Source organism: Tessaracoccus luoxuelianae, from assembly GCF_055326245.1.
On sequence record NZ_JBUZNO010000002.1, the window covers coordinates 370,616 to 485,714 of the forward strand.

The 115,099-nt window shown below is 69.2% G+C and carries 106 protein-coding genes, 1 tRNA gene and 1 pseudogene (2 of these 108 cut by a window edge); 81 read left to right on the plus strand and 27 right to left on the minus strand.

Features of this window, described 5'->3' with window-relative positions; genetic code table 11:
- The 26 genes from gltB to ACZK39_RS04515 all read left to right on the plus strand — a co-directional run.
- Positions 1-1,112 carry the 3' portion of a glutamate synthase large subunit gene (gltB, locus tag ACZK39_RS04390; RefSeq protein WP_463612630.1) on the plus strand. The gene continues 3,418 nt to the left of window position 1, outside the view, so only the last 1,112 of its 4,530 coding nucleotides appear in the window; its start codon lies off the left edge, out of view; it ends in the stop codon at positions 1,110-1,112.
- Positions 1,105-2,571: a glutamate synthase subunit beta gene (gene gltD, locus ACZK39_RS04395; RefSeq protein WP_182782664.1), complete on the plus strand. Its 1,467-nt coding sequence runs from the start codon at positions 1,105-1,107 to the stop codon at positions 2,569-2,571. Before gltB ends, gltD begins: the two co-directional genes overlap by 8 nt.
- A gap of 593 nt (positions 2,572-3,164) precedes the next feature.
- Complete coding sequence (locus ACZK39_RS04400; RefSeq protein ID WP_463612631.1) at positions 3,165-3,452, plus strand: putative quinol monooxygenase; 288 nt, start codon at positions 3,165-3,167, stop codon at positions 3,450-3,452.
- A 110-nt stretch (positions 3,453-3,562) separates the two neighbouring features.
- Positions 3,563-5,095, plus strand: coding sequence for an aspartate:alanine exchanger family transporter (locus tag ACZK39_RS04405; protein ID WP_463612706.1), 1,533 nt, complete (start codon positions 3,563-3,565; stop codon positions 5,093-5,095).
- Positions 5,096-5,181: 86 nt separating this feature from the next.
- On the plus strand, positions 5,182-8,715 hold the full coding sequence (dnaE, locus tag ACZK39_RS04410; protein WP_459054470.1) for a DNA polymerase III subunit alpha: 3,534 nt from the start codon (positions 5,182-5,184) through the stop codon (positions 8,713-8,715).
- The gene (locus ACZK39_RS04415; protein ID WP_182782667.1) at positions 8,715-9,284 is read left to right on the plus strand and encodes a hypothetical protein; all 570 of its coding nucleotides are present in this window, start codon (positions 8,715-8,717) and stop codon (positions 9,282-9,284) included. Before dnaE ends, ACZK39_RS04415 begins: the two co-directional genes overlap by 1 nt.
- 11 nt (positions 9,285-9,295) lie before the next feature.
- A complete protein-coding gene (gene hisD / locus ACZK39_RS04420; RefSeq protein WP_463612632.1) occupies positions 9,296-10,597 on the plus strand; it encodes a histidinol dehydrogenase in 1,302 nt (433 codons plus the stop codon).
- Positions 10,594-11,685, plus strand: a complete 1,092-nt coding sequence (locus tag ACZK39_RS04425; RefSeq protein ID WP_182782669.1) for a histidinol-phosphate transaminase — start codon at positions 10,594-10,596, stop codon at positions 11,683-11,685. Before hisD ends, ACZK39_RS04425 begins: the two co-directional genes overlap by 4 nt.
- Positions 11,682-12,290 (plus strand): imidazoleglycerol-phosphate dehydratase HisB, encoded by a 609-nt coding sequence (gene hisB / locus ACZK39_RS04430; RefSeq protein WP_182782670.1) that lies wholly within the window; start codon positions 11,682-11,684, stop codon positions 12,288-12,290. Before ACZK39_RS04425 ends, hisB begins: the two co-directional genes overlap by 4 nt.
- 8 nt (positions 12,291-12,298) lie before the next feature.
- On the plus strand, positions 12,299-12,898 hold the full coding sequence (hisH, locus tag ACZK39_RS04435) for an imidazole glycerol phosphate synthase subunit HisH (protein ID WP_463612633.1): 600 nt from the start codon (positions 12,299-12,301) through the stop codon (positions 12,896-12,898).
- Positions 12,899-12,924: 26 nt separating this feature from the next.
- Positions 12,925-13,656: a bifunctional 1-(5-phosphoribosyl)-5-((5-phosphoribosylamino)methylideneamino)imidazole-4-carboxamide isomerase/phosphoribosylanthranilate isomerase PriA gene (gene priA / locus ACZK39_RS04440; RefSeq protein WP_182782672.1), complete on the plus strand. Its 732-nt coding sequence runs from the start codon at positions 12,925-12,927 to the stop codon at positions 13,654-13,656.
- Positions 13,656-16,004, plus strand: coding sequence for an HAD-IB family hydrolase (locus ACZK39_RS04445; RefSeq protein WP_182782673.1), 2,349 nt, complete (start codon positions 13,656-13,658; stop codon positions 16,002-16,004). Before priA ends, ACZK39_RS04445 begins: the two co-directional genes overlap by 1 nt.
- Before the next feature lie 16 nt (positions 16,005-16,020).
- On the plus strand, positions 16,021-17,541 hold the full coding sequence (locus tag ACZK39_RS04450) for a lactate racemase domain-containing protein (protein WP_463612634.1): 1,521 nt from the start codon (positions 16,021-16,023) through the stop codon (positions 17,539-17,541).
- The gene (locus ACZK39_RS04455; protein WP_182782675.1) at positions 17,538-18,329 is read left to right on the plus strand and encodes a lysophospholipid acyltransferase family protein; all 792 of its coding nucleotides are present in this window, start codon (positions 17,538-17,540) and stop codon (positions 18,327-18,329) included. The genes ACZK39_RS04450 and ACZK39_RS04455 overlap by 4 nt, the downstream gene beginning before the upstream one ends.
- Positions 18,330-18,337: 8 nt before the next feature.
- Positions 18,338-19,279, plus strand: coding sequence for a GNAT family N-acetyltransferase (locus ACZK39_RS04460; RefSeq protein WP_182782676.1), 942 nt, complete (start codon positions 18,338-18,340; stop codon positions 19,277-19,279).
- A 57-nt stretch (positions 19,280-19,336) separates the two neighbouring features.
- Complete coding sequence (locus tag ACZK39_RS04465) at positions 19,337-20,110, plus strand: YebC/PmpR family DNA-binding transcriptional regulator (protein WP_182782677.1); 774 nt, start codon at positions 19,337-19,339, stop codon at positions 20,108-20,110.
- A gap of 19 nt (positions 20,111-20,129) precedes the next feature.
- Complete coding sequence (ruvC, locus tag ACZK39_RS04470) at positions 20,130-20,642, plus strand: crossover junction endodeoxyribonuclease RuvC (protein WP_370585752.1); 513 nt, start codon at positions 20,130-20,132, stop codon at positions 20,640-20,642.
- Entirely contained in the window at positions 20,639-21,247 is a 609-nt protein-coding gene (gene ruvA, locus ACZK39_RS04475; RefSeq protein WP_463612635.1) for a Holliday junction branch migration protein RuvA, read from the plus strand. The genes ruvC and ruvA overlap by 4 nt, the downstream gene beginning before the upstream one ends.
- Complete coding sequence (gene ruvB, locus ACZK39_RS04480) at positions 21,247-22,266, plus strand: Holliday junction branch migration DNA helicase RuvB (protein ID WP_463612636.1); 1,020 nt, start codon at positions 21,247-21,249, stop codon at positions 22,264-22,266. The genes ruvA and ruvB overlap by 1 nt, the downstream gene beginning before the upstream one ends.
- Positions 22,267-23,138: 872 nt before the next feature.
- Positions 23,139-23,939, plus strand: coding sequence for an HAD-IIA family hydrolase (locus tag ACZK39_RS04485; RefSeq protein ID WP_463612637.1), 801 nt, complete (start codon positions 23,139-23,141; stop codon positions 23,937-23,939).
- A gap of 77 nt (positions 23,940-24,016) precedes the next feature.
- Positions 24,017-24,463: a preprotein translocase subunit YajC gene (gene yajC / locus ACZK39_RS04490; RefSeq protein WP_463612638.1), complete on the plus strand. Its 447-nt coding sequence runs from the start codon at positions 24,017-24,019 to the stop codon at positions 24,461-24,463.
- Positions 24,464-24,465: 2 nt separating this feature from the next.
- The gene (secD, locus tag ACZK39_RS04495; RefSeq protein ID WP_463612639.1) at positions 24,466-26,085 is read left to right on the plus strand and encodes a protein translocase subunit SecD; all 1,620 of its coding nucleotides are present in this window, start codon (positions 24,466-24,468) and stop codon (positions 26,083-26,085) included.
- Entirely contained in the window at positions 26,085-27,209 is a 1,125-nt protein-coding gene (gene secF, locus ACZK39_RS04500) for a protein translocase subunit SecF (protein ID WP_463612640.1), read from the plus strand. Before secD ends, secF begins: the two co-directional genes overlap by 1 nt.
- Complete coding sequence (locus ACZK39_RS04505; RefSeq protein WP_463612641.1) at positions 27,206-27,754, plus strand: adenine phosphoribosyltransferase; 549 nt, start codon at positions 27,206-27,208, stop codon at positions 27,752-27,754. Before secF ends, ACZK39_RS04505 begins: the two co-directional genes overlap by 4 nt.
- 3 nt (positions 27,755-27,757) lie before the next feature.
- A complete protein-coding gene (locus tag ACZK39_RS04510; RefSeq protein ID WP_463612642.1) occupies positions 27,758-28,843 on the plus strand; it encodes a potassium channel family protein in 1,086 nt (361 codons plus the stop codon).
- Between the two features lie 42 nt (positions 28,844-28,885).
- Positions 28,886-31,159 (plus strand): RelA/SpoT family protein, encoded by a 2,274-nt coding sequence (locus ACZK39_RS04515; RefSeq protein ID WP_463612643.1) that lies wholly within the window; start codon positions 28,886-28,888, stop codon positions 31,157-31,159.
- Here ACZK39_RS04515 and ACZK39_RS04520 read toward each other — a convergent pair.
- Positions 31,156-32,400, minus strand: coding sequence for a DUF349 domain-containing protein (locus ACZK39_RS04520; protein ID WP_463612644.1), 1,245 nt, complete (start codon positions 32,398-32,400; stop codon positions 31,156-31,158). The two genes, ACZK39_RS04515 and ACZK39_RS04520, sit on opposite strands and share 4 nt — an antisense overlap.
- A gap of 30 nt (positions 32,401-32,430) precedes the next feature.
- Between ACZK39_RS04520 and ACZK39_RS04525 the strand changes: the two genes are divergently transcribed.
- The 3 genes from ACZK39_RS04525 to aspS all read left to right on the plus strand — a co-directional run bounded on the left by ACZK39_RS04525 (position 32,431) and on the right by aspS (position 36,328).
- Positions 32,431-33,102 carry an MBL fold metallo-hydrolase gene (locus ACZK39_RS04525; RefSeq protein ID WP_459054459.1) on the plus strand — a complete coding sequence of 224 codons (672 nt, stop codon included), beginning with the start codon at positions 32,431-32,433 and terminating at the stop codon, positions 33,100-33,102.
- An 8-nt stretch (positions 33,103-33,110) separates the two neighbouring features.
- Positions 33,111-34,448, plus strand: coding sequence for a histidine--tRNA ligase (gene hisS / locus ACZK39_RS04530; protein ID WP_463612645.1), 1,338 nt, complete (start codon positions 33,111-33,113; stop codon positions 34,446-34,448).
- Between the two features lie 92 nt (positions 34,449-34,540).
- On the plus strand, positions 34,541-36,328 hold the full coding sequence (gene aspS, locus ACZK39_RS04535) for an aspartate--tRNA ligase (protein ID WP_463612646.1): 1,788 nt from the start codon (positions 34,541-34,543) through the stop codon (positions 36,326-36,328).
- 593 nt (positions 36,329-36,921) lie between these two features.
- On the opposite strand, the gene ACZK39_RS04540 is transcribed toward aspS, so the two are convergent.
- Positions 36,922-38,148: a multidrug effflux MFS transporter gene (locus ACZK39_RS04540; protein ID WP_463612647.1), complete on the minus strand. Its 1,227-nt coding sequence runs from the start codon at positions 38,146-38,148 to the stop codon at positions 36,922-36,924.
- A gap of 62 nt (positions 38,149-38,210) precedes the next feature.
- Between ACZK39_RS04540 and ACZK39_RS04545 the strand changes: the two genes are divergently transcribed.
- The 26 genes from ACZK39_RS04545 (at position 38,211) to rpe (ending at position 64,463) form a co-directional block, all read left to right on the plus strand.
- Positions 38,211-39,620 carry a replication-associated recombination protein A gene (locus ACZK39_RS04545; RefSeq protein ID WP_463612648.1) on the plus strand — a complete coding sequence of 470 codons (1,410 nt, stop codon included), beginning with the start codon at positions 38,211-38,213 and terminating at the stop codon, positions 39,618-39,620.
- Positions 39,617-39,991 (plus strand): DUF948 domain-containing protein, encoded by a 375-nt coding sequence (locus tag ACZK39_RS04550; protein WP_182782693.1) that lies wholly within the window; start codon positions 39,617-39,619, stop codon positions 39,989-39,991. The genes ACZK39_RS04545 and ACZK39_RS04550 overlap by 4 nt, the downstream gene beginning before the upstream one ends.
- Entirely contained in the window at positions 39,988-40,221 is a 234-nt protein-coding gene (locus tag ACZK39_RS04555; RefSeq protein WP_182782694.1) for a twin-arginine translocase TatA/TatE family subunit, read from the plus strand. The genes ACZK39_RS04550 and ACZK39_RS04555 overlap by 4 nt, the downstream gene beginning before the upstream one ends.
- A gap of 19 nt (positions 40,222-40,240) precedes the next feature.
- A complete protein-coding gene (gene alaS, locus ACZK39_RS04560; protein ID WP_463612649.1) occupies positions 40,241-42,892 on the plus strand; it encodes an alanine--tRNA ligase in 2,652 nt (883 codons plus the stop codon).
- Entirely contained in the window at positions 42,885-43,346 is a 462-nt protein-coding gene (gene ruvX / locus ACZK39_RS04565) for a Holliday junction resolvase RuvX (protein ID WP_459054453.1), read from the plus strand. Before alaS ends, ruvX begins: the two co-directional genes overlap by 8 nt.
- Positions 43,343-44,458 carry an endolytic transglycosylase MltG gene (gene mltG / locus ACZK39_RS04570; protein WP_182782697.1) on the plus strand — a complete coding sequence of 372 codons (1,116 nt, stop codon included), beginning with the start codon at positions 43,343-43,345 and terminating at the stop codon, positions 44,456-44,458. Before ruvX ends, mltG begins: the two co-directional genes overlap by 4 nt.
- Positions 44,452-45,273: a shikimate dehydrogenase family protein gene (locus ACZK39_RS04575; RefSeq protein ID WP_182782698.1), complete on the plus strand. Its 822-nt coding sequence runs from the start codon at positions 44,452-44,454 to the stop codon at positions 45,271-45,273. The genes mltG and ACZK39_RS04575 overlap by 7 nt, the downstream gene beginning before the upstream one ends.
- A 13-nt stretch (positions 45,274-45,286) precedes the next feature.
- Positions 45,287-46,483, plus strand: coding sequence for a chorismate synthase (gene aroC, locus ACZK39_RS04580; protein ID WP_182799911.1), 1,197 nt, complete (start codon positions 45,287-45,289; stop codon positions 46,481-46,483).
- Positions 46,480-46,977, plus strand: coding sequence for a shikimate kinase (locus tag ACZK39_RS04585; protein ID WP_182782700.1), 498 nt, complete (start codon positions 46,480-46,482; stop codon positions 46,975-46,977). Before aroC ends, ACZK39_RS04585 begins: the two co-directional genes overlap by 4 nt.
- Positions 46,974-48,047 (plus strand): 3-dehydroquinate synthase, encoded by a 1,074-nt coding sequence (gene aroB / locus ACZK39_RS04590; RefSeq protein ID WP_182782701.1) that lies wholly within the window; start codon positions 46,974-46,976, stop codon positions 48,045-48,047. Before ACZK39_RS04585 ends, aroB begins: the two co-directional genes overlap by 4 nt.
- A 4-nt stretch (positions 48,048-48,051) precedes the next feature.
- Entirely contained in the window at positions 48,052-48,681 is a 630-nt protein-coding gene (locus ACZK39_RS04595; RefSeq protein ID WP_463612650.1) for a hypothetical protein, read from the plus strand.
- A complete protein-coding gene (locus tag ACZK39_RS04600; protein ID WP_182782703.1) occupies positions 48,678-49,640 on the plus strand; it encodes a hypothetical protein in 963 nt (320 codons plus the stop codon). The genes ACZK39_RS04595 and ACZK39_RS04600 overlap by 4 nt, the downstream gene beginning before the upstream one ends.
- Positions 49,641-49,692: 52 nt before the next feature.
- Entirely contained in the window at positions 49,693-50,256 is a 564-nt protein-coding gene (gene efp, locus ACZK39_RS04605) for an elongation factor P (protein WP_182799914.1), read from the plus strand.
- Complete coding sequence (nusB, locus tag ACZK39_RS04610) at positions 50,256-50,681, plus strand: transcription antitermination factor NusB (protein WP_182782705.1); 426 nt, start codon at positions 50,256-50,258, stop codon at positions 50,679-50,681. Before efp ends, nusB begins: the two co-directional genes overlap by 1 nt.
- 18 nt (positions 50,682-50,699) lie before the next feature.
- Complete coding sequence (carA, locus tag ACZK39_RS04615; protein ID WP_182782706.1) at positions 50,700-51,824, plus strand: glutamine-hydrolyzing carbamoyl-phosphate synthase small subunit; 1,125 nt, start codon at positions 50,700-50,702, stop codon at positions 51,822-51,824.
- On the plus strand, positions 51,824-55,126 hold the full coding sequence (carB, locus tag ACZK39_RS04620) for a carbamoyl-phosphate synthase large subunit (protein ID WP_459054450.1): 3,303 nt from the start codon (positions 51,824-51,826) through the stop codon (positions 55,124-55,126). Before carA ends, carB begins: the two co-directional genes overlap by 1 nt.
- Positions 55,123-56,181, plus strand: coding sequence for a quinone-dependent dihydroorotate dehydrogenase (locus tag ACZK39_RS04625; protein WP_463612651.1), 1,059 nt, complete (start codon positions 55,123-55,125; stop codon positions 56,179-56,181). The genes carB and ACZK39_RS04625 overlap by 4 nt, the downstream gene beginning before the upstream one ends.
- A complete protein-coding gene (pyrF, locus tag ACZK39_RS04630; RefSeq protein ID WP_463612652.1) occupies positions 56,178-56,987 on the plus strand; it encodes an orotidine-5'-phosphate decarboxylase in 810 nt (269 codons plus the stop codon). Before ACZK39_RS04625 ends, pyrF begins: the two co-directional genes overlap by 4 nt.
- A 101-nt stretch (positions 56,988-57,088) precedes the next feature.
- Positions 57,089-57,400, plus strand: coding sequence for an integration host factor, actinobacterial type (mihF, locus tag ACZK39_RS04635; RefSeq protein ID WP_463612653.1), 312 nt, complete (start codon positions 57,089-57,091; stop codon positions 57,398-57,400).
- 26 nt (positions 57,401-57,426) lie between these two features.
- Positions 57,427-57,984: a guanylate kinase gene (gmk, locus tag ACZK39_RS04640; protein ID WP_182782711.1), complete on the plus strand. Its 558-nt coding sequence runs from the start codon at positions 57,427-57,429 to the stop codon at positions 57,982-57,984.
- Between the two features lie 29 nt (positions 57,985-58,013).
- Positions 58,014-58,367 carry a DNA-directed RNA polymerase subunit omega gene (gene rpoZ / locus ACZK39_RS04645; RefSeq protein WP_220489309.1) on the plus strand — a complete coding sequence of 118 codons (354 nt, stop codon included), beginning with the start codon at positions 58,014-58,016 and terminating at the stop codon, positions 58,365-58,367.
- 85 nt (positions 58,368-58,452) lie between these two features.
- The gene (gene metK, locus ACZK39_RS04650) at positions 58,453-59,640 is read left to right on the plus strand and encodes a methionine adenosyltransferase (protein ID WP_182799919.1); all 1,188 of its coding nucleotides are present in this window, start codon (positions 58,453-58,455) and stop codon (positions 59,638-59,640) included.
- 1 nt (position 59,641) lies between these two features.
- The gene (locus ACZK39_RS04655; RefSeq protein ID WP_463612654.1) at positions 59,642-61,576 is read left to right on the plus strand and encodes a primosomal protein N' family DNA-binding protein; all 1,935 of its coding nucleotides are present in this window, start codon (positions 59,642-59,644) and stop codon (positions 61,574-61,576) included.
- Positions 61,573-62,487 (plus strand): methionyl-tRNA formyltransferase, encoded by a 915-nt coding sequence (gene fmt, locus ACZK39_RS04660; RefSeq protein ID WP_182782714.1) that lies wholly within the window; start codon positions 61,573-61,575, stop codon positions 62,485-62,487. The genes ACZK39_RS04655 and fmt overlap by 4 nt, the downstream gene beginning before the upstream one ends.
- Positions 62,484-63,788 (plus strand): RsmB/NOP family class I SAM-dependent RNA methyltransferase, encoded by a 1,305-nt coding sequence (locus ACZK39_RS04665; RefSeq protein ID WP_463612655.1) that lies wholly within the window; start codon positions 62,484-62,486, stop codon positions 63,786-63,788. Before fmt ends, ACZK39_RS04665 begins: the two co-directional genes overlap by 4 nt.
- Before the next feature lie 21 nt (positions 63,789-63,809).
- Positions 63,810-64,463: a ribulose-phosphate 3-epimerase gene (gene rpe, locus ACZK39_RS04670; RefSeq protein ID WP_182799922.1), complete on the plus strand. Its 654-nt coding sequence runs from the start codon at positions 63,810-63,812 to the stop codon at positions 64,461-64,463.
- Between the two features lie 161 nt (positions 64,464-64,624).
- Here rpe and ACZK39_RS04675 read toward each other — a convergent pair whose 3' ends face one another.
- The gene (locus ACZK39_RS04675) at positions 64,625-65,476 is read right to left on the minus strand and encodes a proteasome assembly chaperone family protein (RefSeq protein ID WP_182799923.1); all 852 of its coding nucleotides are present in this window, start codon (positions 65,474-65,476) and stop codon (positions 64,625-64,627) included.
- A 36-nt stretch (positions 65,477-65,512) separates the two neighbouring features.
- Between ACZK39_RS04675 and metH the strand changes: the two genes are divergently transcribed.
- The 7 genes and pseudogenes from metH (at position 65,513) to ACZK39_RS04710 (ending at position 74,380) form a co-directional block, all read left to right on the plus strand.
- The gene (metH, locus tag ACZK39_RS04680; RefSeq protein ID WP_463612656.1) at positions 65,513-68,992 is read left to right on the plus strand and encodes a methionine synthase; all 3,480 of its coding nucleotides are present in this window, start codon (positions 65,513-65,515) and stop codon (positions 68,990-68,992) included.
- Positions 68,982-70,561 (plus strand): annotated as a pseudogene (locus ACZK39_RS04685) (HAD-IA family hydrolase). The gene metH and the pseudogene ACZK39_RS04685 overlap by 11 nt, the downstream one beginning before the upstream one ends.
- A complete protein-coding gene (locus ACZK39_RS04690; RefSeq protein ID WP_182782720.1) occupies positions 70,558-71,631 on the plus strand; it encodes a prephenate dehydrogenase in 1,074 nt (357 codons plus the stop codon). Before ACZK39_RS04685 ends, ACZK39_RS04690 begins: the two are co-directional and overlap by 4 nt.
- Positions 71,628-72,284: a (d)CMP kinase gene (gene cmk, locus ACZK39_RS04695; protein WP_463612657.1), complete on the plus strand. Its 657-nt coding sequence runs from the start codon at positions 71,628-71,630 to the stop codon at positions 72,282-72,284. Before ACZK39_RS04690 ends, cmk begins: the two co-directional genes overlap by 4 nt.
- A 1-nt stretch (position 72,285) precedes the next feature.
- Entirely contained in the window at positions 72,286-73,650 is a 1,365-nt protein-coding gene (gene der, locus ACZK39_RS04700) for a ribosome biogenesis GTPase Der (protein WP_182799927.1), read from the plus strand.
- Between the two features lie 93 nt (positions 73,651-73,743).
- Entirely contained in the window at positions 73,744-74,172 is a 429-nt protein-coding gene (locus ACZK39_RS04705; RefSeq protein WP_182782723.1) for an OsmC family peroxiredoxin, read from the plus strand.
- Positions 74,173-74,306: 134 nt separating this feature from the next.
- Positions 74,307-74,380: transfer RNA gene (locus ACZK39_RS04710), tRNA-Pro, on the plus strand.
- 344 nt (positions 74,381-74,724) lie between these two features.
- Here the strand turns inward: ACZK39_RS04710 and ACZK39_RS04715 are convergent.
- The 3 genes from ACZK39_RS04715 to ACZK39_RS04725 form a co-directional block, all read right to left on the minus strand.
- Positions 74,725-75,117, minus strand: coding sequence for a hypothetical protein (locus ACZK39_RS04715; protein ID WP_182782753.1), 393 nt, complete (start codon positions 75,115-75,117; stop codon positions 74,725-74,727).
- A 199-nt stretch (positions 75,118-75,316) separates the two neighbouring features.
- Entirely contained in the window at positions 75,317-77,281 is a 1,965-nt protein-coding gene (locus ACZK39_RS04720) for an oxidoreductase (protein ID WP_463612658.1), read from the minus strand.
- A 248-nt stretch (positions 77,282-77,529) separates the two neighbouring features.
- Positions 77,530-78,414: a helix-turn-helix transcriptional regulator gene (locus ACZK39_RS04725; RefSeq protein ID WP_463612659.1), complete on the minus strand. Its 885-nt coding sequence runs from the start codon at positions 78,412-78,414 to the stop codon at positions 77,530-77,532.
- A 101-nt stretch (positions 78,415-78,515) separates the two neighbouring features.
- Here ACZK39_RS04725 and ACZK39_RS04730 point away from each other — a divergent pair, with 101 nt between their 5' ends.
- Complete coding sequence (locus ACZK39_RS04730; RefSeq protein ID WP_182799931.1) at positions 78,516-78,935, plus strand: cyclophilin-like fold protein; 420 nt, start codon at positions 78,516-78,518, stop codon at positions 78,933-78,935.
- Positions 78,936-78,937: 2 nt separating this feature from the next.
- On the opposite strand, the gene ACZK39_RS04735 is transcribed toward ACZK39_RS04730, so the two are convergent.
- Positions 78,938-79,549, minus strand: coding sequence for a DUF8738 domain-containing protein (locus ACZK39_RS04735; protein WP_182782756.1), 612 nt, complete (start codon positions 79,547-79,549; stop codon positions 78,938-78,940).
- 155 nt (positions 79,550-79,704) lie between these two features.
- Here ACZK39_RS04735 and ACZK39_RS04740 point away from each other — a divergent pair, with 155 nt between their 5' ends.
- Positions 79,705-80,394, plus strand: coding sequence for a hypothetical protein (locus ACZK39_RS04740; RefSeq protein ID WP_182782757.1), 690 nt, complete (start codon positions 79,705-79,707; stop codon positions 80,392-80,394).
- 42 nt (positions 80,395-80,436) lie between these two features.
- Here the strand turns inward: ACZK39_RS04740 and ACZK39_RS04745 are convergent, their stop codons facing one another.
- Positions 80,437-81,039 carry a S1C family serine protease gene (locus tag ACZK39_RS04745; protein WP_463612660.1) on the minus strand — a complete coding sequence of 201 codons (603 nt, stop codon included), beginning with the start codon at positions 81,037-81,039 and terminating at the stop codon, positions 80,437-80,439.
- Positions 81,040-81,394: 355 nt separating this feature from the next.
- Here ACZK39_RS04745 and ACZK39_RS04750 point away from each other — a divergent pair, with 355 nt between their 5' ends.
- A complete protein-coding gene (locus ACZK39_RS04750) occupies positions 81,395-81,724 on the plus strand; it encodes a thioredoxin family protein (RefSeq protein ID WP_182782764.1) in 330 nt (109 codons plus the stop codon).
- 36 nt (positions 81,725-81,760) lie between these two features.
- Here ACZK39_RS04750 and ACZK39_RS04755 read toward each other — a convergent pair whose 3' ends face one another.
- A complete protein-coding gene (locus ACZK39_RS04755; protein WP_220489343.1) occupies positions 81,761-83,032 on the minus strand; it encodes an MFS transporter in 1,272 nt (423 codons plus the stop codon).
- Positions 83,033-83,123: 91 nt separating this feature from the next.
- The gene (locus tag ACZK39_RS04760) at positions 83,124-83,519 is read right to left on the minus strand and encodes a hypothetical protein (protein ID WP_182782766.1); all 396 of its coding nucleotides are present in this window, start codon (positions 83,517-83,519) and stop codon (positions 83,124-83,126) included.
- A 108-nt stretch (positions 83,520-83,627) separates the two neighbouring features.
- On the opposite strand from ACZK39_RS04760, the gene ACZK39_RS04765 reads away from it, so the two are divergent.
- Entirely contained in the window at positions 83,628-84,386 is a 759-nt protein-coding gene (locus ACZK39_RS04765) for an ABC transporter ATP-binding protein (RefSeq protein WP_182782767.1), read from the plus strand.
- The gene (locus ACZK39_RS04770; protein WP_463612661.1) at positions 84,383-86,749 is read left to right on the plus strand and encodes an ABC transporter permease; all 2,367 of its coding nucleotides are present in this window, start codon (positions 84,383-84,385) and stop codon (positions 86,747-86,749) included. Before ACZK39_RS04765 ends, ACZK39_RS04770 begins: the two co-directional genes overlap by 4 nt.
- Before the next feature lie 60 nt (positions 86,750-86,809).
- Here the strand turns inward: ACZK39_RS04770 and ACZK39_RS04775 are convergent, their stop codons facing one another.
- The 3 genes from ACZK39_RS04775 to ACZK39_RS04785 form a co-directional block, all read right to left on the minus strand.
- Positions 86,810-88,702, minus strand: a complete 1,893-nt coding sequence (locus ACZK39_RS04775) for an alkyl/aryl-sulfatase (protein ID WP_463612662.1) — start codon at positions 88,700-88,702, stop codon at positions 86,810-86,812.
- 61 nt (positions 88,703-88,763) lie between these two features.
- On the minus strand, positions 88,764-89,303 hold the full coding sequence (locus ACZK39_RS04780; RefSeq protein ID WP_463612663.1) for an HdeD family acid-resistance protein: 540 nt from the start codon (positions 89,301-89,303) through the stop codon (positions 88,764-88,766).
- Between the two features lie 208 nt (positions 89,304-89,511).
- Positions 89,512-89,715 carry a cold-shock protein gene (locus ACZK39_RS04785; protein WP_182782770.1) on the minus strand — a complete coding sequence of 68 codons (204 nt, stop codon included), beginning with the start codon at positions 89,713-89,715 and terminating at the stop codon, positions 89,512-89,514.
- Between the two features lie 110 nt (positions 89,716-89,825).
- Here ACZK39_RS04785 and ACZK39_RS04790 point away from each other — a divergent pair, with 110 nt between their 5' ends.
- Both ACZK39_RS04790 and ACZK39_RS04795 read left to right on the plus strand, forming a co-directional pair.
- Positions 89,826-91,169: a TrkH family potassium uptake protein gene (locus ACZK39_RS04790; RefSeq protein ID WP_463612664.1), complete on the plus strand. Its 1,344-nt coding sequence runs from the start codon at positions 89,826-89,828 to the stop codon at positions 91,167-91,169.
- On the plus strand, positions 91,162-91,836 hold the full coding sequence (locus ACZK39_RS04795) for a potassium channel family protein (protein ID WP_220489310.1): 675 nt from the start codon (positions 91,162-91,164) through the stop codon (positions 91,834-91,836). The genes ACZK39_RS04790 and ACZK39_RS04795 overlap by 8 nt, the downstream gene beginning before the upstream one ends.
- A gap of 22 nt (positions 91,837-91,858) precedes the next feature.
- Here the strand turns inward: ACZK39_RS04795 and ACZK39_RS04800 are convergent, their stop codons facing one another.
- From ACZK39_RS04800 to ACZK39_RS04835, 8 genes are all read right to left on the minus strand, one after another.
- On the minus strand, positions 91,859-92,794 hold the full coding sequence (locus tag ACZK39_RS04800; RefSeq protein ID WP_182782772.1) for an amino acid ABC transporter permease: 936 nt from the start codon (positions 92,792-92,794) through the stop codon (positions 91,859-91,861).
- Positions 92,791-93,438, minus strand: a complete 648-nt coding sequence (locus ACZK39_RS04805; RefSeq protein ID WP_463612665.1) for an amino acid ABC transporter permease — start codon at positions 93,436-93,438, stop codon at positions 92,791-92,793. The genes ACZK39_RS04800 and ACZK39_RS04805 overlap by 4 nt, the downstream gene beginning before the upstream one ends.
- Positions 93,439-93,506: 68 nt before the next feature.
- The gene (locus ACZK39_RS04810; protein WP_463612666.1) at positions 93,507-94,394 is read right to left on the minus strand and encodes a glutamate ABC transporter substrate-binding protein; all 888 of its coding nucleotides are present in this window, start codon (positions 94,392-94,394) and stop codon (positions 93,507-93,509) included.
- A gap of 72 nt (positions 94,395-94,466) precedes the next feature.
- Positions 94,467-95,258 carry an amino acid ABC transporter ATP-binding protein gene (locus ACZK39_RS04815; RefSeq protein ID WP_463612667.1) on the minus strand — a complete coding sequence of 264 codons (792 nt, stop codon included), beginning with the start codon at positions 95,256-95,258 and terminating at the stop codon, positions 94,467-94,469.
- 109 nt (positions 95,259-95,367) lie between these two features.
- On the minus strand, positions 95,368-96,291 hold the full coding sequence (locus ACZK39_RS04820; RefSeq protein WP_463612668.1) for an ABC transporter substrate-binding protein: 924 nt from the start codon (positions 96,289-96,291) through the stop codon (positions 95,368-95,370).
- Between the two features lie 22 nt (positions 96,292-96,313).
- Positions 96,314-97,009 (minus strand): ABC transporter permease, encoded by a 696-nt coding sequence (locus ACZK39_RS04825; RefSeq protein WP_463612669.1) that lies wholly within the window; start codon positions 97,007-97,009, stop codon positions 96,314-96,316.
- Positions 97,006-97,677: an ABC transporter permease gene (locus ACZK39_RS04830; RefSeq protein WP_463612670.1), complete on the minus strand. Its 672-nt coding sequence runs from the start codon at positions 97,675-97,677 to the stop codon at positions 97,006-97,008. Before ACZK39_RS04830 ends, ACZK39_RS04825 begins: the two co-directional genes overlap by 4 nt.
- Positions 97,674-98,483, minus strand: coding sequence for an ABC transporter ATP-binding protein (locus ACZK39_RS04835; RefSeq protein ID WP_463612671.1), 810 nt, complete (start codon positions 98,481-98,483; stop codon positions 97,674-97,676). Before ACZK39_RS04835 ends, ACZK39_RS04830 begins: the two co-directional genes overlap by 4 nt.
- A gap of 63 nt (positions 98,484-98,546) precedes the next feature.
- Here ACZK39_RS04835 and ACZK39_RS04840 point away from each other — a divergent pair, with 63 nt between their 5' ends.
- Positions 98,547-100,022, plus strand: a complete 1,476-nt coding sequence (locus ACZK39_RS04840) for a CYTH and CHAD domain-containing protein (protein WP_463612672.1) — start codon at positions 98,547-98,549, stop codon at positions 100,020-100,022.
- Positions 100,023-100,051: 29 nt separating this feature from the next.
- Here the strand turns inward: ACZK39_RS04840 and ACZK39_RS04845 are convergent, their stop codons facing one another.
- Positions 100,052-100,954, minus strand: coding sequence for a TIGR01777 family oxidoreductase (locus ACZK39_RS04845; RefSeq protein WP_463612673.1), 903 nt, complete (start codon positions 100,952-100,954; stop codon positions 100,052-100,054).
- A 142-nt stretch (positions 100,955-101,096) separates the two neighbouring features.
- Here ACZK39_RS04845 and ACZK39_RS04850 point away from each other — a divergent pair, with 142 nt between their 5' ends.
- From ACZK39_RS04850 to ACZK39_RS04860, 3 genes are all read left to right on the plus strand, one after another.
- On the plus strand, positions 101,097-101,810 hold the full coding sequence (locus tag ACZK39_RS04850; protein WP_463612674.1) for a sigma-70 family RNA polymerase sigma factor: 714 nt from the start codon (positions 101,097-101,099) through the stop codon (positions 101,808-101,810).
- A gap of 114 nt (positions 101,811-101,924) precedes the next feature.
- Positions 101,925-102,344 carry a CsbD family protein gene (locus tag ACZK39_RS04855; RefSeq protein ID WP_463612675.1) on the plus strand — a complete coding sequence of 140 codons (420 nt, stop codon included), beginning with the start codon at positions 101,925-101,927 and terminating at the stop codon, positions 102,342-102,344.
- A 30-nt stretch (positions 102,345-102,374) separates the two neighbouring features.
- Positions 102,375-102,518 (plus strand): GPGG-motif small membrane protein, encoded by a 144-nt coding sequence (locus ACZK39_RS04860; protein ID WP_182782784.1) that lies wholly within the window; start codon positions 102,375-102,377, stop codon positions 102,516-102,518.
- Between the two features lie 61 nt (positions 102,519-102,579).
- On the opposite strand, the gene ACZK39_RS04865 is transcribed toward ACZK39_RS04860, so the two are convergent.
- From ACZK39_RS04865 to sqr, 3 genes are read right to left on the minus strand one after another with little or no spacing between them, the layout of a single operon-like run.
- The gene (locus tag ACZK39_RS04865) at positions 102,580-103,203 is read right to left on the minus strand and encodes a DsrE/DsrF/DrsH-like family protein (RefSeq protein ID WP_463612676.1); all 624 of its coding nucleotides are present in this window, start codon (positions 103,201-103,203) and stop codon (positions 102,580-102,582) included.
- A gap of 13 nt (positions 103,204-103,216) precedes the next feature.
- The gene (locus tag ACZK39_RS04870; RefSeq protein WP_463612677.1) at positions 103,217-103,534 is read right to left on the minus strand and encodes a TusE/DsrC/DsvC family sulfur relay protein; all 318 of its coding nucleotides are present in this window, start codon (positions 103,532-103,534) and stop codon (positions 103,217-103,219) included.
- Between the two features lie 11 nt (positions 103,535-103,545).
- Positions 103,546-105,033, minus strand: coding sequence for a type III sulfide quinone reductase, selenoprotein subtype (gene sqr, locus ACZK39_RS04875; protein WP_463612678.1), 1,488 nt, complete (start codon positions 105,031-105,033; stop codon positions 103,546-103,548).
- 150 nt (positions 105,034-105,183) lie between these two features.
- Between sqr and ACZK39_RS04880 the strand changes: the two genes are divergently transcribed.
- From ACZK39_RS04880 to ACZK39_RS04890, 3 genes are all read left to right on the plus strand, one after another.
- Positions 105,184-106,548, plus strand: a complete 1,365-nt coding sequence (locus ACZK39_RS04880; RefSeq protein WP_463612679.1) for an L-serine ammonia-lyase — start codon at positions 105,184-105,186, stop codon at positions 106,546-106,548.
- Positions 106,549-106,620: 72 nt separating this feature from the next.
- The gene (locus ACZK39_RS04885; RefSeq protein ID WP_463612680.1) at positions 106,621-107,316 is read left to right on the plus strand and encodes an alpha/beta fold hydrolase; all 696 of its coding nucleotides are present in this window, start codon (positions 106,621-106,623) and stop codon (positions 107,314-107,316) included.
- An 80-nt stretch (positions 107,317-107,396) separates the two neighbouring features.
- Positions 107,397-108,677 carry an O-acetylhomoserine aminocarboxypropyltransferase/cysteine synthase family protein gene (locus ACZK39_RS04890; protein WP_463612681.1) on the plus strand — a complete coding sequence of 427 codons (1,281 nt, stop codon included), beginning with the start codon at positions 107,397-107,399 and terminating at the stop codon, positions 108,675-108,677.
- 828 nt (positions 108,678-109,505) lie between these two features.
- Here ACZK39_RS04890 and ACZK39_RS04895 read toward each other — a convergent pair.
- Positions 109,506-109,685, minus strand: coding sequence for a hypothetical protein (locus ACZK39_RS04895; RefSeq protein ID WP_463612682.1), 180 nt, complete (start codon positions 109,683-109,685; stop codon positions 109,506-109,508).
- A gap of 84 nt (positions 109,686-109,769) precedes the next feature.
- Between ACZK39_RS04895 and ACZK39_RS04900 the strand changes: the two genes are divergently transcribed.
- The 3 genes from ACZK39_RS04900 to metW are packed head-to-tail and all read left to right on the plus strand — an operon-like array spanning position 109,770 to position 112,254.
- Complete coding sequence (locus ACZK39_RS04900) at positions 109,770-110,483, plus strand: VIT1/CCC1 transporter family protein (RefSeq protein WP_463612683.1); 714 nt, start codon at positions 109,770-109,772, stop codon at positions 110,481-110,483.
- A 29-nt stretch (positions 110,484-110,512) separates the two neighbouring features.
- Positions 110,513-111,655, plus strand: coding sequence for a homoserine O-acetyltransferase MetX (gene metX / locus ACZK39_RS04905; protein WP_463612684.1), 1,143 nt, complete (start codon positions 110,513-110,515; stop codon positions 111,653-111,655).
- Positions 111,652-112,254 (plus strand): methionine biosynthesis protein MetW, encoded by a 603-nt coding sequence (gene metW / locus ACZK39_RS04910; RefSeq protein ID WP_463612685.1) that lies wholly within the window; start codon positions 111,652-111,654, stop codon positions 112,252-112,254. Before metX ends, metW begins: the two co-directional genes overlap by 4 nt.
- Here the strand turns inward: metW and ACZK39_RS04915 are convergent.
- The gene (locus ACZK39_RS04915) at positions 112,244-113,134 is read right to left on the minus strand and encodes a 5'-3' exonuclease (protein WP_463612686.1); all 891 of its coding nucleotides are present in this window, start codon (positions 113,132-113,134) and stop codon (positions 112,244-112,246) included. The two genes, metW and ACZK39_RS04915, sit on opposite strands and share 11 nt — an antisense overlap.
- A gap of 53 nt (positions 113,135-113,187) precedes the next feature.
- Between ACZK39_RS04915 and lnt the strand changes: the two genes are divergently transcribed.
- Complete coding sequence (gene lnt, locus ACZK39_RS04920) at positions 113,188-114,702, plus strand: apolipoprotein N-acyltransferase (protein WP_463612687.1); 1,515 nt, start codon at positions 113,188-113,190, stop codon at positions 114,700-114,702.
- A gap of 36 nt (positions 114,703-114,738) precedes the next feature.
- On the plus strand, positions 114,739-115,099 hold the start of the coding sequence (locus tag ACZK39_RS04925; protein WP_459054370.1) for a polyprenol monophosphomannose synthase. The gene runs 419 nt beyond the window's last position; only the first 361 of its 780 coding nucleotides appear in the window; the start codon lies at positions 114,739-114,741; the stop codon falls past the right edge of the window.

The window sequence follows — 115,099 nt, forward strand, 5'->3', positions numbered from 1 at the left end:
CGTTCCTCCGGGGCAAGTTCCACGGGGACCCGGACCACGTGGTCAACTTCTTCATGTTCATGGCGCGCGAGGTGCGCGAGCTGCTCGCCTCCCTCGGGCTGCGCTCCCTCGAAGAGGCCGTCGGACGGGCGGACCTGCTGGACGTCGGCAAGGCGGTTGGCCACTGGAAGACCCACGGCCTCAACCTCTCGCCCATCCTCACGCAGATCGACGTCCCCGAGGGCACGCAGCGCCACTGCACCACGGTCCAGGACCACGGCCTGGACTCGAAGCTGGATGTCGAGCTGATCCGGCTGTCGGAGCCCGCGCTCGCCCGCGGCGAGCAGGTGCGCCAATCGTTGCCGGTGCGCAACGTGGACCGCACCGTCGGCACCATGCTGGGCCACGAGGTGACCAAGGCCACCGAGGGCAAGGGCCTGGAGCCAGGCACCATCGAGTTCACGCTCACCGGCACCGGCGGCCAGAGCTTCGGCGCCTTCCTGCCCCGCGGCATCACGCTGCGGCTCATCGGTGACTCCAACGACTACTTCGGCAAGGGACTCTCGGGCGGACGCCTCGTCGTCACCCCGCCGCAGGGGGTGCGCTTCGACCCCGCCGAGCAGATCGTCGCAGGCAACGTCATCGGCTACGGCGCCACCTCAGGGGCTATGTTCCTGCGCGGCCTGGTGGGCGAGCGCTTCTGCGTGCGCAACTCCGGGGCCACCGCCGTCGTCGAGGGCGTGGGGGACCACGGCTGCGAGTACATGACCGGCGGCGAGGTCCTCGTCATCGGGCCCACCGGCCGCAACTTCGCCGCCGGCATGTCCGGTGGCGTGGCCTGGGTGCTGGATCTGAACCCGCTGCGCCTCAACACCGAGTTGGCGGACCCGGTCGACCCGGAGCCTGAGGACGTGGCACGGATCCGGGAGCTGATGGACGAGCACCGCGCCGAGACAGGCTCCCTGGTCGCCGACGAGCTGCTCCAGCTCAGCGACGAGGACCTGCGCCTCCGCTTCACAAAGGTGCAACCGCGCGACTTCGCCCGCATCATGGCCGTCAAGGCCCAGTCCGTCTCCGACGGGCTGTCCGACGAGGACACCACCACACTGATGATGGAGGCCGCTCATGGCTGATCCCAAGGGTTTCATGACCACGCCACGGCAGGTGGCCGAGCGTCGCCCCGTGGAGGAGCGCGTGCACGACTGGAAGGAGGTCTACCCGGGCACCCCGGGCAAGGCCCTCCTGCCGATCATCTCCCAGCAGGCCGGCCGCTGCATGGACTGTGGCATCCCGTTCTGCCACAACGGCTGCCCGCTGGGCAACCTCATTCCCGAGTGGAACGACCTGGTCTGGCGCGACGAGTGGCAGGCCGCGCTGGACCGGCTGCACGCCACCAATAACTTCCCGGAGTTCACCGGCCGCCTCTGCCCGGCGCCCTGCGAGACGGCCTGCGTGGTGGCGATCAACATGGACGCGGTGACCATCAAGAACGTCGAGGTGGCCATCATCGACAAGGCGTGGGAGGACTCCCGCGTCTTCCCGCAACAGCCTGAGTGGCACACCGCCAAGACGGTGGCCGTCGTCGGCTCCGGGCCCGCCGGCCTCGCCGCGGCGCAGCAGCTGACCCGCGCCGGGCACACCGTCGTGGTCTACGAGCGTGCCGACGCCATCGGCGGCCTGCTGCGGTACGGCATCCCCGAGTTCAAGATGGAGAAGGCCGTCCTCAACCGCCGCCTCAAGCAGATGGTGCTGGAAGGGACCCAGTTCAAGACCGGCGTCAACGTGGGCGTCGACATCACGGGCAAGGAACTCCTGGACCGCTACGAGGCCGTGGTGCTCGCCATCGGCTCCACCGTTCCCCGCGACCTGCCCGTCCCCGGGCGCGAGCTCGCAGGCATCCATCAGGCCATGGAGTTCCTGCCCCAGGCCAACCGCGCCGCGCTCGGCGAAGAGGTGGCGGACCAGATCACCGCCGAGGGCAAGGACGTGGTGATCATCGGCGGCGGTGACACCGGCGCCGACTGCCTCGGCACCTCCACCCGGCAGGGCGCACGATCCATCACCCAGCTCGAGATCCTGCCCATGCCCCCGGGGGACCGCCCCGCGGGCCAGCCGTGGCCCACCTACCCGATGACGTTCAAGATCACCTCGGCGCACGAGGAGGCCGGGGACCGGGTGTACTCCGTGTCCACCAACCGGTTCGTCGGCGACGATCAGGGCCGGGTCGCCGGCCTGGACATCGTCGAGGTCCGCTTCGACGCCGGCCGCTTCGTGCCGGTTGAGGGCACCGAGCGGCACATCCCGGCCCAGTTGGTGCTGCTGGCGATGGGATTCACCGGGCCCCAGCAGACCGGCCTGGTCGAGGAGCTCGGCGTGGAGCTCGATCCCCGCGGCAACATCGTGCGCGATGACAAGTACCGCACCAGCGTGGAGCACGTGTTCGTGTGCGGCGACGCGGGCCGCGGGCAGTCGCTGATCGTCTGGGCGATCGCGGAGGGTCGGTCCTGCGCGCAGGGCGTCGACGAGCACCTCAGCGGCTCGTCGAAGCTCCCACGGCCGATCGGGCCCCAGGAGCGCCAGCTGCTGGTCTAGGGGTCAACTTCGCTCATCCGTCGCTCCCTGAGGAGGGCCGCCCGCGGAGCGGCGTGGCCTGTCCCCATCGCTCCCTGAGGAGGGCCGCCCGCGGAGCGGCGTGGCCTGTCCCCTTTCGCTCCCTGAGGAGGGCCGCCCGCGGAGCGGCGTAGGCCGTCTCGAAGGGTCGTGACTACCACTTTCACGCAGTTCTCGTCGTCGGGTGTGGGGAGCCGTGAGTCGATGCCCGGGCGGCCGTTGTCCAGGGTCTGGTTTCTGGCTGCCGGTCAGTGTGTGGTCGCGCTGTTGAGGCCGCCCGGCCCTCGTCTCCCGTCTCCCCGCACTCGTTCCTCCTGTGGCGTTGTCTTGTCCCGGGTGTGGGCTGGCAGGGCGGCGTTGGGGTTGGGTCTGCTTGGGCGGGATGCCGGTTGGGTGATCGTTGGGTTGGGCACCGCTGCGCAGTGCCGCCCTGCCGTCCCCCACCCTTGCGCTCGGGAGCGGGACCCTTTGGACCTGAACCCCCGACAAGCCAGCGGAGACGACCATTGGTGTCCTGCGTCAGGCCGATGGGGCTGTCTCGCACCGGGAGGGTCCCACAGGGATAGGCTCGGCAGATGAAGACACTGTTCGCCGAGTTCACCGCGCTGCCCGGACACGAGGATCGGGTCGCCGAGTTGATGGCTGGCCTCACCGAGAAGGTCCGCCAGGAGCCCGGCAACGTGGTGTTCCTCCCGTTCACCCGGGAGGACCACCCGCGCCGCTGGTTCGTCTTCGAGCAGTACCGCGACGACGACGCCTTCCAGGCACACATCACGGCCGAGTACGGCGCTGAGTTCAACGCGGAGCTGGTCCACCTCATCGTGGAGGACGGCTCGCACCTCACCTGGTTGAACGAGCCCTGAGCCGCCCGCGTTTCGTGAAGCGCTAGCCTGCTGACTGCCCGGACGAGTGAACGGGCGGGGGAGGAGTCACCGTGCTGGGCCTGCTCGCGTCGTCGCCCCTGCTGACCATCATGCTGGTCGTGGCGTTGGGCGCCGCGTTCGGCATGATTCCCTTCGGGCCCCTCAAGCTCGGCGCCGCGGGGGCCTTGTTCGTCGGCCTCGCCGTGGGCGCGCTTGACCCCGCGCTCGGCGACGGACTGGCCCTGATCTCCACACTCGGGCTCGCCCTGTTCGTCTACACCGTGGGCATCGCGGCGGGGGAGACCTTCTTCTCAGACCTCCGGCGCCAACTCCCGCTGATGATCCTCGCGGTGGCGGCCATTGCCGCCGTCACGGCCCTGGCCTTTCTGATCGGCTCCTGGCTGGGCCTCGGCACCGGCATGGTGGCCGGGCTCATCGCGGGCGCGCTCACCTCGACTCCGGCACTCGCCGCCGCCACCGCCGCCACCGGCAGCCCCGACGCCGCCGTCGGCTACGCCCTCGGCTACCCGGTGGGCGTGATCCTGGCCATCGTCGTGGTGGCGCTCGTGGTGGGACGGAAGTGGCCCGGCAGGAACGACCCGGCGCCCGCCTCGGCCGACGCCATCGTGGCCGAGTCCGTGCACGTCAAGAGGCCCACCTCCCAGCGGGGCGTGCCCGGCTGGGCGGACGAGAGCATCAAGATGAGCTACCTCGTCCGCGACGCCCGCACCCGGGTCCTGGCCCCCGGTGAGGACCTGCAGGCCGGGGACGAGGTGCTCGTGGTGGGCGCACCGGCCGCCGTTGAGGAAGCGATCGCCTACCTCGGGCACCGGCTGTCCCGGGAGCTGACCGACGACCGCGCCTTCGTGGACTTCACGCGGTTCGTGGTGTCCTCGCCGTCGGTGGCGGGGCGCACCGTGGCACAGCTCAACCTCCCGGGGCGCTTCGGGGCGGTGATCACCCGGGTGCGCCGCGGCGACTCGGATCTCCTCGCCCGTGACGACCTCGTCCTGCAGCTCGGCGATCGGGTCCTGGCGGTGGCTCCCCAGGAGGAGTTGGACGACCTGTCGACGTTCCTGGGGGACTCCGAGCGACGAGTCGCGGAGGTGGATGCCCTCGCGCTCGGCCTGGGGCTGGTGGCCGGCCTGCTGATCGGCACGATCGCGGTCCCCATGCCCGGAGAGGCCGTGTTCTCCCTCGGCTCCGCGGCCGGCCCTCTCCTGGTGGGCATGGTGCTGGGCGCCACCCACCGCACCGGCCCGCTGATCTGGGCCATGCCGCTCACCGTCAACCTCACCATCCGGCAACTGGGCCTGCTGCTGTTCCTCGCCAGCGTCGGCCTGGCCTCGGGGCCGCTGTTCGCCGACCAGGCGCTCACCGCCACCGGGCTCCGGGCCGGGCTCCTGGCGGCCATCATCGTCGCGTTCTCCGCCGTCGTCTTCCTCGCGGGCGCCAGGTTCCTGGGGCTCAGCGCCCCCCGCGCCGCCGGGGGCTTCGCGGGTTACATCGGCCAGCCGGCCATCCTGTCGTTCGCCACCTCACGGGTCAGCGACGGGCGTGTCGACGCGGGCTACGCCGCCCTGTTCGCGTTGGGGATCATCGCCAAGATCGTCGCCGTGCAGGTGCTGGGGGCGGTGGCGTGACCCACCGGCCGCGCCACAGGGCCGGCGCGGCCAGGGGCGAGTATGGTGGGGTCCCGTCGCCCGCTGACGGATGGAGGAGATGACAGATGGCCGATACCTTCGTTCACCTCCACAACCACTCCGAGTTCTCCATGCTCGACGGCGCCGCCCGCGTCAAGGACATGTTCAAGCAGGCCGAGAAGCTCGGCATGACGGCGCTGGCCATCACGGACCACGGCAACCTGTTCGGCGCCTACGAGTTCTACAAGGCTTCGAAGGAATTCGCCGTCAAGCCCATCATCGGGCTCGAGGCCTACCTCACTCCCCGCACCCACCGCTCCGAGCGCAAGCGGGTCCAGTTCGGAGACGGGACCGGCGACGACGTGGCCTCCAAGGGCGCCTACACCCACATGACGATGTGGGCCTCCAACCAGGAAGGCATGCACAACCTCTTCCGGCTCAGCACACGCAGCTCGCTGGAGGGGTTCTTCTACAAGCCGCGCGCGGACCGGGAACTGCTCAACCTGTACGGGAAGGGCCTCATCGCCACCACCGGCTGCCCCTCAGGGGAGGTGCAGACGTTCCTGCGGCTCGGCCAGTACGACAACGCGCTCGCCACCGCCGCCGAGTTCCGCGACATCTTCGGCGAGGGCAACTTCTTCGTCGAGCTGATGGACCACGGGCTGGAGATCGAGACCCGGGTCCGGCACGACCTGCTCAGGCTCGCCAAGGACCTGCGGCTGCCGCTGGTGGCCACCAACGACTCCCACTACGTCCACGCCGACGACGCCGACGCCCACGACACGCTGCTGTGCGTCTCCGCGGGCTCCCGCAAGGCGCAGACGGACAGGTTCAAGTTCGACGGCAACGGCTACTACATGAAGTCGCCCGCGGAGATGCGCGCCCTCTTCCACGAACTGCCCGAGGCATGCGACAACACGCTGGCCATCGCCGAACGCATCGAGACCACCTTCGACGAGGGCTCCGGCACCTACATGCCGAAGTTCCCCTGCCCCGAGGGGGAGACCGAGGACACCTGGTTCCTCAAGGAGGTCCAGCGCGGGCTCGCCGCGCGCTATCCCGGGGGAGTGTCCGCCGAGGTCGCGGACCGGGCGCACTTCGAGATGGGCATCATCACGCAGATGGGCTTCACCGGCTACTTCCTGGTGGTGGCGGACTTCATCAACTGGGCGAAGAAGAACGGGGTCCGTGTCGGCCCCGGCCGAGGCTCGGGCGCAGGCTCCATGGTGGCCTACGCGATGCGCATCACAGACCTGGACCCCATCGAGCACGGTCTTCTGTTCGAGCGCTTCCTCAACCCCGAGCGCGTCTCCATGCCGGACTTCGACATCGACTTCGACGACCGCCGCCGCGGCGAGGTGATCGCCTACGTCACCGAGAAGTACGGCTCGGACAAGGTGGCGCAGATCGTCACCTACGGCTCCATCAAGGCCAAGGCCGCCGTCAAGGACGCCGCGCGCGTGCTGGACATGCCCTTTGCCATCGGCGAGCAGATCACCAAGGCCATGCCCGCCGACGTGATGGGCAAGGGGGTCCCGCTGGCGGACCTGTTCAACGAGAACCACAAGCGCTACAACGAGGGCAGCGAGTTCCGCGAGCTGTACCAGGGCTCCCCGGACGTGCGCACCGTCGTGGACACAGCCATGGGGCTGGAGGGGCTGAAACGCCAGTGGGGCGTGCACGCCGCCGGTGTCATCATGTCCGCCTCCCCGCTGATCGACATCATCCCGCTCATGAAGCGGGAGGCCGACGGGGCCATCATCACCCAGTTCGACTACCCCGGCTGCGAGTCCCTCGGGCTGATCAAGATGGACTTCCTGGGCCTGCGCAACCTCACGGTGCTCGACGACGCGGTGCGCAACGTCAAGCTCAACAAGGGCATCGACGTGGACCTCGACACCCTCACCCTCGACGACCCGGCCACCTACGCGCTGCTCCAGGCCGGAGACACGCTGGGGGTGTTCCAGCTCGACGGCGGACCCATGCGGGCCCTGCTGCGCCAGATGCAGCCGGACTGCTTCGAGGACATCTCCGCCGTGGGCGCCCTGTACCGCCCCGGCCCCATGGGCGCCGACTCGCACAACAAGTACGCGCGCCGCAAGACCGGCCGCGAGCCGGTGGAGCCCATCCATCCGGAGCTCGCCGAGGCGCTGGAGCCCATCCTGGGGGAGACCTACGGCCTGATCGTGTATCAGGAGCAGGTGATGGCCATCGCCCAGCAGCTGGCCGGATACTCGCTCGGCAGCGCGGACATGCTGCGCCGCGCCATGGGCAAGAAGAAGAAGTCCGAACTGGACGCCCAGTACGAGATCTTCTCCGGCGGGATGCAGGAGCGGGGCTACTCGCAGGACGCGGTCCGCACCGTGTGGGACATCCTGCTGCCGTTCTCGGACTACGCGTTCAACAAGGCACACTCCGCCGCCTACGGCCTGGTCTCCTACTGGACGGCGTGGCTGAAGGCCAACCACCCCGTCGAGTACATGGCCGCCCTGCTGCAGTCCGTCCGCGACGACAAGGACAAGTCCGGCCTCTACCTCGCCGAGTGCCGCCGGATGGGCATCCAGGTCCTGCCGCCGGACGTCAACTCCTCCGAGTCCGCGTTCACCCCCGTGGGTGACCACATCCGGTTCGGCCTCGGCGCGGTCCGCAACGTGGGCGACAAGGTGGTCAGCGCCTGGATCGTCGAGCGCCAGCGGAAGGGCCCGGCCACGGACTTCCACGACTTCCTGGACAAGTCCCCGCTGCTGATGTGCAACAAGCGCACCATCGAGTCGCTGATCAAGGCGGGGGCCTTCGACGAACTCGGCCACGCTCGGCGCGCGCTGATGGGCATCTTCGAGACCGCCGTCGACTCCATCATCGACGTCAAGCGCAACGCCGAGAACGGCCAGGACGGCTTCGACTTCGGACTGAGCCTCCCCGACGACTCATCCGGCCCCGCCCTGCACGCCCAGGTGCCGCAGGTCGACGAATGGGACCGTCGCACCAGGCTCGCCTTCGAGCGGGAGATGCTGGGCCTCTACGTCTCGGACCACCCCCTCAACGGCCTCGAACACGTGCTGCAGGCCAACAGTGACCGCCCCATCGCGTCAGCGGCCGCAGGCGAGGGCTTCCGCGGGCAGACCAAGCTGTGCGGCCTCATCACCTCGGTGAACCGTCGGGTGAACAAGGCCGGCAACATCTGGGCGCAGGTGGTGCTGGAGGATCTGACCAGCTCCATCGAGGTGACGGTCTTCCCCCGCGTCTACGACCAGGTGGCCGCCCACCTCGCGCCGGACACGATTGTCGCGGTGGAGGGCACGGTGGAATCCGGCGAGGACCGCGGCCGGATGCGCGCCCAGCACCTCGTCTCGCCCCACGTCAGCGCGGAGGGCAACGTCGGGCCGCTGGCCCTGACGCTCCCGGCCGTGCGCTGCACCCCCGGCGTGGTGGCCCGGATCAAGGAGATCCTCGCCCAGTACCCGGGGGCCGCGGAGGTGCACCTGCAGCTGCGCACCGGAGACCAGGTCAAAACCTTCAGGTTGGGCGACGGTTTCCGGGTGGAGCTCACCTCGGCGCTGTTCGCGGACCTGAAGGCGGTCCTCGGGCCCAGCTGCGTCGGCGTCGGAAGGCAGGACTGATGGCCGAGGATGTGCTGGTCATCTCCCGCCGGGGCAGGTTGTCGGAGCTGTGGGACAGCACCGCCTGGCGCGTCGCGGCCTACCTCGCCGCGGCGGTGGCGCTGGGCGTGATCGCAGGCCTGCTGTGGTCCTCGCTGTCCCCGCTGCCCGCCTTCACCATCAACAACGACATGACGGCCTCGATCAACGAGCGCAGCCAGACGGCGATGGTGGCTGCGGACGTCACGTTCACGGTGCTCACCGGCGTTGTCGGGCTTGTCCTGGGGGCCGTCGGCTGGGTGATTCTGCACCCCAAGGGCTGGGTGGTGATCGCTGTCCCGCTGATCGCGGCGCTGGCGGCAGCCCTCACGGCGTGGCAGACAGGGCTGCTCGTGGGCGAATCCGGTTTCGTTGACCGGCTCGCCGCCGCCCAGGCCGGCGACGTGGTACGCGTGGACCTGGCGTTGCGGTCGATGTCGGCGCTGCTGGTGGCGCCCTTCGCGGCTATCACGCCCATCATGCTGATGGCCGCCTTCTGGCCGGAGCCCCGCGTGGACCGGCCCACGGAGGAGCCCGTCGGCACGGTCTAGACTTGGGCAGCGTGCTGCGAGTTCTTGACCTGACCGGCGTCAACGACGCCTACCGTGACCACCTTCCGCGTGGCCAATTCGACGTGGAGGCCGCGGTCTCCGTCGTGGCTCCCATCGTCGAGGCCGTGGCCCATCGCGGTGAGGACGCGCTGCGCGAGTTCTCCCAGCGCTTCGACGGGGTGGACCCCACCCACCTCAGGGTGCCGGCGGAGGCGCTGGCCAGGGCGGCCGAGGAGCTGGACCCGGAGCTGGCCGCCGCGTTCGCCGAGGCCATCCGGCGCCGCCGCCACGTGGCCGAGGCGCTGGAACTCGACGGCAACCCGGCCCCTGCGCTGCTGGCCGCGGGCGCCCGGGTGGGGTTGCGCAACATCCCCGTCGATCGGGTGGGGCTCTACGTGCCCGGAGGTCTCGCGCCCCTGTCCTCCAGCGTCATCATGAACGTGGTGCCGGCCCAGGTGGCGGGCGTCGCGTCGATCGCGGTTGCCTCCCCGCCGCAGAAGGACTTCGGCGGCCTCCCGCACCCCAACATCCTCGCCCTGTGTCACATCCTCGGCGTGGAGGAGGTCTACGCCGTGGGCGGGGCGCAGGCCATCGCCATGTTCGCGCACGGCGTCGCGGGGCTCTGCGAGCCCGTCTCCCTCATCACCGGCCCCGGCAACATCTACGTGGTGGCCGCCAAGCGCCTGGTGCGCGGGCTGGTGGGCATCGACTCCGAGGCCGGCCCCACCGAGATCGCCATCATCGCCGACCACACCGCCACCCCGGCGTTCGTGGCCGCGGACCTCATCTCGCAGGGTGAGCACGACCCCATCGCGGCGTCGGTCCTCATCACGGACTCGGCGGAGCTTGCGCAGCGGGTGCAGGAGGAGCTGGCGGTGCAGGTGGCCGCCACCAGGCACGTGGAGCGGGTCCGCACCGCTCTCGGCGGCCAGCAGTCGGCGGTCGTGATGGTCCGCGACATCGATCAGGCCGTCGCCGTGGCGGACGCCTACGCCGCCGAGCACCTCGAGATCCAGACCGAGAACGCGGAGGCCGTGGCCAACAGGATCCGCAACGCGGGCGCGATCTTCGTCGGCGACTACGCGCCGGTGTCGCTGGGCGACTACTCGGCCGGCTCCACCCACGTGCTGCCGACTGCGGGCTGCGCCTGCCACTCGTCGGGGCTGACCGTGCGGTCGTTCATCAAGACGGTCCACGTCATCGGCTATACGGCCGAGGCGCTGCTGGCGATCGCCGACGGGGTTGAGCGCTTCGCGCTGGCCGAGGACCTGCCCGGGCACGCCAACGCCATCACCGTGCGGAGGCCGCAGTGATCACGCTGGAGGATCTGCCATTGCGGGCGGACCTGGTGGGCCAGGAGCCTTACGGTGCCCCGCAGCTGGACGTCCCCGTGGTGCTCAACGTCAACGAGAACCCGTACCCGCCCTCCCCGCTGATCCGCCACGAGATGGCCGCGGCCATCGTCACCGCGGCCGGCACCCTCAACCGGTACCCGGACCGTGAGGCGCTCGCGCTGCGCGAGGATCTCGCGGCCTACCTCGGGCACGGGCTGACGGCGGAGCGGATCTGGGCCGCCAACGGGTCCAACGAGATCATGGCGCACCTGCTCACCGCCTTCGGCGGACCGGGGCGCCGCGTGCTGGCGTTCACCCCCACCTACTCGATGTACCCCGAGTACGCCCGCAACACCTGCACCGAGTACGTCACCGTGCCCCGGCACCCGGACTTCACGCTCACCGCGGACCTCGTCCTCGACGCTGTCCGCGAGACGGAGCCCACCGTCGTGATCATCGCCACCCCCAACAACCCCACCGGCACCGTGGTGCCGGTGGAGGTGATCGACGAGATCTGCTCGGGCACCGAGGCCATCGTGGTGATCGACGAGGCCTACCAGGAGTTCTCGGCCAAGCCGTCGGCGCTGGAGCTGCTGGACAGGCATCCCCGGATGGTGGTGTCGCGGACCATGTCGAAGGCCTTCGCCCTGGCCGGCGGGCGCGTGGGGTACCTGGCTGCGGCGTCGGCCATCGTCGACGCGTGCCGGATCGTCCGGCTGCCCTACCACCTGAGCGCGCAGACGCAGGCGGTGGCCAGGGTGGCGCTGGCCCACGCAGACGAGCTACTGGCCCAGGTGCGTCAGCTGGCCGCGGAGGCCCGCGGCTTCGAGGCCTGGGCGAGGGGCCGCGGCTACGCGGTGATCGACTCCGAGGCCAACTTCACCCTCGTCGGGCGGTTCGCGGACCGGCACCGGGTCTGGCAGGACCTGCTGGACCGTGGCATCCTGATCCGCGAGACCGGACCCGCCGGCTTCCTACGCGTCTCGGCGGGCACGCCGACCGAGATGGCCATCCTCCGCGACGCGCTGGAGGACCTGAATCCACCCATCGAAGGGACCACGCTGTGACCCGCACCGCCACCGTCGAACGCTCCACCAGCGAATCGAGGATCACGGTCACCGTGGACCTGGACGGCACAGGAGCCTCCAGCATCAGCACCGGCGTGGGGTTCTACGACCACATGCTGACCGCCCTGTCCAAGCACTCCCTCATCGACCTCACCGTCGAGGCCACGGGAGACCTGCACATCGACGGGCACCACACCATCGAGGACACCGCCATCTGCCTCGGCCAGGCGCTGAAGCAGGCGCTGGGGGACAAGTCCGGCATCCGTCGCTTCGGGCACGCCGTGGTGCCCCTCGACGAGGCGGTGGCGGACTGCGTCGTCGACGTGGCCGGCCGCCCGTACGTGGTGTGCTCCGGAGAGCCGGACGGACAGGTGTACGCACAGATCGGCGGCTCGGGAGTGCCCTACGCCGGCTCCATGACCTACCACGTGGTGGAGGCGCTGGCCCTCAACGCAGGCCTCTGCGTCCACCTGCGGCTGCTGTCCGGCCGTGACCCCCACCACATCGTCGAGGCCCAGTTCAAGGCCCTGGCCCGCGCCCTGCGCGACGCCGTGGAGCTGGACCCTCGGGTCCAGGGCATTCCCAGCACCAAGGGCGCGCTCTGAGCCGCCGGGTGGGTCTGCTCGACTACGGCTCGGGCAACCTGCATTCGGCCGCCCGCGCGTTCGCCAACGCGGGCGCGGACCTCGTCGTGACCTCGGACCTGTCAGAGCTGCGCCGCCAGGACGCGCTCGTCGTGCCCGGTGTGGGCGCCTTCGCGGCCTGCATGGCGGGGCTGCGGGCCGCCGGGGGCGTCGAGCTCATCTCCGGGTGGGTGGAGGCCGGACGGCCACTGTTCGGCATCTGCGTGGGTCACCAGGTCCTGTTCGACAGCGGCACCGAGCACGGGGTCGACACGCCAGGGCTTGGGCTGTTCCACGGACGGGTCGTGGAACTGGACGCCCACCGGCTGCCGCACATGGGCTGGAACACCGTGACCCCGCCGGAGGGCAGCGTGCTCTTCGACGGGTTGGCGGCAGAGCGCTTCTACTTCGTGCACAGCTACGCGGCGATCGCACCGCCCCCGGACGCGCTGGTGACGCTCTCCCGCCACGAGGACGCCACGTTCGTGGCCGCCGTCGAGCAGGGGCCGGTGAGCTCCACCCAGTTCCATCCTGAGAAGTCCGGGGCCGCCGGTGCGCGGCTCATCGCGAACTGGCTCGGGTCCTGGTAGCCCCGTTTCAGCTAGGGTTGGGCGTCGTGGAGAAGTTGCAGCTGTTGCCAGCCGTCGACGTGCAGGACGGCCAGGCCGTCCAGCTCGTGCAGGGGATCGCGGGGTCACAGAAGGAGTTCGGCGACCCGCTCGCCGCTGCCCTCAGATGGCAGCACGGGGGAGCCGAATGGCTGCACCTCGTGGATCTGGACGCCGCCTTCGGCCGCGGCAGCAACGCTGAGCTGCTGCGCTCCATCGTCGGCAGCCTCGAGATGAACGTCGAGCTGTCCGGCGGGATCCGCGACGACGAGTCCCTTGAGCGGGCGCTGTCCACCGGCGCCAGGCGGGTCAACATCGGCACCGCTGCCCTGGAGAACCCCCAATGGTGCGAGCGGATCATCGGCCAGTACGGGGACCGGGTCGCCATCGGCCTCGACGTGCGCGGCGAGAACCTCGCCGCCCGCGGCTGGACCACAGAGGGGGGCCCCTGGCCCGAGACTCTGGACCGGCTCGTCGCCGCCGGATGTGAGCGGTTCGTCGTCACCGACGTCAACTCCGACGGCATGCTCACCGGCCCCAACATCGAACTGCTCACCGCCGTCGCGCAGCGCAGCGGCCAGAAGGTGATTGCCTCCGGCGGGATCGCCACGCTGGAGAACCTCCGGGCTCTGCGCGGCCTCGTGGACCGCGGGATCGAGGGCGCCATCATCGGCACGGCCCTCTACCTCGGCCGGTTCACCATCGAGGAGGCACTCGCCGTGGCCGAAGGAGACCTCTGATGCCCAAGCCACCCGCGAGTACGTTCGGCGAGGTCAACTCGGCCCGCGTGCACGTCCCGCCGCTGCTGAACGGCCGGATCGCGGACCTGCTCGCCGGCAAGAAGATCGTGATGACCGGCGTCACCGGGTTCATCGGCGAGCAGCTCCTGTGGAAGGTGCTCACCGAATGCCCGGACACCACCACCGCCGTCCTGGTGCGCCGGAAAGGCTCGGTCACGGCCGAGCAGCGCGTCGTCGGCCTCCTGGGCAAGAAGATCTTCAAGCCCATCGTCGAGGCTGCCGGCGGCGTCGAGAAGCTGATGGCAGAGCGGGTCTCCGTCATCGAGGGTGACCTGCCCAACGTGCCGGACCTCCCGCGCGACCTCGACGTGCTCCTGCACTGCGCGGGCGACGTGTCCTTCGATCCGCCCATCGACCAGGCCTTCATGACCAACGTCATCGGCACCAAGGCCCTCCTGACGAAGCTGCGCGAGGCCTGCTCGGACGAAGACGGCACGCTGGTCAAGGTGCCCCACTACGTGCACGTCTCCACCGCCTACACCGCGGGTCGTCGGCGCGGCGCCATCCCCGAGGCAGCGCACGTCCACGACGTGGACTACGAGGCTGAGACTGTCGCGGCGATGGCGATGAAGGAGCACATCGAGGCCCGCTCCCGCGAGGCGGGGCAGCTGACGAAACTCCGCAGGGAGGCCGAGGCGCTCCACGCGAAGGCCGGCTACCTGACCACCTCCCGCGACACCGAGCGGCGCCGCCAGGAGTGGGTCAAGACCGAGCTGGTCCAGGCCGGCACCGAGCGAGCCCGTTCCCTGGGCTGGACCGACGTCTACACCTTCGCCAAGGCGCTGGGGGAGCGGGTGGTGGCGGACCTGGGGCAGGATTTCCGGATCTCCATCTACCGTCCCGCCATCGTTGAGTCCTCCCTGAAGCACCCCTATCCGGGCTGGATCGAGGGGTTCAAGATGGCGGAGCCGTTGATCCTGGCCTACGGCCGGGGTCAGCTGCCTGAGTTCCCGGCCTCCCCGGATGCGGTCATCGACATCATCCCCTGCGATTTCATCGTCAACGGCATCGTCGCGGTTTGCGCCACCACCCCAGAGGTGGGCCGGCCGGAGTACTACCACGGCAGCTCCGGGGCCAGGAACCCGCTCACCTTCCGCGGGGTCTACGAGCACGTCCGCAGCTACTTCGAGGCTCACCCCTACACGTTCGGCCAGGGCTCGACGCCGCTGGCCACCTGGACCTTCCCCGGCGCCGAACCCATCGAGAAGTTCATGTGGGTCGCGGGCAAGGGCGTGACGGCGGCCAACAAGCTGCTCAGCTTCGCGCCGCGCGGAAAGTCAACCCGGGCCTGGGCCACCCAGCTGGACAAGTCCGCCAAGCAGCTGGACTTCCTCAGCAAGTACCTCACCCTGTACGGCGAGTACCTGCAGTCCGAGCTGCACTTCGTCGACGACGCCGCCCTTGCGCTGCACAACTCCCTGCACCCTCAGGACTTGGACATCTTCGGGTTCGACTCGGCCTCCTACACCTGGACGCACTACATGGAGGAGGTGCACATCCCGGCCATCACGGACCCTGTGCGCCGACTCGAGGCGGCCCGGAAGCGCCGGCAGGCCCGATCGGCCACCTTCAGGGAGCTGAAGCCGGCGGAGCCGGGCACCGTGGTGGCGGCCTTCGACCTGGACGGCACCGTCATGGCCACCAACGTCGTCGAGACCTATCTGTGGGCGCGCCTGCCCGAGCTCTCCCCGATGAGACGGGCGCTGGAGGTGGCCCGGGTCACCGCCCAGCTGCCCGTCTACCTGGGCGCTGAGCGACGTGACCGGGGCGTCTTCCTGCGTTCCATCTACCGCCGCTACGCCGGGGCGGACCTGGCGGCGCTGGAGCAGTTCGTCGACGAGAAGCTGGCGCCCCTCATCCTCGACCGGATGTCCCCGGACGCCATCCGGCGCATCCGCGAGCACCGCGACGCCGGCCACACGACCATCCTGATGACCGGCGTGATCCGGCCCCTCACCCGCCCGTTCGAGGGCCTGTTCGACACCATCGTGGCGGCCGAACTGGCCACTGACGAGAACGGCCGCTGCACCGGGTTCCTCAGCGGACCGCCCATGGTGGGCGAGTCCCGCTCGGCCTGGCTCACCCACTACGCGTCGCTGCACGACATCGATCTCACGCAGTGCTACGGATACGCAGACAGCCACGTGGACCTCCCCATGCTCACCACCGTGGGCAACCCGGTGGCGGTCAGCCCCGATATCGGCCTCATGCGAGCGGCAAAGGCCAAGGGCTGGTCCATCGTCGAGTGGCCTGCCATGTCTCCGCTGCCCCGCTGGAGGATGTCGTGAACGGAAAGGAAGACTGATGTCTCGACCCGGATTTGTCCTCGAGGTGGACGACCAGACCCCGCCGCTGCTCACCATGGCCGGCTCTGATCTGCGCCTGGAGCGCCTGGGGCTGGGCACCAGGGTGATCTACCCCGCCGACGCCGCGCCCTCCACGGACCCGGTGGCGCTGGTGGATTCGGCCCTGGCCGCTCCGCTCGGCGCCGACCCGCTGGCCTCGCAGCTCAAGCCTGACACCCGCCTGACCATCGTCGTGGTGGACTCCGACAGCCCGCTGCCCCGCCCCGAGTTCGAGGTCCGCCGCACCCTCGTCGAGCGCGTCCTCGAGACGGCCGCCCGGGTGGGGGTCGACGACGTGGAGCTGGTGATCGCCACCGGCCTCAAGCAGAAGTGGAATGCGGCCGCCGTCACCGAGGTGCTGGGCGACCGCGTGGCCACCTCCTTCCTGCCGGACGGGCTGGTCAGCAGCCACGACGTCACCTCGCCGGACCTGGTGCACCTCGGCGACGTGGACGGGGTCCCGGTGAAGTTCAATCGCCGGGTCGCCTCCTCGGACCTCGTGGTGCTGGTCTCAGCCCGGGCGGACTCGGGGGAGCGGTGCCCGTTCGTCTCTGGTCTGGTGGACGTGGAGACCGTCAACCGGCTCGCAGGGGCGCAGAGCGAGGATCGGTACTGCGCCGGCGTCGAGTCGCTGGTGCACGGGAAGATCCGCACCTTCGCCGTGGTTGCGGTGCTCGGGCAGCCCCTGCTGGGCCGGTCACTGCGCTTCGCCTCCCGCCGCGAATGGGAATGGAACCTGGCCGACAAGCTGTCGCTGGCCAGCGCCCGCCAGATCGTCGCGGCCCTGCCGCGACAGGGCGCCCAACTGCTACACGGCAACCCGCGAGCCGATTACGCCATCGTCGACGTCCTCAGCGGTGACTACCAGCGCGTGATGGCGGACTCACGCCTGGTGTGGAAGGCGGCCAACGCTGTCGAGGTGAAGGGGCAGGCGGATGTCCTGGTCACATCGGTCTGGGGCGCCTCCTTCGATGAGGGCGACCCGGTGGGTTCCCCGCTCGGCGCGGCGCACCACGCCCTGGTGACCCGGGCGGGAACCCACCTGGGCACCCCCTACGCCCGCGAGGGAGGGGCGCTGATCGCGTTCCATCCGCTGCGGAGGCGGTTCTCGAACCGCCGTCAGTCCGCGGCCGCCGACTTCTTCGCGACGGTGCTGCCGCAGACCACGGACCCGGCCGAGATCGCCGCCACCTACGAGGCGCGCGCCATCGACGACGAGTGGTACCTGGACCTGTACCGCAAGCAGTTCGCCGAGCACCCGCTGCACGTGTTCCACCGCTGGTACGCCACCGCCCGGGCGGCTGAGCGGTTCTCCGACGTGATCTGGGTGGGCGGGGACCGGCGCAGCGCCGCGATCCTCGGGCACCGCAGCGCGACCACCTACGCTGACGCCCTCGAGATCGCGTCGAACACCGTGGGACGCGCCCCTTCCATCACGGTGCTGCGCAGTCCCGGGCTCGCGCTGGGCGATGTGCGATGAGCCGCCTGCTCCCGTCCTGGGCGCAGAGCGGGCGCGGACGCCAGCGGCCCAAGCTGACCTGGCCCCGTGACCTGAGGCAGATCGCGTCCGGGATGCTGCACACCGGCACACCCGCGGGCGCGCCCCCGCGGCCCCCCGTGGCCCGCGACAGACTCAGCCTCCGCGCCGCCCTGTCTGGGCGACACCTGATGCTGAGGCTGCTGAACCTTCGCCTCGACATCGAGCTGGTCTCAGCCGACAGCGTCGCCGGCCTTCAGCCGCCAGTCGTGTTCGCCGCCAACGAGCAGGGTGCGATGGACTACCACCTGCTCCGCTTCGCCCTCCCGTCGAGGGTGCGGCCGACGATGATCGCCCCGTCTCGGGCGATCGCGGGCGGGCGCAACGTGGTGGTGTTCGCCGACGAGCCCGTCAAGCGCCGCCTTGTCGGCGAGTTCTCAACCGTCCCCGCGGCACTGGCCAACCAGCACAACGTGCCCATCGTGCCGGTCGGCATCGTCGGCACGTTCAAGCTTCAGGACATCCTGAAGCTGGCGCTCCGCAGCCGGCCGAAGGTCTCCATCCGCTTCGGCGCCCCCCTCTACACCCGGGGACGCTCCCTCGCCGAGGCCACGGCCGAGGTGCAGGCCCGCGTCGAGGAGCTCGTCCACGAGGGCGATCTGTCGTGGTGGACGGTGCAGCGCCGCCGCGGCGGAGCCAGCTCGGGCACCACCCTGTCCGCGCCGCGTTGGCGCAGGCTCTGGGACCAGGCCGCACCCAAGCCCGCCCCCGAGCACAGGATCTGGCGGTAGCGCGGGGAATGGACGTCTATGTGGAGCCGCACCTCGCGTGGCGACTCCTCGGCCCGGACGACGCTGCCGATCTCGATCACTTCCGCAGCCAGCTCGACGCCTTGGAAGATTCGGTGCTGTCCGGCGTGGCGGCATCGATCACGCAGCGCAACCTGCAGGTGGCGCACGCCGTCGGCGGCTACGACGCCTACCAGTCCCTCTCGGCCTACGCGGTGGCCTACATCGCCGAGACGGACCCGCTGCGCATGTACCTCATGGGTGGAGTTCACCCCACCCACCGGCACCTGCACATCGGCACCGCGCTGCTGCACTGGCAGGTCACCCACGCCGCCGCGTGGCGGGACGAGTTCCGGCCCGGTCAGCCGCTGTGGCTGGGCTGCTACGCGGAGCTCGGGCGCCCCGGCCTCGAGCGCGTGGCCCACAGCCTCGGCTTCACGATCGAGCGCTACTACTACGATCTCCACCGCGACCTCACCCGGCCCGTTGCGTCACCGGCAGTCGAGGACGTGCAGCTGGAGGCGTTCACCCCCATGCACTCCGAGGGGGTACGGCAGTTGCACAACCTGTGCTTCAACGGCATGGGCCATGAGGTCACCACGGACGTGTGGGCGGCGCGTCTCCACGATCCGGACTTCCGCCCGGACTGGTCGTTCCTGGCCAGCGTCGACGGCCAGGTGGTGGGGTACGCCATGAGCGGCGTGGCGGACACGGACGACGATGGGGCGCCTGTGGGCTGGATCGAGCGTTTCGGGGTCCACCCGGAGCACCGCGGCCACAAGATCTCCCTGGCCCTGATGGGTCGCTGCCTGCAGGCGATGCGGGAAGCCGGCTGCCACGAGGCCGGCATCGGCATCGACACCCCGGACGGGGTGGGCGTGCAGCGGCTCTCCGCGGAGCTCAGCTGGACGACACGCGACGCGGTGGCACTCCTCACGAAGGTGGTTCCCTGAGCCCGCGATAAGCTGTCGGCCAGTACAGACGACGGAGCGCAAGAAGGTGGGACAAGGATGAGCGGCCATTCCAAGTGGGCGACGACCAAGCACAAGAAGGCGGTCATTGACGCCAAGCGGGGCAAGCTGTTCGCCAAGCTGATCAAGAACATCGAGGTCGCGGCCCGGCTGGGCGGCGGTGACCTCGCCGGTAACCCCACCCTCTACGACGCGGTCCAGAAGGCCAAGAAGTCGTCGGTGCCCAACGACAACATCGACCGCGCCGTCAAGCGCGGCTCCGGCGCCGAGTCCGGCGGTGCGGACTACGAGACCATCATGTACGAGGCCTACGGCCCGGCAGGCGTGGCGATCCTCATCGAATGCCTCACCGACAACCGCAACCGCTCGGCCTCGGACGTCCGCGTGGCGGTCACCCGCAACGGCGGCACCATGGCAGACGTCGGCTCGGTCCAGCGCCTGTTCGCCCGGAAGGGCGTGGTGACCGTTCCCAAGCAGCAGGGCGGAAGGGACATCTCGGAGGACGACCTGCTCGAGGCGGCACTGGAGGCCGGAGTCGAGGAGGTCGACGACGACGGCGACGTGTGGGAGGCGGTCTGCGACCCCAACGACACCGTCGAGGTCCGCAAGGCCATCGAGGCGGCGGGGCTGGACTACGACTCCTCCGAGGTGCAGTTCGTGCCGTCCTTCGACCAGGAGGTCGACTCCCTCGACGTGGCGCAGAAGGTGTTCCGCATCATGGACGCCCTCGACGACTCCGACGACGTGCAGAACGTCTTCACCAACCTCGACGTGACCCCCGAGGTCGCCGAGGCCCTCGAGGCCGAGGACTGATCCGCCGGGCATGCGCATCATCGGCATCGACCCCGGCCTCACCCGCTGCGGCATAGGGATCGTCGACGGCACAGTCGGGAAACCGCCGCGGCTGGTGGCCGTGGGGGTGGTGCGCACGCCTGTCGGGCTGGACATCGCGCAGCGCCTGCTGGCGCTCGAAGCAGGCCTGGCGGGCTGGTTCGACGACTACGCGCCGGAGGCGGTGGCCATCGAGCGCGTCTTCTCCCAGCACAACGTCAACTCCGCCATGGATACGGCGCAGGCCGCCGGTGTCGCGGCGCTCAACGGCGCCCGCCGCGGCCTGCCCGTGACCTTCCACACGCCCTCGGAGGTGAAGGCCGCCGTCACCGGCTCCGGCTCCGCCGACAAGGCACAGGTGGCCCTCATGATCACCCGCATCCTGAGGCTCACCGAGCCGCCCAGGCCGGCCGACGCCGCGGATGCCCTGGCCGTGGCGGTGTGCCACGCCTGGCGCGGGGGCGCCACCAACCGATACGCCGCGGCGGTCGCGGCAGCCAAGGGGACCCGATGATCGCCCTCCTCACCGGCACCGTCGTGATGGCGGGCGCCACCCATGGCGTGCTCGACGTCGGCGGCGTCGGCTACCGGGTACTCACCACCCCGCAGACCGCAGCCGGCCTCCGCGTGGGGGAGCGCGCCACCCTGCACACCACTCTCGTGGTGCGGGAAGACTCGATGACGCTGTTCGCCTTCGGCGAGGAGGGGGAGCGCGAAGCCTTCGAGCTGGCCCAGACGGCCACCGGGGTCGGTCCGAAGCTGGCCCTGGCCATCGTGTCGGTGCTCACCCCGGGCGAGCTGCGGCGCGCGGTGCTGACGGAGGACCTCAAGCGCCTGTGCGCGGTGCCCGGCATCGGGCTCAAGGGCGCGCAGAAGCTGGTCATCGAGCTGAAGGACAGGGTGATGGTCCTGGCGGACACGCCCGCCGGCGACGCCTCCGGCCCGGCGGACACAGACGCGTGGCGCGCGCAGGTCAGCGAGGGCCTCCGGGGCCTCGGATGGTCGTCGCGGGACGCCGAGGCGGCTTGTGACAACGTCGCCCACCTCGTCGAGTCAGATCCCGGGATCGGGGTGGCGAAGCTGTTGCGCGCCGCCCTCAACTCGCTGGCGAGGCGGTGATGGACCACACGGAGGTGGACCCGACGGCAGACGTCGAGGACCGCGACTACGAGGCGGCCCTGCGCCCCAAGCGGCTGGCGGAGTTCGAAGGCCAACCGCGGGTGCGGGAGCAGCTGGCGCTGGTCCTGGACGCCGCGCGCCACCGCGGCAGCGCCCCGGACCACGTCCTGCTGTCCGGCCCCCCCGGCCTGGGGAAGACCACTCTGGCCATGATCATCGCGGCCGAGCTCGGCACCGGGCTGCGGATCTCCTCAGGCCCAGCCATCCAGCACGCGGGCGACCTCGCCGCGATCCTGTCCGGTCTGGACGAGGGTGAGGTGCTCTTCCTCGACGAGATCCACCGGCTGTCCCGCCCCGCCGAGGAACTGCTGTACCTGGCCATGGAGGACTTCCGCGTGGACGTGATCGTCGGCAAAGGGCCCGGCGCCACGGCCATCCCCATCGAGCTGCCGCCGTTCACCCTCGTGGGAGCCACCACCCGTGCGGGGCTCCTTCCCGGGCCTCTCCGGGATCGGTTCGGGTTCACCGCGCAGCTGGACTTCTACGCCTCAGAAGACCTGGAGGGAATCGTCGCGGGCTCGGCAGGGAAGCTCGGGGTGCGGATCGACGACGCCGCGCGCCGGGAGATCGCGACCCGCTCCCGCGGCACGCCGCGGATCTCCAACCGTCTGCTGAGGCGGGTGCGGGACTTCGCGCAGGTCAAGGGTCACCCGGACGTGGACCGCTCCGTCGCGCGGGCTGCGCTGGAACTCTATGAGGTGGACGAGCGCGGCCTGGACCGGCTGGACCGCTCGGTCCTCGTGGCGTTGTGCCGGCTCTTCGACGGTGGCCCCGTCGGGCTCTCCACGCTGGCGCTCAGCGTGGGGGAGGAGATCGAGACCATCGCGGAGGTGGCCGAGCCGTTCCTCATCCGGGAAGGACTCATGGTGCGCACCCCCCGCGGCCGCGTCGCCACCCGGGCTGCCTACGCCCACCTCGGCATGTCGGTGCCCTCGGCCAACCCCGCCCTGTTCGACTAGCGGTCCTCTCCGTGAATTCACCAGGGTCAAGTAGTCCACCAAGGGTGTAGCAGTGGCCCATCGAGTGGGCACATATGCTTGTCAGCTTGAGTTGCGACCCTTCGAGACGGTCCACGCCGCTACCTGGGCGGCCCTCCTCAGGGAGCGGTGGGGACGGTCCACGCCGCTACCTGGGCGGCCTCCTCAGGGCCCTCCTCAGGGAGCGAAAGCTCGGTCCCTGAGGGTCCCGCGTCGCGAAGCGACCGTGGGAGTCTCGAAGGGTCGAAAACCCTCAGCTGACAGCAAGGGTGGGGGACGGCAGGGCGGCGCTGCGCAGCGGTGCCCAACCCGACGGTCACCCAACCGGCATCCCGCCCAAGCGGACCCGACTCCGACGCCGCCCTGCCGGCCCGCACCGGGACAAGTCAACGCCACAGGGGGAACGAGTGCGGGGAGACGGGAGACGATGCCCGGGCGGCCTCCACAACGCGACCACCGACCGGACCAGCACCCGGCAGCAAGACGTTTGACAACGGCCGCCCGGGCATCGACTCACGGCTCCCCGCACCCGACAACGAGATTGGCGTGAAGGTGGTAGTCACGACCCTTCGAGACGGGCCACGCCGCTTCGCGGGCGGCCCTCCTCAGGGAGCGGTGGGGACGGGCCACGCCGCTTCGCGGGCGGCCCTCCTCAGGGAGCGGTGGGGACGGTCCACGCCGCTTCGCGGGCGGCCCTCCTCAGGGAGCGGTGGGGACGGGCCACGCCGCTCCGCGGGCGGCCCTCCTCAGGGAGCGGGAGTAGACAGGCCACGCCGTACGCGGGCGGCCCTCCTCAGGGAGCGAGGAAGACCCGCCACGCCGGGCCGCGGCCGCGGACCGGTAGCCTTTCCGCCATGCGGACGCGTGCGGACATCAAGGCCTGGCTCACGGACATGGACGGCGTGCTGGTGCACGACGACCGGGCGCTGCCGGGCGCGCAGGAGCTCATCGACCACTGGGTGATGTCGGGCACACCGTTCCTGGTGCTCACCAACAACGCCACCTACACGCCGCGGGACCTCTCGGCGCGCCTCAGGGATTCGGGCCTCAACGTGCCGGAGGAGAGGATCTGGACCTCGGCCATGGCCACCGCCAAGTTCCTCGCCGAGCAGAAGCCCGGCGGGACCTGCTTCATGGTGGGGGAGGCAGGCCTGTCGACCGCCCTCCACGACGCCGGCATGGTCCTCTCCGACCGGGCCCCGGACTTCGTCGTCATCGGCGACACCCGCACCTACTCGTTCGAGGCCATCACCACCGCCATCCGGCTCATCGACGGCGGGGCGCGGTTCATCGCCACCAACCCCGACGCGACGGGGCCGACGCCCTCGGGGGTGGTCCCGGCCACCGGCGCGGTGGCGGCGCTGATCACCAAGGCCACCGGCCGCGAGCCCTACGTGGTGGGCAAGCCCAATCCGATGATGTTCCGCTCCGCGTTGAACAAGATCGGTGCCCACTCCGAGGAGACGGGCATGATCGGGGACCGGATGGACACTGATATCGTCGCGGGCATGGAGGCGGGCCTGCACACGGTGCTGGTGCTCACCGGCATCTCCACCACCTCCTCGATGACACAGTTCCCCTATCGCCCGGTGGAGATCCTCGACGGCGTCCACCAGATGCTGGCTGGGGCCACGCCGACCGACGATGGGGCCTGACGCGCCTCGGCGCGGTTATCCTTGCAGGCACCGCTATCCTGATCGATGGCTTACCCACGTACGGAGTGAAACGAACTATGGACCCCCTTATCCCCATGATGATCGCGCTGTTCGCGGTCATGTACTTCCTCATGATCCGCCCGCAGCAGAAGCGCGCCAAGCAGCACCAGGAGATGCAGTCAGGGCTCAGCGTCGGTGACCGCGTCCTCCTCACCTCGGGCATGTTCGGCACCGTCTCATATATCGGCGAGCGGCAGCTGATCGTCGAGCTCGCCCCCGGGGTCGAGGTCACGGTGCTGAAGGGCAACGTGGCGCGCAAGGTCCTGCCCGAGGACGAGGAGTTCGAATTCACCGATGAGGCCGTCGAGGGCGACGACGTCATCGGCGACGACGCGGACCTCACCCCGGCCCTGGCCGAGACACCCTCCGACGACGCGGCCACCCCCGTCGACAACGGTGCTTCAGCCGATGACACGTTCTTCCAGGATCGCACCGCGGAGCCGCGTGCGGAGGACACCAAGTAACGGTGGCCACCTCAGCGAAGAGGGGGCGCCCCGGCGTCGTCCTCACTGTCTTCCTGCTCATCATCGCGGGTCTCTACACCATCATGGCGGCCACCAACACGTGGACCCCGAAGCTCGGCCTTGACCTCAAGGGCGGGCAGACGATCACCCTGACGGCCACGAACGACGCAGTGCCCATGGAGTCGCTCGAGTTGGCCCGCGACATCATGCAGCAGCGCGTCGACGGCCTCGGTGTCGGTGAGGCCTCAGTGGTCATCCAGGGCGAGCGCAACATCGTTGTCTCGGCGCCCAACGTCGAGCGCGACGATCTGGTGAAGCTCGTGGGCGCCACCGCGCAACTTGCGTTCCGCCCCGTGCTCCAGGTGGCCGCGGGCACCGGCACGGACCCTTCGGCTTCCCCGGACCCGTCTGAGTCGCCACTGCCCGGACTCCCCACACCCGCCCCCAGCCCCACGCCCTCCCCATCGCCCGGCCCTGACGGCGAGCCGGTGGACCAGCTGCCCATCGCCGAGGTGCTCGCCTTCGAGCCCACGGAGGCCGAGTACCAGGCGTTCCTGGACTTCACGTGCGGCGACGAGGTGGCCGACGATCCGTTGACCTCGCAGGTGGCCTGCGACACCGACGGCCTGCGGAAGTTCCTCCTCGCCCCCGTCGCGGTGCGTGGTCAGGACCTGTCCACCGCCTCGTTCGGAATTCCGCAGGGCGAGTTGCAGTACGCGGTGACGCTCAGCTTCGACTCAGAGGGCACCGCCAGCATGTCTGAGCTGACCGGCGCCCTGGTGGGTGCGGCGGAGCCGCGCAACATGTTCGCGATCGTCCTCGACGGCAAGGTCGAGTCGGCGGCCACGGCCGAGAGCCGGATCACCAACGGTGATGCGATCATCCGCGGCGGGTTCACCGCGGAGTCGGCTGCCGGCCTGGCCAACGTGTTGAAGTACGGCTCCCTGCCGCTGTCCTTTGAGCCGTCGCAGGTGGAGACCGTCTCGGCCACGTTGGGCGGCGAGCAGCTCCGGGTCGGCATCATCGCCGGCATGCTCGGGCTCCTCGTGGTCATGCTCTACAGCTTCCTCTACTACCGGGGCATGGGCATCGTCGTCGTGCTCTCCCTCGCGGTGGCCGCGTCGGCCACCTACGCGATGATGGTGCTGCTGGGGTCGGTGATGGGCTTCGCGCTCAATCTCCCGGGCATCGCGGGTGCCATCGTCGGCATCGCCGTCACCGCAGACTCGTTCATCATCTACTTCGAGCGCATCCGCGACGAGATCCGGGAGGGGCGCAGCCTCAAGTCCGCCCTCTCGGCCGGCTGGGCGAAGGCGCGCGGCACCATCGTCATTTCCGACGCGGTCTCGCTCCTCTCCGCAGTGGTGCTGTTCGTCCTGGCCGTCGGCGCGGTGAAGGGCTTCGCGTTCACGCTCGCTCTCACCACGCTCATCGACCTGGCCGTGGTGTTCTTCTTCACCAAGCCAGTGGTCGAGCTGCTCAGCCGCACGAAGTTCTTCGGTGAGGGTCACAGGTGGTCCGGGCTCGACGCCCACCGCATGGGCGTCACCCGGGACTCCCTGCTCGGCCGCCGCAGCAAGCGCGCCACGGCCGCCAGCTCAACCGTCCCGCAGGAGGCCTGATGTCCACCAGGAAGCTCGGGATCGCCGAGCGGCTCTACACGGGCCAGACCAGTTACGACTTCATCAAGCACCGCCGCCTGTGGTTCATCGTGTCGGCGGTTGTCATCGGCGTCTCGCTGCTGCTGCTGGTGTGGCGCGGTCTCACCCTGGGCATCGAGTTCAGCGGGGGCACGGACTTCCAGGCCCCGATGAGCGTTCAACAGGGCACCGTCGACGAGGTCCGTGCGCAGATGGCCGACGTGGCCGTCGAGGACCTGGCCCCGCAGGTCTTCGCCCTCGGCGAGGACGCGATCCGCGTGCAGACCCGGGCACTCAGCCCAGACGAGACCAACACCGTTCGCGCAGAGGTTGCCCGCATCGCCGGCTCGACGGTCGACGACGTCACCTACAACGCCATCAGCGGCTCCTGGGGAGAGCAGATCACCCGCCAGGGCACCATCGCTCTGGTGGTGTTCATCGTGCTGGTGATGGCGCTGATCGCCGCCTACTTCCGGGACTGGAAGATGTCCGTGGCCGCGGTCGTAGCCGTCTTCCACGACCTGCTCGTCACCGTGGGCGTCTACGCGGCGGTGGGCTTCACCGTCACCCCGTCGACCGTGATCGGCGTACTGACCATCCTCGCGTACTCGCTGTACGACACCGTCGTGGTGTTCGACAAGATCCGCGAGAACGTCAAGGGCATCGAGCACACGAGCCACACGTACTCGGAGCAGGCGAACCTGGCCGTGAACCAGGTCCTGGTGCGCTCGCTCAACACCACCGTCATCGGCGTGCTGCCCGTCCTGGCCCTGTTCATCGCCGGCGCCACGCTGCAGAGCGGGCCCCTGGCTGATCTCGGCCTGGCGCTGCTCATCGGCATGATCGCCGGCGCCTACTCGTCGCTGTTCATCGCCATGCCCGTGCTGGCGTGGCTGCGGGAGCGCGAGCCGGCCATGGTCGAGCACCGTGAGCAGCTGGCCCGTCGCAAGGCCCGCGCCGCACAGCGCGCCGGCGCACACAAGCAGCCGCTGGACGCCGCGGCCGAACCGATGGCCCTCGTCGACGGCGAGGCATTCCTGGCCTCCGGCGTGCGTCAGCAGAGGCGCACCGGCGGGTCCCGTGCGGAGAGGAAGGGCAAGCGATGATCGTCAACGAGTCCGCCAAACGCCGCGAGCTGGTGGGCGGACTGATCTCCGACGTGCCGGACTTCCCGCGCCCCGGTGTGGTGTTCAAGGACATCACCCCGCTGCTCGCGTCCCCGCAGGGGTTCCAGGCGGCGGTGACCGAGCTCGTCACGACGGCGCCGCGCGGCATCGACGTGGTGGTGGGCATGGAAGCGCGAGGCTTCATCTTCGCCGCACCCGTCGCGCTGGCCCTGGGCGCCGGCTTCGTGCCCGTGCGCAAGCCCGGGAAGCTGCCCGGTGAGACGATCTCGGAGTCCTTCGAGCTGGAATACGGATTCGAAACCCTCTCGATGCACCGCGACGCCATCCGGCAGGGGGCGCGGGTGCTGGTGGTCGACGACGTCCTCGCCACCGGCGGCACCGTGGGGGCCACGGCCGCTCTGGTCAAGCAGATGGGTGCCGAGCTGGTGCACGTCAGCGTCCTGATGGAGCTGAGCTTCCTGGGGGGTCGCCAACGGCTCGCGGAGTTGGGGATCGACAATCTCACCGCAGTCCTGACAGTCTGAGCCATGGCCAAGTTGGAGCCCGGCGGACGGGGCGGGGTGCTGTCGCTGGTGAGCCTGCCGCGGATCACTTCCTCGCCGTTCAAGGAGCTCGCCCGGCGGGCACTCCTGGCGCTGCTGCTCCTGATGATCAGCACGATGATCGTGTGGCTGGACCGCGCGAGCTATGCCGACAACACCGCGGCCGACGGCGTGTCTCTGCTGGACGCGCTGTACTACTCCACTGTCACGCTGACGACCACGGGCTACGGTGACATCACCCCGGTTGCCGCGCACGCCCGCCTGATCAACGTGCTCGTGGTCACCCCGCTGCGCATCGGCTTCCTCGTCCTCCTCGTCGGCACCACCATCGAGGTGCTGACGAAGGAGGGGAGCCGGAGCATCAAAGACACGTTCTGGAGGAGGAAGATGCGCAACCACGTCGTCGTGATCGGCTACGGCACCAAGGGTCGCAGCGCCGTCAACACGCTGCGCCGCCACGGTGAGGCCGCGGAGAAGATCCTTGTCATCGACGCGCACGCCAGTGCTGTGGCTGACGCCAACTTCGACGGGCTGGCCGCGTTCCAGGGCGACGCCACCCGCCGTGAGCTGCTGCGCCGGGCCGAGATCAGCAAGGCCAAGCAGGTCATCATCTCCCTGGACCGCGACGACACAGCCATCCTGGCCACACTCACCGTCCGGCAGCTCAACCCCACCGCGGGTGTGGTCGTCGCGGTGCGCGAGCACGAGAACGTCCCGCTGGTGCGGCAGTCAGGTGCGTCGTCGGTGGTGACCAGCTCCGAGACCGTCGGTCGGCTCCTCGGGCTCTCGGCCATCGGTCCGGAGCTGGGGACCATCATGCAGGACATGCTCACCGGGGCCGAGGGCCTTGAGGTCCACCAGAGGCTGGCCGAGCCCCAGGAGGCCGGGCAGCCGCCGTCGTCCGTGCAGGGTGAACGCGTCATCGGCATCATCCGCAACGGGACCCTGCGCCGCTTCTACGATCAGACAGCCACGAAGATCGAGATCGGCGACGAGCTGATCGTCGTGCGTCGCGCGCAGCCACCGGCCAAGGATTCACACGGGCTGCTGTCGCGCCCCTATGACGAGTAGGCGGCTACGATTGGGCCCTAGCGGCGCGAAGGGAGGCGATCCATGTCAGAGGATTCGCTGACCGGCGTGTCCCGGCTGGTGACCGGCCCTGAGCAGCCGCGGTTGCGGATGCGGCACAGACTGGCCCGTCTGGGAGCGGTGCGCTCCAAGTCCGCGGTGTTGGACCCGCTTTTCAGGATCGTGAAGTCCAACCACCCCAAGGCGGATCTCGACGTGATCGAGCGCGCCTACCGGGTGGCCGATCAATGCCACGCGGGGCAGAAGCGCAAGTCGGGGGACCCCTACATCACCCACCCGCTGGCCGTCGCCACCATCCTGGCCGAGCTCGGGATGACCGAACCGGTGCTGGTGGCGGCGCTCCTTCACGACACCGTCGAGGACACGCCCTATTCCCTGGACCAGTTGCGGCTGGACTTCTCCGACGAGGTCGCGCGGATGGTCGACGGCGTGACGAAGCTGGACAAGCTGACCTACGGGGAGACGGCCAAGGCCGAGACGATCCGCAAGATGATCATGGCCACCTCCGAGGAGGTGCGGGTCCTGGTGATCAAGCTGGCGGACCGGCTGCACAACATGCGCACCATCGGTTTCCTGAGGCCGGACAAGCAGGTCCGGATCGCCACCGAGACCCTCAACATCTTCGCCCCGCTGGCCCACCGGCTGGGCATGAACACCATCAAGTGGGAGCTGGAGGACCTGTCGTTCTCCGTCATCGAGCCCAAGGTCTACTCGGAGATCGTGGACATGGTGGCCCAGCAGGCCCCGTACCGGGAGCGGTACCTGAGGGAACTGATCGCCGAGTTCCAGAACCTGCTCAGCGAGGCGAAGATCACCGCCACCGTCTACGGCCGGCCCAAGCACTACTACTCGATCTATCAGAAGATGATGGTCCGCGGCCGTGACTTCAAGGAGATCTACGATCTCATCGGGCTGCGCGTCCTCGTCCAGGACACCGCCACCTGCTACGCGGTGCTGGGGGTGGCGCATGCGGCGTGGAAGCCCATCCCCGGCCGGTTCAAGGACTACATCGCCGGGCCGAAGTTCAACCTGTACCAGTCGCTCCACACCACCGTGCTGGGCGCCAACAACGAGCCAGTCGAGCTGCAGATCCGCACCCACGAGATGCACCGTCGTGCCGAGTACGGCGTCGCGGCGCACTGGAAGTACAAGGCGGACCTCCGCGAGGGCGTCACGCCTGAGGAGGCCGGCCTGCGCGCCATGCACCAGCTTGGCGTGATGTCGAAGGAGACCGAGGACCCCAGCGAGTTCCTCGACTCGGTGATGTTCGAGATCAACTCCGACGAGATCTACGTCTTCACGCCCAAGGGCGAGGTGATCGCCCTGCCGCTGGGTGCCACGCCCGTGGACTTCGCGTTCGCCGTCCACACCGAGGTGGGCTACCGGTGCATCGGCGCGCGCGTCAACGGCCGGCTGGTCGCGCTCAGCACACGGCTGGCCCAGGGCGACAAGGTAGAGATCCTCACCTCGAAGGCCGAGGGTGCGGGCCCGAGCCGTGACTGGCTTGGCTTCGTCGTCTCCAGCCGCGCCCGGCAGAAGATCAAGGCGCACTTCTCGCGCGAGCGCCGCGACGTGGCGATCGAGCAGGGCAAGGATGCGCTGGCCAAGGACCTGCGCCGCACCGGCATCCCGATGCAGCGCCTCCTGACGCTGGAGAACCTGACGGCCGTGGCCAACGAGCTGGGCCTCAAGGACGTTCCCAACCTGTACGCGGCCATCGGGGAGGGGCACCTCGGCTCCCAGGGCGTGGTGGAAAAGCTCATCGTGCTGCACGGTGGCGAGGAGGAGACCGTAGACACGGTCACCGAGGACGTCGTGGTGCGGCAGCGCAGACGCCCGGTGCGCGACGGCGCGCACATCCTGGTCGACGGCGACAGCTCGGTTGCCGCGAAGTTCGCCAAGTGCTGCTATCCGTTGCCCGGGGACGAGATCATCGGATTCGTCACCCGCAGCGAGGGGGTCTCCGTGCACCGCGCGGACTGTTCCAACGTGCCTGCGCTGATGAAGGAGCCGGAGCGCATCGTCGACGTTGCGTGGTCCGGCCACGAGCAGGGTGCGAGTTTCCTGGTGACCATCCAGATCGAGGGAATCGACAGGGCACGTCTCCTGTCAGACGTCTCGTCGGTGCTGTCCGAGCAGCACGTCGACATCCTCGCGGTCAACATCACCACCAATAAGCAGCGCCAGTTCAGCGGCCGGATGACGTTTGAATCGGCAGATCCGACGCACCTGCAGCATGTGATCCGTCAGGTGCGCCGGGTCCCGGGTGTCTACGACGTGTATCGGGTGGCCGGTTAGCCCGTGAAGTCCGCGAGGGTCTCGCGGGCCTGCTCCAGCCAGCTCTGGTACGTCTCGATGGACTGCTTGGCGTCCTTGGCCCGCTTCGCGTCACCCTTGGACTCGGCCGCGGCCAGGTCCTTCTCGAGCTTGGCGATCTGCGCCTCGAACATGGCGACGGTGTCCTGGGCTCGCCTGCGCGCCTCCGGATCCGTCCGGCGCCACTCGTCGGCCTCCATCGTGGCCATCTTGTCCCCGAGCGCACGCACCCGGGCGTCCAGGTCGCGCATCGCGTTCCGCGGCACGTGACCGAGCAGGTTGAGCTTGGCCAGGAAGTCCCGGTGGATGGTCTTGGCGGCCTCCACGTCCGTGACACCCTCCAGGTCCTTCTCCGCCTGCTCGACCAACGCCAACCGGGCCGCGAGATTCTCCGCCTGCTCGCCGTCGACGGCGCTCTGCGCCGCCGTGCGCGCGTCGAAGAAGGAGTCCTGGATGGCGCGGAACTTCGCCCAGAGGGCGTCGTCCTCGGCGCGGCGGGCGCTCCCGGCTGCCTTCCAGCGCTGCATCAGGTCGCGGAACGCGGCCGACGTGGCGCCCCAGTCTGTCGAGGCGGCCAGCGGCTCGGCCTCGGCGATGATGGCCTCCTTGGCCTCCTTCGCCCCGTCGCGGCGCTGGTTCAGCTCACCGAAGTGGGTCTTGCGTCGGCGCGTGTACTGCGTGCGGGCGGAGGAGAAGCGGTGCCACAGCTCGTTGTCCGTGGCGCGGTCCACACGGGGGAGGGCCTTCCACTCCTCGAGCAGCACGCGGAACCTGTCCACGCCGCCGCGCCAGTCGTCACCCTCAGCCAGCTTCTCGGCCTCCTCGACCATGGCCTCCTTGGCGGCCACCGTGACGGAGTTCTGCTCCGCACGCTGCGCCTTCCTGGCCTCGATCTGGGCCGGGAGCACCTCCAGCAGGGCGTCGAGGCGGCGGATCAGGGCCTCCAGATTCCCGACGGCGTTGGCCCCGGTCACGTTCGTGCGTGCGGTGCCGATCGCGGAGCGCGCCTCCTCCGGAGACATGGCCTGGGCGGCCACCCTCGATTCGAGGAGGCCCACCTCCGCGGCCAGATTCTGGAAGCGCCGAACGTAGAACGCCATGGCTTCATCAGGGGTGGAGTCGGGGATCTGCCCGACACTTCGTTCGGTGTCACCCACGCGGACGTAGACCGTGCCGTCGGCATCGACACGGCCAAAATCGGAGGGCGCTTGCGATTCGCTCATGGGCCCAATCTAGCCGTATAGGGTGTCGTCGTGCTCATCCAGCCCATCCAGGTGTCGCCCTGGCAGTCCAACTGTTATCTCGTCTCGCCGCACGAGGACACGGCGGAGTGCATCATCGTCGATCCGGGCATCACGGCGGCCGAGCCGGTGCTGGCGGCAGTGGCCGAACGTGGGCTGAGTCCGGTGGCGCTGGTGGCCACCCACGGCCATCTGGACCACGTGGGAGACGCGCACCTCCTGGCGTCCCACTGGAGCATTCCTCTGTACCTGGCGAAGGCCGATCAGCACCTGCTGGTACGGCCAGGCGACGGCCTCGGTGCCCAGGGGGGTCAGCTCATGCGTCAGCTCACCGGCTCGGACACGCTGCCGCCCGTGGCCGACGTGCGTGACTTCGAGGGCCCGATCACGCTGGCGCGGATCCTGGTGACACCGTTCCCGGCCCCCGGCCACACGTCGGGCTCCACCCTCCTGGAGTTCACGTCCGCGCGCACCTCCGTGGTGTTCACCGGCGACGTGCTGTTCGCGGGCACGATCGGGCGCACCGACCTGCCCGGCGGTAGCATGTCGGAGATGCGCGAGTCGCTTCGGCGCATCGCCACGCACTTCCCGGCCGAGACGCCGCTGCTGCCCGGCCACGGCCAGCCCACCAGCATCGGCCAGGAGCTCAACTCGAACCCCTTCCTGCAGCCGAACCCCTTGTGAGGAACCCTGTGTCCCGCCCCAAGCCGCTCAGCGGTTACCCCGAGTTCCTCCCCTCCGGACGGATCATCGAGAACCGCGTCCTCGACGTCGTGACCAGCACCTTCGAACTGCACGGCTTCGCGCCCATCGAGACCCGCGCCGTCGAACCGCTGGCGCAGCTGGCCCGCAAGGGAGAGATCGAGAAGGAGATCTACGTGGTACGCCGGCTCCACGCCGAGGCCGGCGACGCCGACGAGTTGGGCCTGCACTTCGATCTCACCGTCCCCTTCGCGCGCTACGTGCTGGAGAATGCCGGCCACCTGGCGTTCCCGTTCCGCCGCTACCAGGTTCAGAAGGTGTGGCGCGGGGAGCGCCCGCAGGAGGGCCGGTACCGCGAGTTCACACAGGCGGACATCGACATCGTGGGGCAGGACGCGCTCGCGGCGCACCACGACGTCGAGATCCCGCTGGTGGCCGTCGACGTCTTCGAGAAGCTGCACCGAGACCTCGGCCTCCCGCCGGTCTCCCTCCACGTCAACAACCGGAAGCTCTCCGAGGGCTTCTACCTGGGCCTGGGGATCGAGGACACCGCTGCCGTGCTGCAGCGGGTGGACAAGTACGACAAGATCGGGCCTGCGGCCGTCGCGGAGCTGCTGACGGCCGAGGTGGGTCTCTCCGAGGCCCAGGCCCGCGCCTGCGTCGCCCTGGCGGGCATCTCCGCCAGCGACGAGTCCTTCGTCGACGATGTGCGCGCCCTCGGCGTGACGCACGAGCTCCTGGAGGTCGGCCTGGAGGAGCTCTCCGCCCTTGTCCGTGTGGCGCGCCGGTCCGTGCCCGACCGCGTCGTCGCGGACCTCAAGATCGCCCGCGGGCTGGACTACTACACCGGCACCGTCTACGAGACGTTCCTGGTGGGCTCCGAGAGGCTCGGCTCCGTCGCCTCCGGCGGCCGCTACGACTCGCTCGCCAGCGACGGGAAGGTGACCTTCCCCGGCGTCGGCTACTCCTTCGGCATCACCCGCATCCTCGTCCCGCTGATCGGCAAGGGACGGCTCGTCTCCTCGCGCAGCGTGCCGAGCGCGGTCCTGGTGGCCGTCGACGACGAGGAGTCGCGTGAGCGGGCCATCGCGGTCGCGGCGCTGCTGAGGTCGCGGGGGATCGCGGTGGAGGTCGCCCCGAAGGCGGACAAGTTCGGCAAGCAGATCCGCTTCGCCGAGCGCAGGGGCATCCCGTTCGTGTGGTTCGGCGCCGGCTACGAGGACTCCGTCAAGGACATCCGCACCGGCGCACAGGTGGCCGCCTCGCCGGACACGTGGCAGCCACCCCTGGCGGACCTCCGGCCCTCAGTCGGGGCCCCGGAGGACTGAACCGGGCCTCACCAGGTACCGGGCCCGGGCGGCGAGCCGTTACGATGTCGGGGCCAGCTGCACTGTCTATGCAGCGCAACGAGAGGAATACCGTGATCCGCACCCACGACGCCGGGGCGCTCCGCGCCGGGCACGCAGGAAACCAGGTCGTACTCGCCGGGTGGGTGGCCAAGCGCCGCGACCACGGCGGTCTGGCCTTCATCGACCTGCGCGACGCCTCCGGGCGCGTCCAGGTGGTCATCCGCGACGAACTCCTCGAGGCCACCGGCGCCCATGACCTGCGCAATGAGTACTGCATCAAGGTCACCGGCGTCGTCGAGGTCCGCCCCGAGGGAAACAACAACCCAGACCTCCCCACCGGTGAGATCGAGGTGGCCATCACCGAGCTCGAGGTGCTCAACACCTCCGCAGCGCTGCCGTTCCAGATCGACGAGCGGGTCACTGTCGGGGAGGAGGCCCGGCTGAAGTACCGCTACCTGGACCTGCGCCGGCCCGCCCCGGGTGCCGCCATCCGGTTGCGCTCCGAGGTCAACAAGGCCGCTCGGCGCGTCCTGGGAGAGCGGGACTTCGTCGAGATCGAGACCCCCACGCTCACCCGGTCCACCCCCGAGGGCGCCCGCGACTTCATCGTCCCCGCCCGCCTGGCGCCCGGATCCTGGTACGCGCTCCCGCAGTCCCCCCAGCTCTTCAAGCAGTTGCTCATGGTGGCGGGCATGGAGCGCTACTACCAGATCGCGCGCTGCTACCGCGACGAGGACTTCCGCGCCGACCGCCAGCCGGAATTCACCCAGCTCGACGTCGAGATGAGCTTCGTGGACCAGGACGACGTGATCGAGCTGGGTGAGGCACTCATCAGGGAGATCTGGGCGCTGATCGGGGCGGAGCTGGAGACTCCGTTCCCACGGATCACCTACCTGGACTCCATGGACCGGTACGGCTCCGACAAGCCGGACCTCCGCTTCGACCTCGAGCTCACGGAGCTCACCCAGTACTTCGCCGACACCACCTTCCGCGTGTTCCAGGCCCCCTACGTGGGCGCCATCGTGATGCCCGGCGGCGGCTCGCAGCCCCGCCGCACCTTCGACGCCTGGCAGGAATGGGCCAAGCAGCGCGGCGCCAAGGGCCTGGCCTACGTCACCCTCGACGAGAACGGCGAGCTGGGCGGCCCCGTCGCGAAGAACCTCTCCGACGCGGAGCGCGCCGGGCTCGCGGAGAAGACCGGCGCCAAGCCGGGGGACTGCATCTTCTTCGCCGCCGGCGCCCGGGCCGCATCCCAGGCGCTGCTCGGTGCAGCCCGCAACGAGATCGGCGAGCGCTGCGGACTCATCGACGCGGATGCCTGGAGCTTCCTGTGGGTGGTTGACGCGCCGCTGTTCAAGCCAACCTCCGATGCGAAGGCAGAGGGTGATGTCGCGGTGGGTGAGGGTGCCTGGACGGCCGTCCACCACGCCTTCACCTCCCCCAAGCCGGAGCACCTGGACACGTTCGACACCGCTCCCGGCGAGGCGTTGGCCTACGCATACGACATTGTGTGCAACGGCAACGAGATCGGCGGAGGGTCGATCCGTATCCATCGCCGTGACGTGCAGGAGCGCGTGTTCAAGGTGATGGGCATCGGCGCCGAGGAGGCCCAGGAGAAGTTCGGCTTCCTCCTCGACGCCTTCCAGTTCGGTGCGCCGCCGCACGGTGGAATCGCGTTCGGCTGGGACCGGATCGTCGCCCTGCTGAGCAGGTCCGACTCGATCCGTGACGTCATCGCGTTCCCGAAGAGCGGCGGCGGCTTCGACCCGCTGACCCAGGCGCCGGCCCCGATCTCCGTGCAGCAGCGCAAGGAAGCGGGAGTCGACGCGAAGCCCGAGGCGAAGGGCGTCACTGCCTGACAGCGACGCTCCGGTGCGCGGACCGCGAGTCGATGCCCGGGCGGCCGCGGTCGACGCAGCGCCCCTGGGGTCTTTGACCACCCAAACCGTCTCGGGCTCGGTCTTTCGATGCGCGGAGTCGAAAGCCGATGCCCGGGCGGCCGCGATCGACGGATCTTGCTGCTGCTCTGGCCTCGCGGGGCTCGGGTGGTTGAGGCCGCCCGGGCATCGGCTTGCGCCTCCCCGCACTGGTTCGGCGGTGGCGCGGCCCGGTCCGGGTGCGCCTCGTCAGGGCGGCCCTGGCGCAAGTTCGTCCAAGCGGGACGCCAGTTGGGCGATCGTCGGGCTGGGCATCACTGCGCCGAGCCGCCCCCACGAGTCGCGCCCTCATCTGCGGCTCTCCCGCGGGTTGAGCCGGGCCGAGCCGCGAAGCGGCGCAGCCCGCGTCGACTTGGGTTGAGCCGGGCCGAGCCGCGAAGCGGCGCAGCCCGCGTCGACTTGGGTTGAGCCGGGTCGAGCCGCGAAGCGGCGCAGCCCGCGTCGAAACCGACGCAAGCGTGTAGCAGGACCCAGTGGGGTTTCAGGACAGCCGGCGTGACCCGTCGGGAATCCGGTCAGCCGCCGAGGATGTTGGGGACGCTGCGCGGGCGAAGGACGAGCCACAGCGCGGAGGTGGCCAGCAGCGCGCAGATCAGGATCCCCATGCCCATCGGCACGGCGCTGGTCATCGCGAACAGCCCGATCAGCGGGCCCACCGTCGACCCGACCACCTGAGTGACGGCACCCATCAGGGAGGCCGCAGTCCCGGAGTGCTGGCGATGGTGGTGCAGCAGGAGGATCTGCCCACAGGGCGCGGACAGGCCGAACCCGAACGTCAGGATCCACAGCGCGGGCACCAGGGGCACGAAGCCGACGTTCGCGGCGTCAACCACCAGCACCGCGACACCCGACGTCACCATCAACGACGTGGCCAGGACCAGCACCCACTGCGGACCCCAGCGCTGCGCCAGCCGGCTGCCGAGTTGGACGCCGACGAAGACGCCGAAGGAGCAGATCGCGAAGACCGTGCCGAAGCCTCTCGGGGAGAGGCCGTACACCTCCTGCAGGAGCACCGACGAGCTGGCCACGTAGGAGAACAGCGCGCCGAAGGAGAATGCCGCCACGAGGATGGCTCCCAGCGCCATCCGGTCGGCGAACACCGCCCGGAAGGCCAGGCCGACCGGCTTCAGCCCACCGCGGGCCCGCTCCGACGGCGGCCGCGTCTCCACCGTCATCACGACGATGAGCACGATCACGACGGAGCCGTAAGCCGCGAGCCCCCAGAACACTCCCCGCCAGTCCGTGAAGCTGACCATCCAGGAGCCGACGATGGGCGCGACGATCGGCGCAAGGCCGGAGATCAGGGCAAGTCTCGACAGCATCACCACGAGCGGGCGCCCGCTGAACAGGTCGCGTGCCATCGCCATCGCCACCACCGCGCCACCCGCCGCGCCCACGCCCTGCAGCAGCCGCATGGCCGTGAGGAACTCGATGCTGGGAGCCACCGCCACCAGCACGGAGGACACCACGTGCAGGATCGAGCAGACGATGAGAGGGAGTCGCCGGCCCAGTCGGTCACTGAGGGGGCCGACCAGCAGCTGCCCGGTGGCGAACCCCAGCGTGGTGGCCGACAGGGTCAGCTGGACCTGCGCGTCGGAGATCCCGAGGTCAGTTTTGAGCGCCGGGAAGGCGGGGAGATAGAGGTCGATGGTGAACGGACCGAGGCCCGTCAGCATGCCGAGGGTGACGATGATCGCTACGCGACGACGTCGCGAGAATGTGTTGCCGAGGTGGGAAGCCACAACGGATCATCCTAGGATGGTTTGGGATTCAAACAAACTCGGCCGGGCTAGAGTGGCGGGCGATGAGCTTCGACCTTTTCGGCAATCCGGACCCCACCCCGCCCACGCGGGGCGGCTCGCTGAGCGACGCCACCAACCCGCAGGCGCCGCTCGCCGTGCGGCTGCGGCCACGGACCCTGGACGAGATCGTCGGGCAGCAGCAGCTCCTCGCTGCGGGCTCGCCGCTGAGGCGGCTGGCCGACGGGCAGCCGATGTCGGTGTTCCTGTGGGGGCCCCCAGGGGTGGGGAAGACGACCATCGCCTCGGTGGTCTCTCAGGCCACGAACCGCCGCTTCGTCGAACTGTCCGCCGTCACCGCAGGCGTCAAGGAGGTCCGCGCCGAGCTGGAGACCGCCCGCCGGGAGCTGGCCCGTGGGCACGCCACGGTGCTGTTCGTCGACGAGGTGCACCGCTTCTCCAAGGCGCAACAGGACGTGCTGTTGCCGGCGGTGGAGAACCGGCTGGTCACCCTGATCGCCGCCACCACTGAGAACCCCTCGTTCTCGGTCATCTCGCCGCTGCTGTCGCGTTCGCTGCTGCTGCGGCTGCAGCCACTCACCGCCGCAGACCTGGGCGCGTTGCTCGATCGGGCGTTGACCGACGAGCGCGGGCTCCGTCGCGCCTCGGGGGAGCCGTTCGTGTTGACCGGCGAGGGCAGGGACCTCATCCTCCGGCTCTCCGGCGGTGACGCGCGGCGCGCGTTGACCTACCTGGAGGAGTCCGCCGCGGCCGCTGTCGCCCTGGGACGAGAGGAGATCGACGAGGCCGCCGTCGAGTCCTCCGCGGACAGGGCGGCCGTGCGCTACGACCGCGACGGGGACCAGCACTACGACATCATCTCGGCGTTCATCAAGTCCATCAGGGGCTCGGACGTCGACGCGGCGCTGCACTACCTGGCGCGCATGCTGGAGGCCGGCGAGGATCCCCGGTTCATCGCGAGGCGGCTGATGATCTCCGCCTCCGAGGACATCGGCATGGCCGCCTCTGGGGTGCTGCAGATGTGCGTGGCGGCCGCCCAGTCCGTGCAGCTGCTGGGGATGCCGGAGGCTCGGATCACGCTGGCGCACGCCACGGTCGCGGCGGCCACCGCGCCGAAGTCCAACGCGGCCTATCTCGCTCTCGACGAGGCCATCGCAGACGTCAGGCGCGGCAAGGGCGGGCTCGTCCCCGCCCACCTCCGCGACGCCCACTACGCCGGCGCGGAGAAGCTGGGCCACGGCCAGGGCTACCGCTACCCGCACGACTTCCCGCACGGCGTCGTCGCCCAGGCCTACCTGCCCGAGGACCTTGAGGGAACCGAGTACTACCGGCCCACGGCCCACGGCCAGGAGGCCGCCATCGCTGAGCGCGTCTCGCTGCTGCGCGGGCTGCTGGCGGGAGAGCCGTCGGCTAGAGTTACGCCGTCCGTAGATCCAAGGAGGACAGGACCATGACCGTTGGAGACATCGCCGCTCTGATCGCCGCGATCGCGCTGTGCGTGCTGGTGGCACTGTTGGCCGTGCCGCTGCTCAAGCTGAGCCGCGTGCTGGACGAGGCGCGCCTGACGGTGCGCGACGTCGGCCACAACTCGGTGCCCATCCTGCAGGAGCTCAAGGGCACCGTCGTGGCCACCAACGAGGAGCTCGCCAAGCTCAGCCTGGTGACCGACGACGTGAGCAAGGCCTCCGGTCACGCCACGGTGGTCACCGAGAACGCCGCCCAGATGTCCACCCTGTTCGCGGCCACCCTCGGCGGCCCGCTCGTCAAGACAGCTGCCTTCAGCTACGGCATCCGCAAGGCCTTCCAGGGACGGAAGAAGAAATGAGCCGCCTGTTCTGGATCATCGTCGGCGCCGGGCTGGCCGTCTTCCTGATGCTCCGCGGCAAAGAACTGCTCCATCGGCTGACCCCCAAGGGCGTCCAGGAGCAGGTCGTCGAAAAGGGTCACGAAGCCGCAGCAAGCTTCGGTGACTTCATGGGGACATTCCGCACCGCCATGTCCCAGCGCGAGGCCGAGCTCCGCCACGAGCTCAACATCCCCGCCACCACCCACTGACCACTCAAGGGACCCCTCAATGAAGACCTCCGAGATCCGGAGCCGTTTCGTCGACTTCTTCGCCGCGAACGGCCACACGGTGGTGCCCAGCGCGTCGCTGCTCTACAACGACCCCACGCTGCTGTTCGTCAACGCAGGCATGGTTCCCTTCAAGCCGTACTTCCTCGGGGACGAGCCTGCACCGTTCAAGCGGGCCGTGTCGTCGCAGAAGTGCGTCCGGACGCTGGACATCGACGAGGTGGGCAAGACCACCCGACACGGCACGTTCTTCCAGATGCTGGGCAACTTCGCGTTCGGCGACTACTTCAAGGAAGGCGCCATCAACTACGCCTGGGAGCTGGTCACAGGTTCCGAGGCCGACGGCTGCTGGGGCTTCGACCCGGACAAGGTGTGGGTGACCGCGCTCTACGGCGATCAGGAGACCATCGACCTCTGGCAGCAGGTGGGCGTGCCCCGCGAGCACATCCAGGAGCGTGGCCTGAAGGACAACTACTGGCACATGGGCGTCCCCGGCCCCGGTGGGCCCTGCTCCGAGATCTACATCGATCGCGGACCGGCCTTCGGCGCCGACGGCGGGCCCGAGGCGGACGAGGACCGCTTCCTCGAGATCTGGAATCTCGTCTTCCAGCAGGAGGAGCTCTCCGCGGTGCGCAAGAAGGACGACTTCGACGTCCTCCGGCCCCTGCCCAGCCAGAACATCGACACCGGCTCCGGCCTTGAGCGCGTCGCCCTCCTCAAGCAGGGGGTGGCCAACATGTACGAGATCGACGAGGTGTTCCCGGTCATCGCCAAGGCCGCCGAGCTCTCCGGGCGCGCTTACGGCGCGGACCCGGCAGACGACGTGCGCTTCCGCGTGGTGGCGGACCACGTGCGGTCCTCCCTCATGTTGATGACCGACGGCGTCACCCCCGGCAACGAGGCGCGCGGCTACGTGCTTCGCCGCCTGCTGCGCCGGGTGATCCGCTCCATGCGCCTCCTCGGCGTCGGCGATCCAGTGTTGGGTGAGCTGCTGCCGGTGTCGCGGGATCTCATGCGCGTCTCCTACCCCGAAATCGACGAGAACTGGACCCGCGTGTCCCAGGCCGCGGCAGCGGAGGAGGAGTCCTTCCGCCGCACCCTCCAAGCCGGCACGGTCATGTTCGACACGGCGGTCGCCGAGGCCAAGGGACGCGCGGCGTCGTCGCTGGCCGGGCCCCAGGCGTTCCAGCTGCACGACACCTACGGCTTCCCGATCGATCTGACCATGGAGATGGCCTCCGAACAGGGCCTGAGCGTGGACCGGGCGAAGTTCGACGAGCTCATGAAGGAGCAGAAGGAGCGCGCTCGGGCCGACGCGAAGGCCAAGAAGGGCGCGGCCACCTCCATGGACGCGTACCGGGCGCAGCGCGACCGCGGCGAGGTACCGTTCCTCGGCTACACAGACCTCGACGTCTCCACCCGCATCCGCGGCATCATCGCGGGCGGGACCGCAGCTGACAGAGCCCTCGACGGCACCACCGTCGAGATCGTGCTCGAGGAGACCCCCTTCTACGCTGAGGCCGGAGGCCAGGACGCGGACCGCGGCACCATCGTCGGGGAGGGCTTCACACTGGAGGTCCTCGACGTCCAGAAGCCCGTGCCCGGGTTGACGGTGCACCGCGTGGAGGTCTTCGGGGAACTCACCCTCGGCTCCGCCGCGGACGCGCGGGTCGACGCCGCAGCCAGGCACGGCGCCAGCCAGGCCCACACGGCCACCCACATCGTGCACGCGGCGCTGCGGGAGCTGGTCGGCCCCACCGCCACCCAGGCCGGGTCCTACAACAAGCCCGGCTACATGCGCTTCGACTTCTCCTCGGCCAAGGGGCTCTCCGAGCAGCTGAAGTCCGAGGTGGAGGCCCGCGCCAACCAGGCCATCGCGGACAACTTCGCCGTCACAGCGCAGCAGATGCCGCTGGAGCAGGCCAAGGCGCTGGGCGCCATGGCCATGTTCGGCGAGAAGTACCCCCCGATGGTGCGCATGGTGGAGCTCTCCGGCCCATGGTCGCGTGAGCTGTGCGGCGGCACCCACGTGGCCACCACAGCCGAGATCGGCGTGCTCAACCTCCTCACCGAGTCCTCGATCGGCTCGGGTGTCCGGCGGGTGGAGGCCCTGGTGGCCCACGACGCGTTCGCGAAGTTCGCGGCCGAGCGGGCGCTGGTCTCGCAGCTGACCGACACCCTGCGGGTTCAGCCTGACCAGCTCGTCGGGAGGGTGGAGCGCCTCGTCGCCCAGCTGAAGGAGGCGGAGAAGCACATCGCCGCTCTCAACTCGGAGCGCCTGCTTGCCACCGCGTCGTCGCTGGCCGAGCGCGTGCAGGACGTCGCCGGCGTGCGGTTCCTCGGACTCGAGGTGCCCGGTGTCGCGGGCGCGGACCTGCGCACCCTGACGCTGGACCTGCGCGAACGCCTGGGTTCGGCCGCCGCGGTGGTGGCGCTCGTGGGCGGGACTGACAAGCCGAGCGCCATCGTCGCCACCAACGACGCGGCGCGCGGACTCGGGCTGCGGGCCGGCCAGCTGATCGGAGTCGCGTGCGCGGCGCTGGGCGGTAAGGGCGGCGGCAAGGACGACCTCGCCCAGGGCGGCGGCACGAACCCGTCGGCGGCCCCCGAGGCGATCGCCGCTGTGCGGCGAGCCCTGGAGACGCGTGCCTGAGGGCGCCAGGCTGGGCATCGACTGGGGCAAGGCACGGATCGGTGTGGCGGCCAGCAACCGGCGCACCTCCTTCGCCTATCCCGTCGAGACGGTCGTCGCCGGTCCCGACGAGTTGCGCAGGCTCGCGGCCCTGATCGCCGAGCACGACGCCGACGTTGTCTACATCGGGCTTCCGCTGACGCTCGCCGGGACTCACGCCCTGGCCGCCGAGTACGTCTCGGCGAAGGCAGCAGCCTTGGCCGCGGCGGTCTCTCCCATCCCGGTGCTGCTCGTCGACGAGCGGATGAGCACGGTGTCGGCATCACGTAGTCTGGGGAGCGCGGGCCGCCGGGCCAAGCACCAGCGCAGCGTGATCGATCAGGCCGCGGCCGTCGAGATCCTCCAGAGGGCCATCGACGCCGAGGAGCGCCAGGGGGCACCGGTCGGGGAGCCCGCGCTGGAGGAGGAATCGTGAGCCCACGTTTGGTCGACAACGACAGCGCGCTGAACTGGCGCAAGATCGGTTACTACGGCCGCAGCGCGTTCGCCGTGCTGCTGTCGCTCGCGGTCCTGGTGGGCGGCGGCTGGTTCGTCTACGACAAGGTCAACGACGCCTACATCGCCTGGCGCACCGAGGACGACTACCTCGGCGAGGGCCTGGAGCCGGTGCAGGTCGTCATCCCCAGCGGTGCCACCATCACCCAGATCGGCGACCTCCTGGTGGAGGCGGACGTGGTGAAGTCCACCCGCACCTTCCGGCAGGTGGCCCAGCGCAGCGGCGAGTCGAACCAGCTGCAGGCAGGCCGCTTCAACCTGAAGACGCAGCTGCCTGCCCAGACCGCGTTCGACATGCTGCTGGATCCAGCCAACCAGCAGCGCCTGATGGTGACGCTGCCGGAGGGAACCACGACCCTCGAACAGATCTCCTACATCACCGAGAAGACGGGGCTCACCGCGGAAGAGCTCACCGCGGCGGCCACGGACACCAGCGCCTTCCCGCTCCCTGCCTATGCCGCTGGAAGGCTGGAGGGTTTCCTCTTCCCCTCGACCTACGCGGTGCAGGAGCCACCTCAGGCGGCGGCCATCCTCGCCAGTCAGGTGAAGCAGTTCAACGTCATCGCCGAGGCGATCAGCCTGGAGGGACGCGCTGCCGAGATGGCGGTGGAACCCCTCAGCGTGGTGACCATCGCCTCGATCATCGCCAGCGAGGTCAACCAGGCTGAGGATCAGCCGAAGGTGGCGGCCGTCATCTACAACCGCCTGGAGCAGGGAATGCCGCTTCAGATGGACTCCACCGTCCATTACGCGGTGGGGAAGTCCGGCCGGGTCACCACCACGGCCGAGGACCGGGCCACCGAGTCGCCCTACAACACCTACCTCAACACCGGCCTCCCGCCGGGACCGATCAGCAACCCTGGCCAGACGGCTTTGGAGGCGGCGCTGGCCCCGGCAGACATCGCCTCCCTGTTCTTCGTGACGGTGGACCTGGACACGGGCGAGACCCGCTTCGCGGACACGCTCGAGGAGCACAACGCCAACGTCGCGCTCTTCCAGGCGTGGTGTCAGGCCAACACGGGCCGATGCTGAGGAGACGCTGCGGGGTGATCGGGGATCCGGCCGGGCACTCGCTCTCGCCGGCCATCCACCGCGCCGGCTATGAAGCGAACTCACTGGTGTGGGCCTACGAGGCCTACAGCGTTCCCCCCGCGGAGCTTGACGGCTTCGTCCGGGCGCGGATCCAGGATCCGGTCTGGGCGGGCCTGAGCGTGACCGCCCCGCACAAGGAGGCCATCCTCGCCTTCGGGGAGGCCGACGAGCCCACCCGGCTGCTGGGCGCGGGCAACACGATCGTTTTCGGCGGCGAGGGTGCGCGGGTGTTCAACACCGACGTGCCCGGCTTCGTCCGCGCGTGGCGTGCGCATGGGCTGGACTCGCCCACCACGGCAGCCATCCTCGGCAACGGCGCCACCGCCCGCTCGATCCTCCTGGCGCTGGCCGGGCTCGGCATCCGGGAGGTGCGGATCCTGGCCAGACGCCCGGAGCGCGCCGCCGGGATCCTGGAACTGGCTGCCACCCTGGGGGTCTTCGCCGAGGTACACGGCCTGGACGAGGCCCCCGTCGATGTGGATCTGCTCGCCAACACCATCCCCGCCGCCGCCACGAGGCCGCACGCCCCCGCCCTGGCCGGGGCGGCGAAGGTGATTTTCGACGCTGTCTACGACCCATGGCCGACGCCCCTGGGTGAGGCGGCCGCCACGGCAGGACGCGTCGCGTTGAACGGTCTGGACCTGTTGGCGGGTCAGGCGGTGGACCAGTTCTTCCTCCTGACCGGCGCCCGCGTGAGCTTCGAGGCGTGCCGGTCCGCCGCCGAGCAGGAACTGAGGCGCCGCGCCGGTCTCTGACACAATGGCGCGCATGCTTCGTTACCTCACCGCCGGCGAGTCCCACGGCCAAGCGCTCATCGCGACCATGGAGGGCATCCCCGCCCACGTGCGCGTGGGCGTCGACGAGATCTCCACGAACCTGGCCCGCCGCCGGCTCGGAGTGGGCCGGGGTGCCCGGATGAAGTTCGAGGCGGACGAGGTGACCCTCCTGGGAGGCTTCCGCCACGGGGAGACGATGGGCTCACCGATCGCCATCATGGTCGGCAACACCGAGTGGCCCAAGTGGCAGCAGGTGATGGCCCCCGGTGAGGTGGACGCCGACGAACTCGCGGCCCTGGCCCGCAACGCCCCGCTCACCCGGCCCCGCCCCGGGCACGCGGACCTCGCGGGCATGCAGAAGTACGACTTCGACGAGGCCCGGCCCATCCTCGAACGCGCCTCCGCCCGGGAGACTGCGGCGCGGGTGGCGCTCGGCACCGTCGCCCAGGCCTTCCTGCGCCAGGCGCTGGGCATCGAGGTGCTGAGCCACGTCGTCGAACTCGGCCCCGTCCGGGCCACCCGTGCCGACCTGCCCACCGCATCGGATCTGGCCGCGATCGACGCGGACCCCACGCGCTGCTTCGACCCGGAGGCCGCCCAGGCGATGCTGGCGGAGGTGGAGGCGTGCCACCGCGACGGCGACACCCTCGGCGGCGTGGTGGAGGTGGTGGCCTGGGGGCTGCCCCCAGGCCTGGGCTCGCACTCCCAGGGAGACCGCCGCCTCGACGCGCGCCTCGCCGGCGCGCTGATGGGCATCCAGGCCATCAAGGGAGTCGAGCTGGGAGACGGCTTCGGCCTGGCGCGCCGCCGGGGCTCGGCCGCCCACGACGAGATCCTGCCGGGCGCGGACGGAATCCAGCGAGCCACCCACCACTCCGGCGGCACGGAGGGCGGCATGTCCACCGGCGAGGTGCTGCGGGTGCGGGCCGCCATGAAGCCCATCGCCACCGTGCCCAGGGCCCTGCGCACCATCGACACCTCCACCGGCGAGGCCGCCGCCGCGCACCACCAGCGCTCCGACGTCTGCGCCGTCCCCGCGGCGGGGGTGGTCGCCGAGGCGATGGTGGCACTGGTCCTCGCCGAGGCGGTGCTGGAGAAGTTCGGCGGAGACTCGGTGGGTGAGACCCGCCGCAACGCCGACGGCTACCTGGCCGATGTCGCGGCGCGCGGGCTCAGGATCGACCGATGACCATCGTGCTCATCGGCGCACCCGGCGCCGGCAAGTCCACGGTTGGTCGACGCCTGGCCAAGAAGCTCGGGAAGACCTTCGTCGACGTGGACCAGCGCATCGAGGAGGTCGTGGGCAAGCCCGTGGCGGAGATCTTCGCCGACGAGGGCGAGGCGCACTTCCGTGCGCTCGAGCAGGACGCCACCCTTGAGCTGCTCCAGACCTACGACGTGATCGCGCTGGGCGGGGGAGCGGTGATGAACCCGGCCATCCGCCAGGCACTCGACGGGCACGACGTGATCTGGCTCAAGGTCTCCATCGGCCAGGCCACCAGGCGCGTGGGCATGAACACGGTCCGGCCGCTCCTTCTCGGCAACGTGCGCGGCAGGTTGATCGAGCTGCTGCGCGAGCGCACCCCCGTCTACGAGGCGCTCGCCACCCAGATCCTCGACACCGACGGCCGCGGAAGCTCCGAGCTGGCAGACACCCTGGCCGCGGAGCGGGGTGCCCCGTGAGCGTCCGCGTCGATTCCGCGCTGGGCCCCTACGACGTGCACATCGAACGCGGCGCCGTCGACCGGCTGCCAGGCCTGCTACGCGACGCGGACCGCGTGGCTCTGATCCACGCACCGTCCGTCTCCGCCACCGCCCGGGACATCGCGCTCCGCCTCGAGGTTCCGGTCACCCTGATCGAGGTCCCGGACGCGGAGCGGGCCAAGACACCCGAAGTACTGGCCAGATGCTGGGACGCGGTGGCTGCGGCCGGACTCACCCGCAACGACCTCATCGTCGGAGTGGGCGGCGGCACCACCACGGACCTGGCGGGATTCGTCGCCGCCACCTGGCTGCGCGGCGTGGCCTACGTGAGCGTGCCGACGACCGTGCTGGCGATGGTGGACGCCGCCGTCGGCGGGAAGACCGGGATCAACCTCGGTGCGGGTAAGAACCTTGTGGGGTCCTTCTACGAGCCGCGCGCCGTTCTGTGCGACCTGGCCCTGCTGGACACCCTCCCCTCCCGCGACGTCCGGGCCGGCCTCGCCGAAGTGGTCAAGTGTGGCTTCATCGCCGATGCCCGCATCCTGGAGCTCGCCTCCGAGGACCTGGCCGACAGCGCCGACGTCGCCGGCGCGCGCTTCGCCGAGCTGGTGGAGCGCGCGGTCGCGGTGAAGGCCACCGTCGTGGCCGTCGACTTCCGCGAGGCCACCTCGACGGGGGCCCGCGTCGGCCGGGAGGCGCTCAACTACGGCCACACCCTCGGGCACGCCATCGAGGCGCACGCGCACTTCTCCTGGCGGCACGGCGACGCGATCAGCGTGGGCATGGCGTGGGTGGGGCGGGTGTCGCGGGAGATCCTCGGCCTGCCCGCGGAGGCCGTGGGCCTGCACGACGAGCTGCTCGGCGGCCTCGGCCTCCCGCTGCGCTACCAGCCCGACGCCTACCCGAGGCTGCGCGAGCTGATGAGCCTCGACAAGAAGGCCCGGGGCTCGCGGCTCCGCCTGGTGGGCCTGGAGGCGCTGGGCAGTCCCAGGATCATCGACGACCCGCCCGAGGACGTGCTCAGCGCCGCCTACCGCGAGCTCGGCTGAACCCATGGTCGACGTCCTGGATGCCCTGACCGCGGCGCTCACGCTGAGCCCGGCCGGCCTCGCCGGGGCCGGCGCATGGGCCGCGATCGGAGTCGCGGCATTGGCGGGCCTGTCGACGATGCTGGGCTACAGCGCGGTCCTGACGCTCAACCGCATCGGCGGCCTCCGGCTGCTGTCCACCCTCCTGCTCAACGCCACCGTGCTGGCGACGCTGCGGCTCCTGCAGGTCTCCATCACCTGGGTCGTCGCCAGCCTGGTCCTGGGCCGCCCGCTGCCGTTCGTGCCCCTGGTCATCGTCGGGCTGCTGTCCCTGGCCCCACAGGTGTTCGCCGTGGTCACGGCGCTCCCGCACGTCGGGCTGTTCATCGGCCGCGCGCTGGAGGCGTGGGGCTACCTGGTGCTGGTCGTCGGGGTGAGCGCCGCCTTCGACATCAGGCTGCCGCTGGCGCTGGGAGTGAGCCTGGCGGGGTGGATCATCATGCAGATGGCGTCTCGGTTGCTCAAGGCGCCGGTGAGCTGGCTGGGGTCGAAGCTCTGGACGCTCGCCACCGGGCGACCCACCATGGTGACCGCCCGCGACATCCTGGCCGGCACCCCGCTGATGCCGATCGAAGCCGACGGGGGCAGGCCGTGATCGAGTGGGTGGTCGGGATCCTGCTGATCGCACTCGTGGTGCTCGCCCTGCTGTCGCCGCTCGAGTCCGCGCGGTGGTGGGCCGACAGGGGCGAGGCGGAGCTGAGGCGCACGTTCGAGGAGTTGCCCCGCGAGATCGTGCCCGCCGAGGACGGGGCGCGTGCGCATCTTGTCTACCTGTCGGGGATCGGCGATGTGGGCGGCAACCGGCTCCTGGATCGCGAAAGCTCCTGGCTGGTCACCCTGGACGAGGCGCTCCCCGAAGTCACCGTGGTCTCGGACGTCTTCCCCTATTCCGTGGACAACCGGGGCCTGCTGCAGCGCACCACGGTGCGGCTTTGGTCTTGGCTGGACCACGGGCGCCGCGCGCGTCGGATCAGGATCCTCCACTTCCTGATCAACCTGCGCAACGTGCTGTACGTGCTGATCTCCGCGGACCCGCGCTACGGCCCAGCACACAACATCGGGCTTGCGCAGGAGATCTGGCGGTCGTTGCAACGCCACGGCTACCGGCCAGGCAGCGGTCGGCCGGTGGTCCTTGTCGGCTACTCCGGCGGCGCCCAGATGTCGCTCGGGGCGGCCTGGTTCCTCAGCCGAGCCGGGGTCCCCGTGTCGGTGATCTCGATCGGAGGTGTCTTCGGCGACGAACCCGGCCTGGACCGGATCGAGCACCTGTGGCACCTCATCGGCGCCCAGGACCGCGTGCAGTTGATCGGTTCGGTCGCCTTCTCCGGGCGGTGGCCCACTGCCCCGTTGTCCTCGTGGGGACGGGCGAAGCGCGAGGGACGGGTGACGTTGCGCACCATCGGCGACATGCGCCACGACGGCGGGGAGGCCTACTTCGGGCGGCGGGCGATGGGGGCCGACGGCCGGACCCACGCCGAGACCACCCGCGACGAGGTGGTGGCCATCCTCTCGACCCTCGGGCACGATGGGGAACATCCCAGCGGCGTCGGGTAGACTTCCGCGTTGGCCTGACAGCCCCCGAAGAACCCGCGAAGGAGACCCCTGCATGGCGTCAACCAACGACCTGAAGAACGGAATGGTGCTCGACCTCGACGGTCAGCTGTGGCAGGTGCTGTGGTTCCAGCACCACAAGCCGGGCAAGGGCAACACGGTGGTGCGTTCGAAGCTCAAGCACGTGATGACCGGCAAGATCATCGACCGGACGTTCAACTCCGACACCAAGGTCGACACCGCCACCGTGGACCGCCGCGAGATGCAGTACCTGTATCTGGACGGTGATGACTACGTCTTCATGGACAACACCTCATTCGAGCAGTTCCACGTCTCCGTGGAGACGCTGGGCGAGGCCAAGGACTACCTGCTGGAGAACCAGACGGCCGTCGTCGCCACCCACGAGGGCACCCCCCTGTTCGTGGAGCTGCCGGCCGCCGTCGAGCTCGAGGTCACCTACACCGAGCCCGGCCTGCAGGGGGACCGCTCCACCGGTGGCACCAAGCCCGCCACGCTGGAGACCGGCAAGGTCATCCAGGTGCCGCTGTTCATCACCACCGGCGAGCGCATCAAGGTTGACACCCGAGACGGCTCCTACCAGGGCCGCGTCAGCTCCTAGTGGTCACGGCGCCCCACTACACGGCCCAGACGAAGGCCCGCAAGGCTGCCCTGGACATCCTGTTCCAGGCGGAGCTGCGCGGGGACTCGCTGGCCGAAACGTTCACCGAACAGCGGTCACTCTCCGGCGGGGTGACGCGCGAGCTCACCACCCGGATCGTCCTGGGCGTCGCCGAACACCTGCGTGACATCGACCGGAGGATCTCGCAGTGCACCTCCGACGGATGGCCTCTTGAACGGATGCCGGCCGTGGACCGTAACCTGGCCCGGATCGCCATCTACGAACTCGACTACTCGGACGTCCCGCCGGCGGCGGTCATCTCGGAGGCCGTCCGCCTCGCGGGGGACCTGTCCACCGACGAATCACCGGCCTTCCTCAACGGCCTGCTCTCCACGGCCCTGGCGGCCAAGCCGACCACGAACTGACTAACAAGCGAGGTGCGCATGAGTTCCCTTCCTGCGATTCTGGTATTGGAGGATGGGCGCGTGTTTCGTGGCCGGTCCTTCGGCGCCACTGGTGAGACCTTCGGCGAGCTGGTCTTCTCGACCGGCATGTCCGGCTACCAGGAGACCCTGACCGATCCCAGCTACCGGGGACAGGTGGTGCTCGCCACCGCCCCCCACATCGGCAACACCGGGTGGAACGACGAGGACGACGAGTCGGGCCGCATCTGGGTGGCCGGATACATCGTGCGCGACCCGTCGCCGCGTCCCTCCAACTGGCGGTCGCGGCGCAGCCTCGACGCTGAGCTCGACGCCCAGCGGGTCGTCGGCATCAGTGACATCGACACCCGTGCGCTGACCCGCCACATCCGCGACCGCGGCGCCATGCGCGTGGGCATCTCCACCCTGACGGCCGACGCCGGCGAGCTGCTCGCCCGGGTGGTGCAGCAGCCGCAGATGGCGGGCCGCGACCTCACCGCGGACGTCACCACGGCTGAGCCCTACCTGGTCCCCGCGGTGGGGCAGCGCCGGTTCACCGTCGTGGCGGTTGACCTGGGCATCAAGTCCATGACGCCGGTGCAGCTCGCGGCCCGGGGTCTGGACGTCCACGTCGTGCCGGCACACACCACCTTCGAGCAGATCCGCGCCCTCAACCCCGATGGCGTCTTCTTCTCCAACGGCCCAGGCGATCCCGCCACCGCTGACGGGCCGGTCTCCGTGCTGCGGCAGGTTCTCGACGCCGGCATCCCGTACTTCGGCATCTGCTTCGGTAATCAGCTGTTCGGGCGCGCCCTCGGGCTGGGCACCTACAAGCTGAAGTTCGGCCACCGCGGCATCAACCAGCCCGTGATGGACCGCACCACGGGGAAGGTCGAGGTCACGGCGCACAACCACGGCTTCGCCGTCGACGCGCCCCTGGAGGGGGCTGCGGAAACGCCCTACGGCCAGGCCACGGTCAGCCACGTGTGCCTCAACGACGATGTGGTGGAGGGCCTTGAGCTGCACCGCGACGGCCGCCTGACGGCCTTCTCCGTGCAGTACCACCCCGAGGCCGCCGCCGGCCCGCACGACGCCAACTACCTCTTCGACCGTTTCGTCGACGTCATGAAAGCAAAGGACGCCTGATGCCCCGTCGCACCGACATCTCCTCGATCCTCGTCATCGGCTCCGGCCCGATCGTCATCGGGCAGGCCTGTGAGTTCGACTATTCCGGCACGCAGGCCTGCCGGGTACTGCGCGAGGAGGGGTTCCGCGTCATCCTGGTCAACTCCAACCCGGCCACCATCATGACTGACCCGGACTTCGCCGACGCCACCTACGTCGAGCCCATCACGCCGGAGTTCGTCGAGAGGGTCATCGCCAAGGAGCGCCCGGACGCGGTGCTGGCCACTCTAGGCGGCCAGACCGCGCTCAACACCGCCGTGTCGCTGCACGACAACGGGGTGCTGGCCAGGTACGGCGTGGAGCTGATCGGCGCCTCGATCGACGCCATCCAGAAGGGCGAGGACCGCGAGCGGTTCAAGGAGATCGTCGTCTCGATGACCGACATCCCCGGCGGTGTGCCGGAGGTGGCCAAGTCGCAGATCTGCCACTCGATGGACGAGGTGCTGGCCGCCGCCGAGGTGCTCGGCTACCCGGTCGTGGTGCGACCCAGCTTCACCATGGGCGGCGTCGGCTCGGGCTTCGCCCACGACGAGTCGGAGCTGCGCCAGATCGCCGGCGCAGGCCTGTCGGCCTCGCCGGTGACGGAGGTCCTCATCGAGGAGTCCATCCTCGGGTGGAAGGAGTACGAGCTGGAGGTGATGCGCGACAAGGCCGACAACGTCGTGATCATCTGCTCGATCGAGAACTTCGACCCGATGGGCGTCCACACCGGCGACTCCATCACCGTGGCGCCGGCGATGACGCTGACGGACCGCGAGTATCAGCGCATGCGCGACGTGGCCATCGGCGTGATCCGCGCCGTCGGGGTGGACACGGGCGGCTGCAACATCCAGTTCGCCGTCAACCCCGACGACGGACGCATGATCGTGATCGAGATGAACCCTCGGGTGTCGCGCTCCTCGGCCTTGGCGTCGAAGGCCACCGGCTTCCCGATCGCCAAGATCGCGGCCAAGGTCGCGGTGGGTTACACCCTCGACGAGATCCCCAACGACATCACCCTCGAAACGCCCGCCAGCTTCGAGCCCAGCCTGGACTACGTCATCGTCAAGATGCCCCGGTTCGCGTTCGAGAAGTTCCCGGCGGCAGACCCCATCCTCACTACCCACATGAAGTCCGTGGGCGAGGCGATGGGCATCGGCCGCAACTTCACCGAGGCGCTGGGCAAGGCCCTGCGGTCCCTGGAGGACCCCACGGCGCCATTCGACTTCACCGCCCCCCTGCGGGAGGTCGACGAGCTGCTCGCGCTCGCATCGAAGCCCACCGACGGCCGCATCCAGCTCGTCATGCAGGCCCTCCGCGCCGGTGCCAGCGTGGAGCAGGTGTTCACGGCCACGAAGATCGACCCATGGTTCCTGGACCAGATGGCCCTCATCCTGGACGTGGCCCGCGAGGTGCAGGCGGCGCCCGAGCTCACCCCGGAGGTGCTGCGCTACGCCAAGCGCCACGGCCTCTCGGATCCCCAGGTGGCCTCGCTGCGCAACCTCAGCACCGAGGTGGTGCGCGGTGTCCGCTGGGCGTTGGGTATCCGGCCCGTCTACAAATCGGTGGACACCTGCGCGGCCGAGTTCGCGGCCTCGACCCCCTACATGTACTCCTCCTACGACGAGGAGACGGAGGTGCCGCCCCGCACCAAGGAGGCGGTGCTCATCCTGGGCTCCGGCCCCAACCGCATCGGCCAGGGCATCGAGTTCGACTACTCGTGCGTGCACGCCACCATGGCGCTCCGCGAGGCCGGCTACGAGACGGTGATGGTCAACTGCAACCCGGAGACGGTCTCGACCGACTACGACACCTCGGACCGCCTCTACTTCGAGCCGCTGACCGCCGAGGACGTGCTGGAGATCTACCACGCGGAGCTGAAGGCCGGCCCGGTGGCGGGCGTCATCTGCCAGCTCGGCGGGCAGACGCCGCTCAAGCTGGCCCAGACCCTCAAGGACGCCGGGGTGCCGATCGTGGGCACCTCCCCGGAGGCCATCCACCTGGCTGAGGAGCGGGGCGCGTTCGGGCGGGTGCTGGCGCGGGCCGGGCTCGCCGCCCCGAAGCACGGCATGGCCACCACGGCTGAGGAGGCCAAGGCCATCGCCGGAGAGATCGGCTACCCGGTGCTGGTGCGGCCCAGCTACGTGCTGGGCGGCCGCGGCATGCAGATCGTCTACTCCGACGACGCGCTCGAGAGCTACATCGACAAGGCCACCGACGTCAACGAGAACCAGCCGGTCCTGGTGGACCGCTTCCTGGACGACGCCGTGGAGATCGACGTCGACGCACTCTACGACGGCACCGAGCTGTACATCGGCGGCATCATGGAGCACATCGAGGAGGCGGGCATCCACTCGGGCGACTCCGCCTGCGCGCTGCCCCCGATCACGCTGGGCGACGCGATCATCGACCAGATCCGGCACCACACCCTCGCCATCGCCGACGGCGTAGGGGTGCGCGGCCTGCTCAACATCCAGTTCGCTCTGCACGCCGACACCCTCTACGTGTTGGAGGCCAATCCCCGCGCGTCGCGCACGGTGCCGTTCGTGTCCAAGGCCACCAACACGGCGCTGGCGAAGGCGGCGGCCCTCATCATGCTCGGCCGCACCATCGCCGAGCTGAGGGCCGACGGGAAGCTCAGGGCAGAGGGGGACGGGTCCACGCCCCTGCCAGGCGCCCCCATCGCGGTCAAGGAGGCCGTGATGCCGTTCAACCGCTTCCGCACCGCCACGGGCGCTTTCGTCGACACGCTGCTCGGCCCCGAGATGCGCTCCACCGGTGAGGTGATGGGCCTGTCGGACAACTTCGGCACCGCCTACGCGAAGTCGCAGGACGCGGGTGGCGGTCCGCTGCCCACCTCCGGGAAGCTGTTCGTTTCGATCGCGGACCGCGACAAGCGTCACGCGATCTGGCCCATCAAGCGGCTGGTGGACCTGGGCTTCCAGGTGCTCGCCACCAAAGGCACCGCCTCGGTGCTGCGCCGCAACGGCGTGGCCGCCGAAGAGGTGCTCAAGCTCTCCGAGATGATCGAGGGCGACGACAGGCCGAGCATCGTCGACCTGATCACCTCCGGCGGGATCGACCTCATCTTCAACACCCCGGAGGGCTCCTCCTCGGGCGCCAGTACACGCGAGGACGGATACCTCATCCGCACAGCCGCGGTGCTCGCGGACGTTCCTGTCGTCACCACCGTCCCGGGCCTGGCCGCCGCCACCCAGGGCATTGAGGCGCTCCAGCGCGGCGAGGTGGACGTCCGCTCGCTGCAGGACTGGGCCCGCAGGTGACCTCGCCGGGCACGCGGGCGCTTCGTGTCGGCTACCACGCCCTCCGGGCGGGGCTGTTCCGCTACGCGGGAGGGGACCCGGAGCGGGTCCATGAGGACATGATCGCGATGCTCGCGCGGGTGCCCGCCGGCCGGCGCGCCACCGTCGCGGATCCAGTGACGGTGGCCGGCGTCAGGTTCCCCAACCGGGTCGGCGTGGCGGCCGGCCTGGACAAGGACGGTGCCGCCGCCCAGGCATGGTCCTGGCTGGGGTTCGGGTTCGCCGAGCTCGGCACCGTCACCGCGCTGCCCCAGCCCGGCAACCCGAGGCCCCGGGTCTTCCGGGCGGTGGCCTCGCGCGGCATCGTCAACCGGATGGGCTTCAACAACCACGGCGCCGCGGCGCTGGCGGACACCCTTCGTGCCAAGGGCGTGGCGCGCGGCAACGGGGCGCTGGGCATCCCGCTGGGGATCTCGATCGGCAAGTCCAAGGTGGTCGACCTGGACCACGCCGTCGACGACTACCTCTCCTCGTTCCGGCTCCTGGCCCCGCTCGCCGACTACGTGGCGGTCAACGTCTCCAGCCCCAACACGCCGGGGCTGCGCAGCCTGCAGGCCGCCACCGAGCTGTCGGCGCTCCTGCGTGCCCTGACCGACGAGGCGGCCGAGCTGGATCCCGCACGTCCGGTTCCGATCTTCGTCAAGCTGGCACCGGACCTCACCGGCACAGACCTCACCGAGACCCTGGCCGTGCTCAACGATTCGGCCGCCGCAGGAGTCATCGCCACCAACACCACGCTGGCCCGAGACGGCCTCGCCCCGGCCGACGCGCACCTGGCACGCGAGGCGGGAGGCCTCAGCGGCGCGCCGCTGACGGCCAGGGCGCTCGGCTTCGTCCAGCGGCTGGCCTCGTCGACCGAGCTGCCCGTGATGGGAGTCGGCGGGGTGATGAGCCCGCGCGACGGGGCCCGCATGTTCGACGCCGGGGCCACCCTGCTGCAGCTCTACACGGGGTTCATCTACGAGGGCGTGGCGCTCGTGCGCGCCTTGCAGCAACTGGAAAGGACCACACCGTGACCTATGCAGCCAGTCTCGCCGCCGCCACCGCCGAGCGCGGCAGGCTGTGCGTCGGGATCGACCCGATGCCCAGCGTCCTGGATGCCTGGGGCCTCCCGCACGACCTGTCCGGCCTGGAGCGGTGCGCGCGAGGGATCGTGGCGGTCCTCGGCGGACGGGTGGCGGTGTTCAAGCCGCAGTCGGCCTTCTTCGAGGCGTTCGGGTCGCGCGGGGTCGCGGTCCTGGAGCGGGTGCTCAGCGACATCCGCGACGCCGGGGCGCTCAGCATCCTCGACGTCAAGCGCGGCGACATCGGATCCTCCATGGCCGGCTACGCCGCCGCGTTCCTCGGCGACGACGCCCCCACCCGCGCCGACGCCATCACGCTGAACCCCTATCTGGGGGTGGGCGCGCTTCGGCCGGCCATCGACGCCGCCGTCGCGGGCGGTCAGGGGCTCTACGTGCTGGCCCGCACCTCCAACCCCGACGGGGCCCCCATCCAGCTGGCGCGCAGCGGGGATGTCAGCGTCGCCCAGCACGTGGTGGACACGGTCGCGGGGCTGAACCCCGCGGCAGACCACGCGGTGGGGCTGGTGGTCGGGGGCACCCATGCGGAGCTCGGCTGCCGCCTGGACCACTTCAACGCCTCCATCCTGGTGCCCGGCATCGGCGCCCAGGGGGGCACCATCGAGGGGTTGCGGGCCACGTTCGGGGCGGCGCTGGGCCACGTGCTGCCCACGGCGAGCCGCGAGGTCATCGGAGCAGGGGAGGCGGCCCTCTCCGGGCGCCTCGAGCGGCTGCTCGAATCGACCGCCGCGCTGACCTGATTCGTCGGCAATTTGGCGTCGCGGCGAGCCGCCGAGCGGTACATTTCACGGAGGGCCCCAAACTGGGGTTGTCAAGGTCATTGACGTGAAGGGGACTTCCGATGGCGATTCCTCAATTGAGCAGTGCTCAGCTCGAAGCCGCCCGCGAGGCGGCCACCCAGGCCAGGCGTGCACGCGCCGAGCTGAAGGAGCAGGTGAAGACCAGCACGGTCTCGTTCACCGACGCCCTGAACAAGGCGGTGGGAGATGACACGCTCTCCCGCATCAAGGTGGTGGACCTGCTCCGCGCCATGCCCCGGGTAGGGATCACCCGCGCCACGGAGATCATGGAGAACCTGCAGATCGCCCCCAACCGCCGCATCCGCGGGCTCGGCCGGCACCAGGTGGACCGCCTCAACGAGTTGTTCAAGTAGCGCGCGGCTGCCCTAAGCTCGGGCGGGTGAGTGGCGCTGCGAATGTCTGGGTGATCTCCGGCCCGAGCGCGGTCGGCAAGGGCACGGTGTGCGCCCGGCTGCGGGCCCTGCACCCGGACCTGTTCTACTCGGTGTCCCTGACCACGCGCCCGCCCAGAGCAGGCGAGACCGACGGCGTCAGCTACCACTTCGTCGACGAGGACGAGTTCCGGCGGCTGATCGAGGCGGGCGAACTGCTGGAGTGGGCCGTGGTTCACGGCACGCACTACTACGGGACTCCTCGCCGGCCGGTGGTCGAGGCCGTCGCGGCCGGCCGCCCCGTCGTCCTGGAGATCGACCTCCAAGGCGCCCGCCAGGTCAAACGAAACCTCCCGTCGGCCCGGCTTGTGTTCCTCACCCCGCCCACCTGGGACGAGCTGGTATCCCGGCTGCGCGGGCGCGGCACAGAGGACGAGGCGGCCCAGGAGCGTAGGCTGAACACAGCCAAACTGGAGCTGGAGGCCCAGGCGGAGGCCGATGTCGTGATCGAAAACACCGAGATCGAGGAAACCGTGGCGGCTTTGGTAAGCTTGATGGGCCTGTGATCGGGCCGCACTCTTTCAGAAGGAACACCTTGAACAGTCAGCCAGAAGGCATCACCTACCCGCCGATCGATTCGCTGCTGGAGAATATCGACTCCAAGTACCGGCTCGTCCTGTTCGCGGCCAAGCGCGCCCGGCAGATCAACGCCTACTACTCGCAGCTCGGCGAGGGCCTGCTCGAGAATGTCGGCCCCATGGTCGCCGCCGCGCCGGAGGAGAAGCCGCTGTCCATCGCCCTGCGTGAGATGAACGAGGGCATGCTGCAGTTCACCCAGATCGATCCCGAGGCCGAGGCCGAGGCCGCCCGCACCGCAGAGGCGGATCCGGCGTTCTCGTTCGTGGATCCCTTCGCCGACACCGCGCCGGAGCCCGACTCCGCGTCCTGACCGAACGTCCCACCTCCAGGGGGCGGCTTGTTGCCGCCGTTGACAACCCCACGATGCGGCTTGTCGCCGCGCTAGGAGTGCTCGCATGAGCCGTCTGTTCACCTCCGAATCGGTGACCGAGGGTCATCCCGACAAGATCGCGGACTCCATCTCCGACGCCGTCCTCGACGCGTTGCTCGAGCAGGATCCCGTCGCCCGCGTCGCTGTGGAGACCCTCGTCACCACCGGACTCGTCGTCCTGGCCGGCGAGGTCTCCACCACCGGCTACGTGGACGTGGCGGGCCTGGCCCGGCAACGGATCCTGGACATCGGCTACGACTCTTCGCGCAAGGGGTTCGACGGCGCCTCCTGCGGGGTGAGCGTGGCCATCGGGGCGCAGTCACCGGACATCGCCCAGGGCGTCGACGACGCCTTCGAGCACCGCACCGGAGCCGAGCAGGACCTGATCAGCCTCCAGGGAGCCGGCGACCAGGGGCTGATGTTCGGGTTCGCCTGCACAGAGACCCCCACCCTCATGCCGCTGCCCATCGATCTGGCCCATCGCCTCGCCGAGCGGCTCACCGAGGTCCGCAAGACTGGCGTGCTGGACTACCTGCGCCCGGACGGCAAGACGCAGGTCACCGTCGAGTACGGCGACGACGGCCGCCCGGTGGGCATCGACACAGTGGTGGTCTCCTCCCAGCACAGCGCGGACGTCAGCCTCGAGCGCATCCAGCCGGACATCACCCGCGAGGTCATCGAGCCGGTGCTGCAGCGCTACGGCTTCCACGCCCCGCGGCGGGTTCTGGTCAACCCCACCGGCAAGTTCGTCATCGGTGGCCCCATGGGCGACGCTGGCCTGACAGGGCGCAAGATCATCGTCGACACCTATGGCGGCATGGCCCGTCACGGCGGCGGCGCCTTCTCCGGGAAGGACCCCTCCAAGGTGGACCGCTCGGCATCCTACGCCATGCGCTGGGTGGCGAAGAACGTGGTGGCCGCCGGACTCGCGGAGCGTTGTGAGGTGCAGGTGGCCTACGCCATCGGGACCGCGCACCCCGTCGGGTTCTACCTGGACACCTTCGGAACCTCAGTGGTGCCGGAGGACCGGATCCGCGACGCGGTGCTGACCACCTTCGACCTGCGCCCCGGCGCGATCGTGCGGGACCTGGACCTTTTGCGCCCCATCTACAGCAACGTCACCGTCTACGGCCACTTCGGGCGCGAACTCCCCACCGCCACCTGGGAGCGAACGGACCGCGCCGCAGCTCTGGCCGCAGCCGTCAAGGGCTGACATGACCCCGCGGGTGGCGCGGGTCGCCGTCGACGTGCCTCTGGCCCACCTGGACCGGCTCTTCGACTACGAGGTGCCCGAGGCGCTCGCGGAGACGGCCGTGCCCGGGTCGCGGGTGAAGGTGCCCTTCGCGGGCACCACCCGGGACGGATGGCTCATCGAGTTGGCCGACAAGTCCGAGGTGTCCGCGCTGGCGAAGCTGGGCAAAGTGGTGTCCTCCGAGCCCATCGTGACGCCCGAGTTCTACGAGCTGATCCGCGCCGTCGCGGACCACTACGCGGGCACCTGGCCTGACGTGGCACGGCTGGCCATCCCCCCGCGCCACGCCGCCACCGAGAAAGCCCCCCAGCGCGCCTGGTCCGAGCCCAAGCCATTGGAGCAGGCCACGGTGCTGCCCGGGTACCCCGACGGACAGGCCCTGCTGGAGGCGCTCGCGGAGGGCCGCTCGCCGAGGGTGCTGTGGCAGGTGGCGGCCGTCTTCGGCGGGGTGGGAGACCTGGTCGGTGGGGTGACGGAGGCCGTCGACGCCACCCTGCGCTCCGGCCGTTCGGCCCTGGTGGTGGTCCCCACCATGCGCGAACTCGCGGTGGCGGCAGCCCGCCTGCGCACGGTGTTCGGGCACGGCTCCGTCGGCACGCTCGCCGCGGAGAGTGGGCGATCCGCCCGGTATCGCGCCTTCCTGGCGGCCTCCAGGGGGGAGGCGCGCATCATGGTGGGCACCCGCAGCGCTGTCTACGCGCCCATGCGTGACCTCGGCCTGCTGGTGGTGGTCGACGACGGCAATGACGCCCACGCCGAGCCGCGCGCGCCCCATCCGCATACCCGGGCCGTCGCCGTCGTCCGCTCCGCCCGTCAGGGGCCCGCCCTGCTGATCGCCGGTCACGGCCGCTCCACCGACGCGCAGGCGCTTGTGGAACGGGGCTGGCTGCGGGAGCTCTCGTTGCCCCCGGCGCAGGCGCGGCGCGTCTCCACGCCTGTGCGGGTGGTGGCCGAGGAGGACCGGGAGCGCGACCCGTCGGCGGCCCGGCTGAGGATCCCGTCCGTGGCCTTCCGCTTCCTCCGCGACCATCTCGCGCAGGGGCCCGTGCTCGTGCAGGTGCCGATGAGCGGCTACGCCGGGGCGCTGAGCTGTGCCCGCTGCTTCAACCGCGCCGTCTGCGACAAGTGCGGGGGGCCGATGCGGGAGCGGCGGCGAGGCGTGCCGGAGTGTGCGCTGTGCGGGCACACGCCTGTGCGCTGGTCCTGTCCCCACTGCCACACGTCGGCTCTCCGCACCCCGCTGCCCGGGGCCGCGAGGACTGCCGAGGAACTGGCCCGGGCCTTTCCCGGCGTGTTGGCGCTCAACAGCTCGGCCGATCGGATCCGCGACGAGGCCCCGGACGAGCCCGCCATCGTGGTGTCGACGCCGGGGGCCGAGCCGATCGCTCCCACCGGCTACGCGGGTGTGCTGATCCTGGACGCCGAGGTTGCGCTCAACCGGGCGGAGCTTCGCGCCTCGGAGGAGTCGGTGCGGCGATGGGCGAACGCGGCCGCCCTTGCCCGGGGCCCTCGCGAGGGCGGATCGGTCCTCATCGTCGGCCCCTCGCCGCACCCCGCTGTGCAGGCGATGGTGCGGGCAGATCTGGCGGGTTTCGCGTCCCGTGAGCTCGAGGACCGTGCCGAGGCGGGGCTGAGCCCGGCGGTCAAGCTGGCCCGGATCGTCGGGGAGCCTGAAGGCGTGCGTGAGTTCCTGGACAACGACGACTGGGAGGGAGTCGATATCCTCGGTCCCACAGAGGTGGGGCCTGAGAGGTGGGCGGCGCTCCTGAGGGTCCCCGTCGAGCGGGCGAGGGACCTCACCGTCCGGGTGAAGAGCGCGGCGGCGATCCGCTCGGCGCGCAAGGAGCGTGGCCTGCTCGGCATACATGTCGACCCTGAGACGTTGGAGGACAGATGAGGCTCGTGTTCGCGGGGACCCCCGAGGTGGCGGTCGCGTCGTTGGACGCACTGGTGGCGTCGGATCACGACGTGGTGGCGGTGGTGACGCGCCCGGATGCGCCGTCGGGTCGCGGGCGCCGGATGAGCGCCTCACCGGTGGCCTCTCGGGCCGCAGAGCTGGGCATCGAGGTGTTGAAGCCCACCCATCCGCGCGACGAGGACTTCCAGGCCCGCCTCCGGGCGATCGCGCCGGACGCCTGCGCGGTGGTGGCCTACGGTGCGCTGCTGCCGCAGTCGGCGCTCGAGATCCCCCTCCACGGCTGGGTCAACCTGCACTTCTCGCTGCTTCCGCGCTGGCGCGGCGCCGCCCCGGTGCAGCGGGCCATCATGGCCGGCGACGATGAGATCGGGACCACCTGCTTCCGGATCGTCAAGGAGCTCGATGCGGGGGACGTGTACCTCATGGAGTCGCTGCCGATGCCCGAGGGAACCGCCGGAGAGGTCCTGGCGCTCCTCGCAGAGACCGGCGCCCGCCAGCTGGTCACCGCCATGGACCTCGTCCAGGCGGGGCTCGCCCCCACGCCGCAGCTCACCGACGGGGTCACCATCGCGCGCAAGATCAGCGTCGAGGAGGCGCGGATCGACTGGAGCCGCCCGGCCAGGGAGATCCACCGCCTCATCCTGGGCTGTTCGCCGGACCCCGGAGCGTGGTGCGAGCTGGACGGTCAGCGGTTCAAGGTGTACCGGTCCGCGCCCGCGCCGGACGCCCCCTCCCTGGGCCCGGGAGAGCTCTCCGCCACGAAACGACGGGTCCTCGTCGGCACCGGCTCGGTGGCGCTGGAACTCCTGGAGGTCCAGGCCCCCGGGAAGCGCCGGATCCCGGCGGCGGACTGGGCGCGCGGCGGCGTCGAGTCCACGGTGCTCGCGTGAGCGCCCGTCGCGTCGCGTTCGATGTCCTGCGCCAGGTCACCGGCGAGGACGCCTACGCCAACCTCGCCCTGGCCAAGCGGCTCGCTGTGGCCGGCCTTGACTCACGCGATGCCGCCCTTGTCACGGAACTCGTGGCCGGCACCTGCCGGCTGATGGGCACCTACGACGCCATCATCGAGGCCGCCGCAGGGCGGCCGCTGTCCTCGCTTCAACCGGCCGTGGTGGACCTGCTCAGGCTGGGCGCCCACCAGGTGCTGTCGATGGGCATCAAGCGCTACGCCGCCGTCGGGGCCACCGTTGACCTGGCCCGCTCCACCGTGGGGCAGCGCGTGACGGGAGTGGTCAACGCGGTGCTGCGCAAAATCTCCGCAAGGAGCCTGGACGAATGGACCGCGCAGCTGTCCGCCGATGCCGACGAGATCGGGGCACTAGCCATCACGGGCCACCATCCGCGGTGGATCGTCGAGGCTTATGCCGACCTCCTGCCCCCCGAGGATTTGCCGGAGGCCCTCGCGGCCAACAACGTGAACCCCAGGCCCACGCTGGTGGTGCGGCCGGGGCTCGCCAGCCCCGCGGAGCTGGACGGCGCCACGCCCACCAGATATTCGCCGTTCGGTGCCGTGGCCCAGGGAGCGCCGGCGGACCAGGCCGCGGTCCGCGAGGGTCGCGCCGGGGTGCAGGACGAGGGCTCCCAGCTGGTGGCGTGGGCCCTGGCCCTCACCGACGCCCCCGACGGGCCGTGGATGGACACCTGCGCCGGCCCGGGCGGCAAGGCCGCACTGCTGGCTGGGCTGGCCGTGGAGGCGGGGGAGTGGCTGCTGGCGAGCGAGGCGCAGGAGCACCGGGCCCGCCTGGTGCGCCAGGCGCTGTCTGCCTATCCGACCGGGCACGTCACCATCGCCGCGGACGGCACCGCCCCCGCGTGGGGCAGATCGTTTGCCCGCGTGATGGTGGACGTGCCGTGCAGCGGACTGGGAGCGCTGCGGCGCCGCCCGGAATCGCGCTGGCGCCGTCGCCCCGAGGACGTCACTGCCCTGGGCGAGCTTCAGCGCTCGCTGCTGCGGCACGCGCTGGACTCCGTCGTGCCCGGTGGGGTGGTGGCCTACGTCACGTGTTCCCCCCACCGCGCGGAGACCGTCGAGGTGGTCGACGACGTGCTGCGGGAACGCCCCCACGTGCGCCGCCTCAGGGCGGCTGACTCACTGCCGGGCGTGCCGGATTGCGAGCTGGGCGAGGACGTGCAGCTGTGGCCGCACCGGCACGGCACCGACGCGATGTACCTCGCGCTCCTGCGCGGCTGACCGGAGGATAGGCTGTCGGGCATGCGTATCACGCCCAGCATCCTCAACGCGGACTTCGCGAACCTGGCCGTCGAGATCGGCCGGATCCCCGGCGCGGACATGATCCACGTCGACGTCATGGACAACCACTTCGTGCCCAACCTCACCATCGGCCTGCCGGTGGTGGAGGCGCTGCGCAAGGTCACTGGACAGATGCTGGACATCCACCTCATGATCCAGGATCCGGACCGGTGGGCGCCGGCTTACGCCGAGGCGGGCGCGGAGTCCGTGACGTTCCACATCGAGGCCGCAGGGGCGCCCATCCGCTTGGCCCGGGAGCTGCGCCGGCTCGGAGCCCGCGCCTCGATGGCGCTCAAGCCCGCGACCGCCATCGAGGGCTACGCCGACATCCTCGGCGAGGTGGACATGGTCCTGCTCATGACGGTGGAGCCTGGCTTCGGGGGACAGAAGTTCCTGGACGTGGTGCTGCCCAAGATTCGCCGGACCCGGGCGCTCATCGGGGATCGACCCATCTGGCTGCAGGTCGACGGGGGCGTCAGCCCCGAGACGATCGGGCGCTGCGCGGAGGCCGGGGCGGACACGTTCGTCGCCGGGTCCGCGGTCTACAGCGCGCCGGATCCCGACGTCATGGTGCGCGAGCTGCGCGAGGCCGCTGTGGCGGCCTGCGCACACTAAGGAAGCACTGATCAATGCTGTTCTCGGCGAGGACGTGCCGGGCGGGATGATATGGCGCCCCGACATCTGGTGCGTGTACTTGACGTCCATATCCAGATGGAGGGGTGTCAGATCGCCCGATCCGGTGCGCCGCAGCCGGGACATGATTGATCAGTGGTTCCCTAGCCTCCGTCGGACTCCTCGTCCTCGATCTGGCGTCGGAGGAACTTCTCCAGCTCGGCCGCGATCGTGTCGCCGGTGGCCTCCTTGACCTCCTCCTGGTCCCGGGCCTCCTCGAGCTGCTCGATGTACTCGGCGATGTCCGGGTCCTGCTGGCTCAGCTGATCCACGGCAGAGGACCAGCGCACCGCCTCCTCGGGGATGCTCTTGTGGTCCACGGAGATCTTGAGGACGCCCTCCAACTCGGTCAGCAGTGCGTCCTGGGCCTTGGGGTTGGGTGGTGTGGACACATAGTGCGGCACCGAGACCCACAGGGACGCCGCGGGAATCCGCTCGTGGATCATCAGCTGGCTCGCCACTCCGATCATCCCGGTTGGTCCCGTGTAGTCGTTGTTCTGCATGTGGAAGGTGCGCTCCACCATCGGATCCGAGGTGTAGAGCCCCACCGGGAGCGGGCGCGAGTGGGGGGTGTCGCTCAGCATCGCGCCGAGGAACAGGACGATCTCCGGCTCGATCTGCTTGATCCGCCCGATCAGCTCGGCGGCGAACGTGCGCCACAGCAGGTTGGGCTCGGGACCCAGCATGACCACGATGTCGCGCTCGGGGTGATGGACTACCCGGATCCGCACGGCGGGCCACTCCACCCATGGTCCGTCCACCGCGCGTTGCAGGAGTGGACGGGTGTGTTGGAAGTCGTAGTACCGCTCGTCGTCGATGATGCCCGCGTCCGTGCCGGGGTAGGCGTCGATGAGGTGGCGCATCAGGTCGCTGGCGGCATTGCCCGCGTCGTTCCAGCCCGAGAAGGCGATGACGACGGCTGGCTCCCGAAGACCCTCCAGCGGCGTGAACTGCATTGTTCCACCCTACAGTGGGGCAGGTAGCCTGTGCGGGTGTCGAAAACCCTCTCTGACCTGTTGAACCGTCGCGTCCTCGTCGCCGATGGGGCGATGGGGACCATGCTGCAGTCCTTCGGCGAGCTGTCCGTCGATGAGGACTTCCTGGGGCTTGAGGGCTGCAACGAGATCCTGTCCGTGACCCGCCCGGATGTGGTGGCCTCCGTGCACCGCGCCTACTTCGAGGCCGGCGCGGACGCGGTGGAGACCAACTCGTTCGGCACCAACCTGGCGGCGCTGGCCGAGTACGACATCGTGGACCGCCTCGAGGAGTTGGCTGAGGCTGCGGCCAGGATCGCGCGCGGTGTCGCGGACGAGTTCAGCACCGACGAGTGGCCCCGCTTCGTGCTCGGCTCCATGGGCCCGGGCACCAAGCTGCCTACGCTGGGCCACATCGCGTTCGCCGACATCCGGGACGCCTACCAGCGGCAGGTGGAGGCGATGATCCGCGGCGGCATCGACGCGGTGCAGATTGAGACCTGCCAGGACCTGCTTCAGGCCAAGGCGGCCGTCATCGCCGCCAAGCGCGCGCGCGAGCGGATGGGGGTGGAGCTGCCGATCCTGATCAACGTCACCGTCGAGACCACCGGCACCATGCTGCTCGGCTCGGAGATCGGCGCTGCGCTGACCACTCTCGAGGCGTTGGGCGTGGACTGCATCGGCCTCAACTGTGCCACCGGCCCGGCGGAGATGAGCGAGCACCTCAGGCATCTGTCGCGGCGCGCCGGCATCGCCATCGGAGCCATGCCCAACGCCGGGCTCCCGGAGTTGACCGCCGACGGCGCCCGTTACCCCCTCGGCCCCGACGGGTTGGCCGACGCACTCGGGGCCTACGTCGAGGAGTTCGGCCTTGCCATGATCGGGGGCTGCTGCGGCACCACGCCCGAGCACATCCGGCTGCTGGCTGAGCGTTACGCCGGCCGCGAGGTGGTGCCCAGGCACCCGGAGACCGAGCGGGCGGCGTCGTCGCTGTACATCGAGGTGCCGTTCGCGCAGGACGCGAGCTACCTCAGCATCGGGGAGCGCACCAACGCCAACGGCTCCAAGGCGTTCCGCGACGCCATGCTGGCGGAGAACTGGGACGAGTGTGTGGACATCGCGAAGGCGCAGGCCCGTGACGGGGCCCACGTGCTGGACCTGTGCGTGGACTACGTGGGGCGCGACGGTGCCGCCGACATGGCGGTGCTCGCCGCCCGGCTCTCCACCTCGGTGACCCTTCCGGTCGTCCTCGACTCCACCGAGCCGCCCGTCCTCCAGGCCGGGTTGGAGCGGCTGGCGGGCCGCAGCATCATCAACTCGGTCAACTACGAGGACGGGGACGGGCCGGAATCGCGATTCGGGCGCATCATGCCGATGGTGCGCGAACACGGTGCCGCCGTGGTGGCGCTCACCATCGACGAGGAGGGCCAGGCGCGCACGGCCGAGTGGAAGGTGCGGGTGGCGTCCCGCCTCATCGACGACCTGGTGGGCAACTGGGGGATGGACGTCGGCGACATCCTCGTCGACTGCCTCACGTTCCCCATCGCCACGGGCCAGGAGGAGACCAGGCGCGACGGCATTGAGACCATCGAGGCCATCTCCGAGCTCAAACGCCGCTATCCCGGGGTACGCACCACCTTGGGCGTGTCCAACGTGTCCTTCGGCCTCAACCCAGCGGCGCGCATGGTGCTCAACTCGGTGTTCCTGCACGAGTGCGTCGTCGCCGGCCTGGACTCGGCCATCGTTCACAGCGCCAAGATCATCCCCATGGACCGCATCCCTGAGGAGCAGCGCCTGGTCGCGCTGGACCTCGTCTACGACCGCCGGGACGGTGACTACGATCCTCTGACGAAGTTCCTGGACCTGTTCGAGGGCGTGACGGCGGCCTCGGTGCGGGCTTCGCGTGCCGCCGAGCTGGCCGCGCTCCCGCTGGCCGAGCGGCTGCAGCGCCGCATCATCGATGGTGAGGGCAAGGGCCTCGCCGCGGACCTGGATGAGGCCCTCCAGGGCAAGGCCGCGCTGGACATCATCAACGAGGACCTCCTGGCGGGCATGAAGGTGGTGGGGGAGCTGTTCGGGTCCGGCCAGATGCAGCTCCCATTCGTGCTGCAGTCCGCCGAGGTGATGAAGCAGTCGGTGGCCTATCTCGAGCCCCACATGGAGAAGGCCGACGACGATGCCGGGAAGGGCACCCTGGTGCTGGCGACGGTCCGCGGCGACGTGCACGACATCGGCAAGAATCTCGTCGACATCATCGTCAGCAACAACGGCTACACGGTGATCAACATCGGCATCAAGCAGCCCATCCAGGCCATCGTCGAGGCCGCCCAGCAGCACGGGGCGGACGCGATCGGCATGTCCGGGCTCCTGGTGAAGTCCACGCTGGTGATGAAGGACAACCTCGCCGAGCTCAACCGCCTCGGTCTGGCGGAGAAGTACCCGGTTCTCCTCGGCGGCGCGGCGCTGACCAGGACCTTCGTCGAGCACGACCTCGGCGACATGTTCGACGGCGAGGTGCGCTACGCCAAGGACGCCTTCGAGGGCCTGGCGCTGATGGACGCCGTGATGGCCGTCAAGCAGGGCATTCCGGGTGCGGCGCTGCCCGCGCCGCGGAAGCGCCGCTACGCCAAGACCTCCCTGGTGGAGGTCGTGGAGCCGGAGCTGGGGGTCCGCTCGGAGGTCGCCCGTGGCGTCGACGTGCCCACGCCCCCGTTCTGGGGCACCCGCGTGGTGAAGGGCATCGCCCTGGCCGAGGTGGCAGCCTGGCTGGACCACCGGGCCACGTTCCTGGGGCAATGGGGGCTCAAGCCGCTGCGCGACGGCGCCTCCTACGAGGAGCTCGTCGAGACCGAGGCCATGCCGCAGCTGCGGATGTGGCTGGACCGGATCAAGACCGACAACCTCGCCAACTTCGGAGTGGTCTACGGCTACTTCCCGGTGCACTCGGCTGGGGAGACGCTGATCGTCGGGTCGCCGGAGGATCCGGCACGCGAGGTGGCACGGTTCACGTTCCCGCGGCAGCGCCGCGACAAGCGGCTGTGCCTGGCGGACTTCTTCCGCGACGAGGAGGAGGCCGCCGCCCACGGCCCGGACGTCCTGGCGATGCAGCTGGTCACCATGGGGGCGGAGGTCGCCAAGGCAACGCAACGAATCTTCGAGGCCAACGCCTACCGTGACTACCTGGAACTGCACGGACTCTCCGTGCAACTCACCGAGGCGCTGGCAGAGCTGTGGCACAGCCGCATCCGCGAGGACCTCGGCTTCGCCGCCAGCCCCGACATCACCGCCGCCATCCGGGACCAGGCGTACCGCGGGTCGCGCTACTCATTCGGCTACCCCGCCTGCCCGGATCTCGAGGACCGCGCGAAGTTGGTGGCGCTGCTCGATCCGTCGCGCATCGGCGTGGAGCTGAGCGAGGAGCTTCAGCTGCACCCCGAGCAGTCCACCGACGCCATCGTCGTGCACCACCCCGAGGCGAAGTACTTCAATGCAGGCTGAGCCGAAGGCGGTCCTCTGGGACTTCGACGGCACCCTGGTGGACACCGAGCCGCTGTGGGCCGCCACAGAGCGCGAGATGCTGGCCGGGTACGGCGTCGAGTGGGGTGAGGACATGATGCTGGCCTGCCACGGGCAGCACGCCATGATCACCGCGCAGATGATGGCCGACGACATGGGAATCCCGGAGGAGGCGGCCTCGGTGTGGCAGGAGCTCCATGAGCGCATCGCCGCCCACATCCGCGCCCACGACCTGCCGTGGATGGCCGGGGCGCGGGAGCTGATGGCCGAGCTGGCCGACGCGGGCGTGCCGTGCGCCATCGTCACCGCCAGCGACCGCATCATCCTGGAGGCGGCCCGCGAGCGGCTGCCCGGCAACGTGGAGGTCATCGTGACCGTCGACGAGGTGTCGCGGGCGAAACCGCACCCCGAGGGCTACCTGACGGCGGCCTCCAGGTTGGGCGTGGCCGCCGAGGATGCTGTGGCCCTGGAGGACTCCGTCCCCGGGACCACCGCCGCGCTGGCCGCGGGTGCGGTGGTCTACGCTGTCCCGTCGATGGTGGACCTGCCGCCGCATCCCCGCATGCATGTCTCCTCCCGCGGGCTGACCACCACCACGTGGCCGGAGCTGGCCAGCGTGTGGCGTGAGTTGAAGGAAGTCAGATGAACCTTTCCGGCGTGAACACAGGCCCGCTCAAGGCGGGGGACCGGGTCACTCTCACCGACGGCAAGGGCCGCCGCAAGTCGATCCTCCTGAAGGACGGCGGGGTCTGGCACACCACCAAGGGTGCCGTCAGCCACGACGAGCTGATCGGCGGACCTGAGGGCGTCACGGTGACCTCCGCCGGGGGGCAGCAGTATCTGGCGTTCCGGCCGCTGATGAGTGAGTTCATGGTCTCGATGCCGCGGGACGCCGCCGTCATCTATCCCAAGGACGCCGCGCAGATCCTCATGTGGACCGACATCTACCCGGGCGCCCGCGTACTGGAGGCAGGCGTCGGGTCGGGCGCGTTGTCGATCGCGCTGCTGCGCGCCATCGGGCCTGAGGGTTCGCTGCACTCCTACGAGCGCCGCCAGCAGTTCGCCGACGTGGCCCGCGGCAACGTCGAGGCCTTCCTCGGGGGGCCGCACCCCGCCTGGCGGCTGACCGTCGGGGACCTCGTGGAGGCCATCGACGACGAGCCCATCGACCGTGCGGTGCTGGACATGCTGGCGCCGTGGGAGTGCATCGACGCCGTGGGGGAGCGCCTCGTCGCCGGCGGGGTGCTCACCTGCTACGTGGCGACAGCCACCCAGCTCGGCAAGGTGGCCGACACGTTCCGGGCCCACGGGGGATTCACCGAGCCGCACGCCACCGAGACCACGGTGCGGGACTGGCACGCCGAGGGCCTCGCCATCAGGCCGGGCCACGGCACCTCGGGGCATACCGGCTTCCTCATCACCTCCCGACGGTTGGCGCCCGGGGTCGCGGCGCCGATGCGCAAGCGGCGCCCCGCCCCCGGTGCCTACGGACCCGACTATCAGGGCCCCCGGCCGGCGAACATCCCCGCCGAGCTCGGCGGCAGGGCATGACGCGGCGGGTGCTGATCCTGGGCGCCGGCCTGGTGGGGTCGTCGCTGGGCCTGGCGCTGACCCGTGCCGGCTACGACGTGATGCTGTGGGACATCGTCTCCTCGCATTCCCTGGTGGCCGCCGGGCTCGGCGCCGGACGCATCAGCGACGAGTCCACGGACAACCCGGACATCGTGGTGGTGGCCACCCCGCCCGCCGTGATCCCCGCACTGGTGGCTGAGGTCCTCGGCAAGTTCCCTGACGCTGTGGTGACCGACGTCGGGTCCGTGAAGGCGCCCATCCTCGCCGCCGTCGCCACCCTGGTGCCCGAACACCGCCGCTACGTCGGTTCGCATCCCATGGCCGGCTCGCAGTTCACCGGTCCGCTCACGGCGTCGGGGGACCTGTTCCGCGACCGCACCTGGGTGGTGACCCCCGTCGAGGGGAACGCCCCGGAGGATGTGGTCGCCGTCGAGCAGTTGGCCCGGGATGTGGGCGCGCTGGTGGTGACGATGCCCCCGGCGGAGCACGACGAGGCGGTGGCGCAGGTCAGCCACGTTCCGCACCTGATGAGCATCCTGACGGCCAGCCATCTGAGGGAGGTGCCGGCGGGCAATCTGAGGCTGGCGGGGCAGGGGATCCGTGACGTCACGCGCATCGCCGGCTCGGACCCGGCTCTCTGGCGCCAGATCCTGACCGCGAACGCGGGGGCGGTGAGGCACGAGCTGAGCGAGGTGGCACAGGATCTCAGCCACCTCATCGGCGTCCTGGACCAGCCCGAGGAGCTCGAGCGGTTCCTGGCGATGGGCCAGGCGGGCGCCCACTCGCTGGTGGGCAAGCACGGCCACGACCCGCTGGACACGGTGTCGGTCACGGTCGAGATCCCGGACGAGCCCCGCGCGCTGGGTCGGCTGTTCACCGACATCGGCGAGGCCGGGTTCAACGTGGAAGACTTCGAGCTCACGCACGACCCGGTCCGCGAGGTGGGCTACCTGTCGATCTCGGTGGAGCGCGAGATGGCGGAGCAGCTGCGGGCAGACATCGTGGCCCGCGGGTGGACCGGCTGGGCCGGAAGGGGAGGCGTTCAATGAGCTTGCTGATCGCGATCGACGGGCCCAGCGGGTCGGGGAAGTCCACCACCGCGAAGCTCCTGGCCGGCCGTCTGGGGCTCGGCTACCTGGACACCGGCGCCATGTACCGCGCGGCCACCACCGAGTATCTGCGCCGCTACCCTGACGGCGCCTCGGACGAGGAGGCGGCGGCACTGGTGGCGGGCTGCGACCTTGTGGTGCGGACCTCTCCCGATGCGCCAGCGTTCGTCATCGACGGGACGGATGTGACTCTCGAGATCCGGGAGCCCCGGATCTCGGCGGCCGTGTCCCGGATCGCCACGAACCTCGAGGTCCGGCGTCTGCTGACCTCCATGATGCGCCGCATCATCGATGAGCACGGCGGTCGGATGGTGGTCGAGGGCCGCGACATCACCACCGTCGTCGCACCTGACGCCGATGTGAGGGTGCTCCTCGTCGCGGACCCGGCGGCACGAGTGGCGCGCCGCGCGGCCGAGGTGGCGGACCTCGCCACCGCGGACGAGGTGACGGACCAAGTGTTGCGTCGGGATCGCGACGACTCGACGGTGGCAAACTTCACCGAGGCCGCCGAGGGGGTCACGGTGATCGACTCCACGTGGCTCAGCCCCGACGAGGTGGTTGAGCGAATCGTCGCGCTTGTCCGCTCCCAGTAGGATGGAGAGTCCGCACCAAGACCAAGGAGCCACTGTGAGCGAGCTGCGCAAGCCGATCGTTGCCGTCGTCGGGCGGCCCAACGTCGGCAAGTCGATGCTGGTCAACCGCATCCTTGGCCGCCGCGAGGCGGTGGTGCAGGATCAACCCGGCGTCACGCGAGACCGCGTGTCCTACGACGCCAACTGGAACGGCCGCGAGTTCGTGCTCGTGGACACGGGTGGTTGGCTCTCCGACGCCCAGGGCATGGCAGCGCAGATCGCGGAGCAGGCAGAACTGGCCATCTCGTTGGCGGACGCTGTGCTGTTCGTGGTGGACGCCCACGTCGGCACCCTCGACGAGGATGAGGCCGTGGTCCGCGTCCTGCGCCGATCAAACAAGCCCGTCGTTCTGGCCGCCAACAAGGTCGACGATCAACGCCACGAGGTGATGGCCGCCACCATGTGGAACCTGGGGCTGGGTGAGCCGTACCCCGTCTCGGCCATGCACGGTCGCGGCTCCGGTGATCTCCTCGATGCGCTCCTCGCCGCGCTGCCTGAGGCGCCACGGGAGGCCGAGGTCGAGGCGGCCGGGCCGCGTCGCGTGGCCATCGTCGGGAAGCCCAACGTGGGCAAGTCGTCCCTGCTGAACAAGCTGGCCGACCAGCAGAGGGTCGTGGTCTCGGACATCTCCGGCACCACCGTGGACCCCGTCGACGAGATCGTCGAGGTGGGTGGACAGGTGTATCGGCTGATCGACACCGCCGGCATCCGCCGCCGCGTCAAGGAGGCCAGCGGGCACGAGTACTACGCCAGCCTCCGCACACAGGCGGCGATCGAGCGCGCCGAGGTCTGCATCATGGTGATCGACGCCTCCGAGCCGCTCACGGACCAGGACCTGCGCATCCTCAACTCCATCGAGGATGCGGGGCGCGCGATGGTCATTGCGTTCAATAAGTGGGATCTCACCGACGAGGAGCGGCGCAAGTATCTGGAGCGTGAGATCGACCGCGACCTGACGGGTTGGCGCTGGGCGCCCACCGTGAACATCTCGGCGCTGACCGGCCGCAACGTCGACAAGCTCAGTAAGGCCATCGAGGCCGCTGCGGCAGGGTGGGAGACCAGAATCTCCACCGGCAAGCTGAACGCCTTCCTCGGCCGACTCGCCGCGGCACACCCGCACCCGGTGCGGGGCGGCAAGCAGCCGCGCATTCTCTTCGGCACGCAGGCGCACAACTGCCCGCCCATGTTCGTGCTCTTCACCAGCGGGCTCATGGACGAGCAGTACAAGCGCTTCGTCGAGCGCCGGCTGCGCGAGGACTTCGGCTTCGTCGGATCACCCGTGCAGGTTGAGGTCCGGGCGCGGGAGAAGCGCAAGGACCGCGTCTGATCGACCTGGTGGCTCTTCCCGAGGAGGCCGACGGTGTGGTTGGGTGGAGGTCAGAGCAACTGACCCCTCGGGGCCGACAGTAGGAGATCCATCATGGCAACCACCAGCACCGCACAGACACATTGGGAAGGCAGCCTCTTCGAAGGCTCGGGACAGGTCGAATTGGTGACCTCCGGCCTCGCGACGTTCGACGTGGCATGGGGCGCTCGCGCGGAGTCCGGGCAAGGGGCTACCAATCCGGAGGAGCTCATTGCGGCCGCGCACGCCACGTGCTTCTCGATGGCGCTGTCGAACATCCTGGCCAAGAATGACACGCCCCCGGCCTCCCTGGATACGAAGGCCGACGTCACGTTCGTTCCGGGGACGGGCATCACCGGGAGCCACCTCACGGTCGTCGGCCGGGTGCCCGGGTTGACCGCGGACGAGTTCCTCGCCTTCGCGGGGACGGCCAAGGCCGAATGCCCCGTATCCCAGGCGCTGGCCGGTGTCGAGATCACGATGGACGCCAGTTTCGAGGAGTGAGCTGGGCTCCTGGACGCGATCGGGCAGTCGTCATCCTTGACGCCTGCCCGTCGCGTCGGAACTGACAGGATGGGTCGATGTGCCAAGTCCGGGCAAAGTCGCTAAGCTGTGCGAGTTGCCAGAGATGGCGACGGCGGGCTGTAGCGCAGCTTGGTAGCGCACTTGACTGGGGGTCAAGGGGTCGCAGGTTCAAATCCTGTCAGCCCGACAAGTGAAACACCTTGTCACACGTGATTCACCGCGATCACCGGGGTCTTTGCACCCCTCACGAATCCTAGGGTCCGGGCCATCGGTAGCCGGTACAACTCCCCTCTCTGGCGATGGTCCTGCAGGATGCTATCCATGTGGCGGTTTCTGCGTATATGCACAGAAACCGCCACATGGATAGCATCCTGCAGACAGACCAGAGCCTGCCAGATCGTGAATCCTAGATCGTCGTCTGGCCCGAACGGCGTCTTGACCAATTCAAACCAACAAGGCCGGCTGAGCGCGCACTGTGCCACTCCGGGTTGAAGCTCCCAGGTCCTGGAAGCCGGGCCACGCATGCTCGGGCTATGACGGCCAGGCGCAGGCCACTCCGGACATCGGCCCCTCCAGGCCCCGGGTCGACACCACCGACACTGCGTAGCAGCGCTCCGCCGAGGGATCGCTGCCAGAGGGCCACGGCCAGTAGTCGGGAGCGTCCACGATCCCCAGCTTGCCCGGCACCAGGACCCCCACGGCGTCGGCCGTGACTACGGCCAGCAGGTCGAACTGCCCGATGAACTTGCGGCGATAGACCCGATAGTGCGCCACGGAAGCCGGGGCGGCCAGCGGATTCCAGGTGACCTGGACCTCCGCGCTGCCCCCGGCCGGGGTCGCGGTCAGCCCTGATGGGGCTGCCGGCGGACGGCAGCACCACGGGAGCCGGGTGAGCCGGCCGATCTGCCTCATGATTCCGGACATGGGAGACCCTCTCTGTCGAACGGGGCTGCCGATGCCCTGGAACCGGTCGCCGCAGACCCTGATTTCACGCTAGTCGCACCCCAGGCCAGCTGGCGACGAACCGTCAAAGAGAGGCGCCGCGGACTGGATAGCACTTGGTTCGTCGACTACGCTGCCGAGTTCCCAAAGTCCCCGACCCCATCTGCTTCAGCCCGGTCGGTCAGAGGCTGAATGCCAGCTCGTAGGCATCGTTGATTGCGTCACCGACCTTGCGGGGTGTCACGCAGTCACCGACGGGGTGGACCGGCCGGTTGGCCGTCTGCGCAGCGAACGGAGCCCCGGCACCGACCTTGCCGAGTTCCTCAGCCAGTTCCTGTGCCGGCCGCACGCCGAAGGCCGCTACCACTGTGTCGGCTTCCAGTGTCACCTCGCCGTCGGGTCCTTCGACGACGACGCCGGTGTCGGTGATCTCCTTCACCTTGTGGCTTGTCAGGATCTGAACGTTGCACTCAGCCATCGAGCGCAGCAGCGAAATGCGGTTGAGGAACAACATGTCACGGGCGATCTCGTCCAGCATTTCGACCACTGTCACCTCGTGACCGTCCTGAGCGAGTTCGAGGCCGAGGTCGGCGCCGGACAGGCCGCCGCCGCAGATGATGACGCGGTGGGCGGGCTGCCCACCTGTATGAGCGTCGATGACGTCCATGACGATCGGCTTGTCCATGCCGCGAATCGGCGGGTGCAGCGGGTGCGAACCCGTAGCCACGATGATCTCGTCGGCTTCTGCCAGCTCGGCCGAGTCCTGAGTGATCTCGGCATCAAGGTGGACGGTCACGTTCGGCAGTTCGGCGAGCTCACCGGCCCACCAGTCGATCATCTTCCGCAGCTCGCGCTTGAAGTCCGGCGTCGCGGCCGGGAAAAGTACGCCTCCGATGCGGCTCTCCTTGTCGTAGACGTCAACCGTGTGGCCGCGCAGGCCCGCGACCCGCGCCGCCTCGAGGCCGGCCGGACCGGCGCCGACAATCACGATCCTCTTCGGCATGGCGGTCTTGGTGATGATGCGATCCGCCTCGTGTGCGACCTCGGGGTTCACTGCACAGCCGATCGCCTTGCCGTTGAAGGCATTCCCCGTGCAGAGCTGGTTGCAGCGGATACAGGGACGGATTCGGGCAGCTTGGCCGGCTTCGATCTTGCGGATGATGTGCGGGTCGGCGATGAGTCCGCGCCCGATGCCGATCATGTCGGCGGCGCCGCGGGCCAGCACCTTCTCGCCGCTCTCAGGCGTGATATTGCCGCAGGCTGCGACGGGGATGCTGACGACTGGCTTCACTGCCTCAGCCGCCGAGACCATGCAGTCGTCGCCGAGGTAGTAGGGCGGGAAGACGTAGTCCATGGCCTCGTAGGAGCCGTCGTCGCAAATGAGCAGGTCGATGCCGGCCTTCTCCAGGTGTTGGACGATCTCTCGGGTCTCCTGCCAGCTCCGGCCGCCCTCGAAGCGGTGATTCACCGAGATGCGGAAGCTGACTGGCAGCCCCGGGGCGTTCTTCCTGATCGCGGAAATGAGTTCAGCGGCGAAGCGGCAGCGGTTCTCGGTGCTGCCCCCGTACTGGTCGGTGCGGCGGTTCCAGCACGAACTCATGAACTGGTCGACCAGGTAGCCGGTGTGGCCGTGGATGTCGATCACATCGACGCCCGCCTCGAAGGCCCGGCGGGCGGCCTCTCCGGTATCGGACACGATGCGCTGGATCTCCTCGACCTCCAGCGGCTTGCACAGCACGCCCGGGTCGAAGAACCACGTGTTGTCCGACGATGACCGCGGCTCCATGTTCAGGGTCTGGCAATACTGGTTGTTGCGCCCAAGCCCCATCGTCAACTGCAGGGCGAGGACGCTGCCCCCCTCGTGGACTGCGTCCGCGATCGCCTTGATGCCGGGGGTGTGTGCGTCGGTGTCGATGCGCGAGAGGCCGGGGGCAATCGGATCGAAGATCCCGGAGACGAAGTTGATGCCGGTCATCACCAAGCCAGTGCCGCCCTTGGCGCGCTCGCCGTAGTAGGCCGCCTCTGCCGGCGTCGAATGCCCGTCGTGGGTGCCGAATTCGGTACCCATGGGGGTCAGGAGCAGCCGGTTCCTGAGTTGGAGGTTGCCGATCGTGATCGGCTGCAGCAGGTGCTCGAATGTGGTCATGTGAACGCTTCCTCAGCTGTCCGAGCGGGTGAAGTCCCGTGACTCCTTCAGGGTAGAACGCGGACGAATCCCCAGATGAAAAAGACCCGAACCCGCCCAGACAACCCAGAGAGCTGCACTGCCCCACACACTTACCTGCGCCCCCGCCAGCTTGGTTGGCGCGGCCATCGCCTCCTCGACGCGGGGTCACTCACAAGGTCTCGGGCCATAGCATCCAAGCCTCGCGTGAGAGACCCGACTGTCGCGAGTCAGCTCAAGGGCGGATGAGCCGGGACTGTCATCGACGAGGCCCAGGAGCCGAGGAGGCGCAGCGTTTCGGCGTCGCGGGTGCCGGGTTCGGCGGTGAGGACGGTGAGTTGAGCGCTGGGATGGCCGACGATGTCGAGGCCGTCGTAGTGGAGGGTCATCTCCCCGACGGCGTGGTGGCGGTACCGCTTGACGCCGGAGTCGTGTTGCCAGACGTCATGGTGGCCCCACAAGGTGCGGAAGTGCTCGCTTCTGGTGGACAGTTCGCCGACGAGGTCGTGGAGTTGCTTGTCATGGGGGTCGCGGCCGGCTTCGGTGCGCAGCATCGCCACGTTCATCGCTGCGGCGGCGTCCCAGTCGGGGTAGAAGTCATGTGATGCGGGGTCGAGAAAGGTGTAGCGGGCGAAGTTGGGTGGCTGCTCTGTGGCGTTAGTGATCATCTGGTCCATGAGGGCTCCGCCGAGGGTGTTCCAGGCCAGCAGGTCGGTGCGGCCGTTGCCGATCATGGCCACGGCGGAGGACATTGAGTCCAGGACCCACTGGATACTTGACGATGGCCGCCAGGTTTTCGGGGTTCGGCCGCGGCGGCGTGGTGTGGGGGTGGTGTTGTCGGCTTGGCGGGCGAGGCGGTAGAGGTGTCCGCGTTCGGCATCGTCCATCAGCAGTGCTTTCGCAAGGCCGTCAAGGACGGCTGAGGAGGCTCCGGCGATGGCGCCCCGTTCGAGGCGGGCGTAGTACTCGACGCTGACGCCGGCCAGGGTGGCTGCCTCGCTGCGGCGCAGTCCGGAGACGCGGCGGTCGCCCACGCGGGGGAGTCCGGCCATTTCGGGTTCCACGCGCGCTCGGCGCGACATCAGGAACTCACGAACCTCGGAGCGGTTGTCCATGGATTCAGGCTACGTCGGAGGGGGATGCTGGCGGGATACCCTGCCAGGGCACGTCACACCCGGGACTCCCCAACCCCTGCCTGCGCGGATTCACTGGTCCTATGACGCTTCGATTCCTGACTGCCTTCGCCCTCACCGCCGTCGCCGCGACCGTGTCCGCCTGCTCCACGGCGGGAGGGTCTGAGATGACCCTCGACCTCTCGCTGAACACGACGCCGGCGATGGTCGCCCAGCTTCCGGACACCTTGTCTTTCAGTGACCGCATGGGTACCGCGCAGGTCGCCCAGCTGCCGGATGCGCTCAACGTCGCGGGCGATCCGATGACCAACTATGAGCCCGGCGACGTCGGTTACTCCCCGGTTGAGCGGTCGCTGGTGGTGTTCCTCACCGCCGGCGCGGGGGAGGCGGCCGCCGACCTGGTGAAAGTCGGCCGCGTGGACAGCGGACTCGGGGACCTGTCGAACTGCGTCCTGGACTGTGAGGTCGCGCTCGTCTCCACAGTGACCCCCACCGTGTCATGAGCTCAGCCCAGGTCGTCGGTGAGGCCAGGGAAGCGCGCTGGAGTCCGGGCGGCCGCCCACTCGACCAACGCGAGGAGGGCCTCTGTGTCTTCAGCGTCGATGCCGTCGCCACGGATCACCTCATGGTTGCGCCTGCCGACCGCGATCCAGAGCCGCATCGTGATCCCGTCGTTGACGGGTGACTCCGGCAGGACGTTGGCGACGTTGAAGAAGTCGGCCTCGGTGATCAGGCGCCGTAGCTCATCCTCCTCTGCGTCCGAGAGTTGGTAGCTGTCGGTTTCGTAGAAGGTGGAACCTCCGGCGATCCCTCCCGAGATCGAGTAGCGCAGCCTGATCTCGGTGTCCGGGTGCGGGACCTGCTCCAGGGCCCGGCGTACGTTGCCCCGTTGGTCGGCGTGGTAGGTGAAGCCGTCGCTCAACTGGATGAGGTATCCCGGCGTGATCACGTCTGCGCATGCGTCGTCGTCTGCAGGGACGCCCAGGCACGAGTCGGGCCACTCCCGTGCCTCCATGCGTTCCAGCGCCACGCCCTCGACGGGGACCCGCAGCAGGTCTGCGGCGTCGTTGAGTGCGGCTGACAGGGCGGAAAGGGCCGGGTGGTCAACGGCGGTCATGGTGCGCTCCTTGGGTGGGGTTGCGACGCTTCCGGGTTGTGTGGTGACTCTAATGATTCCCCTCCAAGGAGGAAAGGGACTTAAGGCCACTGTCACGCCGAGGCACTCCCGGCTACTGTGGGCGGCATCCTCGACCCCACGGAGAAGGAGAAACCATGGACATCCCGACCGCGGACACTGAGCCACTCGAGTTCACGAGCGTGGCCCAGGGCGACAACGGGCCCGAGGAGGCCGTCGCCGCAGTGCTCCGCGACCAACCGTCCTTCGCCGACTTCTTCCAGGGCGAACCGCCGACTGGTCAGCCTGTCGACTGGGACACGGAGGTGGTAACCGTCGTCGCGCTGGGTCAACGGCGCGGGGGAGCCACTGTCACCATCGAGGAGATCCGGCTCTACAACCGCGGAATTCGCGGAGGGACCGCGGATGTCCACTACCTCGAGGTCGAGGATGAGTTCGGCGGCGCGACGGTCACCTTCCCGTTCCACGCTGTCCGGTCGTCGCGCTTCGGTCACGCGTTCTTCTACCGAGTAGGGAACGCGGACGTACCGGCCGCCCTGTTCCAGAGCTGGCGTGGCCCGATTCGCATGGACGACGACGGTGTCGGCGTCTACATCCCGCGGGAGGGAGCTCCGTTGTCGCGGTCGGTGGCAGGGTTCTCGGTCGAGGACGATGGCACATTCGTCGCCGTCCACGACTCCCAGACGGACGGTCCGGTTCCAGTGTCCGGGCGTTGGCAGCCGACGCCGGAGGGGCTAGCGGTCCAGCTTGTGGACGGCCGTGCGTTCACCCTGCAGGTGCTGTCCGTAGACAGCCACGAGTTGCGCGCCCGCACCGTGGAGCATTGAAACCACGCAGGGGGAGGGCAAGAGGATGAAGGTACTCGTGGCCTATGCGACCCGACACGGATCAACGGCTGGCACGGCGAACCCGATGCCCACGCTGCCGCCTCCGGCCACCACGTCGACGTTCGGGGCCGTCGCGATCGCGGTGTTCACGCCGACCAGATCCCCCTCACAGGTCACCAACGGACCTCCGGAGTTCCCGGGGTTGATCGACGCGTCGGTCTGGATCGACCCCACCAACACGGTGGAGCCCCCGGCTGCCTTCGGTGCGGGCACATTCCGTCCGATCGCGCTGACGATTCCGCTGGTCACCGTCCCCGAGAGTCCGAGTGGCGCGCCCAGCGCGACGACAGGTTGACCGACGCTGAGGTCCGCGCGTGGCGCGAGGCGGAGCGTCGGCAGGTTGTCGCCTTCGATCTGGAGAACGGCGACGTCCGTCACCGGATCGGTTCCGATCAGCTCCGCAGGGTGACGTGCTCCGCTGTCGAGGAGGACCTCGATGGTGCCGGCGGTAGCAGCCGCGGCGATCACGTGGTCGTTGGTGAGGATGAGTCCGTCGGCGCTGATGATCGCGCCACTACCTGAGCCTGCACCGCCCTGGCCTTCGACGAAGACCGTCACCACAGAGGGCAGCGCGGTGGAAGCCACCCGGACGACGTCGCAAGATCCCGAGGTTGGGGAGATTTGGACGGCCACGCCCGCTCCGACAGCACCCCCAGCCACCGCGACGAGAGCGGCGAGTCCGATGAGTTGCGCCCGGTTAAGCACTGCGCGCTGCAGCCACCAGCCTCGCTGGGCTGTCTCCCGGTCGGGTTCGGCAAGGTTCGACACGCTGGTCTTCTTTCGCGAGTTCGTGGTTCAAACGGCCAGCTCCGGAGGAAGTGCTGGCGGTGACGATATCAGGCCGGATCCTCGGGCCCACATGGTCGACTGGGCGACGCCGATCACCCCAGGACGGCCCTGACCAGGACCGGCTTCCCGGGATCGCGCCTACGCTTGAGCGATGACTCTGGGATACAGCACCACACAGCCCACGCGAGCCGAGATCGACCAGATGGACGGGTTGACCGTGCTCCAGTTCGGCACCAACTGGTGTGGCTACTGTCGAGCGGCTGAGCGGGTGATCGAACTAATCCTCGCAGCGGTACCTCAGGTCCGACGGATCAAGGCGGAGGACGGCAGAGGTCGGCCCCTGGGCCGTTCGTACCATGTCAAGCTGTGGCCCACCCTGATCTTTCTCCGGGACGGCAAGGAGGTGGCGCGCGTGGTCAGGCCAGAGAGTCGCCAAGCCGTTCAGTCAGCCGTCGACGAACTCACTGGAGGGCGCACTTAGCCTCAGGGGGCCAATGAGCGGTGTAATTGGCCGGGCTCAGGCGGGTTGAGGGGCTTCGTGTAGATCGTCGTGCGTCGTCACCCAGAAGAGGCCGGCGATGAGCAGGCCGAGCACCAGCAGCGCCGACGTCAGAACGAAGGGCCAGCTGCGATCCATGCTCGACAGCCACCCGCTGATCCAGCCGAACGGGGCGGTGACCAGCATCACGCAGGTGCGCTGGATGGCCATCACCCGGGACCGCTCAGCCTGGTCCACGTGTAGCGCCACCAACGACTCCGCCAGCATGAACAGGATCCCACCGCCGAAGGCATCGAGGATCAGGCAGATGCCAAGGAGCGCGTAGGTTGACAGGCTGGCCGCGCCGTCGGGGGAGGGGATGCCCACCAGGAGCGCCTGGCCGGCGAAGTAGACGCCGAATCCGATCAGCGTCGGCGCCTTCAAGTGCTTGGAGTGGGTGAGCAGTGGGATGAGCGTGAAGAAGAACAGCACGGACAGCAGCGACCGCACCATCGGGAAGAACGGCAGCAGCGCGTCGGGAACGCCCAGACGCTGATTGATCACCACCTGCCAGAACGTGGCATTGACCAGCGTGACGGCGCCCACGATCGCAGCGATGCTGAGCGAGAACATCGTGCCCTTTGATCGAAGGATGAGCCCGAGTACGCCGCGATACTCCGACAGGGACTTCCAGATGCTCACGCCGCGCGTCTGCTCCATCCGCACAACTCCCGTCGCGGTCTCCGTCGTGTAGCGGTACAGGAGCCAGATCTTGATCGACATGATGAAGAAGGCGTTGAGGTACAGGATCCGCACCGCGAGTTCGAGACCCAGGCCCGAGACCAGGACGGCTGCGATGGGCGCGAACAGCGCGGAGAACTCCGCCGCGACCTTGATGAGCGAGTAGACCTTCGGGATCTCGGCGCGGTCGACATCCTCCACCAGCAGGCAGTCCCACGAGTTCTGCGTGACCTGCCACGCGCCGTTGATGACGGATGCGACAAGGAACCACCAGAAGTTCTGCGCGAAAGCCCAGATCAGGCAGGGGATGGCCCAGGCGATGATGTCGAAGACCGCGGTGGTCATCCGTCGGCCGAGCTTGTCGGTGATGACACCGCTAAGCAGCCCGAAGACCACCTGGGACAGCATCGAGATGGTGGCGAGCAGCCCGATCTGCGCGTCGCGCACTCCCAACGCCAGCATGAACACCGACGCATACGGCAACACCAGCATCATCGAGAGCCCCCACAGGGGCTCGGTGTAGACCGACGCGCGGCCGTTGCCGCGGAGCCCAAGGAGGGTGATGATCATGGGGTTGCGTCCGCGTAGCACTGCCCAAGTCAACCTGGGTTTGTGAGCGCTGTCCACCGATGCCGGCAGCAGCCGCGGCCATGGCACCGTGTCAGTCGGGCTGATCGCTCCCGATGATCTCGATTCGCACATGATGGCGCCGGTCCCACGCCAACACGGCGTGAACGGTGAGGCCGTCGTCATGCACACCGGTCAACAGAACGGCCGAACCGCGGATGACCGCCACCGCAGCGAAGCCGAGACCGCCCTTGCCGTCGCCCCTGGCCAGCACCGTTGTACCATCTGCGAATCGGAGCCGGACCACACCGTCGGAGCCGTAGCCCTCCGCTCCGCGCAAGGGGGTGCCACGGTTCTGCACCCGTGAGAGGTCAGCCACCAGATGTCGTGTCAAGGACGCACGATGCTCAGCCGCCGTCGCATCCAGCGCAGCGTGCAGGTCATCGTCGAACAGGTCGTCGAAGGAGTCGTCGTGCGTGCGTTCCCGCATGATCCAGTATGGCCTCAGGGGACCCCGGGATGAAAGGCACTGACCTCGAAAAGTGGAGGTGAGCCCCTGCGGGCCGCCCGGTTCATGCTGCGGGTTTATGGTGGCTGCATGAGCCACCTCGGGAAGCACGTGGCTACGGCCGCGACCTCGGACGCACCTGTCATCAGCGCCATCCGTGCCTCGAACCTCCGCAGGACGTACGGCACCTTCGCCACCGCGGTCAACGCGCTCGAGGACGTGACGTTCGAGATCCCCCGCGGTGAGTTCGTGGTGCTGCTGGGGCCGAGCGGTTCGGGCAAGACAACGATGCTCAACGTCATCGGAGCCTTAGATGCGCCGACCGCCGGTTCGCTGGAGGTGATGGCCACTTCGCTGTCCGACATGAACGAGGACGAGCGCACGCGCTACCGACTCTCCACCATCGGCTTCGTCTTCCAGTTCTTCAACCTGGTTCCCACGCTCACCGCACTCGAGAACGTCTCACTCCTCGCAGAGATCACCGGTGCCCAGGCGGGCGAGCGCGCCCGCCGGGCCCTCGACCAGGTGGGTCTGGGGGACCGCACGGACCACTTCCCCGGCCAACTCTCCGGCGGCGAGCAGCAACGGGTCTCCATCGCGCGCGCCCTGGTGAAGGACGTGCCGCTCCTCCTCTGCGACGAGCCGACGGGCGCCCTCGACATCGACACCGGCACACACATCCTCCGGGTGCTGCGCGACACCACCGATCGGGGCTGCACAGTCCTGCTCGTGACCCACAACTCCGAGATCGCCCGCATGGCGGATCGTGTCCTCCGCCTCAGAGACGGTCGCCTGGTCAGTGATGAGCCGAATGCGACGCCGGTCGCACCCGAGGACCTCCGGTGGTGAAGAGCCTTCGCCTCAAACGCCGCCGGGACATCGCCCGGCAGCGTGGCCAGTTCCTCTCCGTGCTGGCCACGATCGTGCTCGGTGTGATGATGTTCGCCGCAACCTACGACGCCTACCGCAACCTCGAGGCCTCCTACAACGGCACCTACCGCCGCCTCGCCTTCGCCGACGTGACCGTCACCGGCGGCACCTCCGGGCTGAACGACGCGCTCGCGGCCATCGACGGCGTCGCCTCGGTGGAGCGACGTCGCCAGGCCGACGTACCACTCCGGGTGGGGGACACGGTCCTCCTGGGCCGCATCGTCTCCCTCACCAACGACGTCAACCTGCTTGACGTCGTTGCCGGCGAACACCCGGGCGGTGGGAGCGCCGCCGGGATCGTGGAGACCCATCTGGCCGAGCACTTTGGGCTGAGACAGGGCGACACCGTCGAGGTGTTGACGAACTCAGGCTGGAGCGCTGTGGCGGTGTCCGGGGAGGCGGTGTCCGCCGAGTACCTGTGGCCCGCGCGCAGCTCCCAGGAGTTCTTCGAGGCTCCGGGAAGCTTCGGGGTCCTGTTCGTGACTGACGATGTCCTCGACTCCATCGACGAGACCCAGATACTGCCCCAGCTCCTGGTGCTCTACCACCCCGACGCAGACACAGTCACTCTCGATGACGCCGTCCGCAGTACAGCACTCAAGGACGGTGCGGAGGCGGTGGTGACCCGCGCGGACCAGCCGTCGAACAAGGCGCTGAACCTGGACGTCACCGGGTTCGAGCAGATGGCCGTGTTCTTCCCGGCCATGTTCCTCCTCGTCTCCGGACTCGCCGCATACACGCTTCTGACGCGGGTGGTGCACTCGCAGCGCAGCGTCATCGGCACGCTCCGGGCGAACGGATTCTCGCGGGGCACTGTGCTCTGGCACTATCTGTCCTACGGGCTCTGGCTCGGGACACTGGGGGCGGTGCTCGGGATCGCTCTCGGCATTCCCGCCGGGTGGGCGATGACGGCGGCCTATACCGCAGAACTGGGGATTCCGGACACGATCCGGGAGCTGCGGTGGATCACCCCGATCGGCGGCATCACCTTCGGGGTCGCTGTGGGTCTGCTGTCTGCCTGGGTCCCTGCGCGCGCGGCAGTTCGCCTGGAGCCCGCCGAGGCGCTTCGGGGCGACTCGCCCGCGTCATCCACGCGCCGTAGCCTCCTCGACCGTGTCTTCCCTCCATCTTCCGGGCTGCCTGTGCAGTGGCTGATGGTGGTGCGCGGCATCGGTCGCAACCCCCGCCGCAGTTCATCGGTGGTGGTGGCGATCGTTCTGGCCATGACTCTCGTCTACACCACTTGGGCCATGGTCGACACTGTCACGATCCTCCTCGACCGCCACTTCAGCGAGATCAACCGTCACGACGGCGACGTCGTGACGTCCGTGCCCGTGGACGACGCGGTGGTGGCGGCAGTCGCGGGGGTGCCCGGCGTCCGGACCGCCGAGCCGGTGGTGGTGCTCGAAGCCTCACTTCAGGGGCCGGACGACACCTACTCAACCACCCTGTTCGCGCACGTGTCGGGGACCGAGGTCCACGGCTTCGTGACGCCCAGCGGCAGGGGACCGACCACGGGTGTCGTCGTCGGCGAAGCGGTCCTGGGTGAGACCGGCGCGGAGGTGGGCGGCATGCTGCGGGTGTCGCTGCCGACCCTCGGCGTCACTTTCGACGCCACGATCGAAGACACCGTGCGGGAGCCGATGGGCAGCCCGGTGTACCTGACCCGGGAGATGCTGGAGGAAGTGCTCGGCACCGACGGCGGCCGCGGGTGGCGGGAGGCGATGACGCGGCCGGGGACCTCGGTGATCGCCCTGGTGCTGGACGATGATGCCGACCGCGACGCGGCGCTGGATGAGGTGCGCGACCTGCCCGCTGTGGCCGCCGTCACCGACGTCCGGGCGGTGTGGATGATGATCGAGCAGTACCTGGGGCTCTTCTACCTGATTGTGGGCCTGATGTTGGCCTTCGGCGGCGTGCTTGCGGTGGCGCTGATCTACAACGTCGTCTCGGTCAATCTGGCGGAGCGAACAGGGGGACTCGCCACCATGCGCGCCAACGGCGTCTCGCACCGCAGGATCGGCGCCTACGTCATGGCGGAGAACATGATCCTGACTGCGTTCGGCGTGATACCAGGGGGCGTCGTCGCGCACGCAGCAGCATCCTGGCTGATGTCCACCTACTCCACCGACATGCTCTCGTTCGAACTGGAGGCCCGGCCGGCCACCATGGCGCTCACCATCCTGGCCATGCTTCTGGTCACGGCGGTCTCGCTGCGGCCTGGGATACGCGCGGTTCGGCGTCTGGATGTCGCTACCGCGGTGCGCGAGCGCTCGCAATGAACAGCGCCCCCGAACCACGGAGGAGCGCTGTCCACGGCATTCAGAGCCCCCACGTGCGCCCTACGGTAGAACAATGTTGAAGCCCGGGTCAGGCTGATCCAGAGCCGACATCAGGCGGCCCAGCACCCCCGGGTCGCCGGTGACGTCCACGCCCGCGTCGGCGAATCCCTCGGGGGCGAGTTGTCCGGTCAGGAGCCCGTTCAGTGCGGCTCTGCTGAGCCTCAGTGACACGTCAGCTTCGGTCGGCTGGGGTGCGGTGGACTGGGTGAGGACTCCATTGGTCAGGGTGAGCCGATGCCGAACCCCGGCGTCTGTGATGTCGAAGTCAAACGACAACCGATCATCCCAACACAGCGGGGCATTGACCCGGATGGCCAACGAGTCGAACAACTGCGTCGGCGTCAGGGCAGCCAAGATATCGGGTGTCACACTGGAGACCGGTGTCCCGAATGCCCCGTGCCGGAGTTCGTGGGCGCCGGACAGGTAGGCGCAGCGCCATGTACCGCACTCGGACCCGTAGCCGAGCTGCTCCAGTGTGTCGGCCAGCAGTTCCTTCGCTTCCTTGTGGTCTGGTTGGGCGAACACGACGTGGCCCAGCACCTCGGCCACCCACCGGAAGTCGCCGGCGTCGAACGAGTCTCGGGCCTTGGCCACGACGGCGTCCGCCCCGCCCATGAACTCCAGGTACCTCTTGCCCGCCTCGACCGGGGGATGCTTCCACAGGTTGACCGGATTTCCGTCGTACCAGCCCATGTAGCGCTGATAGATCGCCTTGACGTTGTGGCTGACCGACCCGTAGTAACCCCGGGCGTGCCACGCATTCTCCAGCGCAGGCGGCATCTGGATCACCTCGGCGATCTCGATGCCGGTCATGCCCTGGTTCATCATCCGCAGCGTCTGATCGTGGAGATAGGCATAAAGGTCCCGCTGCTGACCCAGGTACTCCATGCACCGCTCATGCCCCCAGGTGGGCCAATGGTGGGAGGAGAAGATCACATCGGTATCGGCACCGAACAGGTCGATCGCCTCGGTCAGATACTGCGCCCACGCGTGAGGATCACGCACCAGTGCACCGCGGATGGTGAGAATGTTGTGCAGAGTGTGGCTGGCGTTCTCGGCCAGGCACAGGACCCTCAGATCGGGGAAGAAGAAGTGGAACTCTGAGGGCGCCTCCGTGCCAGGCGCCATCTGAAACACCATCCGGACACCGTCGACCGTGAGCTCCTCGCCCGTGGTGGACACGTCGACCGTGGGCGCGATCAGCGTGAACTCACCCGTCGAGGTGGTCTGCGCCAGGCCCGCCCCCACCTGCCCCTGAGGGCCGCGGTCCAGGGCAGCCCCGTACATGTAGCCAGCACGCCGGTTCATGGCGGTACCGGCGAACACATTCTCAGCAACGGCATGCGCCATGAAACCAGACGGGGCGATGATCTGCACCAGCCCGGCATCGACGTCGGCCTCATCCACCACCCCGCGGACGCCCCCGAAGTGGTCCGCGTGGCTGTGGGTATAGATCACAGCGGTCACGGGGCGCCCACCGCGATGCTCGCGGTAGAGGGCGAGCGCGGCGCGTGCCGGTTCCGCCGTCAGGAGGGGATCGATGACGATGATGCCCGTGTCGCCCTCAACGACCGTCATCACCGAGAGATCGAGCCCTCGCACCTGGTAGATGCCCGGCACCACCTCGAACAAGCCCTGCTCGATCAGGAGGTTGGACTGGCGCCACAGGCTGGGATTCACGGTCAGCGGGGCCTCGGCCTTGAGGAATCCGTACGAATCGATGTCCCACACCACGCGGCCGTCGTCGGCACGCACGACGCCCGGTTTCAGGGCCGCGATGAAACCCCGATGGGCGTCGTCGATGTCCTGACTGTCCCCGAACGGCAGAGTCCGGGTCAGAAGTTCGTGATTGGTGGCGATGGTGGCGGTGGCGGGCTTGCTGCTGGTATCCATGAAGAGCTCCTTGAGAGTGGGAAACGTTGCTGAGTCAGTCGGCGCCGTGCAGCGCAGACATTCAGCCCTTCAGTTTCTCGGGTCGCACCCTGCCGATCATCATGAGGCTGAGCCCCTCCAGGAGCGTCTGGATGCCCAGCAGCGTGCCGAGGAGCGTGAGGGTGGCGGCGCCGAGGTTGAAGAGGACGAAGAACCCCAGCCCCAAGGACACCAGGCCGCTGAGGATCAGGAGCAGACGTCCGCTCTCCGCCCCGAACGCCCAGGCCATGCGGGTCAGTCCGCTGACGAAGAAGGTCACGCCCGCCCCGAGGGTGAGAGCGACGGCCCCCACCACCGGGTTGCGGAGGATGAACAGCCCGATCACCGCCAGAATCGCACCACCCAGGACGGCTGACCACAAGTCGCCGGTCTTGATCCGGAAGAACGATGCCGCGAGGAGGATGACACCCGAGAGCATGGTGGTCCACCCGATGACGAACACTGAGATCGCGGTGGCGAACACAGCGTTTCCTAGCAGGAACAGCCCTCCCAGCACCAGCACGATGCCGAGAATGACGTCCCAGGCTGTCCTCTTCGACGAAGCTGTTGTGGTTGACGTCATGGGACTCCCTCTGTTGTTCGTGACACCAGTATCGGGAGGTACAACGGCGGGGAGGTCACCCGTTGCGGGTGAACCGGGATGAGGAGTCAGTGGACCGTGCAGGCTGACGGCGTCGGCGCAGTTGCCCGGACATGCCGCGACCCCCCATCTGTGTCCAGATGGGGGGTCGCGGTGCTCAAGCCCTAGGAGATGCCTACCGGCACCTCACTCAGAGGGGGCGGATGTTCGCAGCTTGGAGGCCCTTCGGGCCGCGCTCGGTCTCGTACTCAACCTTCTGGTTCTCCTCGAGGTTGCGGTGTCCCGCACCAGCGATCGCGCTGAAGTGCGCAAACACATCGGCCGTGCCGTCATCGGGAGCGATGAAGCCGTAGCCCTTGTCGGAGTTGAACCATTTGACGGTGCCAGTGGCCATAACGTCATTCCTTCTTATTTCTGGACCACACTGTGTGGTCGTTCTACGATCTTAGGCCATCGAGCCCAGGATGTCGGCATTCCGGCCCCAGACTGATCTAGGATCGGCCCATGCGGCTCACTCGGTGGCTGGGCCATCCGGCCCGTGTGGTGCCGTCCGTGTACCTCTTGGCCATCGTTCTCGGCACCGGATTGCTCATGCTTCCGGCCGCCACCACCACCGGGGAGTCGGCGCCTCTCCTGCACGCCTCGTTCACCGCCGTGTCGGCGATCTGCATCACCGGGCTGACCACCGTGGACACCGCCACCTTCTGGAGCCCTTTCGGGCAGTTCATCATCATGGCACTCATCCAGGTGGGTGGCTTCGGCATCGTTACGCTGGCGAGTCTGCTCACGCTGCTCGCCACTGGGCGGATCTCCCTGCAGGGGTCACTGTTGGCCGGTCAGGAACTCCGCACGGGGTTCGGAGGGGTTCTGCGCATCCCGAAGATGATTGCCGCCGTGATGCTGGCGGCAGAGGCCGTCACCGCCGCGGTGCTCACCGTCTCGTTCCGTCCCTACACCGAGAGCTGGGCCTCGGCTGCCTGGCAGGGCGTCTTCCACGCCATCTCGGCGTTCAACAACGCCGGCTTCGCGCTCTACAGCGACAACCTGATGAGTTTCGTGGGGGATCCCGCCATCATCGTGCCGATCTGTGTCGCCGTCGTGGTGGGAGGCCTCGGGTTCCCGGTGCTTCTCGAGGTGGGGCGCCGGGTTTTCCGCCGTGGGAACCGGGCCCTCGGGTGGAGCACCCACACGAGGCTCACTGTGGCGGGCACGGTCTCGCTCCTGCTGCTGGGGACGCTGGTTTTCGGGATCGCCGAGTGGAACAACCCCCGCACTATCGGCTCCATGCCGTGGGACGACCGGGCGCTCGCCGTGCTGGCCGGTGCGGTGTTCCCGCGGACGGCCGGGTTCAACTCCATCGACTACGGCCAGGCGAGCGAGACGACGCTTGGTCTCTACTACCTGCTGATGTTCGTCGGCGGGGGATCGGCCGGCACGGCGGGTGGCATCAAGATCGGCACCATCGGCATCATCCTTGCCACCGTCGTCGCGGAGCTTCGCGGCGAGAACCAGGTGGTGGTCGGTCATCGCGCCATCCCCGCGACCGTGCAGCGCGCGGCCCTCGCCGTCGTCATGCTCGGCGCCGGAGTGGTTGCCCTGGCCACCCTCTTCATCGTCGTCGATGACGAGTTCACGCTGCAGCAGGTCCTCTTCGAGACGATCTCGGCCTTCGGAACAGTCGGCGTGTCCACCGGCATCACCCCGCACCTGCGTCCGGAGTCCCTGATGGTCCTTATGCTGTTGATGTATCTGGGGCGGGTCGGGACGGTGTCGGTTGCGGCCGCACTGGCCCTGCGGACCCGCCACCGCCATTACGTCCTCCCAGAGGAGCAGCCAATTGTTGGGTAGATCGGGTGATCGTCGGATCACGGACGACACTGTGCTCGTCGTCGGACTGGGCTTGTTCGGCACCGCCACCGCGAAGGCACTGGCTGAAATGGGGGTGCCTCTGATCGCGGTCACCGACGATCACACCCAGGCGGTGCGTCACGCAGACGATTTCGCCCATGTCATCGAGATGGACCCCTCCGATCGCGAGGCGCTGCAGCAGATCGGCATTGATCAGATCCGCAAGGCGGTGGTGGGGCTGAGCAAGGTGGAACTGTCCATCATGACGGTCCTTGCGCTCTCCGAGATGGGGGTCCAGGAGATCTGGGCCCGCGCCGCCACCCGCGAGCACGGGGCGATCCTGGAGCGGATCGGCGCCCACCACGTCGTGTACTCCGAGGCATCCACCGGACGGCGCGTCGCCCACGCCGTGTCGGGGTACATGATCGACTACTTCGAGTTCGAGGACGGCTTCGCCATCGCCCGCACGAGGGCACCGAAAATGACCTGGGACAAGACGTTGCGCGAGACGCTGGTCCGCACCAACAACAAGGTCACGGTGGTGGGCGCTAAGCGTCCGGGTCAGGACTTCATCTACGCGGTGCCGGAGATGGTGATCGAGGCCGGTGACGAGCTGATCGTCTCCGGGCGGGTCAACCACGTCGACGCCTTCTGCCGGCTCCGCTGATCAGAACCCATTCTCACGGGGATCAGCGGCGTTCCCAGCTCTCGGACTGCCGGGCGATCGCGCTCGCCTGCGCGAGCCGGATCGTCGACGTCGGATCGGCGGTTCCTGTGTCGGCCCCGCCAGCCTTGGGGAGGTGACCCCCGCTGCCCGTCCGCCACGACAACCACCGGGCGAACCAGGAGAGCAGCAGGTTGATCGTGAGGTAGATCACCAGGGTGACGATGAAGAGCGAGAACAGGTAGCGGTTCCCGAAGAAGCTCGCGAGGTTGTTCATGTTGCTGCGAATGATCTCGTTGTAACCGACGATGTAGCCGAGCGACGTGTCCTTGAGGAGCACCACCAGCTGGGCGATGATGATCGGCAGCATCTGCCGGAACGCCTGCGGGAACTCCACGAGGATCTTCGACTGGAACTCGCGCATGCCGAGGCTCAAGGCGGCCTCACGCTGTCCGCGGGGCAGGGCGGCGAGCCCGGCGCGCAGCGCCTCGCCGATCAGGGTGCCGTTGTAGATGATGAGGGCGATGACGACGGCCCAGAAGGCGCCCGTCGAGGCCACCAGGAGGATGAACAGCATCATCAGCAGCACCGGCATGCCGCGGAAGAACTCCAGCATCACAGCGGTCGGGATGCGCACCCACGGCAGGAGGGAACTGCGCATCAGCGAGAACACCACGCCGAGGGCGACGGCACCGACCGCCGCGACGCCCGCGGCCCGGAGAGTGCCGACGACGCCGTTGCCGATGAAGTCCCACACCTGCGGATCGACGAAGATGTCCCATCGCGAGGCGTCGAACATCCCTGGCAGCGTGATGCCGCCCGACTGGCGCGGGGCCGCCAGGATGCCGATGATCCAGGCCGCGCCGGCGACGATGACCACCAGCGACACGATCGACCCGATGAGCGAGGCGCGGCGGGCGCGGGGTCCGGGGGCGTCGAACAGGACGCTGGTGGCACTCATCGCGACACCACCCATCGCTTCTCGAGTTGTACGGCCGCGAAGCCGAGCGGAACCGTGATCACGAGGTAGAGCGCCGCCGCCAGCACGAGGATCGGGATGACGATGTTGCCGTTGTCGTTGACGAGTTGCCGCGTGCTGGCGAACAACTCGACCACGAAGAAGCCGCCGGCGACCGAGGTGTTCTTCGTCAGCGCGATGTACACGTTGATCAGGGGAGGGATCGTCATGCGGAACGCCTGCGGCAGCACAACCAGCGACACCGTCTGGCCGAAGCCCAGGCCGATGCTGCGCGCCGCTTCCGCCTGACCGACCGGCACGCCGTTGATGCCCGAGCGTAGAGCCTCCGCGACGAACGGCGAGGTGTAGTAGGTGAGGGCGACGAAGGCGAGCAGCAGGTACGGCGTGCGGACCCCCAGCATCGGCAGGACGAACGCCGTGAAAAGAAACACCAGGGTCAGGGGAGTGTTGCGGGCTACCTCGGTCCAGGCCGCCGCGAACCAGCGCAGGACAGGGACCGGCGAGATCCTCATCGCAGTGATGAGGGTGCCGAGCACGAGCGCGAGCCCGCCCGAGACCACAAGCAGCATTAGTGTGACGCGGAGTCCCTCCCAGAACTCAGGCATAAGTGACCAGAGCTGCGTCATGGGCTCCCCCTTCGTTGTGGTGCGGTGGGCCCTTCCCGGCCGGGCCGGGTCAGGCCCACCGCGCCGTCTCAGTAGCGGTCAGGGGTGGGCGGATCGACGAACGGGAGGACCGCGCCGGCTGTGTCGTTCCAGGCCGCCTCGTAGGTTCCGTCGGCGTAGCTCTCCTCGAGGACGTCGTTGATCCACATCCGGAAGTCGGTGTCCTCCAGCGCAAGACCGATGCCGTAGGGCTCGGAGGTGAACGGCTCGCCCACCACCTTGAACTCGCCTTCGTTCTGGGCGGCAAGGCCCGCCAGGATCACGTTGTCAGTGGACACCGCCACGACCGTCCCGTTACGCAGCGGCTCAAGGCAGTTGGAGTAGGTGTCGGTGAGGACAGGTTCTGCCCCGATCTCCTCGAGCTTCGCGGCCGGGGTGGATCCGGTCACGGAGCAGACCGGCTGGCCGACGAGATCGGCATCGCTGGTGATGTCCTCGTTGTCGGCGAGGACCAGGATCGACTGCCCGGCCATGAAGTACGGACCGGCGAAAGACACGACCTCCTTGCGCTTGTCGTTGATGGTGTAGGTGGCAACGACGAAGTCCACCTGCCCGTTCTCGATGAACGGTTCGCGGTTGGCCGAGACGGTCTCGACCCACTCGATGTTCTCCTCGGAGATGCCCAGGTGCGACGCGATGATCTTCGCGATCTCGACGTCGAAGCCCTCAGGGACACCGGAGGGACCCATCAGGCCGAACAGCGGTTGGTCGAACTTGGTGCCGATCGTGATCTTGCCGGCCTCGTTGAGAGCGGCCATCGTTGTGCCCTCCTCGAACGTCACCTCCTCCGCGGGCGCTGACGTGCTCCCCCCGGCAGCTGGGGAGGTGCTCTCACTGGAGCTGCCACCTGCGCAGCCCGACAGCGCGAACGCGCCTGCGACCGCGAACGCGATCAGGGAATTCCTCGATCTCTTCATGCCTCTTCCTTTCCTGGTGTGCGGTCCGCCTAGGCAGCGGCCGCTCGGTCTCCGCCCTGGGGCGGGGTCTGGTCAGTGATGGAGGATCTTTGACAGGAAGTCCTTCGCCCTCTCGCTCCGGGGGTTGGTGAAGAACTCCTCCGGTGTTGCCTCTTCGACGATGGCACCGTCGGCCATGAACAGGACCCGATCCGCCGCCTTGCGCGCGAAACCCATCTCGTGCGTGACGACCACCATCGTCATCCCCTCAGCCGCGAGGCCGATCATGACGTCGAGCACCTCGTTGATCATCTCGGGGTCGAGCGCGCTCGTCGGCTCGTCAAGAAGGATCAGCTTCGGGTCCATGGCCAGTGAGCGCGCGATCGCCACCCGCTGTTGCTGGCCGCCGGAGAGCTGGCTCGGCATCTTCTTGGCCTGATCGGCGACCCCGACCCGCTCGAGGAGCCGCATCGCCTTCTTGTCGGCGTCCTTCTTGCTCATACCACGCACCCGGATGGGTCCGAGGGTGACGTTCTCGAGGACCGTCTTGTGCGCGAAGAGATTAAACGACTGGAACACCATGCCGACGTCTGCACGCAACCTCGCCAGGTCCTTGCCCTCCTCGGGCAGGGGGCTCCCGTCGATGGAGATGGTGCCGGAGTCGATCGTCTCGAGCCGGTTGATGGCCCGGCAGAGCGTCGACTTCCCTGAGCCCGACGGGCCGATGACGACGACGACCTCGCCGCGATGGACCACCGTGCTGATGTCGCGGAGGACGTGCAGCGCACCGAAGTGCTTGTCGACGTGATCGACCACGACGAGCGGGCCCCCTCGCCCCACGTTCACGTTCGACGTGTGAAGCGCGGATGCGTCCAGTGAGGCCATACCAGCACCATACGAGGCTCCAGAGGGTCCCAACAAGGCATTCGGGCCGATTAACGGACCTGTAACAGGAAGGGAACGCCCCGATCGACCGGGGCCGTGACGGGGGGCGTCAGGCGAGACCCTCCTCGGCCAGCCAGTCCGCGGCGATGTCAGCGGCCGGAAGCTGCTCGGTCACGCTGCGGTCGTTGAGGGCGATGAGCTCGTCGGGGCTCATGGCCGAGCTCACGCCGTCGATGATGGCGGCCGCCTCGGCGGTGACGTCGTCGCTGGCCAACGGCACCAGATGCGAGGCCAGGAAGAGCCCCTCGTTGTCCTCCAGCGAGACCAGGTCGTTCTGGGCGATGGAGGGGTCAGCTGTGTAGATGATGGCCAGCTGGATGTCGCCGTCCTGGAGCGCCTTGACGGTGAGCGCGCCGCCGCTGTCCTCGATGGGCGTGAAGCCAACCTCGAGGCCGTACTTCTCGGCCAGGCCCAGGGGGCCGTTGGGGCGGGTCTCCGCCTCCGAGTTGGCACCCAGAGTCAGGGGTGTGGTCACGTTCGCGAGATCGGCGATGGTGGCCAGGTCCCATTCCTCGGCGAAGGCGCGGGTCACAACGTAAGAGTCCTGGTCCGTGGCATCGGACTGGGCCAGAACGCGGAGCCCGTCGGGGACAACCTCCTGCAGTTCGGCGAAGACATCCTCGGACAGTCGCGCCGCGGAGTCCGGCGCCCAGTACTGCAGGAGCGGCCCCGTGTATTCCGGGAACAGGTCGATGGTGCCGGCCTCGATCTCCGGCAGGTAGGCCTCCCGCTGCCCGATCCGAAGCTGACGGTCCACCTCGAACCCGCCCGCCTCGAGAGCCTGGGCGTAGATCTCGGCGACGATCTCGTTGGAGTAGTAGTCCTGAGATCCCACGACGATGGGGCCGCTCTGCGACGAGGCGCGGCCTGGAGACGCGGATTCGCTGGCCAACGGGTCGCTGGCGGCGCAACCGGCCACGGCGAGCGTCGCGGCGAGTGCGAGGGGGATGAACCGGGGGAGTGAGCGAGCCATGGGTGAGTCCTTTGCTGAGGGATCAGTGGGCGGCAGGGGATCGACGGGTGGAAGCACCGGCCGGGTCGGCGATGCGGAGGGACCAGCGTTGGCAAGCGGCCAATGTCAGTTCCAGGATGAGGGCCAGGCCGATCACCACGATGGAGCCGCCCAGCATCTGGGCATAGTCACGGGTCTTCAGGCCTGCGAAGAGGTACCGCCCCAGGCCGTGGTCCGAGGTGTAGGCGGCGAGGGTGGCCGTGGCCACCACCTGGAGGGTGGCCGCACGGAGGCCGCCGAGCATCACGGGCAGCGCCAGTGGTGCCTCGACGCGGAGCACGACCTGTGCCGGGCTGAAGCCGATGGCCGACGCGGCCTCAGGGATCGAGGAGTCGACGGCGTGGAACCCCGAGTACACGCCTGCCAGGAGCGACGGCACGGCAAGCACCACCAGAGTGAGGATGGGGGCCTCGAGGCCGATGCCCAACCACAACCCGAACAGTGTGAGGAGGCCCAGGGAGGGGATGGCCCTCGCGGCGCCCGTGACGGCGCCCACGGCGGCCGCCCCGCGCCGCGTGTGACCGACGAAGGCGCCCACGGGTACCGCGACGAGCGCAGCCAACGCCACCGCGACCCCGGTGATGGCAAGGTGCTCGCCGACCCGGACCGGGATACCTCCGGCGCCGCGCCAGTTCGCCGCGTCACCCAACCATGCCAGGGCCTCGAGGAAGAGACTCATCGCCGCACCTCCACCACGGCCGGCGGTCTGGCGCCAGAGGCACGGGTCCACGGCGTGAGGGCGTGGCCGGCCAGGATCAGAAGCCCATCCAGCAGGAGGGCGAGCAGCACGGTGAGCGCGACGCCGGTGCCGACCTCGGCAACGATGCCGCGCTGGAACCCGTCGGTGAGGAGCGTTCCGAGGCTCGGGACGCCGATCAGGGCCCCGATGGTCACCAGACCCACGGTCGACACGGTCATCACCCGGACCCCGGCCAGGATCACCGGCGTCGCCAGGGGAAGGTCCACCCGCCATAAGACGCTCGACGGGGAGTGTCCCACCGCCACGGCCGCGTCGCGGACCCGCTCATCGACCGAGCCGAAGCCGTCGGCGACGCTGCGCACCAGCAGCGCCACGCCGTAGGCGCTCAGCGCGGTGATCATGGTGGCCGCCGAGCGGAGCGGGGTGCCGAGGATCACCGGAATGACGATGAGCAGGGGAAGGGCCGGCACCGCGTACAGGAGGCTGGCGGCGCCGAGCAACGGTCCCCCGAGGCGAGGGCGGCGGAAGGCCAGCCTCCCCAAGGGCAGCGCAACGAGGACGCTGATCAGCACGGCCGGCAGGGTGAGCAGCACGTGTCCGACGGACAGCTGGATGACCTGCGGCCAGTTGTTCACCAGCCAGGTCACTCGATGACCCCCACTGCGCGGCCCTCCCCGTCCACCGCGACACTGCGGCCCTGGACCAGTTCCACCCGGAGGCTGCGGCTTCCGCGGTCGGCCCCGATGAAGTCCCGGACGAAGTCGTCGGCGGGGGAGAGCATGATCTCGACGGGGGTGCCACGCTGGGCGATCTGGGCCTGCGGCCGCAGCACCACCACCTCGTCTCCCAACCGGAAGGCCTCGTCGACGTCGTGGGTGACGAACACGATGGTCTTGCCGAGCTCGGCTTGAAGGCGGAGCAGTTCGTCCTGCAGCTCACGCCGCACGATGGGATCCACCGCCCCGAACGGCTCGTCCATGAGCATGATGTTGGGATCCGAGGCCAGCGCCCGGGCCACACCAACCCGCTGCTGCTGCCCGCCGGAGAGCTGCGACGGGTAACGCCCGGCCAGCGCCGGGTCCAGCCCCACGCGCTCCAGCAGCCCGACGGCCTGGGTGTGGGCGTCGCGGCGGGTGGCGCCCGTGAGCATCGGCACCGTGGCCACGTTGTCCGCGACCGTGCGGTGGGGGAGGAGCCCGCCACTCTGAAGGACGTAGCCGATGGATCGGCGAAGCCGGACCGGGTCCGCGTCGCGCACGTCTTCGTCGTCGATCAGAACACTGCCCGAACTGGGCTCCACCATCCGGTTGACCATGCGCATGAGCGTGGTCTTGCCGCTTCCGGAGGAGCCGAGAAGCACGACGCAACGATGCGAGGGCACCGTCAGGGAGAAGTCCCTGACCGCGACCGTCCCATCCGGGTAGAGCTTGGAGACGTCGCGAAACTCGATCACCCCGCCAGCTTATGAGCCACGCAAGGTCCTCCGGCGCGATCCGGCCACTAGGCTGGATGCCTGATGCGAATTGGTCGCGACGAGGCGGGCACGGCGTTCGAGCGGGAGCGCAAGTTCTCTCTGCCCGCTGGGGGAGCGCTGCCGGAGCTCGGCCTCCTGGGGCCGGTTTCGCCGATGCGTACGCTCCGTTTGAGGGCCGAGTACTTCGACACCCCAGCTGGAGCCCTCGCGCGCGCCGGGGTCACCCTCAGGAGGCGCACCGGCGGCGAGGACGCCGGTTGGCACCTCAAGACGCCCGGCCCACACGGATCCAGGCGCGAGCACAGTCTCCCGCTCGCGGCCCCGTGCAGGGTGCCGGCATCCCTGCGCGCCACTGTGGCCGAGGTCGTGGGCGAGGATCCGCTCCTGCCCGTTCTGCTGCTCCGGACGAGGAGGCGGATCACGCACCTTTTCGGTGAGAGCGGCCGGATACGTGCGGAGGTGGCGGTTGACCGGGTGCGGGCGCGTCCGCTGGGCGAGCCGTCCGATGGGGCCCGTTCCTGGTGCGAGGTGGAGGTGGAACTCGCCACGGGTGAACCTGAATCCACCATGGATGAAGTGGCCTCGCTGCTCCTGCGCTCGGGACTGCGGCCCGCGGTGCACGCGTCCAAGGCTCAGCAGGCGCTGGAATCCGGAGCCGGGCGGGGCACCTCCCGCGACACCGCCGCACACGCGGTCACAGCGGAGCTCGCACGGCACTTCGGCCAGTTCCAGGCCTTAGACACAGCGCTCGTCACGGATGAGGACGACGCTGTGCACCAGGCGAGGGTCGCGCTGCGCCGGCTCAGAAGCATCCTCACGGTGTTTGGCCGAACCCTCGCCGCGCCGGATCTGCCGGGGCTGGTGAGCGAGCTCAGATGGGCAGGCGTCCTCCTGGGTGGTCCCCGGGACACCGAGGTCATCCTCGCCCTCATCGACGAACTGGCCGGCGAGGTCGGGCTCGGCGTAGACGATCGCGCCCGGATCCGTGTCGACCTGGCGCGGCGCCACGACGACGCGCGCGGGCTGCTGCTCAATTCCATGGCAACCCCCCGGTGGGACGCGCTGCACGAGCGCATGATCGGCCACCTGCTGCGGGTGAAGGCCTCCAGATCCGGGAGGAGGGATGCCCCCCTCGAGTTGCGGCGCCTGGCCGATCGGGCAGACGACCGGGTCCGACGACGCCGTCAACTGGCGCAAGCCAACCCGTCCGTCGTGAGCCTGTGGCATGACGTCCGCAAGGCCGCCAAGGCCGCCCGCTACGCGCACGATGTGGTGGCCGGACTCGCTGGTTCCCGTTCCGCGGACGAGGAGAGCGCCTCCGCCTGGAAGGACGTGACCTCCGCGTTCGGCGATGTTCAGGATCTGGTGATCGCCCGGCAGGAGGTGGGCCTCCTGGGCGGCCCCAGCATCGGCACGATGCTGGACCTTGCCGATCGCCGGGCGGACACGGCACTGGCGGAGGCCAGGGCTGCGCTGAGCGTCGCACTCACTGCGAAAGCGCCGGATCGGACCCCCTGAGCCGGACGAACGGCCCGTCGTCGGCCCGATCAGCGCGCCTCGAGGGCCGCCTCAACCGCCTCCTCGACGGTGCGGTGCCGGAACTCGAATCCGTCGGCAAGCAGCCTCGCCGGGCGCACGTCGGCATCCGAGGTCATCAGGGACTCGGCAGTATCCCGCCCCAGAAGGGTCGTGAGGGCGAACTCAGGGGCGGGGATCAGGAAGGGACGGTTGAGGCGCCTCGCCAGGAACCGCCCCAGATCATTGGCCGTGGCAGGCGTGGGACCGGCCAGGTTCACCGGCCCGCCGAGGTCGTGGTCGATCACGTGCCGAATGGCCCGGACCTCGTCGTCGAGGGAGATCCACGGCCACACCTGGGTGCCGCGGCCGATGGGACCGCCCAACCCCAGGCTGGTGAGGAGGATCAGGGGCTTCAGCAACGCCTCGGGGTGCACGAGGGGAGCCGTCCGCAGCATGGCCACCCGCGCGTCGGGACCGACGAGGGCCGCCTCCGCCTCCCATGCGACGCACAACCGCGCCAGGAAGGTGTCTCCGGAAGAAGATGCCTCGGTGAGCACCTGTCCTGGAACTGAGCCGTAGTAGCCCACTGCCGAGGCGGAGATGAGGGCCGGTCCTCCAGCGCCCACCGCCCCCACTGCAGTGGCCGCTTCCCTCGTGGCTACCAGGCGCGACTCCCACAGCGTGCGCCGGTAGCTCCGCGTCCACGGCAGCCTGCCGATGCTCGCCCCGTTGAGCACCACGAGGGCACGGGCGCCCTCGAGCAGGCCGGGATCGAGCCGCTCCTCACCCGTCAGCCACCGCGCCTCGTCGGGGCTTCGCGGCGCGTGCCGCACCAGCGTCGTCACCTGGACGCCGTCTGCCCGGAGGGCCTGGACCAGGGCCCTCCCGATCAGCCCTGAGGCCCCGGCCACCACCACTTTCTGCGCACTCATGCCGTACCTCTCATGGGCAGAGCCTGCCACTTTTCATTCCGAAATGCTTGCCAAATGGCGGCGAGCCGTGCCAAGGTGAGGTCAGACAGAGCGGTTCAAACCACGTGCCGACTCCGACTCTTCCGTAAAGGTGAGTTGAATCATGGCGACTGTCCATACCCCCTCGCCCTCAGCAATCACTGAGCGCGACGAGCGCGCCCTGGAGCTGCTCCGGCAGCTGGGCGCCGAAACGTCCCCCACCGCCCGTCAGAGTCTCCTGGATGAGGTGGTGGTGATGCACCTGGACCTCTGCGAGGCGCTGGCGCGGCGTTACGCCAACCGCGGACTCGATCTCGACGACCTGATCCAGGTGGCCCGCGTCGGACTGATCTGTGCGGTCCAGCGCTTCCGCCCCGAGGCCGGCGCCTTCGTCCCATTCGCGGTGGCCACCATCACAGGGGAGATCAAGAGGCACTTCCGCGCCGGCTGGATGGTGCGCCCGCCCCGCCGCTTGCAGGAACTGCGTCCCGACGACGCCGAAGGCGGCGGCAGGGCGTCCGGTGAGCGTGAGACGCTGGCGTTGGCATTCCGGCCGATCTCGCTCGATGCCCCCACAGGCGCCGACGATGGCGGGCCCGGGCTACAGCTTCCCGCCACCGACCGCGACCTCGACCTCATTCCGGACCTCATCACCCTGAACTCGGCTATGCGCCGGCTCAGCGCTGTGGAGCGCCGAGTGCTGCATCTCCGCTTCGTCGACGACCTTCCCCAGGCCGAGATCGGCCGCCTGGTCGGGGTCAGTCAGATGCAGGTCTCCCGCATCCTGGCGCGAGTCCTCGGTGAACTCCGCGACGAGATGGAGCCCGCCGCCGCGTAGCGGCCACCCGGCCGGGAAACTTCGATGTTTGAAACTCCGGGTATCGGGTACGAAGACAGTGAGACGGCCTCCGCACCCGCGTGGAGCCGATTCGAAAAAACCGAGGAGGGAATCATGGGAATCGACGACAGCATGCGCAAGGCCGCAGACGAGGTTGCCGGTCGCGCCAAGGAGATGTGGGGCGACGCCACGGACAACGAGCGGCTCGAGGCCGAGGGCAGGGCCCAGCACCGGAGCGACGACGCCGGGCACGCCCACCACGACCTCGATGACGCCCGTCTGGATCATCCCGATCACGTACCGGGCGACCTGCGCACCGACGGCCCTGGCGACGACGCGACCCTGCGGGACAACCTTCGTGACGACATGGGCCAGGACCGCGTCCACGACGTCCTGCCCGACACACCCACTGGCACGCCCGGCGACGACGGTACCCTCCGGGACAACCTTCGCGACGACATGGGCCAGGGTCTACACCACGACGATCCCGCCACAGCGGACCTGCGGAACACGCCCAGACGCGATCAGATCTGACCATCACCTTCAACGAACAAGGAGTACGACATGGGAACCATCTTGTGGATCATCGCCGCGGTGCTTGTCATCGCCGGCATTCTCGCCATCGTCCGGAGCCAGCTGGTGTGGGGCATCGTGCTGATCATTCTCGGTCTCCTCGTCGGTCCGGGCGGCGTGAGCTTCTTCACCTGAGCCTGACCTAGTCCCCCCCACGGCGCCTTCCCGCACTTTGCGGGGAGGCGCCGTGTTCGTCTCAGACGAAGATGATCTGGGCGCCCTCTGACAGTTCGATGAAGTCAGCGGCGCTGATCACGTCTTCGACGCCGTCATACAGGTCGGCCAGGGTGAGGCCGTTCATGTCGAAGCTCAGCTTGCAGCCCCACAGGTGGCCACCCGAGGCGACGATGATGTCGAGCATCTCCCGCACGTCGGGGATCTCCAGGTCGCTGAGCTGCTTCTTCATCATCGATGTCGACATCTTGGTCATGCCGGGGATGGCTCCCATGCCGGCCCACAGCGGAAGCGATTTGGCCATGGGCAGGTGCATCGCCGTGTTTCCGAGCATCGTGAACTTCAGATCGTCCATCGTTCGCTCGGTGACCAGGTCGAAGCCCCAGAACGTGAAGAAGATGTGCGTCTCGACGCCCTCGCCCAGCGCGGCGTTGGCCATGATCAGCGCCGGGTAGGCCATGTCCAGGTTTCCCTTGGAGGCGATGAAGCAGATCTTGCGCGGACGGTCCTCACCGGACGACGGCGCCGCGAAGTCGGACGGCTTCGCCTTGGCTTGAGCCGCCCTCGGATCGGCCGCGACCGGGGTAGAGGTGGGGCGGGCGCCACCGAAGTCGGGGACGATGGGGGTATCAGAAATCTCGGTCATTGGGCAGTCCTTCCTAGACGCAGCCCTTGGGCTTGGGCAGCCCGGCGATGTAGGACATCTTCTTGGCGGGCTTGCCAGGAAACAGCCTGAACAGCTGCTTCATGTCGAAACCCCCGACGCTGGCCACGCGGCGCAGCGTCGCGGTCTCTTTGCGGGCCGGGTAGTCGGCGCGCAGGAAGTGCAGCACCTCCCAGTGCTCATCGGTCAGCTCGTCGATGCCGGCATAGCCGGCGAGGATGGGGGCCAGGTCCTCGTCCCATTGCTTGTATTCGGTGAGGAAGCCCTCGTCGTTGACGTCGATGGCTCGGTCGCCGATGCGGGTCGTGGGCACGTGGATTCTCCTTAGAACTTGGGGATGATCGGATTGGGCAGCACCGACGAGGGGTCGGCGGGGGAGTCGACGCCCTTGGCAGGCACGTACGCGGCCACCGGTGCGGCGTCCCTGGCAGGGGCGGTGGGGCGCGACACCGGGCGCGGCGCCGACTTGCGTGGAGCGGCCGCCCGGGAGACGGCCTTCGTCGACTTGCGAGCCTTGTTGGCAGGAGCGGCGTGCCCGCGCTTCCCGAGGGCCCTCAGGAAGAGGTCCTTGTTCGAGGTGCCTGAGGCGTCGCCCTCCACGTTCTTACCCAGGAGGTGCATGTCCGTGGTGAAGGGGAGCGGGCGCCCGCGCAGCAGGAACTCCCAGTACACGAACCGGAACGCGAGCTTCGCCAGATGGTTGGAACGGGACTCGCCCAGGAGCGTCATCGGCCCCACCCCGGGGAGTGGGAACCCGCCCGTGTAGGGCTGGGTGCCGTAGTTGAAGTCCAGCAGCATCCCCTTGCCGTGCCCGGTCTCGATGAAGCAGTTGGCGTGCCCGTCGAAGTGGTGGGGCAGCTCCTGGCCGGCGATGTAGTAGGGCCAGTTCTCCATGAACACGTCCACGGAGAAGTGGGCCACCGAGCCCGCCTTTGACGTCTGGAGTGTGCCGCCGTCGCCGAGAACGAAGATGTCCGGGTGAGCGAGGGAGCGCATGGTCTGCTGGTCACACGGCACCAGGTTCATGTCGTCGCCCAGCCCGGATCGGGCCACGTACTCGGCGCCGAAGTTCAGCGGGATCGAGACCAGCAGATCGTAGGGGACGTGCCGATCGTCGAACGAGACCAGTTCCTTGGCCTCGGTGTCCACCCGCTCGACGGCGAAGTCCGCCTCGAGGCGGATGTCGCGATCCTTGAACATGGTGCCCAGTTCACGCGAGGCGATCGGCTTGGTGAAGGCGCCGTCCAGCGGGGTGACGTAGATGATCTCCACCTTCTTCCGCGTCTTCCGCTCACGGAAGTAGGCGTCGGCAAGGAACGTGAACTCGAGCGGGGCGACAGGGCACTTGATGGGCATGTCCGTCAGGTGAACCACGAGCCGACCGCCGCGGAACTCCTTGAACGCCTCCGCCAGGGCGAGGGACCGCGGCAGGTCGTAGAAGTGGTGGACGTCGTCCGCGTCCGCGCCCGGGGTGAGGTCGGGTCTCGGCTCCACTCCGGTGGCGATGACCAGGGTGTCGTAGTCCAGCTCGCGGCCGTCGGACAGGTGAACGGTCTTGGCGTGAGCGTCGACCCGATCGATCTCCGCCAGCACCAACTCCACCCCGTCGGGGATGAAGTGGTGACGGGAGCGCACGATCTTGCCCTCGTCGTAGATCCCGAAGGGCAGGAAGAGGTACCCGGGTTGGTAGTGGTGGTCGTCGTCGCGATCAACGACCGTGATCTCAAGCTCCGCTGGCGGGTACGCCGATCGCAGCTTGTTGGCGACCATGGTGCCGGCTGTTCCGCCGCCCAGGATGACCAGTCTCCTCATTGAGGCTCCTCCGAAGAAGTGGTGGTCCACATAGCCTATACAGGTTGGGGTATGCGGTGTGCGGGGGGACCCAGTTTCTACGACCGGACGTAGGACTCCACGGGCGGTTAGGCTGGCCGCACACAGGTGTACCGGGGAAGGGAGCCGCTGGTGGGTGATCGGGGCTGTTACGTCTCCGCGCTCGACATGTTCTCGATCGGGATGGGGCCGTCGTCTTCGCACACCGTCGGCCCGATGCGCGCTGCCGCGGACTTCGCGGGCCGCCTCGCTTCGATCGGCGCCTCCGTCGCACGGCTCGAGGTGGTCCTGTACGGCTCGCTGGGCGCCACCGGGATCGGGCACGGCACACCCGACGCGGTGGTGGCAGGACTGCTCGGCATGAGGCCGGAGACCTGCGACCCGGCCGCTGTCCGGCGCGCGTGGTCCGGCCACGTCGACGGGGGGCCGCTGGCCATCCCCGGCGTCGGCCCGGTGCCCTTCCGCCGCGACGAGGTGAGGTTCGCGCCGCTGACCCGCAAGCCGGCGCATGCCAACGCGCTGAGCCTCAGGGCACTGGGGCCCGACGGCGGCCCGGTCCTGGAGGAGACCTACTACTCGGTCGGCGGCGGTTTCATCCGCAGGGAGGGCGACCCCTCCCTCAGCGGCAGCGACGCCGGCGGCGGCGTTGCGTTCGAGACGGCTGCGGATCTGATGCGGATCTGCGGCGAGTTCGGACTTGGCGTGGCCGACGTGGCTCGCGAATGCGAACGCGCGCACCGCCCTGACCCCGACACCGACGCCGGGCTTGACGCCGTCTGGGCGGCCATGCGGGGCAGCATCGACGCGGGCCTGACCGCCCACGGCACGCTGCCCGGTCCCCTGCGGGTCCCGCGCCGCGCGGCCGGGGTCCAACGGCAGCTCGAGAAGGAGGAGCTCGGGCACCAGCGAGGCGCCGAGTGGCTCCAGGTCTACGCGCTGGCTGTCAACGAGGCCAACGCCTCCGGGGAGCGCGTGGTGACCGCCCCCACCAACGGCGCGGCGGGGATCATTCCCGCAGTGGTCCAGTACTTCCTGGACTCCCACCCCGCCGCCGGGGCGGTCGATGTCCGCCAGTTCCTCCTCACCGCCACGGCCATCGGAAGCCTGATCAAGGCCAACGCCTCCATCTCCGGGGCGGAAGGGGGCTGTCAGGCGGAGGTGGGTTCCGCGTGCGCCATGGCCGCGGCCGGTCTGTGCGCCGTCCTGGGCGGAACCGCCCCCCAGGTGGAGAACGCCGCTGAGATCGCCATGGAGCACCACCTCGGGCTCACCTGCGATCCCATCGGCGGCCTGGTCCAGGTGCCCTGCATCGAGCGCAACGCCATCGCCGCCAGCACAGCCGTGACGGCGGCCCGGCTTGCACTGCACGGCGACGGGCGCCACATCGTCTCCTTGGACGCCGTCATCGCCACGATGCGCCAGACCGGTCTGGACATGCACAGCAAGTACAAGGAGACCAGCACGGGCGGCCTGGCCGTCAACGTCGTCGAGTGCTGAGACAACCCCGATCCCGGAGAAACCGACACGACCCGCGGCCGCGCGGCTAGCGTTCTTGCAGGAGGTGGCCCCATGGACATCATTCTCATCCCCGGCCTCTGGCTGGACGGCTCGTCGTGGTCCCGTGTGGTCCCGTTCCTCGAGAAGGCGGGCCATCGCGTCGTGGCCCTGACCCCGCCGGGCCACGACGGGCAGGACCCCTCCACGGTGACCTACGGCGATCTGGTGGCGGCGGTGGTCACCGAGATCGACAACTCCGCGGACCACGTCATCCTCGTCGGCCACTCCGCCGGGTGCGCGGCGGCGTGGGCGGCTGCGGACCGCCGGCCGGACAGGGTCGGCTGCGTGGTGCTGGTGGGAGGCTTCCCGATCCCACACGGCTCACCCATCCTGGACGGTTTCGAGCCTGTCGACGGCGTCATCCCGTTCGTGGGGTGGTCCGCGTTCGACGGCCCGGACACCGCGGACCTCGACGAGTCCGCCAAGGCCGAACTCGAGGGCCACATGACCCCGGCACCGGGGCAGTACGCCCTGGGCATCCAGGAATTGAGCGACGATCGGCGCTACCGGATCCCCGTGGTCAACGTCTGCACCGAGTACTCCGCCGACGAGCTGCGGTCGTGGACCGAACAGGGCTTCGCCCCCGTCAGCGAGCTGCGCAGGCTCCAGCACGCCGGCTACGTGGATCTGGAGTCCGGCCACTGGCCCCAGGTCAGCCGAGCCGGAGACCTGGCCGAGGTGATCCTCCGCGCCGCGACAGTGCGCTGACGGCGTAACGGACACCCTCCCAGGAGATTCGCGCGCCCACTACTTTGGGGGCAGAACACTTGGCCCACGAGGAGTCACCGATGACCTACCGCCCCGAAACGCTCGCCGTCCACGCCGGTCAGGAGACCGCCGATTCGGCCACGAACGCCCGCGCAGTACCCATCTACCAGACCACCAGCTACGTCTTCGACGACGCCCAGCACGCCGCGGACCTCTTCGCGCTCGCCCGCCCCGGCAACATCTACACCCGCCTGATGAACCCCACCCAGAGCGTGCTCGAGGCCCGCGTCAACGCGCTCGAGGGCGGCGTCGGGGCCCTGGCCACCGCGTCCGGCGCCGCCGCGATCACCTACGCCGTTCTCAACCTCACCTACTCGGGCGACAACATCGTCGCGCTGTCGACGCTCTACGGCGGCACCTACGCGCTCTTCGCCCACACGCTCAAGCAGTTCGGCATCGAGGCCCGATTCGTCGATCCGGGCAAGCCGGAGGAGCTGGCCCAGCACGTCGATGCCCACACCAAGCTGGTCTTCGGCGAGACGGTGGGCAATCCCGCGCTCAACGTCATCGATCTGGACGCCTGGTCCGAGGCGGCGCACGCCCTGGGCCTGCCGTTCATCGTCGACAACACCGTGCCGACCCCCTACCTCACCCGGGTGTTCGACCACGGCGTGGACATCTCAGTGCACTCCGCCACGAAGTACCTGGGCGGCCACGGCACCTCGCTGGGCGGCGTGCTGGTGGACTCCGGGCGTTTCGACTGGGCAGCGCACAGCGACCGCTTCCCCGGGCTGACGCAGCCGGATGCGGCCTATCACGGAGTGGTGTGGACCGACGCGGCCGGCCCCGCAGCGTACGTGATCCGGGCGCGGACCGTGCTGCTGCGCAACACAGGGGCGGCGATCGCCCCCATGAACTCGTTCCTCCTGCTGCAGGGCATCGAGACTCTCCACCTGAGGATGGAGCGTCACAGCGAGAACGCGCTCGCGGTTGCGAACTTTCTGACCGCACACCCCAAGGTGTCCTGGGTCAACTACCCGGGCCTCGAGTCCAGCCCCACCCACGAGATCGCCACCCGCGTCCTCAAGGGCGGCTTCGGCGGCCTCGTCTCGTTCGGCGTGCAGGGAGGCCGCGAGTCCGGCACCCGACTGGTGGAGGCATTGGAGCTGTTCAGTCATCTCGCCAACATCGGCGACGCGAAGTCGCTGGCCATCCACAACGCGTCGACCACCCATTCGCAGCTCTCCGACGAGGAGCTTCTCTCCGCGGGCGTGCCCGCCGAGATGGTGCGGCTGTCCGTCGGCATCGAACACATCGACGACATCCTGGAGGATCTCACCCAGGCGTTGAACCGCATCTGAGTGAGCCGCGGGCAGTGGGGGCCGGTACGGTCCCTGCAGAAGGCCACCTACCCGCTGCCTGAGGAGGGCCGCCCGCGGAGCGGCGTGGCCCTCTTTTTCGCTATCTGAGGAGGGCCGCCCGCGAAGCGGCGTGGGCTCTCTTTTCGCTCCCTGAGGAGGGCCGCCCGCGGAGCGGCGTGGCCTGTCTCGAAGGGTTGTGACTACCACCTTGACGCAGTTCTTGTGGTCGGGTGCGGTGAGCCGTGAGTCGATGCCCGGGCGGCCGTTGTCCAGGGTCTCGATGTTTCGGCCGTCTGGGTCGGTGGTCGGGGTGTTGAGGCCGCCCGGGCATCGTCTCGCGTCTCCCCGCACTCGTCCTCCCTGTGGCGTTGCCAGGTCCCGGGCGTGGGCCGGCAGGGCGGCGTTGGGGTCGGGTCTGTTTGGGCGGGATGCCGGTTGGGTGATCGTCGGGTTGGGCACCGCTGCGCAGTGCCGCCCTGCCGTTCCTCACCCTCGTGTCTATGTGCGGTTTTCTGACCCTTCGAGACGTCCTGCGGTCGCTTCGCGACGCGGGACCCTCAGGGACCGAGCTAAGGCTGCGGCCTGTCCAGCGGCGTGACCCGTCCAGATTCGCCGCCTGAGGAGGGCCGCCCGCGAAGCGGCGCCGGCCGTCTTTTCGCTCCCTGAGGAGGGCCGCCCGCGAAGCGGCGCCGGCCGTCTTTTCGCTCCCTGAGGAGGGCCGCCCGCGAAGCGGCGCCGGCCGTCTCGAAGGGTTGTATCTGGACCTGACAAGCAATCCCTGACCCACTGAGGCGCTGCCCTGCACCGGTGGGCCAACTGAGATGACCGCTAGGGCTGGGTCGGCGTCTCCTGCTGGTGACGCCGATCCGCCTCGATGTCCTCCTCGGCGATCGAATGGTCGGATGAGTGCAGATGCTCACCGCCGTCCGGGCCTTCGGTCTGGCGTCGGGTGAGCTCGCTGTCGTGGACGACGGCGGCGTCGTCCGGGCTGGTGATCGGGTCGCTCATTGGTCCTCCTAGACGTGCGATCGTGCTTGTCAGGGTAGCCTTTCCTGCATGGACTCGCCGCCGAAACGGGTGTCGAATGGTGCCATGAGTGTGACTGTCGCCCCGAACCCCGTCGAGTCGGCTGAACTGTCCGGCCGGCTGAACTGGCTGCGCGCCGGGGTCCTCGGAGCCAACGATGGCATCGTGTCCATCTCGGCCACCGTGGTGGGTGTGGCGGCCGCGACGAACACCGTCACGCCCGTCCTGCTCGCCGGTGTCGCCGCGGTGGTGGCGGGAGCCATTTCGATGGCGTTGGGCGAATACGTCTCGGTGTCCAGCGCGGCAGATTCGCAGCGCTCGCTGATCGCGTCCCTGCGCACGCTGCTGACCTCTGATCGTCGCGCGGCCGACGAGGAGCTCGTGGCCGCGTATCAGCGTCAGGGCCTCACGAAGGCCACGGCGGAGAAGGTGGTGGAGGAGATCGGCGAGGGACACGCCGTCAAGGCCCACCTCTCCCAGCGCTTCCACCTCGCCGAGGACGAGATCGTCAACCCCTGGCACGCCGCCCTCGCATCCGCGGTGGCGTTCCTCGCCGGAGCGATCCTGCCGCTGCTGACGATCCTCCTGGCCCCCATCCCGCTGCGCATCCCCGTGACGGTGGTGGCGGTGCTGGTGGCGCTCGCCGCCACAGGTGGGGTGGGCGCGAAGCTCGGCGGTGCGCCGGCCGGCCGCGCGGTGCTCAGGGTCGTGACCGGCGGGATGCTCGCCCTGGCCGCCACCTACTCGATAGGCCTCCTGCTGGGTGTCTCCGTGCTCTGATCCCCTCCGGATTGCGCAACAATGGGGGCGTGAACGGCCCCCTCGGAACCAGCCTCGGCGTGGTGGAGACGTCGTCGATCCGGGTCTTCGACCCGGATCGCCCGCTGATCCTCCGCAGCGGCGCCACGCTGGGCATCGTCGATGTGGCCTACGAGACCTACGGCACCCTCAACGCCGAGCGCAGCAACGCCGTCTACATCTGTCATGCGCTCACCGGGGACGCCCACGCGGCCGGATATCACGAAGGGGAGACCCGGCCGGGCTGGTGGGACACGATGATCGGCCCCGGCAAGCCCATCGACACGAACGTCTGGTTCGTGGTCTGCTCAAATCTGCTGGGTGGCTGCCAGGGCACCACGGGGCCGTCGTCGACCAATCCGGAGACCGGAGATCCCTACGGCCTGGACTTCCCCCTCCTGGACATGGCGGACTTCGTCGAGGTGCACCGCGGCCTTGCCCGGCATCTGGGCATCGAACGCTTCGCCGCCGCCGTGGGCGGCTCGCTGGGCGGCATGCAGGTGCTGCAGTGGGCGATGACCCATCCGTTGGAGCTGGGCCGGGCGCTGATCTTCGCCGCCTCGTCGCGCCTCACCGCCCAGAACATCGCGTTCTCCGCCGTCGGGCGGCAGGCGATCATGCGCGACTCCCACTTCCTCGACGGACGCTTCCTCACCGCGGGCACCTCGCCGCGCAAGGGGCTCTCGGTGGCGCGGATGATGGCCCACATCACCTACCTGTCGGAGTCCGGATTCGAGGAGAAGTTCGGGCGGACCGCTCAACGTGGCCAGCTCGCCAAGAACTTCGGCGTGGACTTCGCCGTCGAGAGCTACCTCGAGCATCAGGGGGAGCGGTTCCTCTCCCGATTCGATGCCCTCAGCTACCTCTATCTCACCCGGGTGATGGACTACTTCGATCCCTTCGCGGACGAGGACGCCCTGGCGGCGCTCATCGACGATCCGGTCCGCTTCCTCATCGTGAGCTTCGACACGGACTGGCGATTCTCCACCGAGCACTCCCGTCGGATCGTCAGGCATCTGGAGGGCGCCAAGCTGCCCACGTCCTTCCGTGAGATCGCCTCCCGGTGGGGCCACGACTCGTTCCTGCTCGACGTGCCCGACTATCACGCCACGGTCCGGGCCTACCTGGAGCGCGCCACGGAGGAGCTGGCATGAGCGACACCCTGCGGCCGGACCTGTGGCTGATCACGAAGCTGATCCCCGAGGGCTCCCGCGTCCTGGATCTCGGCTGCGGCGACGGCGAGCTGCTGCGCCTGCTGACGCTCAAGGGATGCTCCGGCACCGGCGTCGACATGGACCCGGGCAACCTGGTGGCGGCGATGCGCAGCGGCGTCGACGTGATCCAGCTCAACCTCGACACGCAGCTGGGGGAGTTCGGCGACGACAGCTACGACTTCGTGGTCCTCTCGCGCACGCTGCAGACCGTGCGCAAGCCCCGCGAGGTCCTGCAGGAGATTGGCCGGATCGCGGTCCACTCCGTGGTCTCGATGCCCAACTTCGCCCATTGGCGCAACCGGCTGCGGCTGCTGTCGGGGCGGATGCCGATGTCGCGCGACCTGCCGTTCGAGTGGTTCGACACCCCGAATCTGCATCACTCGTCGCTGCCGGACCTGGAGCCGCTCTTCGCCGGGCTGGACATGGTGATCGATTCACGCATCTCGTTGGGCGCCTCGGGGAGGGCGCGACGGGTGGGCAACGTGGCGGCCAACCTGCTGGCCAGCTCGTCGCTCTACGTGCTGCACGCTAAGCGATGACTGCCCGGATCCGGGTCGCGGCGCCGCCGAGCGCCAGGTTCTCGGCCAGGGCATCCCAGCGCTGATCGTCCACGGGGGAGCGGGTGAGGTCCGGCAGCGGGAGCCTGTCGACGCAGGTCACCACCTCGCGTGCCCTCGCCAGGTAGTCGACGTCTGCCAGCAGTTTGGAGCGCACCGACGGTGACATGCCTGAGCCCGGGTCGACGGCGGCCGCGACCATCGCCTCCAGGGAGGGGTAGGCGCCCACCAGGGTGGTGGCGCTCTTCTCCCCGATGCCCTTGACCCCCGGCAGCCCGTCGGAGGGGTCGCCGCGCAGGACGGCGAAGTCCACATACCTCTCGGGGGACAGTGCATACTTCGCCGCCATCCACTCAGGGGTGACCAGTTCGTGATTGGCCAGCCCGCGCGCCACGTAGACCACGCTGGTGTGATCGTCGACGAGCTGGAACAGGTCGCGGTCCCCGGTCACCACCAGGCTGGTGCCCGGATGCTGCCGTGCCAGGGAGGCCAGCACGTCGTCGGCCTCGTGCTGCGCCACGCCCACGACGGGGATGCCGAGCGACTCGAGGCAGTCGCGGATCAGCGGCACCTGCCGGCTGAGGTCGTCGTCGACCAGTTCCGCCTCGCCGTCGGCCAACTGGACGACCCGGTGTGCCTTGTAGCTCGGGAGCAGGTCCACCCGCCAGTCGGGTCGCCAGTCGTCGTCCCAGGCGCACACAAGGCTGTCCGGGGCGTACTGGTTGGCGAGACGCGCGATGAAGTCCAGCGTGCCCCGCACCGCGTTGACCGGCCGCCCGTCGAGGGCCCGGAAGGTGGAGGGCACCCCGAAGAACGCCCGGAAGTACAGGTAGGACGTGTCGAAGGCCATCAACGTGCTCATCCCGCCATCCTGACACAGTGTCCTCAGACCCGGACCGGGTACTCTTGGGCCTCGTGATCACCCGCCCGCCGCTGCCGTTCCTGGTGTCCGCGGCGCTGGCCGTCGGGTCCGGGCTGCTCACCGGCGCGGGACAGGCGCCGATGGGGATCTGGCCGGCGACCCTGGTGGGCGTGGCGCTGTTCACCTGGCTGATGGTGGATCGTCGGCCCCGCTCCGCCTTCGGCCTCGGCTACCTCGCCGGCCTGGCGATGAACACGCTGACGGTGTCCTGGATCTCGGTCCTGGGGGTGGGCGTGGGCGTGGCGTTGGTGGCGTTCCTGTCGCTGTGGTGGGGGGTGCTCGCGCTCGCGGTGTCGTGGCTGCTCAAGCTCCGCGCATGGCCGCTCCTGGTGCCCGCCGCGTGGGTGGCGGTGGAGTACGTCTCCGGCAAGGTGCCGTTCGGAGGATTCTCCTGGGCGCGGCTCGGCTACACGACGGTGGACCAACCCATGTCGGGTCTGCTCGCCTGGGTGGGCGTCACCGGGGTCGGCTACCTGGTGGCGTTGGTGGCGCAAGCGCTTCTTCTGGCCTGGTCGTCGCCCAGCCGGCGGACGGTGGCGCTGGCGGGGGTCGCCGGTGTATTCGCGCTGGGGGGACTCGCGCACCTGGTGCCGCAGTCCGAGCCGGTCGACGAGGTGAAGGTGGCCATGGTTCAGCCGGCCGTCAACCGGGCTGAGAAGGGCACCGACACCTACGCCCGCTCCGTCACCAACAATGCGCTCAGCGAGACCATCTTCGCGCTTTCCGAGGCCCGCGTGGGCGGCCACGAGGTTGACTTCGTGTTGTGGCCCGAGAACGCCACCGATGTGGATCCGGAGGCCGACGCCGCCACGCGAGGCCTCGTCGAGCTCTCCGTGCGGCTGGCTGGGGCGCCCGTCTTCGTGGGGGCCGTCACCGACGGGCCGGTACCGGACTCGCGTCAGACCTCCAGCATCTGGTGGCATCCCGACACCGGTCCGGGTGCCGTCTACCACAAACGAGACCTGGTTCCCTTCGGCGAATGGATCCCCTTCCGCGACGTCCTGCTGCCCCGGCTCCCGATCCTTGAGCAGATCGGCCGGCAATCGATCCCGGGGGAGGGGCCCGGAGTGGTGTCGGCCCCCACGGAACGGTTCCCGGACCTCGTGGTAGGCACCATCATCTGTTTCGAGCTGGCCTACGACGACACCTCCTACGACCTGGTCCGGCACGGGGCGCAGGTGGTCGTGTCGCAGTCCAACACCAACACCTACGCCGGCACGTTCGAGCCGCACCAGCAGCTGGTCATCAACCGCGTCCGGGCGATGGAACTGGGCCGCGAGGTGGCGGTCTCCACACTCAACTCGCTCTCCGCGGTCGTCGACACCCGTGGGCGCGTGCAGGAGGTCACCGCCGAATACCAGGCGGACAGCCTGCTCACCTCCCTCCCGCTGCGCACCAACGTCAACCTCTCGGTGCTGCTCAGCCCCTGGCTGGCGTGGGTTGCCGTGGCAGCAACCGCCGGTGGCATCGTCGCCGCCCTGGGGCCGCGCCGAGGTGGGGCCCGGTAGCATGGCAAAGACACCACAACAGGAAAGAAGTGTTCCATGACCAGTCAGGACGCGCTCGAGCGAGTTCTCGTGATCATCCCGACCTACAACGAGTCACAGAACATCGAGAGCATCGCCACCAGGATCCGCCGGGCCGTCCCGCAGGCCCACATCCTCGTCGCGGACGACAACTCCCCGGACGGCACCGGAGCTATTGCGGACCGGCTGGCGGAGGCCGACGAACAGATCCACGTGATGCACCGCAAGGGGAAGGAAGGCCTGGGCGCCGCCTACCTGGCCGGTTTCCACTGGGGCCTCGACGAGGGCTTCGGCGTGCTGATCTCGCACGACGCCGACGGCTCCCACCAGCCCGAGGAGTTGCCGAGGCTGCTGCGCGCCATCAGCGCGGGCGCGGACA

Coding starts and splice junctions, on each gene's coding strand:
- gltD (WP_182782664.1), top strand. CDS start 1,105: ATGGCTGATCCCAAGGGTTTCATGACCACGCCACGGCAGGTGGCCGAG.
- ACZK39_RS04400 (WP_463612631.1), top strand. CDS start 3,165: ATGAAGACACTGTTCGCCGAGTTCACCGCGCTGCCCGGACACGAGGAT.
- ACZK39_RS04405 (WP_463612706.1), top strand. CDS start 3,563: ATGCTGGTCGTGGCGTTGGGCGCCGCGTTCGGCATGATTCCCTTCGGG.
- dnaE (WP_459054470.1), top strand. CDS start 5,182: ATGGCCGATACCTTCGTTCACCTCCACAACCACTCCGAGTTCTCCATG.
- ACZK39_RS04415 (WP_182782667.1), top strand. CDS start 8,715: ATGGCCGAGGATGTGCTGGTCATCTCCCGCCGGGGCAGGTTGTCGGAG.
- ACZK39_RS04445 (WP_182782673.1), top strand. CDS start 13,656: ATGCCCAAGCCACCCGCGAGTACGTTCGGCGAGGTCAACTCGGCCCGC.
- ACZK39_RS04450 (WP_463612634.1), top strand. CDS start 16,021: ATGTCTCGACCCGGATTTGTCCTCGAGGTGGACGACCAGACCCCGCCG.
- ACZK39_RS04455 (WP_182782675.1), top strand. CDS start 17,538: ATGAGCCGCCTGCTCCCGTCCTGGGCGCAGAGCGGGCGCGGACGCCAG.
- ACZK39_RS04460 (WP_182782676.1), top strand. CDS start 18,338: ATGGACGTCTATGTGGAGCCGCACCTCGCGTGGCGACTCCTCGGCCCG.
- ACZK39_RS04465 (WP_182782677.1), top strand. CDS start 19,337: ATGAGCGGCCATTCCAAGTGGGCGACGACCAAGCACAAGAAGGCGGTC.
- ruvA (WP_463612635.1), top strand. CDS start 20,639: ATGATCGCCCTCCTCACCGGCACCGTCGTGATGGCGGGCGCCACCCAT.
- ruvB (WP_463612636.1), top strand. CDS start 21,247: ATGGACCACACGGAGGTGGACCCGACGGCAGACGTCGAGGACCGCGAC.
- ACZK39_RS04485 (WP_463612637.1), top strand. CDS start 23,139: ATGCGGACGCGTGCGGACATCAAGGCCTGGCTCACGGACATGGACGGC.
- yajC (WP_463612638.1), top strand. CDS start 24,017: ATGGACCCCCTTATCCCCATGATGATCGCGCTGTTCGCGGTCATGTAC.
- secF (WP_463612640.1), top strand. CDS start 26,085: ATGTCCACCAGGAAGCTCGGGATCGCCGAGCGGCTCTACACGGGCCAG.
- ACZK39_RS04505 (WP_463612641.1), top strand. CDS start 27,206: ATGATCGTCAACGAGTCCGCCAAACGCCGCGAGCTGGTGGGCGGACTG.
- ACZK39_RS04510 (WP_463612642.1), top strand. CDS start 27,758: ATGGCCAAGTTGGAGCCCGGCGGACGGGGCGGGGTGCTGTCGCTGGTG.
- ACZK39_RS04515 (WP_463612643.1), top strand. CDS start 28,886: ATGTCAGAGGATTCGCTGACCGGCGTGTCCCGGCTGGTGACCGGCCCT.
- ACZK39_RS04520 (WP_463612644.1), bottom strand. CDS start 32,400: ATGAGCGAATCGCAAGCGCCCTCCGATTTTGGCCGTGTCGATGCCGAC.
- ACZK39_RS04545 (WP_463612648.1), top strand. CDS start 38,211: ATGAGCTTCGACCTTTTCGGCAATCCGGACCCCACCCCGCCCACGCGG.
- ACZK39_RS04550 (WP_182782693.1), top strand. CDS start 39,617: ATGACCGTTGGAGACATCGCCGCTCTGATCGCCGCGATCGCGCTGTGC.
- ACZK39_RS04555 (WP_182782694.1), top strand. CDS start 39,988: ATGAGCCGCCTGTTCTGGATCATCGTCGGCGCCGGGCTGGCCGTCTTC.
- alaS (WP_463612649.1), top strand. CDS start 40,241: ATGAAGACCTCCGAGATCCGGAGCCGTTTCGTCGACTTCTTCGCCGCG.
- ACZK39_RS04575 (WP_182782698.1), top strand. CDS start 44,452: ATGCTGAGGAGACGCTGCGGGGTGATCGGGGATCCGGCCGGGCACTCG.
- aroC (WP_182799911.1), top strand. CDS start 45,287: ATGCTTCGTTACCTCACCGCCGGCGAGTCCCACGGCCAAGCGCTCATC.
- ACZK39_RS04585 (WP_182782700.1), top strand. CDS start 46,480: ATGACCATCGTGCTCATCGGCGCACCCGGCGCCGGCAAGTCCACGGTT.
- ACZK39_RS04595 (WP_463612650.1), top strand. CDS start 48,052: ATGGTCGACGTCCTGGATGCCCTGACCGCGGCGCTCACGCTGAGCCCG.
- efp (WP_182799914.1), top strand. CDS start 49,693: ATGGCGTCAACCAACGACCTGAAGAACGGAATGGTGCTCGACCTCGAC.
- carA (WP_182782706.1), top strand. CDS start 50,700: ATGAGTTCCCTTCCTGCGATTCTGGTATTGGAGGATGGGCGCGTGTTT.
- carB (WP_459054450.1), top strand. CDS start 51,824: ATGCCCCGTCGCACCGACATCTCCTCGATCCTCGTCATCGGCTCCGGC.
- mihF (WP_463612653.1), top strand. CDS start 57,089: ATGGCGATTCCTCAATTGAGCAGTGCTCAGCTCGAAGCCGCCCGCGAG.
- metK (WP_182799919.1), top strand. CDS start 58,453: ATGAGCCGTCTGTTCACCTCCGAATCGGTGACCGAGGGTCATCCCGAC.
- ACZK39_RS04655 (WP_463612654.1), top strand. CDS start 59,642: ATGACCCCGCGGGTGGCGCGGGTCGCCGTCGACGTGCCTCTGGCCCAC.
- fmt (WP_182782714.1), top strand. CDS start 61,573: ATGAGGCTCGTGTTCGCGGGGACCCCCGAGGTGGCGGTCGCGTCGTTG.
- rpe (WP_182799922.1), top strand. CDS start 63,810: ATGCGTATCACGCCCAGCATCCTCAACGCGGACTTCGCGAACCTGGCC.
- ACZK39_RS04675 (WP_182799923.1), bottom strand. CDS start 65,476: ATGCAGTTCACGCCGCTGGAGGGTCTTCGGGAGCCAGCCGTCGTCATC.
- ACZK39_RS04690 (WP_182782720.1), top strand. CDS start 70,558: ATGACGCGGCGGGTGCTGATCCTGGGCGCCGGCCTGGTGGGGTCGTCG.
- cmk (WP_463612657.1), top strand. CDS start 71,628: ATGAGCTTGCTGATCGCGATCGACGGGCCCAGCGGGTCGGGGAAGTCC.
- der (WP_182799927.1), top strand. CDS start 72,286: ATGGAGAGTCCGCACCAAGACCAAGGAGCCACTGTGAGCGAGCTGCGC.
- ACZK39_RS04705 (WP_182782723.1), top strand. CDS start 73,744: ATGGCAACCACCAGCACCGCACAGACACATTGGGAAGGCAGCCTCTTC.
- ACZK39_RS04715 (WP_182782753.1), bottom strand. CDS start 75,117: ATGTCCGGAATCATGAGGCAGATCGGCCGGCTCACCCGGCTCCCGTGG.
- ACZK39_RS04720 (WP_463612658.1), bottom strand. CDS start 77,281: ATGACCACATTCGAGCACCTGCTGCAGCCGATCACGATCGGCAACCTC.
- ACZK39_RS04725 (WP_463612659.1), bottom strand. CDS start 78,414: ATGGACAACCGCTCCGAGGTTCGTGAGTTCCTGATGTCGCGCCGAGCG.
- ACZK39_RS04730 (WP_182799931.1), top strand. CDS start 78,516: ATGACGCTTCGATTCCTGACTGCCTTCGCCCTCACCGCCGTCGCCGCG.
- ACZK39_RS04735 (WP_182782756.1), bottom strand. CDS start 79,549: ATGACCGCCGTTGACCACCCGGCCCTTTCCGCCCTGTCAGCCGCACTC.
- ACZK39_RS04740 (WP_182782757.1), top strand. CDS start 79,705: ATGGACATCCCGACCGCGGACACTGAGCCACTCGAGTTCACGAGCGTG.
- ACZK39_RS04750 (WP_182782764.1), top strand. CDS start 81,395: ATGACTCTGGGATACAGCACCACACAGCCCACGCGAGCCGAGATCGAC.
- ACZK39_RS04755 (WP_220489343.1), bottom strand. CDS start 83,032: ATGATCATCACCCTCCTTGGGCTCCGCGGCAACGGCCGCGCGTCGGTC.
- ACZK39_RS04760 (WP_182782766.1), bottom strand. CDS start 83,519: ATGCGGGAACGCACGCACGACGACTCCTTCGACGACCTGTTCGACGAT.
- ACZK39_RS04765 (WP_182782767.1), top strand. CDS start 83,628: ATGAGCCACCTCGGGAAGCACGTGGCTACGGCCGCGACCTCGGACGCA.
- ACZK39_RS04775 (WP_463612662.1), bottom strand. CDS start 88,702: ATGGATACCAGCAGCAAGCCCGCCACCGCCACCATCGCCACCAATCAC.
- ACZK39_RS04780 (WP_463612663.1), bottom strand. CDS start 89,303: ATGACGTCAACCACAACAGCTTCGTCGAAGAGGACAGCCTGGGACGTC.
- ACZK39_RS04785 (WP_182782770.1), bottom strand. CDS start 89,715: ATGGCCACTGGCACCGTCAAATGGTTCAACTCCGACAAGGGCTACGGC.
- ACZK39_RS04790 (WP_463612664.1), top strand. CDS start 89,826: ATGCGGCTCACTCGGTGGCTGGGCCATCCGGCCCGTGTGGTGCCGTCC.
- ACZK39_RS04800 (WP_182782772.1), bottom strand. CDS start 92,794: ATGAGTGCCACCAGCGTCCTGTTCGACGCCCCCGGACCCCGCGCCCGC.
- ACZK39_RS04805 (WP_463612665.1), bottom strand. CDS start 93,438: ATGACGCAGCTCTGGTCACTTATGCCTGAGTTCTGGGAGGGACTCCGC.
- ACZK39_RS04810 (WP_463612666.1), bottom strand. CDS start 94,394: ATGAAGAGATCGAGGAATTCCCTGATCGCGTTCGCGGTCGCAGGCGCG.
- ACZK39_RS04815 (WP_463612667.1), bottom strand. CDS start 95,258: ATGGCCTCACTGGACGCATCCGCGCTTCACACGTCGAACGTGAACGTG.
- ACZK39_RS04820 (WP_463612668.1), bottom strand. CDS start 96,291: ATGGCTCGCTCACTCCCCCGGTTCATCCCCCTCGCACTCGCCGCGACG.
- ACZK39_RS04825 (WP_463612669.1), bottom strand. CDS start 97,009: ATGAGTCTCTTCCTCGAGGCCCTGGCATGGTTGGGTGACGCGGCGAAC.
- ACZK39_RS04840 (WP_463612672.1), top strand. CDS start 98,547: ATGCGAATTGGTCGCGACGAGGCGGGCACGGCGTTCGAGCGGGAGCGC.
- ACZK39_RS04845 (WP_463612673.1), bottom strand. CDS start 100,954: ATGAGTGCGCAGAAAGTGGTGGTGGCCGGGGCCTCAGGGCTGATCGGG.
- ACZK39_RS04850 (WP_463612674.1), top strand. CDS start 101,097: ATGGCGACTGTCCATACCCCCTCGCCCTCAGCAATCACTGAGCGCGAC.
- ACZK39_RS04855 (WP_463612675.1), top strand. CDS start 101,925: ATGGGAATCGACGACAGCATGCGCAAGGCCGCAGACGAGGTTGCCGGT.
- ACZK39_RS04860 (WP_182782784.1), top strand. CDS start 102,375: ATGGGAACCATCTTGTGGATCATCGCCGCGGTGCTTGTCATCGCCGGC.
- ACZK39_RS04865 (WP_463612676.1), bottom strand. CDS start 103,203: ATGACCGAGATTTCTGATACCCCCATCGTCCCCGACTTCGGTGGCGCC.
- sqr (WP_463612678.1), bottom strand. CDS start 105,033: ATGAGGAGACTGGTCATCCTGGGCGGCGGAACAGCCGGCACCATGGTC.
- ACZK39_RS04885 (WP_463612680.1), top strand. CDS start 106,621: ATGGACATCATTCTCATCCCCGGCCTCTGGCTGGACGGCTCGTCGTGG.
- ACZK39_RS04890 (WP_463612681.1), top strand. CDS start 107,397: ATGACCTACCGCCCCGAAACGCTCGCCGTCCACGCCGGTCAGGAGACC.
- ACZK39_RS04895 (WP_463612682.1), bottom strand. CDS start 109,685: ATGAGCGACCCGATCACCAGCCCGGACGACGCCGCCGTCGTCCACGAC.
- ACZK39_RS04900 (WP_463612683.1), top strand. CDS start 109,770: ATGAGTGTGACTGTCGCCCCGAACCCCGTCGAGTCGGCTGAACTGTCC.
- metW (WP_463612685.1), top strand. CDS start 111,652: ATGAGCGACACCCTGCGGCCGGACCTGTGGCTGATCACGAAGCTGATC.
- ACZK39_RS04915 (WP_463612686.1), bottom strand. CDS start 113,134: ATGAGCACGTTGATGGCCTTCGACACGTCCTACCTGTACTTCCGGGCG.